Annotated in this window: 100 protein-coding genes and 2 pseudogenes (1 of these 102 running past the window's edge); 55 read left to right on the top strand and 47 right to left on the bottom strand. The window is 62.5% G+C overall.

Going from position 1 to position 115,343, the window contains the following annotated elements; genetic code table 11:
• The 6 genes from mmsA to galE all read left to right on the top strand — a co-directional run.
• A protein-coding gene (gene mmsA, locus F0M17_RS16350; protein WP_038992820.1) for a multiple monosaccharide ABC transporter ATP-binding protein crosses the window boundary here: on the top strand, window positions 1-500 show its 3' end. The gene continues 1,039 nt to the left of window position 1, outside the view; only the last 500 of its 1,539 coding nucleotides appear in the window; its start codon lies off the left edge, out of view; it ends in the stop codon at window positions 498-500.
• Window positions 497-1,678 carry a multiple monosaccharide ABC transporter permease gene (gene mmsB / locus F0M17_RS16345; protein ID WP_038992822.1) on the top strand — a complete coding sequence of 394 codons (1,182 nt, stop codon included), beginning with the start codon at window positions 497-499 and terminating at the stop codon, window positions 1,676-1,678. The genes mmsA and mmsB overlap by 4 nt, the downstream gene beginning before the upstream one ends.
• A gap of 93 nt (window positions 1,679-1,771) precedes the next feature.
• Window positions 1,772-2,716: an aldose 1-epimerase family protein gene (locus tag F0M17_RS16340; protein WP_168202050.1), complete on the top strand. Its 945-nt coding sequence runs from the start codon at window positions 1,772-1,774 to the stop codon at window positions 2,714-2,716.
• Window positions 2,717-2,780: 64 nt separating this feature from the next.
• A complete protein-coding gene (gene galT, locus F0M17_RS16335) occupies window positions 2,781-3,890 on the top strand; it encodes a galactose-1-phosphate uridylyltransferase (RefSeq protein WP_149597594.1) in 1,110 nt (369 codons plus the stop codon).
• Window positions 3,887-5,083 carry a galactokinase gene (gene galK / locus F0M17_RS16330; protein WP_149597593.1) on the top strand — a complete coding sequence of 399 codons (1,197 nt, stop codon included), beginning with the start codon at window positions 3,887-3,889 and terminating at the stop codon, window positions 5,081-5,083. The genes galT and galK overlap by 4 nt, the downstream gene beginning before the upstream one ends.
• Entirely contained in the window at window positions 5,080-6,042 is a 963-nt protein-coding gene (galE, locus tag F0M17_RS16325) for a UDP-glucose 4-epimerase GalE (RefSeq protein WP_149597592.1), read from the top strand. Before galK ends, galE begins: the two co-directional genes overlap by 4 nt.
• On the opposite strand, the gene F0M17_RS16320 is transcribed toward galE, so the two are convergent.
• Together F0M17_RS16320 and F0M17_RS16315 are read right to left on the bottom strand one after the other, a co-directional pair.
• Entirely contained in the window at window positions 6,043-7,071 is a 1,029-nt protein-coding gene (locus F0M17_RS16320) for a Gfo/Idh/MocA family protein (RefSeq protein ID WP_168202049.1), read from the bottom strand. It lies immediately after the preceding gene.
• 107 nt (window positions 7,072-7,178) lie between these two features.
• Window positions 7,179-8,822 carry an amidohydrolase gene (locus F0M17_RS16315; protein ID WP_149597590.1) on the bottom strand — a complete coding sequence of 548 codons (1,644 nt, stop codon included), beginning with the start codon at window positions 8,820-8,822 and terminating at the stop codon, window positions 7,179-7,181.
• A 111-nt stretch (window positions 8,823-8,933) separates the two neighbouring features.
• Here F0M17_RS16315 and F0M17_RS16310 point away from each other — a divergent pair, with 111 nt between their 5' ends.
• The 3 genes from F0M17_RS16310 to F0M17_RS16300 all read left to right on the top strand — a co-directional run bounded on the left by F0M17_RS16310 (window position 8,934) and on the right by F0M17_RS16300 (window position 12,240).
• Entirely contained in the window at window positions 8,934-9,599 is a 666-nt protein-coding gene (locus F0M17_RS16310; RefSeq protein ID WP_168202048.1) for a TetR family transcriptional regulator, read from the top strand.
• Window positions 9,600-9,944: 345 nt separating this feature from the next.
• Window positions 9,945-11,306, top strand: a complete 1,362-nt coding sequence (locus F0M17_RS16305) for an APC family permease (RefSeq protein WP_149597588.1) — start codon at window positions 9,945-9,947, stop codon at window positions 11,304-11,306.
• Between the two features lie 58 nt (window positions 11,307-11,364).
• On the top strand, window positions 11,365-12,240 hold the full coding sequence (locus F0M17_RS16300; protein WP_149597587.1) for a serine aminopeptidase domain-containing protein: 876 nt from the start codon (window positions 11,365-11,367) through the stop codon (window positions 12,238-12,240).
• A gap of 13 nt (window positions 12,241-12,253) precedes the next feature.
• Here F0M17_RS16300 and F0M17_RS16295 read toward each other — a convergent pair whose 3' ends face one another.
• Window positions 12,254-13,048 carry a carbon-nitrogen hydrolase family protein gene (locus tag F0M17_RS16295; RefSeq protein ID WP_149597586.1) on the bottom strand — a complete coding sequence of 265 codons (795 nt, stop codon included), beginning with the start codon at window positions 13,046-13,048 and terminating at the stop codon, window positions 12,254-12,256.
• Between the two features lie 75 nt (window positions 13,049-13,123).
• Entirely contained in the window at window positions 13,124-14,152 is a 1,029-nt protein-coding gene (locus F0M17_RS16290; protein ID WP_149597585.1) for an aldo/keto reductase, read from the bottom strand.
• A 194-nt stretch (window positions 14,153-14,346) separates the two neighbouring features.
• On the opposite strand from F0M17_RS16290, the gene F0M17_RS16285 reads away from it, so the two are divergent.
• Window positions 14,347-14,943: a TetR family transcriptional regulator gene (locus F0M17_RS16285; protein WP_149597584.1), complete on the top strand. Its 597-nt coding sequence runs from the start codon at window positions 14,347-14,349 to the stop codon at window positions 14,941-14,943.
• A gap of 161 nt (window positions 14,944-15,104) precedes the next feature.
• Here F0M17_RS16285 and F0M17_RS17620 read toward each other — a convergent pair.
• Window positions 15,105-15,659: pseudogene (locus F0M17_RS17620) on the bottom strand (dicarboxylate/amino acid:cation symporter); the annotation flags it as partial.
• Between the two features lie 425 nt (window positions 15,660-16,084).
• Entirely contained in the window at window positions 16,085-17,338 is a 1,254-nt protein-coding gene (lhgO, locus tag F0M17_RS16275; protein WP_149597583.1) for an L-2-hydroxyglutarate oxidase, read from the bottom strand.
• A 57-nt stretch (window positions 17,339-17,395) separates the two neighbouring features.
• Here lhgO and F0M17_RS16270 point away from each other — a divergent pair, with 57 nt between their 5' ends.
• Window positions 17,396-18,124 carry a GntR family transcriptional regulator gene (locus tag F0M17_RS16270; RefSeq protein WP_149597582.1) on the top strand — a complete coding sequence of 243 codons (729 nt, stop codon included), beginning with the start codon at window positions 17,396-17,398 and terminating at the stop codon, window positions 18,122-18,124.
• A 14-nt stretch (window positions 18,125-18,138) separates the two neighbouring features.
• On the opposite strand, the gene F0M17_RS16265 is transcribed toward F0M17_RS16270, so the two are convergent.
• Window positions 18,139-19,617 (bottom strand): NAD-dependent succinate-semialdehyde dehydrogenase, encoded by a 1,479-nt coding sequence (locus tag F0M17_RS16265; RefSeq protein ID WP_149597581.1) that lies wholly within the window; start codon window positions 19,615-19,617, stop codon window positions 18,139-18,141.
• A 92-nt stretch (window positions 19,618-19,709) separates the two neighbouring features.
• Between F0M17_RS16265 and F0M17_RS16260 the strand changes: the two genes are divergently transcribed.
• The 4 genes and pseudogenes from F0M17_RS16260 to F0M17_RS16245 all read left to right on the top strand — a co-directional run bounded on the left by F0M17_RS16260 (window position 19,710) and on the right by F0M17_RS16245 (window position 24,672).
• Window positions 19,710-21,089, top strand: coding sequence for an MFS transporter (locus tag F0M17_RS16260; protein ID WP_210416664.1), 1,380 nt, complete (start codon window positions 19,710-19,712; stop codon window positions 21,087-21,089).
• A 93-nt stretch (window positions 21,090-21,182) separates the two neighbouring features.
• Window positions 21,183-22,289 (top strand): zinc-binding dehydrogenase, encoded by a 1,107-nt coding sequence (locus tag F0M17_RS16255; protein ID WP_149597580.1) that lies wholly within the window; start codon window positions 21,183-21,185, stop codon window positions 22,287-22,289.
• Window positions 22,290-22,408: 119 nt separating this feature from the next.
• A pseudogene (locus F0M17_RS16250) lies at window positions 22,409-22,593 on the top strand (transposase); the annotation flags it as partial.
• Between the two features lie 225 nt (window positions 22,594-22,818).
• Window positions 22,819-24,672, top strand: coding sequence for an ABC transporter ATP-binding protein (locus tag F0M17_RS16245; protein WP_149597579.1), 1,854 nt, complete (start codon window positions 22,819-22,821; stop codon window positions 24,670-24,672).
• 22 nt (window positions 24,673-24,694) lie between these two features.
• Here F0M17_RS16245 and F0M17_RS16240 read toward each other — a convergent pair whose 3' ends face one another.
• Together F0M17_RS16240 and F0M17_RS16235 are read right to left on the bottom strand one after the other, a co-directional pair.
• Window positions 24,695-26,416 carry a 3-ketosteroid-delta-1-dehydrogenase gene (locus F0M17_RS16240; protein WP_149597578.1) on the bottom strand — a complete coding sequence of 574 codons (1,722 nt, stop codon included), beginning with the start codon at window positions 26,414-26,416 and terminating at the stop codon, window positions 24,695-24,697.
• Between the two features lie 134 nt (window positions 26,417-26,550).
• Window positions 26,551-27,324, bottom strand: coding sequence for an IclR family transcriptional regulator (locus F0M17_RS16235; protein WP_066142971.1), 774 nt, complete (start codon window positions 27,322-27,324; stop codon window positions 26,551-26,553).
• A 218-nt stretch (window positions 27,325-27,542) separates the two neighbouring features.
• Between F0M17_RS16235 and F0M17_RS16230 the strand changes: the two genes are divergently transcribed.
• From F0M17_RS16230 to F0M17_RS16215, 4 genes are all read left to right on the top strand, one after another.
• Window positions 27,543-28,928: an NAD-dependent malic enzyme gene (locus F0M17_RS16230; RefSeq protein WP_149597577.1), complete on the top strand. Its 1,386-nt coding sequence runs from the start codon at window positions 27,543-27,545 to the stop codon at window positions 28,926-28,928.
• A gap of 80 nt (window positions 28,929-29,008) precedes the next feature.
• Window positions 29,009-30,640 carry a malate synthase A gene (gene aceB / locus F0M17_RS16225; protein ID WP_073707129.1) on the top strand — a complete coding sequence of 544 codons (1,632 nt, stop codon included), beginning with the start codon at window positions 29,009-29,011 and terminating at the stop codon, window positions 30,638-30,640.
• Window positions 30,637-31,890, top strand: a complete 1,254-nt coding sequence (locus F0M17_RS16220; RefSeq protein ID WP_149597576.1) for an aldolase — start codon at window positions 30,637-30,639, stop codon at window positions 31,888-31,890. Before aceB ends, F0M17_RS16220 begins: the two co-directional genes overlap by 4 nt.
• Before the next feature lie 10 nt (window positions 31,891-31,900).
• Complete coding sequence (locus tag F0M17_RS16215) at window positions 31,901-32,737, top strand: bifunctional allantoicase/(S)-ureidoglycine aminohydrolase (protein WP_149597575.1); 837 nt, start codon at window positions 31,901-31,903, stop codon at window positions 32,735-32,737.
• Window positions 32,738-32,926: 189 nt separating this feature from the next.
• Here the strand turns inward: F0M17_RS16215 and F0M17_RS17725 are convergent, their stop codons facing one another.
• The 5 genes from F0M17_RS17725 to F0M17_RS16190 form a co-directional block, all read right to left on the bottom strand.
• Window positions 32,927-33,190, bottom strand: a complete 264-nt coding sequence (locus F0M17_RS17725; protein WP_246857092.1) for a DUF3375 family protein — start codon at window positions 33,188-33,190, stop codon at window positions 32,927-32,929.
• Between the two features lie 163 nt (window positions 33,191-33,353).
• Window positions 33,354-33,608 carry a Txe/YoeB family addiction module toxin gene (locus F0M17_RS16205; RefSeq protein ID WP_149597786.1) on the bottom strand — a complete coding sequence of 85 codons (255 nt, stop codon included), beginning with the start codon at window positions 33,606-33,608 and terminating at the stop codon, window positions 33,354-33,356.
• Window positions 33,609-33,860: a type II toxin-antitoxin system Phd/YefM family antitoxin gene (locus tag F0M17_RS16200; RefSeq protein WP_149597574.1), complete on the bottom strand. Its 252-nt coding sequence runs from the start codon at window positions 33,858-33,860 to the stop codon at window positions 33,609-33,611.
• A gap of 356 nt (window positions 33,861-34,216) precedes the next feature.
• Window positions 34,217-35,272 carry a GTP-binding protein gene (locus F0M17_RS16195; protein WP_149597573.1) on the bottom strand — a complete coding sequence of 352 codons (1,056 nt, stop codon included), beginning with the start codon at window positions 35,270-35,272 and terminating at the stop codon, window positions 34,217-34,219.
• A 93-nt stretch (window positions 35,273-35,365) separates the two neighbouring features.
• Window positions 35,366-36,064, bottom strand: coding sequence for a maleylpyruvate isomerase family mycothiol-dependent enzyme (locus tag F0M17_RS16190; RefSeq protein WP_149597572.1), 699 nt, complete (start codon window positions 36,062-36,064; stop codon window positions 35,366-35,368).
• A gap of 203 nt (window positions 36,065-36,267) precedes the next feature.
• Between F0M17_RS16190 and F0M17_RS16185 the strand changes: the two genes are divergently transcribed.
• Window positions 36,268-38,055 carry a plasmid pRiA4b ORF-3 family protein gene (locus tag F0M17_RS16185; protein ID WP_149597571.1) on the top strand — a complete coding sequence of 596 codons (1,788 nt, stop codon included), beginning with the start codon at window positions 36,268-36,270 and terminating at the stop codon, window positions 38,053-38,055.
• A 292-nt stretch (window positions 38,056-38,347) separates the two neighbouring features.
• On the opposite strand, the gene F0M17_RS16175 is transcribed toward F0M17_RS16185, so the two are convergent.
• The 6 genes from F0M17_RS16175 to F0M17_RS16155 form a co-directional block, all read right to left on the bottom strand.
• The gene (locus F0M17_RS16175; protein WP_038992873.1) at window positions 38,348-38,809 is read right to left on the bottom strand and encodes a DUF3817 domain-containing protein; all 462 of its coding nucleotides are present in this window, start codon (window positions 38,807-38,809) and stop codon (window positions 38,348-38,350) included.
• 434 nt (window positions 38,810-39,243) lie between these two features.
• On the bottom strand, window positions 39,244-39,405 hold the full coding sequence (locus F0M17_RS17515) for a hypothetical protein (protein ID WP_168202047.1): 162 nt from the start codon (window positions 39,403-39,405) through the stop codon (window positions 39,244-39,246).
• Window positions 39,406-39,543: 138 nt separating this feature from the next.
• Window positions 39,544-40,200 carry a bifunctional 2-polyprenyl-6-hydroxyphenol methylase/3-demethylubiquinol 3-O-methyltransferase UbiG gene (locus F0M17_RS16170; RefSeq protein ID WP_073707119.1) on the bottom strand — a complete coding sequence of 219 codons (657 nt, stop codon included), beginning with the start codon at window positions 40,198-40,200 and terminating at the stop codon, window positions 39,544-39,546.
• 102 nt (window positions 40,201-40,302) lie between these two features.
• Window positions 40,303-42,150, bottom strand: a complete 1,848-nt coding sequence (locus tag F0M17_RS16165; RefSeq protein WP_149597570.1) for a cytochrome b/b6 domain-containing protein — start codon at window positions 42,148-42,150, stop codon at window positions 40,303-40,305.
• 5 nt (window positions 42,151-42,155) lie between these two features.
• A complete protein-coding gene (locus F0M17_RS16160) occupies window positions 42,156-43,136 on the bottom strand; it encodes an electron transfer flavoprotein subunit alpha/FixB family protein (protein ID WP_121867648.1) in 981 nt (326 codons plus the stop codon).
• Window positions 43,137-43,150: 14 nt separating this feature from the next.
• Window positions 43,151-43,927, bottom strand: a complete 777-nt coding sequence (locus F0M17_RS16155; protein ID WP_149597569.1) for an electron transfer flavoprotein subunit beta/FixA family protein — start codon at window positions 43,925-43,927, stop codon at window positions 43,151-43,153.
• 401 nt (window positions 43,928-44,328) lie between these two features.
• Between F0M17_RS16155 and F0M17_RS16150 the strand changes: the two genes are divergently transcribed.
• A complete protein-coding gene (locus F0M17_RS16150; protein ID WP_149597568.1) occupies window positions 44,329-45,438 on the top strand; it encodes a hypothetical protein in 1,110 nt (369 codons plus the stop codon).
• Between the two features lie 71 nt (window positions 45,439-45,509).
• Here F0M17_RS16150 and F0M17_RS16145 read toward each other — a convergent pair whose 3' ends face one another.
• Window positions 45,510-45,935 carry a DUF1801 domain-containing protein gene (locus F0M17_RS16145; protein WP_038992882.1) on the bottom strand — a complete coding sequence of 142 codons (426 nt, stop codon included), beginning with the start codon at window positions 45,933-45,935 and terminating at the stop codon, window positions 45,510-45,512.
• A complete protein-coding gene (locus F0M17_RS16140) occupies window positions 45,904-47,322 on the bottom strand; it encodes an MFS transporter (RefSeq protein WP_038992883.1) in 1,419 nt (472 codons plus the stop codon). Before F0M17_RS16140 ends, F0M17_RS16145 begins: the two co-directional genes overlap by 32 nt.
• Window positions 47,323-47,560: 238 nt before the next feature.
• Here F0M17_RS16140 and benA point away from each other — a divergent pair, with 238 nt between their 5' ends.
• From benA to F0M17_RS16110, 6 genes are all read left to right on the top strand, one after another.
• Window positions 47,561-48,919, top strand: a complete 1,359-nt coding sequence (gene benA / locus F0M17_RS16135; RefSeq protein ID WP_149597567.1) for a benzoate 1,2-dioxygenase large subunit — start codon at window positions 47,561-47,563, stop codon at window positions 48,917-48,919.
• A gap of 18 nt (window positions 48,920-48,937) precedes the next feature.
• Window positions 48,938-49,468, top strand: a complete 531-nt coding sequence (gene benB, locus F0M17_RS16130) for a benzoate 1,2-dioxygenase small subunit (RefSeq protein WP_121867645.1) — start codon at window positions 48,938-48,940, stop codon at window positions 49,466-49,468.
• An 80-nt stretch (window positions 49,469-49,548) separates the two neighbouring features.
• Window positions 49,549-51,105, top strand: a complete 1,557-nt coding sequence (gene benC / locus F0M17_RS16125; RefSeq protein ID WP_149597566.1) for a benzoate 1,2-dioxygenase electron transfer component BenC — start codon at window positions 49,549-49,551, stop codon at window positions 51,103-51,105.
• Window positions 51,102-51,941, top strand: coding sequence for a 1,6-dihydroxycyclohexa-2,4-diene-1-carboxylate dehydrogenase (locus tag F0M17_RS16120; RefSeq protein WP_246857091.1), 840 nt, complete (start codon window positions 51,102-51,104; stop codon window positions 51,939-51,941). The genes benC and F0M17_RS16120 overlap by 4 nt, the downstream gene beginning before the upstream one ends.
• A 171-nt stretch (window positions 51,942-52,112) precedes the next feature.
• Window positions 52,113-53,459 (top strand): MFS transporter, encoded by a 1,347-nt coding sequence (locus F0M17_RS16115; protein WP_149597565.1) that lies wholly within the window; start codon window positions 52,113-52,115, stop codon window positions 53,457-53,459.
• Between the two features lie 48 nt (window positions 53,460-53,507).
• Window positions 53,508-56,192 (top strand): LuxR family transcriptional regulator, encoded by a 2,685-nt coding sequence (locus F0M17_RS16110; protein ID WP_246857197.1) that lies wholly within the window; start codon window positions 53,508-53,510, stop codon window positions 56,190-56,192.
• A gap of 259 nt (window positions 56,193-56,451) precedes the next feature.
• Here F0M17_RS16110 and F0M17_RS16105 read toward each other — a convergent pair whose 3' ends face one another.
• Window positions 56,452-57,807 (bottom strand): HNH endonuclease signature motif containing protein, encoded by a 1,356-nt coding sequence (locus tag F0M17_RS16105; RefSeq protein WP_168202046.1) that lies wholly within the window; start codon window positions 57,805-57,807, stop codon window positions 56,452-56,454.
• Between the two features lie 348 nt (window positions 57,808-58,155).
• Window positions 58,156-58,656, bottom strand: a complete 501-nt coding sequence (locus F0M17_RS16100) for a hypothetical protein (protein ID WP_073707111.1) — start codon at window positions 58,654-58,656, stop codon at window positions 58,156-58,158.
• A gap of 208 nt (window positions 58,657-58,864) precedes the next feature.
• Between F0M17_RS16100 and F0M17_RS16095 the strand changes: the two genes are divergently transcribed.
• Window positions 58,865-59,206 carry a DUF1801 domain-containing protein gene (locus tag F0M17_RS16095; protein ID WP_233125338.1) on the top strand — a complete coding sequence of 114 codons (342 nt, stop codon included), beginning with the start codon at window positions 58,865-58,867 and terminating at the stop codon, window positions 59,204-59,206.
• A 100-nt stretch (window positions 59,207-59,306) separates the two neighbouring features.
• Here F0M17_RS16095 and catA read toward each other — a convergent pair whose 3' ends face one another.
• The 4 genes from catA to F0M17_RS16075 form a co-directional block, all read right to left on the bottom strand.
• A complete protein-coding gene (gene catA, locus F0M17_RS16090; RefSeq protein ID WP_149597562.1) occupies window positions 59,307-60,164 on the bottom strand; it encodes a catechol 1,2-dioxygenase in 858 nt (285 codons plus the stop codon).
• A 193-nt stretch (window positions 60,165-60,357) separates the two neighbouring features.
• On the bottom strand, window positions 60,358-60,636 hold the full coding sequence (gene catC, locus F0M17_RS16085) for a muconolactone Delta-isomerase (protein ID WP_038992889.1): 279 nt from the start codon (window positions 60,634-60,636) through the stop codon (window positions 60,358-60,360).
• A gap of 11 nt (window positions 60,637-60,647) precedes the next feature.
• Window positions 60,648-61,769, bottom strand: coding sequence for an enolase C-terminal domain-like protein (locus F0M17_RS16080; protein ID WP_149597561.1), 1,122 nt, complete (start codon window positions 61,767-61,769; stop codon window positions 60,648-60,650).
• Window positions 61,750-62,661, bottom strand: a complete 912-nt coding sequence (locus F0M17_RS16075; protein ID WP_149597560.1) for a LysR substrate-binding domain-containing protein — start codon at window positions 62,659-62,661, stop codon at window positions 61,750-61,752. The genes F0M17_RS16080 and F0M17_RS16075 overlap by 20 nt, the downstream gene beginning before the upstream one ends.
• 413 nt (window positions 62,662-63,074) lie before the next feature.
• On the opposite strand from F0M17_RS16075, the gene F0M17_RS16070 reads away from it, so the two are divergent.
• The 4 genes from F0M17_RS16070 (at window position 63,075) to F0M17_RS16055 (ending at window position 67,037) form a co-directional block, all read left to right on the top strand.
• The gene (locus F0M17_RS16070) at window positions 63,075-63,602 is read left to right on the top strand and encodes a hypothetical protein (RefSeq protein WP_149597559.1); all 528 of its coding nucleotides are present in this window, start codon (window positions 63,075-63,077) and stop codon (window positions 63,600-63,602) included.
• A complete protein-coding gene (locus F0M17_RS16065; protein WP_149597558.1) occupies window positions 63,599-65,212 on the top strand; it encodes an AMP-binding protein in 1,614 nt (537 codons plus the stop codon). Before F0M17_RS16070 ends, F0M17_RS16065 begins: the two co-directional genes overlap by 4 nt.
• A gap of 167 nt (window positions 65,213-65,379) precedes the next feature.
• Window positions 65,380-66,819 carry a glycosyltransferase gene (locus tag F0M17_RS16060; RefSeq protein ID WP_233125337.1) on the top strand — a complete coding sequence of 480 codons (1,440 nt, stop codon included), beginning with the start codon at window positions 65,380-65,382 and terminating at the stop codon, window positions 66,817-66,819.
• Window positions 66,816-67,037, top strand: coding sequence for a hypothetical protein (locus tag F0M17_RS16055; protein WP_223308829.1), 222 nt, complete (start codon window positions 66,816-66,818; stop codon window positions 67,035-67,037). Before F0M17_RS16060 ends, F0M17_RS16055 begins: the two co-directional genes overlap by 4 nt.
• On the opposite strand, the gene F0M17_RS16050 is transcribed toward F0M17_RS16055, so the two are convergent.
• Window positions 66,999-67,694: an EAL domain-containing protein gene (locus F0M17_RS16050; RefSeq protein WP_149597557.1), complete on the bottom strand. Its 696-nt coding sequence runs from the start codon at window positions 67,692-67,694 to the stop codon at window positions 66,999-67,001. The two genes, F0M17_RS16055 and F0M17_RS16050, sit on opposite strands and share 39 nt — an antisense overlap.
• Window positions 67,695-67,824: 130 nt before the next feature.
• Between F0M17_RS16050 and F0M17_RS16045 the strand changes: the two genes are divergently transcribed.
• Complete coding sequence (locus F0M17_RS16045) at window positions 67,825-68,865, top strand: GGDEF domain-containing protein (protein WP_168202045.1); 1,041 nt, start codon at window positions 67,825-67,827, stop codon at window positions 68,863-68,865.
• A gap of 10 nt (window positions 68,866-68,875) precedes the next feature.
• Here the strand turns inward: F0M17_RS16045 and F0M17_RS16040 are convergent, their stop codons facing one another.
• The 6 genes from F0M17_RS16040 to F0M17_RS16015 form a co-directional block, all read right to left on the bottom strand.
• Window positions 68,876-70,366, bottom strand: a complete 1,491-nt coding sequence (locus tag F0M17_RS16040; RefSeq protein ID WP_149597555.1) for a SulP family inorganic anion transporter — start codon at window positions 70,364-70,366, stop codon at window positions 68,876-68,878.
• 501 nt (window positions 70,367-70,867) lie between these two features.
• Window positions 70,868-71,980 carry an alanine dehydrogenase gene (gene ald, locus F0M17_RS16035; protein ID WP_149597554.1) on the bottom strand — a complete coding sequence of 371 codons (1,113 nt, stop codon included), beginning with the start codon at window positions 71,978-71,980 and terminating at the stop codon, window positions 70,868-70,870.
• A gap of 62 nt (window positions 71,981-72,042) precedes the next feature.
• A complete protein-coding gene (locus F0M17_RS16030; protein WP_198934359.1) occupies window positions 72,043-73,533 on the bottom strand; it encodes an NAD-dependent succinate-semialdehyde dehydrogenase in 1,491 nt (496 codons plus the stop codon).
• Window positions 73,530-74,834 (bottom strand): aspartate aminotransferase family protein, encoded by a 1,305-nt coding sequence (locus tag F0M17_RS16025; RefSeq protein ID WP_121867632.1) that lies wholly within the window; start codon window positions 74,832-74,834, stop codon window positions 73,530-73,532. Before F0M17_RS16025 ends, F0M17_RS16030 begins: the two co-directional genes overlap by 4 nt.
• A gap of 106 nt (window positions 74,835-74,940) precedes the next feature.
• Entirely contained in the window at window positions 74,941-75,837 is an 897-nt protein-coding gene (locus tag F0M17_RS16020) for a LysR family transcriptional regulator (protein ID WP_038992896.1), read from the bottom strand.
• A 24-nt stretch (window positions 75,838-75,861) separates the two neighbouring features.
• Entirely contained in the window at window positions 75,862-76,872 is a 1,011-nt protein-coding gene (locus F0M17_RS16015) for a LysR family transcriptional regulator (RefSeq protein ID WP_162989384.1), read from the bottom strand.
• A 42-nt stretch (window positions 76,873-76,914) separates the two neighbouring features.
• On the opposite strand from F0M17_RS16015, the gene F0M17_RS16010 reads away from it, so the two are divergent.
• Genes F0M17_RS16010 through F0M17_RS15990 form a run of 5 tightly spaced genes read left to right on the top strand, consistent with a single transcriptional unit; the run spans window position 76,915 to window position 82,806 of the window.
• On the top strand, window positions 76,915-78,189 hold the full coding sequence (locus tag F0M17_RS16010; RefSeq protein ID WP_246857090.1) for a Xaa-Pro peptidase family protein: 1,275 nt from the start codon (window positions 76,915-76,917) through the stop codon (window positions 78,187-78,189).
• The gene (locus F0M17_RS16005) at window positions 78,125-79,360 is read left to right on the top strand and encodes a PLP-dependent aminotransferase family protein (RefSeq protein WP_149597553.1); all 1,236 of its coding nucleotides are present in this window, start codon (window positions 78,125-78,127) and stop codon (window positions 79,358-79,360) included. The genes F0M17_RS16010 and F0M17_RS16005 overlap by 65 nt, the downstream gene beginning before the upstream one ends.
• Entirely contained in the window at window positions 79,357-80,580 is a 1,224-nt protein-coding gene (locus F0M17_RS16000; RefSeq protein WP_149597552.1) for a M20 family metallopeptidase, read from the top strand. The genes F0M17_RS16005 and F0M17_RS16000 overlap by 4 nt, the downstream gene beginning before the upstream one ends.
• A gap of 10 nt (window positions 80,581-80,590) precedes the next feature.
• The gene (locus F0M17_RS15995; RefSeq protein WP_149597551.1) at window positions 80,591-82,057 is read left to right on the top strand and encodes an MFS transporter; all 1,467 of its coding nucleotides are present in this window, start codon (window positions 80,591-80,593) and stop codon (window positions 82,055-82,057) included.
• 2 nt (window positions 82,058-82,059) lie between these two features.
• Window positions 82,060-82,806, top strand: coding sequence for an SDR family NAD(P)-dependent oxidoreductase (locus F0M17_RS15990; RefSeq protein ID WP_246857196.1), 747 nt, complete (start codon window positions 82,060-82,062; stop codon window positions 82,804-82,806).
• A 177-nt stretch (window positions 82,807-82,983) separates the two neighbouring features.
• On the opposite strand, the gene F0M17_RS15985 is transcribed toward F0M17_RS15990, so the two are convergent.
• Entirely contained in the window at window positions 82,984-84,450 is a 1,467-nt protein-coding gene (locus F0M17_RS15985) for an MFS transporter (protein ID WP_246857089.1), read from the bottom strand.
• A 53-nt stretch (window positions 84,451-84,503) separates the two neighbouring features.
• Between F0M17_RS15985 and F0M17_RS15980 the strand changes: the two genes are divergently transcribed.
• Together F0M17_RS15980 and F0M17_RS15975 are read left to right on the top strand one after the other, a co-directional pair.
• Window positions 84,504-84,962 carry a MarR family winged helix-turn-helix transcriptional regulator gene (locus F0M17_RS15980; protein WP_149597549.1) on the top strand — a complete coding sequence of 153 codons (459 nt, stop codon included), beginning with the start codon at window positions 84,504-84,506 and terminating at the stop codon, window positions 84,960-84,962.
• A gap of 254 nt (window positions 84,963-85,216) precedes the next feature.
• On the top strand, window positions 85,217-86,395 hold the full coding sequence (locus tag F0M17_RS15975) for a glycerate kinase (protein WP_149597548.1): 1,179 nt from the start codon (window positions 85,217-85,219) through the stop codon (window positions 86,393-86,395).
• Between the two features lie 15 nt (window positions 86,396-86,410).
• Here the strand turns inward: F0M17_RS15975 and F0M17_RS15970 are convergent, their stop codons facing one another.
• The 7 genes from F0M17_RS15970 to F0M17_RS15940 form a co-directional block, all read right to left on the bottom strand.
• Window positions 86,411-87,259: an SDR family oxidoreductase gene (locus F0M17_RS15970; RefSeq protein WP_149597547.1), complete on the bottom strand. Its 849-nt coding sequence runs from the start codon at window positions 87,257-87,259 to the stop codon at window positions 86,411-86,413.
• A gap of 75 nt (window positions 87,260-87,334) precedes the next feature.
• Window positions 87,335-88,006 carry a GntR family transcriptional regulator gene (locus F0M17_RS15965; RefSeq protein WP_149597546.1) on the bottom strand — a complete coding sequence of 224 codons (672 nt, stop codon included), beginning with the start codon at window positions 88,004-88,006 and terminating at the stop codon, window positions 87,335-87,337.
• Window positions 87,999-89,627 carry an FAD-dependent monooxygenase gene (locus F0M17_RS15960; RefSeq protein WP_149597545.1) on the bottom strand — a complete coding sequence of 543 codons (1,629 nt, stop codon included), beginning with the start codon at window positions 89,625-89,627 and terminating at the stop codon, window positions 87,999-88,001. The genes F0M17_RS15965 and F0M17_RS15960 overlap by 8 nt, the downstream gene beginning before the upstream one ends.
• A 50-nt stretch (window positions 89,628-89,677) precedes the next feature.
• Complete coding sequence (locus F0M17_RS15955; protein WP_149597544.1) at window positions 89,678-90,571, bottom strand: fumarylacetoacetate hydrolase family protein; 894 nt, start codon at window positions 90,569-90,571, stop codon at window positions 89,678-89,680.
• Between the two features lie 41 nt (window positions 90,572-90,612).
• On the bottom strand, window positions 90,613-91,497 hold the full coding sequence (locus F0M17_RS15950) for a VOC family protein (protein ID WP_149597543.1): 885 nt from the start codon (window positions 91,495-91,497) through the stop codon (window positions 90,613-90,615).
• 148 nt (window positions 91,498-91,645) lie between these two features.
• Window positions 91,646-93,016 (bottom strand): carboxylesterase family protein, encoded by a 1,371-nt coding sequence (locus tag F0M17_RS15945; protein ID WP_149597542.1) that lies wholly within the window; start codon window positions 93,014-93,016, stop codon window positions 91,646-91,648.
• Between the two features lie 2 nt (window positions 93,017-93,018).
• Window positions 93,019-95,001, bottom strand: a complete 1,983-nt coding sequence (locus tag F0M17_RS15940) for an NAD(P)/FAD-dependent oxidoreductase (RefSeq protein ID WP_149597541.1) — start codon at window positions 94,999-95,001, stop codon at window positions 93,019-93,021.
• 135 nt (window positions 95,002-95,136) lie between these two features.
• Here F0M17_RS15940 and F0M17_RS15935 point away from each other — a divergent pair, with 135 nt between their 5' ends.
• Window positions 95,137-95,847, top strand: coding sequence for a GntR family transcriptional regulator (locus tag F0M17_RS15935; protein ID WP_128470970.1), 711 nt, complete (start codon window positions 95,137-95,139; stop codon window positions 95,845-95,847).
• A gap of 73 nt (window positions 95,848-95,920) precedes the next feature.
• Here F0M17_RS15935 and F0M17_RS15930 read toward each other — a convergent pair whose 3' ends face one another.
• Window positions 95,921-96,475 (bottom strand): hypothetical protein, encoded by a 555-nt coding sequence (locus F0M17_RS15930; protein WP_149597540.1) that lies wholly within the window; start codon window positions 96,473-96,475, stop codon window positions 95,921-95,923.
• Between the two features lie 636 nt (window positions 96,476-97,111).
• Between F0M17_RS15930 and F0M17_RS15925 the strand changes: the two genes are divergently transcribed.
• The 13 genes from F0M17_RS15925 (at window position 97,112) to F0M17_RS15865 (ending at window position 109,615) form a co-directional block, all read left to right on the top strand.
• Complete coding sequence (locus tag F0M17_RS15925) at window positions 97,112-98,056, top strand: 3-carboxyethylcatechol 2,3-dioxygenase (RefSeq protein WP_149597539.1); 945 nt, start codon at window positions 97,112-97,114, stop codon at window positions 98,054-98,056.
• Window positions 98,057-98,064: 8 nt separating this feature from the next.
• Window positions 98,065-98,919, top strand: coding sequence for an alpha/beta fold hydrolase (locus tag F0M17_RS15920; RefSeq protein WP_204675961.1), 855 nt, complete (start codon window positions 98,065-98,067; stop codon window positions 98,917-98,919).
• Between the two features lie 2 nt (window positions 98,920-98,921).
• Entirely contained in the window at window positions 98,922-99,722 is an 801-nt protein-coding gene (locus F0M17_RS15915) for a 2-keto-4-pentenoate hydratase (protein WP_128470974.1), read from the top strand.
• Window positions 99,715-100,167, top strand: coding sequence for a nuclear transport factor 2 family protein (locus F0M17_RS15910; protein ID WP_149597538.1), 453 nt, complete (start codon window positions 99,715-99,717; stop codon window positions 100,165-100,167). Before F0M17_RS15915 ends, F0M17_RS15910 begins: the two co-directional genes overlap by 8 nt.
• A complete protein-coding gene (locus tag F0M17_RS15905) occupies window positions 100,164-100,910 on the top strand; it encodes an HpcH/HpaI aldolase/citrate lyase family protein (protein WP_128470976.1) in 747 nt (248 codons plus the stop codon). The genes F0M17_RS15910 and F0M17_RS15905 overlap by 4 nt, the downstream gene beginning before the upstream one ends.
• On the top strand, window positions 100,907-102,598 hold the full coding sequence (locus F0M17_RS15900) for a bifunctional 3-(3-hydroxy-phenyl)propionate/3-hydroxycinnamic acid hydroxylase (protein WP_149597537.1): 1,692 nt from the start codon (window positions 100,907-100,909) through the stop codon (window positions 102,596-102,598). The genes F0M17_RS15905 and F0M17_RS15900 overlap by 4 nt, the downstream gene beginning before the upstream one ends.
• An 84-nt stretch (window positions 102,599-102,682) precedes the next feature.
• On the top strand, window positions 102,683-103,678 hold the full coding sequence (locus F0M17_RS15895; RefSeq protein WP_168202044.1) for an ABC transporter substrate-binding protein: 996 nt from the start codon (window positions 102,683-102,685) through the stop codon (window positions 103,676-103,678).
• A gap of 51 nt (window positions 103,679-103,729) precedes the next feature.
• Window positions 103,730-104,578 carry an ABC transporter permease gene (locus tag F0M17_RS15890; RefSeq protein WP_128470979.1) on the top strand — a complete coding sequence of 283 codons (849 nt, stop codon included), beginning with the start codon at window positions 103,730-103,732 and terminating at the stop codon, window positions 104,576-104,578.
• A complete protein-coding gene (locus tag F0M17_RS15885) occupies window positions 104,575-105,345 on the top strand; it encodes an ABC transporter permease (RefSeq protein ID WP_128470980.1) in 771 nt (256 codons plus the stop codon). The genes F0M17_RS15890 and F0M17_RS15885 overlap by 4 nt, the downstream gene beginning before the upstream one ends.
• Window positions 105,338-106,177 (top strand): ABC transporter ATP-binding protein, encoded by an 840-nt coding sequence (locus F0M17_RS15880; protein WP_128470981.1) that lies wholly within the window; start codon window positions 105,338-105,340, stop codon window positions 106,175-106,177. The genes F0M17_RS15885 and F0M17_RS15880 overlap by 8 nt, the downstream gene beginning before the upstream one ends.
• Complete coding sequence (locus tag F0M17_RS15875; protein WP_149597535.1) at window positions 106,174-108,156, top strand: NAD(P)/FAD-dependent oxidoreductase; 1,983 nt, start codon at window positions 106,174-106,176, stop codon at window positions 108,154-108,156. The genes F0M17_RS15880 and F0M17_RS15875 overlap by 4 nt, the downstream gene beginning before the upstream one ends.
• A 104-nt stretch (window positions 108,157-108,260) precedes the next feature.
• Window positions 108,261-108,902, top strand: a complete 642-nt coding sequence (locus F0M17_RS15870) for a TetR/AcrR family transcriptional regulator (RefSeq protein ID WP_161567513.1) — start codon at window positions 108,261-108,263, stop codon at window positions 108,900-108,902.
• Window positions 108,899-109,615: an SDR family oxidoreductase gene (locus F0M17_RS15865; protein WP_128470984.1), complete on the top strand. Its 717-nt coding sequence runs from the start codon at window positions 108,899-108,901 to the stop codon at window positions 109,613-109,615. The genes F0M17_RS15870 and F0M17_RS15865 overlap by 4 nt, the downstream gene beginning before the upstream one ends.
• A 115-nt stretch (window positions 109,616-109,730) precedes the next feature.
• Here F0M17_RS15865 and F0M17_RS15860 read toward each other — a convergent pair whose 3' ends face one another.
• Window positions 109,731-111,296: an FAD-binding oxidoreductase gene (locus tag F0M17_RS15860; RefSeq protein ID WP_149597533.1), complete on the bottom strand. Its 1,566-nt coding sequence runs from the start codon at window positions 111,294-111,296 to the stop codon at window positions 109,731-109,733.
• Between the two features lie 99 nt (window positions 111,297-111,395).
• On the opposite strand from F0M17_RS15860, the gene F0M17_RS15855 reads away from it, so the two are divergent.
• A complete protein-coding gene (locus F0M17_RS15855; protein ID WP_168202043.1) occupies window positions 111,396-112,334 on the top strand; it encodes a LysR substrate-binding domain-containing protein in 939 nt (312 codons plus the stop codon).
• A gap of 3 nt (window positions 112,335-112,337) precedes the next feature.
• On the opposite strand, the gene F0M17_RS15850 is transcribed toward F0M17_RS15855, so the two are convergent.
• Both F0M17_RS15850 and F0M17_RS15845 read right to left on the bottom strand, forming a co-directional pair.
• On the bottom strand, window positions 112,338-113,666 hold the full coding sequence (locus F0M17_RS15850; RefSeq protein ID WP_149597531.1) for an LLM class flavin-dependent oxidoreductase: 1,329 nt from the start codon (window positions 113,664-113,666) through the stop codon (window positions 112,338-112,340).
• A 167-nt stretch (window positions 113,667-113,833) separates the two neighbouring features.
• A complete protein-coding gene (locus tag F0M17_RS15845; RefSeq protein ID WP_236641138.1) occupies window positions 113,834-115,204 on the bottom strand; it encodes an MFS transporter in 1,371 nt (456 codons plus the stop codon).
• Window positions 115,205-115,343 lie beyond the last annotated feature (139 nt).

The following is a 115,343-nucleotide window of genomic DNA, read 5'->3' as shown; positions in this document are numbered from 1 at the left end:
CGGAAGACCGCAAGAAGTTCGGGCTGAACCTCATCGAGGACATCCGCGTGAACACCACCGCGGCCGGACTGGGCAAGATCTCCTCGAAGGGCTTCGTGGATGGCAACAGGGAAATCCAGATCGCTGAGCACTACCGCAAGTCCATGCGCATCAAGACCCCCAACGTCATGGCGAAGGTCGGCAACCTCTCGGGCGGCAACCAGCAGAAGGTCGTGCTGGGCAAGTGGCTGCACACCGCCCCCGAGCTGCTGATCCTCGACGAGCCCACCCGCGGCATCGACGTCGGCGCCAAATACGAGATCTACACGATCATCAACGAGCTGGCCGCGGCCGGCAAGGCAGTGCTGGTGATCTCCTCCGAACTGCCCGAGCTGCTGGGCATCTGCGACCGCATCTACACCCTGGCCTACGGCCGGATGACCGGCCAGCTGCCGCGCAGCGAAGCCACCCAGGAACGCCTCATGGAACTCATGACCATCGAGAAGGAAAGCACCCGATGACCATCACAAACGAGCTGAAGGATATCTTCACCAAGAACTTGCGCACCTCGGGCATCTACATTGCCTTCGTGCTCATCGTGGTGCTGTTCACCATCCTGACCAACGGCCTGCTGCTCAGCCCGATCAACATCACCAACATCATCCTGCAGTACTCCTACGTGCTGATCCTCGCACTGGGAATGATCATCGTGATCGTGGCCGGGCATATCGACCTTTCCGTCGGTTCACTGGTCGCCCTGACCGGCGCGGTCTCCGCGGTGCTGGTGATCAAGAACGACATGCCATGGTGGGCAGGCATGCTCGCCGGCATCGCGGTCGGCGGGTTGTGCGGTGTGTGGCAGGGTTTCTGGGTCGCGTACGTGGGCATTCCCGCGTTCATCGTGACGCTGGCAGGCATGCTGCTCTTCCGCGGCCTGACCTACGAGGTGCTCAACAACGTTTCGCTCTCGCCGTTCCCCGGCGAATACGGCCAGATCGCCGGCGGCTTCCTCAACGGCCTGCTGGGCGGCAACGGCTTCGACCTGTTCACCGTGATCATCGGCGTGATCGCCGTCGTGGGCCTGTTCTACTCGCAGTGGCGCAACCGCGCAGGCCGGGCCAAGTACGGCCAGAGTGTCGAGTCGATGGCCATGTTCCTGGCCAAGAACATCATTTCCGGCGCCATCATCCTCTGGTTCTTCTGGCAGATCGCCACCAGCCGCGGCATGCCGATCGTGCTGATCATCCTGGCCGCCCTGATCCTGGGCTACCACGTGCTGACCACCAAGACCGTCTTCGGCCGCCACGTCTACGCCATCGGCGGCAACCTCTCCGCCGCGAAGCTCTCGGGCGTGAACGTGAAGAAGATCAACATGTGGATCTTCATCAACATGGGCCTGCTTTCGGGCGTGGCCGGCGTGGTCTTCTCCTCGCGCTCCAACGGCGCCCAGCCGGGTGCCGGCAACATGTTCGAGCTGGATGCGATCGCCGCCTGCTTCATCGGCGGCGCCTCGACCACCGGCGGCGTGGGCCGGGTGACCGGCGCGATCGTCGGCGGCCTGGTGATGGCGGTGCTGTCCAACGGCATGCAGCTGATGGGCGTCGGCGCGTCCACCCAGCAGATCGTCAAGGGCGTGGTGCTGCTGCTGGCAGTGGCCTTCGACATCTACAACAAGCGCCGCGCAGGCGCCGGCAACTAGGCTGCGGCTTGCTGCCACGGCCCTCCCGTACGCGATGGCGGGAGGGCCCGCCCATGCCCGATGGGTTCCCAGCACAGCACGAAGGATGACGAAATGGATCGCCAATCAATGCCGCAGCAGGACACCGCCAACGGAACGGTGCTCACGCTGCAAGCCCACGGCTTCACCGCGCAGCTGGCCACGGTGGGCGCCACCCTGGTGTCCCTGGAATATGACGGCCGCCCGCTGGTGCGCGCCTTCGATCCGCGCGGTGAGCGCCCGGTGTTCTCCGGAGCGATCCTGGCTCCCTGGCCCAACCGGGTGATCGACGGGGCCTACCACTGGGAAGGCCAGGAGTTGCAGTTGCCGATCACCGAGCCGGAGCGCGGCCACGCGCTGCACGGCCTGGTGGCCGATACCAGCTTCGAGATCACCGGGCGCAGCGGCAGCTCCGCCCAGCTGCGCACCGTGATCGCGCCGAACCCCGGCTACCCCTATGAGGTGCAGCTGGTGATCGACTACCGGCTGGAAGCCGGCGGGCTGCGCACCATCGCCACCGCCACCAACCTCGGGCAGGGCACCGCGCCTTTCGCCTGGGGTTCGCACGCCTACCTGGTCGCACCGGGCAAGAAGGCGGATGAATGGACTTTCACCCTGCCAGCCGGCAAGGTGCAGCTCACCGACGGCGCGCGCCTGCTGCCGCAGGAGGTGGTTCAGGTGGCTGGCACCGAGCTGGATTTCCGCACCCCGAAGCCGATCGGGGAACTGTTCATCGATCATGCGTACACCGGGTTGGCCGCCGGCGCCGACGGCTTGTTCAGTGCATCGATCACCGACGCTGCGGGCGTCGGTGCGCAGATCAGCTGGGATGCGGCCTGCCCGTGGGTCCAGATCCACACCGCTGACCGCGATGACCCGGCGCTTGACCGCACCGGCCTGGCCATCGAGCCGATGACCTGCCCGCCCGGCGGGTTCAACTCAGGCCAGGACGTCATCGCGCTTGCCCCGGGCGCCAGCTGCGAAGCCAGTTGGCTGATCGGCCCGGTCCAGCCGAGCTAACCCGCAGCCGCCCGCCGCGCCACCTCCCTATTTGCACCACCACTAGCCCATTGGAGAAAGTGCCATGCCGCAAGGCTCCGCAGCATATGAAGCAGCCCACCGGGTGCACCACCTGGCCGATGGCCGCGAAGCGATCTTCTTCGCAGATGCCAACACCGCACTGCCGGAACCGGTCGCCGACACCCGGCCGCTGGATCCGCGCGGGGAACCCGGTGAGCTGCGCTATGACCGGCTGACCGGAGACTGGGTGGCTGTCGCCGCCCACCGCCAGTCGCGCACCTACCTCCCGCCCAAGGAAGAATGCCCGCTGTGCCCCAGCGCCAGCGGGCGCATGAGCGAAATCCCTGCCGAGGATTTCCACGTGGTGGTCTTCGAGAACCGCTTCCCGTCGCTCGGCCCGGCACTGGGCACGGTTCCAGCTGCCGCACCGGTGCAGGTTCCCGCCCCGGCCTACGGCCGCTGCGAAGTCGTGGTGTTCACCCCCGAGCACACCGGCTCCTTCGCCTCGCTGGATGACACCCGGGCGCGCACCGTCATCGAGGCCTGGGCGCAGCGCACCGCAGCCCTATCCGCAATGGAAGGCATCGAGCAGGTCTTCGTCTTCGAGAACCGCGGCCAGGATATCGGGGTGACCTTGCACCATCCGCACGGGCAGATCTACGCCTATCCGTACCTGGCCCCGACCGCAGCCAAGATGGCCGGCCAGGCGGTGGCGCACCTGGCGAACACCGGACGCCCCCTGATGGAAGACATTCTTGACTTCGAGCGCAATGAAGGCACGCGCATGGTGCGCCAGGGCGAGCACTTCTCCGTGTTCGTGCCCTATGCGGCCCGTTGGCCGCTGGAAGCCCATCTGGTGCCGCACCGCCACGTGCCGGATCTTGCAGCGCTCAAGGAAGAGGAGAAAGCCGAACTGGCGGTGATGTACCGGGATCTGCTGCGCGGATTCGACGCGCTGTACGACACCCCCACACCCTATATCGCTGCCTGGCACCAGGCTCCGTTGGAACCGGAAGCCCGTGTGGCATCTCGGCTGCACCTGCAGCTGACCAGCCCGCGCCGGGCAGCTGGCAAATTGAAGTACCTGGCCGGCTCGGAGGCTGCCATGGGCGCCTTCATCAACGACGTTCCGGCCGAGCAGGCCGCCGCCCGGCTGCGCGAGGTCATGCCATGAGCCGCAGCGGCAGCGCGGAAACCGCGGCACGGGTCAATGCCCTGCGCGAAAAGTTCGCCAAAGCCTACGGCCACAGGCCCGAAGGCATCTGGCGCGCCCCGGGACGGGTGAACCTGATTGGCGAGCATACAGACTACAACCTGGGCTATGTACTGCCCTTCGCCATCGATAAGAACGCGCTGGTGGCAGTGCGACGCAAGTCGCAGCTGGAGCCGGGAAGCCAGGTGCTGGATTTCGCCTCCACCTACGGGGCAGGCGACGAGCTGCCGATCACGTCGGTCACGGTCGATGAGCTGGTGCCCCGGGCGGTGCCCGGCTGGGCCGCCTACCCGGCCGCCGTGCTGTGGGCATTGAACCAGCTCGATGGCGTGCAAATTGGCGGGCTGGAGCTGATGGTGGACTCGGATGTCCCGGTGGGCTCCGGGCTGTCCTCCTCGCACGCCCTGGAAGTGGCGACCATCGTGGCGCTGGATGACCTCTACGGCCTGGGGCTGGCCAAGGTGCAGATGGCCCAGCTGACCCAGAGGGCCGAGAACGAATTCGTGGGCGCCCCGACCGGAATCATGGATCAGAGCGCCTCGCTGATGTCCCATGCGCAGCACGCGCTCTTCCTGGATTGCCGTTCCATGGAAACCCAGGCAGTGCCGCTGCCGTTGGCGCAGCACGACGCGGTGGTGCTGGTCATCGATACCCGCGTCGAGCATTCGCATGTGGATGGCGGCTATGCCGCCCGCCGCGCCAGCTGCGAGCAGGCCGCTGCCGCATTGGAGGTTGAATCCCTGCGAGAAGTGCACAGCGTCGCGGAACTGGAAGCCATCGCCGACCCGGTGGCCCGGAGCCGCGCCAAGCATATCGTGACCGAGAACCAGCGGGTGCTCGATGCCGTCGACGCGCTACGCGCCTCGGACCTGGATGCGGTAGGCAAGCTGCTGTGCCAGTCCCACGAATCCATGCGCGACGACTACGAGATTTCCAGCGAGGAATTGGATGCCGCCGTGGACGCGGCCATGGGGGCGGGGGCGATCGGCGCCCGCATGACCGGTGGCGGTTTTGGCGGCAGCGCCATTGCCCTGGTCAAGCGCGAGCGGATCGAGCCGGTCAGCCAGGCCGTCCGCGAGGCCTTTGACCAGGCCGGCTACGTCGAGCCGGCCATTTTCACCGTCATTGCAGATGAAGGAGCAGGCCGGGCATGAGTTGGCTAGTGACCGGAGGAGCCGGGTATATCGGATCCCACGTGGTGCGTTCGCTGCAGGCGGCGGGGTTCGAACCAGTCGTCGTGGACTCGATGTCCAGCGGGGTGCGCTCCTTCGTTCCCGAAGAAGTGCCGTTCTACCAGTTGAGCATCCTGCAGACCGAGAAGCTCGTGGAAATCATGAAGCGCCACGAGGTTACCGGGGTCATCCACCTGGCCGGCTACAAGTACGCCGGAGAATCGGTGAAGCACCCGTTGCTGGCCTTCGAGCAGAATGCCACCGGCACCGCGCACCTGCTTGAAGCCATGGCCACCGCCCGCGTCCACAATATGGTTTTCTCCTCCTCGGCGGCCGTCTACGGCACCCCGGCCGAGGATGTGGTCACCGAGACTACCGGCACCTTCCCCGAATCCCCGTATGGCCAGAGCAAGCTCATGGGGGAGTGGATGATCCGCGACCAGGCGGTGGCCACCGGGCTGAAGCACACCTCGCTGCGCTACTTCAACGTGGTTGGATCGGGCAGCGCTGAACTCTACGATGCGAGCCCGCACAACCTGTTCCCGCTGGTGTTCCAGGCGTTGAACTCCGGCAAGTCCCCGAAGATCTTCGGCACCGACTACGGCACCCCCGATGGCACCTGCGTGCGCGACTACGTGCATGTCGCCGACCTCGCGCTGGCGCACGTGGAGGCGGCCAGGAAGCTGGAGGCGGGCGAGGCGTTGGAGCCGGTCTACAACCTGGGTTCAGGTGATGGCGTCTCGGTGCGGCAGATCATGGACGCGGTCGCCGAGGTGACGGGCATCGGCTTCACCGCTATTGAGGAAGCCCGCCGTCCGGGCGATCCGGCGCGCATCGTTGCCGACGGCAAGCTGGCCGCCCGCGACCTGGACTGGAGGATGCGCCACAGCCTGGCGCAGATGGTGCACAGCGCCTGGGAGGCTTCGGCGCAGCGCCGCTGACTAGCCGGTGCGCAATTTGGCGGCGATCGCATCCATGGTCTGGGCAATCGCCAGCGACTCGTCCAGCGGCATGACCGGCGACTCGGTCAATCCATCGGCGATGCACCGGGCTACGTGGGCCGCTTCGAAGCCCAAGCCGGCAGCCGGCGAGGTTTCGGTGAACTCGCGGCTGTCGGCGATCCTGCCGTCGGCACTGCGCAGCACCAGCGCGGAACCGCAGCAAATCGGGCGCTGCAGCTCCAGGGTGCCTTCGGTGCCGGCAATCCACGCGCCCTGCGGCGAATCGGTTTCGATGCTGCTGAAGACCGTTGCCGTGGAGCCGTCCTCATTGGCGAGCACCGCGGTGAAGGACGCATCGACACCGGTGGGGGCCATGCGTCCCGAAGCGTGCAGAAGCTGCTTGGCAGGGGAGACCATGGCGCTGAAGGCGATGGGATAGACGCCGACATCCAGCAGGGCCCCGCCGCCCAGTGCCGGATCGTAGATGCGCGAGCCGTAGTCGACCTCGAACCGGGCGCCGAAATCAGCCTGGATGGTGATCACCTGCCCGAGCATGCCGGACTCGATGACCTGCGACAGCACATTGCCGATCGGCAGGAACCGCGACCACATGGCTTCCATGGCGAACACCCCGGCAGCCCTGGCCGCCTCGATGATCCGGGAGGTTTGCCGGGCATCCAGGCTCATCGGCTTCTCCACCAGGACATGCTTGCCAGCGGCGATGGCCTTGAGCGTCAGTTCCGCGTGGCCGCTGTGCGGGACGGCAATGTAGACCACGTCTGTTGCAGGGTCGCTGAGCACCGCGTCATAGGAGCCGTAGGCCCGGGTGCCGGCGTCCCCGTAGGTGCGCGCGAACTGCTCGGAACGGGCCAAGGCGCGCGAGCCTACTGCTGCGAGCCTGCTGGCGGTCAAGTCGTTCAGCGACGCGGCAAACTGCGAGGCGATCCACCCCGGCCCCAGGATGCCCCAATTCAGCGCCGGAGCGGAGGAGGGATGGGGCAGCGTGGATTCGGGCAAGGCTAGTGGCACTGAAGGCTCCGATGGCAGGCAAGGTCAGATGGCTACCTCTACCCTAAGTGGACATTTGCCCCAGTGGAAGGGCTATCCCAGCTGCGCGGCAGCAAGCGCTTGCCCCGCTACTGGCCCGCGCTCGCCGGCTGCGCGTGGGCGGACCGAAGCCCGGCTTCCAAATCCACCAGCCGGCCATCGACATAGGTGCCCAGCACGGCCAAGGTGCCCAGCTCTTCCGGCGATGCAGATAGCGGATCTGCTGCGAAGATGGTCAGGTCCGCGGGCATCCCGGCTTCCAAGCGGCCGCCGGTGGCCCCGGTGCTTTCGTAGACGTTCACGGTGTAGCCTTCCAGGGCTTCGCGAGCCGACAGGCGATGCCGTGGCTGCACGCTGTCGCTGCCGGGCACTTCGGTGCGCCTGCGGGTCTGCGCGTCCGCCATGATCAGCCGCGGGTCGAAGGGGGCGATGGGCCAGTCTGAGCCCAGCGCCAGCACCATGCCGGCATCCTTGACATCACGCAGGCGGTAGGCGAAGCTTGCGCGATGCTTGCCCAACCGCCGGGACCAGGCATCCGATCCGTCGGCGCGGACGAAATGCGTGCAATGCGTGGGCTGCATGCTGATGGTGGCCCCGGAAGCCTTGAGCCGGGCGAAATCCTCGTCGTTGAGTTCTTCGAGATGCTCGATCCGGTGGCGCAGCCCATTGCCGGGCAGCGATGCGATGGCGGAAATGACGAAGCCGATGCCCTGGTCGCCGATGGCATGGGTCGTGGTTGTCACGCCGGCCTGCGCAAGGGCGCGCAGATTGGCCAGGTAGCGATTCGGATCCGGGTACAGGGATTCGGTGGATTCGCCCTCGGTGTCCGGTTCGTAGAGCCACGCCGTGCCGTTGTCCACGGTGCCGTCGATCATCAGCTTGGCGCCGCGCACCTGCCAGCGCCGTCCGCGTTTTGCCTGCAGCGCGATGACCTGGTCGAGGGTTTCTGCCGGATCGCTGGCCATGATCCACGGGGCGATGCGCAGCTTGATGGGCAATTCGCCGCGCAGCTCCAGGCGCCGGAAGATCTCCAATGAATCAGGATCGGCCAGATCCAGCATTTCCCCGCCGGTCAGCCCGCTGGCCGCCATGTCCCGCAGCAGCCGGTAGACGGCTTCCACCTTGTCGTCGATGCCCAGCACCGGCAGGGCCTTTTCGGCTAGCGCCATGGCCGCGAATTCCCGGAGGAAGCCCGTGGGCCGGCCATCGGAGTCCACTACGACGCTGGAGCCGTCGGCGAAGCTCTCGGTGCCGTCGATGCCCGCGCGCTGGAGCATCGCCGAGGAGGCCACGGCTGAATGCGCATCGAAGCAGGTGGCATAGCTGGCCCGCCCCGGGGCGGCATCGTCGAGGAACTGCCCGCTGGGCTCCGCGGTGCCGAAGATCGCCACGTTCAGTCCATGGCCGAGTACAACATCCCCGGGGGCACAGGCCTGCGCATGCCCTGCGATGAGCCGTTTGGCCTCATCAAGTGTCCTAGCATCGCCGAGGAAGACGCCTCGGGCCACTGACTGCCCGAAGACCGGATGGATGTGCGCATCTACGAGCCCCGGGGTAATCGCGGCTTCGCCGTAGTCGATGACCGTGGTTCCGTCTGCGATCCAGCCTTGGGCCTGCTCCCTGGTGCCCACATGCGAGATGCGGCCATCGGTGATCCCCAAAGCGCTGGCAGGGTGTTCCTGGGTCAGCGTGTGGATGGTCCTTGCATAAAGCACCGTCTGCGGACCGGTCATCGTTCGACTCCTCAAATTAATGGTATTAATTATTTTTGAGTCTAAACGGAGCTGAGTCAGCTGTCCATGGTTGGATGGAATCGGATTAACCCACGATGCAGGATGGTTCTCATGTCGCAAAGAGTCGCCGGCCGGCCGGCTACGCCGATCCTGACCCAGCAGGGCATTGTCGATGCGGCCTTTGCCCTGCTCGAAGAAGTCGGGCCAGAGGAGTTCTCCATGGGGCGCCTGGCGCGCTCCCTGGGCGTGCGCACGCCTGCGCTCTACAACCACGTGGACAACCGCCAGCACCTGGTGAACCTGATGCGCCGCGACATGGTGAGATCCATTGAGCGGAACATGCTGGCCGATTTGCCGTGGACCGAAGCGCTGTTCCATTTCGCGGTGCTCTTCCGCGAAGCGCTGCTCCGGGTTCCCGCGGCAGTGGAACTGATTGTCGCCACGCCCATTTCCGAGGAATCGGAATCCGGTGTCATCTATGAGGAAATGGGGCGGATCCTGCGCCGCGCCGGTGTGGCCGTGCCGCGCATTCTCATGGTCATGGTGGCGATCGAGTCGCTGATTGTCGGGGCTGCCCTGGATATCGTCGCCCCGGGGGCCCATGTTGCCACCGTGCCGGCAGACGACCGGGGAACTGTCCGCAGCAGCCACGGCGAGGTGATGGATCTGGGTGAGGCCTATGCGCGGCAGGCTCGCACCAGCGTCAGCTACCAGTCATTTGAGTTCGGGCTCCGGGCGATCATTTCCGCGGTCGAGCGGGAAGTCTCCCAGTCCTAGCGGCCCGTTGATTTCTGCAGGCGGATGTTTCCCTGAAATTAATAATATAAATTTATTTTGGTCTGCCGTCGTTTCCGAAGCGGGATGCCTCCACCGCATGCCGTGATCAACAAGCTCCAAGTCATGCAGGTGATCCGCCTTGCCCGTGCGGGTTCCACGGCAAATATTCGCCCCGGTTCACCTGCCCGAAACATCGCCTTGCGGACAGATCCCCCTTGTTTTCGGTGAGCTATGTCACTACATTAAGTGAACGATATTCATTATTTAGGGCAGTGAGTGCGGATGCCCTGGAACGTCTGACTCGTCATGGAGTGGCGATGGGGCAATTGCACAGAAGGAGCCACGATGAAGCAGGTCCAGCAAGGCGTGCGAAGCGCAGCGGAAGCACCCGCGCAGATGAACAGGGTGCTCGGGCTGCCTAACCTGGTGCTTTTCGGCATGGTGTACATGGTGCCGCTGACCATCTTCAGCACCTACGGCATTGTCACCGAAATTACCGGCGGCCGGCTTCCGGTAGCTTACGCGATCACCTTGGTCGCGATGCTTTTCACGGCACGATCGTACGGCTTGATGTCGCAGGCTTTCCCGGTAGGCGGATCTGCCTACGTTTACACCCAGCGCTCTTTCGGGTCGAATATCGGTTTCATGGCCGGCTGGGCGCTCCTGCTGGATTACCTCTTCCTGCCCATGATCAACTACCTGCTCTTGGGGATCTACCTCAACGAGTTCTTCCCGGCGATTCCGCCCTGGGCCTTCATGCTGGCTGGGATGGTGCTGGTGACAGTCCTTAATATCATCGGCATTGTTTCTGTGGCCAGAACGAACATCGTGATTATCGGTTTCCAGTTCCTGTTCATCATCCTGTTCGTCGGCTTCTCCATTGCCTACCTCCGCGGGCAGGCCACCGTTGACCTCTTTGCCCCATTGCGCGGTTCCGGGGAGGCGGGCGGATTCGCTCCACTGGCCGCGGGCGCTGCGATCCTCTGCCTTTCCTTCCTGGGCTTCGACTCGATCACGACATTCGCCGAGGAAGCCCGCAATCCGAAGCGCGATTTGCCGCGCGCCATCTTGCTGACGACCTTGATCTGCGGCTTCCTGTTCGTGGCCCTGGCCTACCTCTCGCATCTGGTTTACCCGAGCCATGAATTCGCGAACGCGGATTCGGCCTCCATTGATGTGGTCTTCACCGCGGGCGGCCAATTCCTCTCCATCTTCTTCACCGCCGGATTCATCTGCGGCGCAATGGGATCGGCGCTTGTCTCGCAGGCATCGGTGTCGCGAATCCTCTACAGCATGGGACGCGACGGCGTGCTTCCCCGTCGGGTCTTCGGGTACCTGCACCCCCGCTTCAAGACCCCGACGTTCGTAATCATCATCGTTTCCCTGATTTCGCTGACCGCCCTGTTCGCGAGCCTGGAAATGGTCTCCGCGATGATCAGCTTCGGCGCACTTGTCGCCTTCTCTGCAGTGAACCTCGCCGTGATCAAGTACTTCTTCTTGGCCCACCGCCAACGCGGAATGGCGGCTACGGTCAATTATCTGGTGCTTCCGCTGATTGGCCTGGCGCTGACAATCTGGCTATGGACGAGCCTCAGTGCTCTCTCGCTGGTGATCGGCTTGGCCTGGATCGGGCTGGGCCTGGTGTATCTCGCCTACGTGACTGGTGGATTCAAGCGTAAAGCACCAATGCTGGATCTTGCTGATTAGTATCCTGTGCCGCGAAAAGCCCGTTTACTGATCAGTAACATCTGGCTAGGATGGCGGTATGCAGCTTCAGAGCATCACCAGCGAATCAGTGCGCATTCTCGTCACTGCCAAGGACAGCGTCCAGGCCACGGTGTTCAAGCCAGCAGGAGCCCCGCGCGGCGTGCTGGTGATTCATCCGGCGACCGCCACCCCGCAGCGCTTCTATCGCGCCTTGGCTGAAATGGCGACGCGCTCCTCAATGATTGCCGTGACCTACGACTACCGGGGGACCGGGCTGTCCGGCTCGCCCAAGGAACACAGCAGCCTGCGGATGCGCGACTGGATCCAGCAGGATATCCCAGCCGTCGCGCGGTGGGCGGCCGAGAGCTACCCCGACCTTCCGCACTACGCAGTGGGCCACAGCATCGGAGGGCATGGGCTGATCCTGGATTACGGCACCGAAGCGCTGTCGGCAGCGGTTATCGTCGCCAGCCATGTGGCCGCTTCGCGGACCATCACCCCGTGGCAGGAACGGGCCCGGGTCACCGCAATACTGAACGTCCTGGGCCCGGTGCTCAGCCGGGCCATGGGGTACATGCCCGGGCAGAAACTCGGATTGGGCGAAGATATCCCGGCAGCTGCCTTGCTCGAATGGAGCCGCTGGATCCGGAAACCCAACTACTTCTTCGATGACCCGAGCATGCAGGCCCGGACGCGTGCAGCCCGAACCCGGATTCCCATCCTGGCGGTCGGCGCGAGTGATGACCTGTGGGCCTCGCCGCGGCAGATGGACCAGCTGACCGGGCACCTGGTCTCGGCCCCGGTACAGCGCCGGACCTGCACGCCAGATGAGCTCGGGGTGCCAGCTATCGGGCATCACGGACTGATGCGGCGCGGGGTCGGGGATGCCGCCTGGCCGGACATGCTGCAGTGGCTGGAGAGCCGGAACCGCTGAGCCAGCCGCCTGGCTACAGGTCGACCGCGTTGGCCAGCACCGGCAGCTGCTGGCGCGCGACTTCGACCTGATCGAGGTCCAGGTCCACGACCAGCAGTTCGGGCTCCGCGCCGGCCCGGGCGATAACGCGGCCCAGCGGATCAACCACGAGCGAGTGGCCGACGCCCAAAGGCGCCGTGCCGGTGACCGTGCGGCCAACACTTTGCGGATCAGCCTGGTCCACCGCCACCACGAACGTGGTTGAATCCAAGGCGCGAGCCTGTGCCAGGGTGGTCCACTGCTCGGCCTTGCCCTCGCCCTGGCCCCACGAAGCGCTGACAATGCAGATCAACGCGCCAGCCTGCGCATGGCGGGTGAACAAGCGCGGGAATCGCAAGTCGTAGCAGGTGGCCAGTCCGATGATCGCGCCCTCGTGCTCGAACTGCACCGGGGACTGGCCGGGTGTCACTGAATCCGACTCGGCGTAGCCGAAGGCATCGTAGAGATGGATCTTGTCGTAGTGGGTGTCAACCCCGTCGCCGGCGACCAGCAAGGTGTTGCGTACCCGTCCGCCCTCGCCGGGGGTGAACATGCCCGTGGCGATGGTGATGCCGATCTCCCGCGCCTGCTGGCGAATCAGCGTAGCCCAGGGGCCATCCAGAGCCTGCGCGTATTTGGCGAGATCATGGCCGAAAGACACCTGCATCGCCTCGGGAAAGACCACCAGCGTTGCCCCTGCCTCCTTCGCCTGGCGGGCATGATCGCGCACCGTCACCAGATTGCGCTGGGGATCAGCGGTGCTCAGCACCTGCGCCAAAGCGATTCTCATGGGATAGTCCTTTCCTGTGGCGAACGGGTGGCGATGCGCTACGCTCACGACTCTACGCAGTAGCGGTCAGCGAAGCTACATCTGGGCCATCTGGACTTCTTCGCGGCCCTTGGACACCGACATCACGTCCTTCTGGCGCTCGCCGTCCACTTGGGCGGCCAAGGCATCCAGTGCCGACAGGGATTCCGCGGACAAGCGGACATCCAGTGCCTGCAGGTTGTCATCGAAGTGCGCGCTGAAGCGGGTCCCCGGAATCGGCGAGACGGCCACATCGAATACGCGGGCCTTTTCATAGACCCAGGCCAGCGATGCTTGGGCGGTGGAGATGTTCTCGCGTTCGGCCACATCATTGATGACTTGGCGCAGCGGCTGGTTGTGCTCCATGCGGGATGCCTCGAAGCGCGGGAAGTTGCGGCGGATGTCCCCGGCCTCCAGCTGTTCCAGTGAATCCACTTCTCCGGTGAAGTATCCGCGGCCCAGCGACGCGTAGGTCACCAGGCCCACGCCCAGGTCGCTGGCGGTGGGCAGCAGCCAGCGCTCGATGTCGCGGCTGAAAATTGAGTACTCCATCTGGATCGCGGAAATCGGATGCACCGCATGGGCTCGGCGCAACTCTTGGGAGGTCACCTCGGATAATCCGATGTGCCGGATTTTCCCCGTTTCGACCAGCTCCTTGTAGGCGCCGACCGTCTCCTCAATCGGGACCCGGGAATCCACGCGATGGTAGTAGTACAGGTCCACGTGGTCCACGCCGAGGCGCTGCAGGCTCTCGTCCATGCATTTCTTGATGAAGGCGGGGTCGCCGTTGGCGCGTGGATCTCCCGGGTTCTTCGGGCGGACGATACCCGCCTTGGTTGCCAGCGTGACTTCGTCCCGTCGGGTTTTCAGCACCTGGGACAGCAGGGCTTCGTTGTGCCCATCGCCGTAGATGTTGGCGGTATCCAGGAACGTCACGCCGCGATCAATGACGTGGTTCAGTGTGCGCAAGGATTCGGCATCGTCGGCCGCGCCGTAGGGCCCGCTCAGCGACATGCAGCCAAAACCCTGCGCAGTGGTTTCCAGTCCTTGGCCGAGGTCGATGCGGTTTGCGATCTGCTGTGCCATGCTTGTCCTCATCAGTAGTCGGTTTTTCTGTACCAGAGCCTAGCGAAGCGGAAACGGAATGGCCTCACGTTCGAGGAAATATTGAGCCCCGCGAACCGCAACCACCGCGACACACCCTAGCCGAATGTCTGATGACTTGGATAAAGAGACTGCGTCTCACTTTCGCGAATTGATCTCAGAGTAAGATTCTTGCCATGGGCAGCGTGGTTCGCGATCGGGTTCGCGAAAAGATGAAAGTGGAGTTGGCGGAACAGGCCTATGCCGTGTTCGCCGAACGCGGTGTAGAGAACGTCACCGTCCAGCAAGCTGCCCAAGCCGCCGGAATTTCCCGCGCAACGTTCTTCCGGTACTTCTCCTCGAAAGAGGATGCGGTGGTTACCGCGCTGCGTTCCATGACCGGGCACTTCGCCGATATGGCCCGCTCCATGACGTCGCAGCCGGGGGAGAGCTTGCTGGAGCTCTTGCGCCGCAGCTTCGAACCGGCAGTGGCGTTCGCTGAACAGGATCCGGTGACAATGATCAGCCGCATTGAATTGATCCGGAGCACCCCTGCGCTGCGGGCAAGCTGGCAGGAATCCCTGCGTGAGCAGCAGGCGGCGCTGGCCCAGGCGCTCTCGCCGTTCTGCGCGAACCAGCGGCTGGCCGAAACCGCCGCTTTGCTGGGCCTGTCCCTGTACGGCCATGCGCTGGACCGCTGGGTTGGCACCGCCGGGAGCACGCTGCGCGAGATCCTTGATGAGGCTTTCGACTTCGCCGCGATGATCGATGACAACTGGGTGGTGAAGCACTAGGAACCGGTGCAAGCTATGGCAAACTACGCACAACAATGGCCGCGGACCAAAGCTGGCGAGTAGAACGGAGAGCGGCCGGCGTGCCCTGGAACGATTCCAGTGCACGCCGGCCGTTTCGTGTTCAGGATCGCCGCATTTTCCCTTGAAGCATTCGGCTTGCCTCAGTTGCGCACCTCGGCACGTTCGTCATCGAAGTGGCTTTTTCGTGCCGCCGCAGCCGCTTCGGCTTCAGTCGCGGGCTTCATATCGAATTTGGACAGGGCATCCGGGGAGGGGCCGCCGCCGAACTTCGGTGAAGGCTGGCCGCCTTGGGCGATGCGTTCGGCCTCGATGGTTTCCCATTCCTCATCGCGTCCGAGCATGCGGGCAGGGTCCTCATTGGTGATTTCGCCGGCGAAAGCACGCTTCATCGCCTCTCGGTCGAACTGCCCTTCCCATTTGGCAACCACGAAGGTTGCTACGCAGTTGCCCAGCAGGTTCACGGTGACGCGCATCGAATCCATGATGCGGTCTGCGCCCAGCAGCAGGGCCACGCCGGCCACCGGGAAGATGCCCAGGGCCGCGGCGGTCGCCGACAACGCCAAGAACGAGGATCCGGGGACGCCTGCCATGCCCTTGGAGGCCAGCGGCAAGATGCCCAGCGCGGCGAGCTGCTGGCCGGAGCTGAGATTGTGCCCGAATGCCTGCGCCAGGAACAGCAACGAGAATACTTCATATTGCCTGGATGATCTCCCCTCAATCGTCGAAGTAGTCTTCCTGACTGCAAAGCAGTCCAAGCAATATGAAGCTGACGGCCAGAGATTACAACCAGAACGCATATCCAGCGGCTTACACTGTTTCGTTCGTTGTGTTTCCTCCCTCGCAAATAATTCATTAGAAACTAGCCCCGCCACTCCTCGACGTGTGAACCCGGTTCCTCGCCCCAAATACGTCAACCACTGATTCGTGGGTTGAACGTTGGCCAGGATACAAATCCTCCGGCGGAGTCGAATAGGGAAATAACTACTCTTTCTGGACTTGTTTTCGCTGGCTTCCGTGGCCGAGGAAGTGCGTCTCGTGAGCCAGCTACTAGATTCATGTTTGCGCTGTCTCCCCATCTGCCACGAGGTTGTTGAATAGAGCCGGTTATGGCTATCTTGCGTTATCGCCTGTTATCCGATCCCGGAGCGTGCTTGTTAACTTCTTTCAAGTTTTGCCCAAGATTTTCAACGAGATGCTCGGCGATTGCCAGTGAGGAGGTAGCTCCAGGAGAAGGTGCATTTCGTAGGACAGTAACTCGGTCCAAGTGCTCGATGACAAAATCGTCAACCAGATGCCCGTTCTCGTCCATTGCCTGCGCGCGTATTCCGCGTGTGATTGGCGTTGAAACTGCTCCGTCTAAATCGGGAGCGTAGGCTGCGGCACCTGCAAGAAATTTCTTGCGGGAAATCACGGCGCCGACTTCATGGATGGCTGCTTTGATGTTTCCGGAAGCAAATTTCCAGAAGGCTCGGCTGAATGCTACATCAAGGGTGTCTTTAATGCTGATGCGCCATCCATTGTAGTTCTCGCGTCCGAAGGAGAGGAACGCGTTGGGCCCGACCAGCATTTCTCCGTCCACACGTTTAGTCAGATGCACACCGAGGAATGGGTAATCAGGGTCGGGAACCGGGTATACCAATCCGTTCAAGATGTTGCGATGTTCCGGGGCGAGCTTCGAATACTGGCCGAAGAATGGAACTATCTTGGGGTAGGGAGATCCGCCTGCCAATTGAGCCAGTCGGTCGGATTGCAGACCTGCGCATACGATCAGGTAGTCGAACTGGTGGGTGGCGCTCTGCCCGTCACGATCGACGGTTACGGTGCAGCGGTCCTCAAAATTAGAGATTCCCTTAACCTCGGTGTTCAATAGGAGATTTGCTCCGCCTGCCGTCACTTCCTCGATCAGTGCTCGGGTCACAGCTGCATAGTCGATGATCGCGGTGTGGGGCGAGTGCAGGGCGAGCCGGCCAACCGCATTTGGTTCAATTTTCCGCATCTCGTCTGGCCCGATGAGTGCCACATCGGGAACGCCGTTAGCCTTGGCCCGCTTGTAGATATCCCGGACCCGGTTCTCTTCTTCCTCAGTGAGGGCAACAACAAGCTTTCCGCACTCTTCGTAGGGAACGTCTCTGGAGATCGCGTAGTCTCGCAGCAGGTCAACACCACGTCGGCACAGGCGCGCCTTCAGACTTCCCGGCTGATAATATAAGCCTGCGTGCACAACACCGGAATTATGTCCGGTCTGGTGTGCTGCAACTTCGTTGGACTTCTCTATGATGGTGATCTGAGCACCAGGATGAACATGCATCAGTTCTCGTGCCACCGCCGCTCCGATGATGCCTGCGCCCACGACGCCAAACGAATAGTTAGACATGGTATGTCTCTCCTTAGGAATTTTCTTTACTCTTACTTGAACTGGAACAATAGGTAAATGGAATCTGTTAACCGCAATGCCACACTGACTGAACAGGCTGTCGACTCGATCCGGTTGGAAATCATCAAGGGTTCCCTTATCCCTGGGCCGCTATATACAGGTTCAGAGGTAGCTCGGAAGCTCGGCGTTTCGCGTACCCCCGTCCGTGAAGCCCTGATGGAACTCGCGCGTCGTGGCATGGTACGTATTGAAGACAAAAGAGGATTCCGAGTCCTCAAAACCTCGCTAGATGCGTTGCTTCAGGTCTTTCAGGTCCGCATCATGCTTGAGGTTCCGTTGTCCCGACTGGCAACGCTTAATAAGAACGATTCTGCTTCGGCTGAATTCGAATCTGCAGTTGCACAATTTTTGACAGCTGCGGAATCTGGTGACCCTAACGCGGTGTTGCGTGCTGACAGGGACTTCCATCAAACGTTGCTGTCCGGTTCCGGGAACGAAAAAGCTTTAGTCATCCTTCAGGAACAACGCGATTTCGTGCTCAGTACGGGTGTAGGCACCGTTCCCACCTCCCGTTCGGCAATGGAATGCTTCAACGACCACGCCGATATCATCAGTGGATATCGAGAAGGTGATCCACAGGCGGTCGGTCGTGCGGTCTTCCGGCACATCGCCAATACGGCACAAGTTCTGATCCAACAGGAAACTCTGAACTGTCCCGAATTTGCGACGGCCGATGTTGAGCAATCTTTTGCTTGGTTGTCCACGCCTAGCGAGGGCGTCCTTTAAAACCGCAGTGCAGATCACATGCTCAGAGCGATGTACTTTTCAATCTGGTACTCCTTGATCCCGGCGTGACCTCCTTCCTTGCCGAACCCGGATGCCTTGATCCCTCCGAAGGGTGCGGCAGGATCGGCCACGACAGCGCGATTGACTGCGACCATTCCGCTGTCGAGTTTCTCAGCAGCCTTCAGAGCTTGACTTACATCGCGTGTGTAAACATAGGAGACCAATCCGAATGGCGTTTGGTTGGCAAGATCCAGCGCTGCTTCATCGCCTTCAACTTCATAGATGGAAGCGACTGGGCCAAAAATCTCACTGGTGGCGATCGCCGAGTCCGTTGAAGCGTTGGTTACCACAGTGGGATTGACGAAGAATCCTGGACCTTCGAAGGCGCCACCGCCAAAGAGGATTTCTGCGCCTTCCTCAACAGCCTTGCCAAGCAATTGCTGGACGCTATGACGCTGTTTTTCATCTACCAGCGGACCGATATTAACCGAGGCGTCAGTGCCAGATCCCACTTTGAGTTCTGCGACCTTGGCGACAAATCGTTCTTTGAAGGCAGCAGCCACAGACTTCTCAACAATGATGCGGTTGGCAGCGACGCAGACCTGACCGGCATTGCGGAATTTAGCGACCACTGCTCCCTCCGCGGCGGCATCCAAATCGGCATCGGAAAGAACAACAAATGGCCCATTGCCGCCTAGCTCCATTGAAGTGGCCATGACATTGTCAGCGGCTTGCTTCAGTAGAGTCACACCCACGGCAGTGGAGCCGGTGAAACTAACCTTCTTCAGTTCAGGGCGTGACATGAGAACCTTCGACTGCGCGGATGAGGAGCTAGTCGTTACAAGGTTGACCACACCCTGGGGCAGCCCCACTTCGTGCAGAACCTGTACGAACATATGGGTTACCAACGGAGTCAACGCTGCTGGCTTGATAATGATGGCGCATCCTGCGGCTAAAGCCGCCGCGGCCTTGCGAGCGCCCATGAAGAGCGGGAAATTCCATGGTGTTACCAAGTAGGACGGACCAACTGGCTGATGGGTAGTGATGATCTTGAAATCACCAGTTGGTGACTCAGTGTAGGTTCCCTGTTGCTGGGTGACGACCTCCGAAAACCACTGAAAGTAGTCTGCCGAGATCTGAACCTCACCGCGCGCTTCGGCCAGCGGCTTGCCCATTTCAAGGGACATGACCCATGCAATTTCTTCCTTGCGTTCCTTGAGCAGTTCGTAAACGGAACGAAGGACGTTGGAACGGTGGCGTGCTGTGGTCTTACCCCAGGCGCCCTGAGCCGCTGTCGCCGCGGAAAGCGCCTCGAGGCTGTCTTCGGTGCCTGCATCTGCCACGGCCGCGATCACGGTTTCATCAGCGGGGTTCTGTACGGAAAAGACCTTACCTCCCTGCGCAGCCCGCCACTCTCCATTGATGTAAAGCCCTAGTGGGAGTTCGATTTCCCCTTCATTCCAAGATATTTTCTTCCAAATTTCGGTACTCATTTGCCACCCTCGTGTTTCTGAAATTAGGACATTTTCACATTAGTCCTGGCAATGCTTCTTGACATACATGTTACATGCAAGCAAGGATTGGTGTGATTCATAATACTTACCTGATGGCAATGTCACAGGAATTCGAGATGGAGCAAAGCATGTCCACCGTTGCACATTCGCATCTACCGCCGGCCAGGCGCGTCGCCGCGGCATCAATGATCGGCACCACAATCGAGTGGTACGACTACTACATTTTTGGCACCGCCGCAGTACTTGTGCTCAACGACCAATTCTTCCCTGCGCTTTCTCCTGCAGCAGGGACCTTGGCGGCGCTCGCAACATTCGCGGTAGCCTTTATCGCCCGTCCATTTGGCGGTATCATCTTCGGCCATTTCGGAGACAAGGTAAGCCGCAAGACTATTCTGGTGTGGTCATTGATGCTGATGGGCATGTCCACTTTCATTGTGGGTTTCCTGCCAAACTATGATGCCATCGGCATTTGGGCTCCTATTTTGCTGGTGCTGCTGCGCTTCCTCCAAGGCTTGGCAGTAGGCGGCGAATGGGGCGGTGCAGTACTCATGGCCTTAGAACACGCTCCGGAAAAGAAGAAGGCTTTCTACGCTTCGTGGACCCAGTCAGGCGTACCTGCGGCTCTGGTGCTTTCCTCCACCATCTTCTTGCTGATGCAGCAAATGGACGAGGCATCCTTCCATGCTTGGGGCTGGCGTGTACCGTTCTGGATCTCAGCACTGTTAATCGTCGTCGGGTTGTTCATTCGCCTGCGCATCACTGAATCACCTGAATTTCTCAAGATGAAGTCCGAGAAGCGTGAAGTCCGTGTTCCGCTGTTCGAGCTCATCCGCACCGCATGGTGGCCACTGATTCTAGGTACCTTGACGCTGGCATCGCCAAACATCATCTTCTACATCTCTTCCGTTTACCTGCTCAGCTACGGCCCAACCCACGTGGGACTAAACCGTGATTCTGTATTCATGGCGTTGATCATCGCTGCATTCATTCAAGTCTTCACTATTCCAATGGTTGCAATGCTTGCCGATCGATTGGGCAAGAAGAAGATTATGCTCGCTGGGGCCGCAATGGTCGCTCTGCTAATCTATCCAGTGTTCTGGCTTGTAAATACCGGCCAGCTCATGGCGGCCCTCGGCGCTATGATCATTGCCCTTCCTATCACCCACGCCACTGCCTATGCAGTCGTTGCAAGCTTCATCCCCGAACTGTTCCAGCCTGAGGTTCGCTTCACCGGCAGTTCGTTGGCCTACCAGATCGGCGGCATCATCACCTCTGCGCCAGCACCATTTATCGCCGAGTACCTAATGCAGAGCACCGGCTCCTCCATGGCCGTGGCCACCTACATCGCGGTGGCTGCCGCAGTCGGTTTCACTGCAATCGCCCTAAGCCGACCGGCAAAGAAGCGGATCGATCGCCCCGAAGCACGTGCATCTTCTAGCGTGACGCCATGACGACTCGGGCGAATTACTGCCACCCAAAAATCAATAACAGCCTTTTCTCTTTTGGGAAGAAGTCCGGGCAAAAACCACAACAGGAGTATTTCCATGCCTAAGTTAGCAGTATTGACAGAATTCAATACCTCGGTTGAATTACAAGAATTCCCAATGCCAGAGGTGGAACCAGGAGGTGCTCTGGTAGACGTAGCCCTTGGCGGAATCTGTGGCACCGATGTTCATCTTCGAACTGGTCATCTTTCCGTCCCGCTTCCAATAGCCATGGGTCATGAAGGCGTAGGGCGAATCCGTGCCCTAGGCAAAGGCTTAGACACCGATGTCGAAGGCGAGCCTCTTGCCGTAGGAGACCGCGTGGTATGGGCAAACAACATCCCCTGTGGCACTTGCTACGAATGCCTTGTCCTTAGAGAGCCGACCCTGTGCCAGAACCGTAAGATTTACGGGATCAATCGGACGGCCACAAACGAACCACACCTACAGGGCGGATGGGCAGAGACAATCTCTCTCGAAGCTGGAACAACTATCATCAAGTTACCCGATACGGTCAGCTTTGAAGAGGCCATTACCCTTGGGTGTGCCGGTCCAACGGCGATCCATGGGGTGGTCGAGAATCTCAGTATCGAGCCTGGTTCGGTCGTGGCAGTTCAGGGCGCAGGTCCTGTTGGGTTGGCCTCTGCCATGTACGCGAAAGCCATGGGCGCGGCCCAAGTTATTCTGCTCGGCGGCCCTTCCTCGCGTATCGAGGTCGCATTGAAGATCGGCGCGGCGGACGTCGCTATCGATATGGATACCTACCCGAGTGCTGAAGAACGTTTAGCCGCATTTCAAGAAATCGCACCTCGAGGCGCTGACATCGTTATCGAATGCGCGGGCGTTCCGTCTGCTGTAGCTGAAGCCATCGACTTGGCCCGACCGAACGCGCAGGTCTTGGTCCTCGGACAGTACACGGATCACGGTCCCACTGCGATCAACCCACATAAGATCACCAAGAAACAGCTAAAGATGTTCGGTTCCTGGGGCTTCTCTCCAGCCCACTACGTTAAGTACATCAAGTCCCTGCCCCATCTGGTGAAGAACCACGACTTAGCCTCGATTCTTTCCACCTACGATTTGGAGAACGTTAATGACGCGCTCAATGACGTAGCATCTGGCCGGGTCACCAAAGCCGCACTTCGCCCACAAACCAGCACCGACTAACAAGGCCCAGTTACAACGTATTGGCTCTTCCTGATTTAGAGTGAAACCACCTAAACCGATGCCCCGGGGAGTGAGCTGTCATGATGTTGCGAGACACGCGTTCGTAGGAGAATGAGTGCATGTCCAAACGTCAGAAGTTCACTCCCCGGGGTTCCGTGCCGAAGCAGTCGAACTAGTGATTTCGTCCCAGAAGAGCTTGGTCGAGGTCGCAGCGTCTCTAGGCATCAACGAAGGAATCCTGGGCGACTGGGTCCGCGCTTACCGCACCGAGCACCCAGAAGCGGAAGTCGAGGAACGCGGACCTGAGTTCCTCACTTTCTACGCTGAGCACGCCAGCTCATGCACTGAGGGCGAGCTTGGAATTGCCAGGGGCTCCATGCGTGATCTTGCTGCCGCCGGCAAGGAGGTTCTTTCATGCAACCAGACCGGGACGTAAGCTTTGCCTACGTAGAGGCGGGGGGCGCTTACTGAGATCATTGGGTTCAAGCGTCCCACCGATTAACTCCAGCAGGATTGAGAGCACTCGCTAATGAGCATGGAAAGCGCCGCCTGGCATTCGCTATGGAAGCTGTCGGGAGACAAGGGCAAGGCCTACGCTCCCACCACGCCCAAGCGGGTGCTGAAATTTGCCGCCAGCTACAAGTCCCGCCTGCTGGTCTTCGTCATCTTCTCCATCCTGGCCGCCGTGCTGGCCGTGATCACCCCGGTGCTCGCGGGACGGGTGGTCGACGAGATTGTCGCGCAATCCGGCATCCGAACGATCGTCAACCTGGCGCTGCTCATGGCGGTGATTGCGATCCTGGACGCCGTGGTTTCAGTAGTCGTCCGCTGGTTCTCCTCGCGCCTGGGCGAGGGAATCATCTATGACCTGCGCACCGCGGTCTTCGACCATGTGCAGAAAATGCCGGTGGCGTTCTTCTCCCGCACCCGGACCGGTGCGCTGGTCAGCCGCTTGAACAACGACGTTATCGGTGCGCAGTCAGCCTTCGCCGGAACCCTGTCCGGACTGGTCTCCAATACCGTGGCGCTGGTGCTCACCGCGGGCGTCATGTTCACCACCTCGTGGCAAGTCACGCTGATCGCGCTGGTGCTGCTGCCGATCTTCCTGCTGCCCGCCCGCCACTTCGGCAAGTCCGTGGCCCTGCTGCGCCGCGAATCCGCGGAGCTGAACGCGACCATGGGCAACCAGATGACCGAGCGCTTCTCCGCACCCGGCGCCACCCTGATCAAGCTGTTCGGCCGCCCCAAGGACGAGTCCGAGCAGTTCGCGCTGCGTGCCGGAAAGGTGCGAGATATCGGCGTGAAGATGGCCATGCGCCAGTTCTACTTCGTCGCCGCGCTGACCCTGGTGGCTGCCCTGGCCCTCGCACTGGTCTACGGCCTGGGCGGAATGTACGCGGTGCGCGGCGACCTGGCCGCCGGCGACGTGGTGGTTTTGGGCATGCTGCTCACCCGCCTCTACACGCCGCTGACCGCCCTGGCCAACGCTCGCGTGGAAATCACCAGCGCGCTGGTCAGCTTCGACCGCGTCTTCGAGGTGCTGGACCTTCAGCCGCTGATTGCCGATGCGCCGAATGCCCGTCGGCTTGAGGCCGGCGCAGTGCCGGTGAAATTCAACCACGTGGACTTCTCCTACCCGAGCGCTGACAAGGTTTCGCTGGCCTCGCTGGAAGAAGTGGCAGTGCTTGACACCCGCGGCGGCGAAGAGGTCCTGCACGATATCGACTTCGAGATCCCCGAGGGACAGACCTTTGCGCTGGTAGGTTCATCCGGCGCCGGCAAATCCACCATCGCCTCGCTGCTTGCCCGCCTGTACGACGTGGACTCGGGCAGCATCGAACTGGCCGGCCAAGACATCCGCCAGCTCAAGCTGGACTCGCTGCGCTCGACGGTCTCCATGGTCACCCAGGACGGGCACCTGTTCCACGAGTCCATCCGCTCCAATCTGGCTTTGGCCCGTCCGGAAGCTACCGATGAGCAGATCTGGGAGGCGCTGGAGCGCGCCCGGCTCAAGCCGGTGATTGCCGCCCTGCCCGATGGACTGGACACCGTGGTGGGGGAACGCGGCTACCGGCTCTCCGGCGGCGAACGCCAGCGCATGACCATTGCCCGCCTGCTGCTGGCAGCTCCCCAGGTGGTCATCCTGGACGAGGCCACCGCCGCGCTTGACTCGTCCAACGAGGCCGCGGTGCAGGCGGCGCTGGGCGAAGCGCTGGAAAACCGCACCGCGCTGATCATCGCCCACCGCCTGTCGACCATCCGCTCGGCAGACCAGATCCTGGTCGTGGAGGGCGGGCGCATTCTTGAGCGCGGCACGCACAGCGAGCTGCTGGCATTGGGCGGGCGCTACAGCGAGCTGCACGCCACCCAGTTCGCGCAGTAGCCGCTCTCGGACGCGAAGAAGGCTAGGCGCTGGCGACCAGGTCGCGGGCCTTCTGCGCTGCATGGGTGGCGATGATGGTGCCGAAGACCAGGCCCTGCCCAATGGTGGCCCCGGCCCCCGGGTAGACGTTGCCGAAGATGTTCGCGGCGGTATTGCCCTGGGCGTAGAGCCCCTCGATGACCTCGCCGGAGGTGCCCAGCGCGCGGCCATGGGCATCGGTCATCACGCCGCCGCAGGTGCCCAGGTCCGAGAGCACGATCTTCACCGCGTAGTAGGCCTTGCCATCCAGTGCGCGCAGGTTCGGGTTCGGCTGCTGGGTCGGGTCGCCGTAGTAGCGGTCGTAGGCTGACTCGCCACGTCCGAACTGGTCGTCGATTCCGGTACCGGCACCCTCGTTGAATGCTTCCAGGGTCTGTTCCAGCACCTGTGCGGGAACATTGATCTTCTGCGCAAGCTGGCCGATGGACGAGGACTTGTTTGCTATCCCGGCCTTGTACCAGGACTCGGGAAGCGCCATCCGCGGGTAGCACTGCCCGGCGAAGATGTAGCTGTCGCGGTAGGCCTGGTCGAAGATCAGCCACATCGATCCCACGGGGTCGCCATCCGCTTCGCGACGCAGGATTTCCTGCCCGAAGCCCATGTAGTCGGTGGATTCGTTGATGAATCGGCGCCCTGACTGGTCCACCATGAATGATCCGGGCAGCGAACGCTCGGCCAGCAGGACCTTCGGCGAGGATCCGGGCTTGAGCGGGGCCACTGCCGGGAACCACCAGGACTGCTGCATGCTGGCCAGCTGGGCGTTGTGCTTTTGCGCCAACTGGATGGCGTCGCCGTGGTTGCCCTTGGCGCCCAGGCTCAGGTCCTCGATGAGCGACGGGCTCTGGTGCTCCTGGCGCATCGCCATATTGTGGTCGTAGCCGCCGGCTGCCAGCACCACGCCGTGCTTGGCGCGCACGCTCACCCGTTCGCCGCCCTGCTCCAGGACCGCTCCGGTGACCGCCGAACCGGTGAATTCGAGATCCACCAGCTTCGCTTCGGTCCAGACCGGGATGCCCGCATCCAGCGCCCCGGCGTACATGCCGCCGGCGATGGCCTGGCCGCCGGCGCTGTAGTTGCGGCCGATCAGCAGCCCTCCGGCACCCTGGATGAGGCGCTTGGCGATGCGCGGGAAGGCCTTGTGCGGGGCCTTGGCAATGAGGTTCATCCAATTGTAGTCCGCGCCGGTCACCGGCATCGGCATCGGGGCGGCCATGGTGGCTGGCTGGAAGCGGCCCAGCTGGCCGCCGAGCTTGTTCAGGTCGAAGGGGCGCGACTCGACCGAGCGGCCCGCGGCGCTGCCTCCCGGTTCTTCTGGATGGTAGTCGCTGTAGCCCTTGGCCCAGAAGAAGCTCAGCTGGGTCATGCGCTCGAGCATCTTCACGGTTTCGTCACCGTGCTGAAGGAAGGCCTTCCAGCGCTCGGCCGGGCCGGAGCCTTCCACCACGGATGCGATGTACTTCTCGCCGCGCTCCAGGGAGTCGACGGCGCCCTCGCGCTTGAGCACCGGGTTGGCGGGAATCCAGAAGGCGCCACCCGAGCGGGCGGTGGAGCCGCCCACGTATTTGGTCTTCTCGGCCACTGCAACGTCCAGGCCCAGTTCCTTCGCGGCCAACGCGGTGGCCAGCCCGGTGCCGGAGCCGATGACCAGCAGGTCGACTTCGTGCTGGTCGATGGTGACGGGTGCAAGAACGGTTTTCGATGCCATGTCGGACTCCTCTGCGCGATGCCGGGCCTCAGCCCTTTTGCCAGCCCACGCTAGTCGAGCAGCTGGTCGCGCAGGCGGTGCAGTCCCGCTGGCAGGGACAAGCGCAGTTCACCGAGGACGGAGGAACCGCCTGGCTAGTCGGCGGCGGCCACCAGCTGGCGGCCGAGCTCGCGGGCGGCTTCCTGCAATACCGGAACGGCCTTCTTCGTGAACTCGTCGTCCACGCGGGTGACCGGGCCGGAGACCGAAATTGCCATCGGCGTGGGTGCGCCCGGAACCGGCACGGCGATGCAGCGGACGCCCAATTCCTGCTCTTCCTCGTCGACGGCGTAGCCGCGCTCGCGGGTCGCCTCGACATCGGTGAACAGCTTGCCCAGGGTGGTGATGGTGTTGGCGGTCTTCGGCGGCATGCCCGCCTGCGAGACCAGGCGCTGCACGCGCTCGTCATCGAGCACCGAGAGCACGGCCTTGCCGACCCCGGAGTTGTGCAGCATGGCGCGGCGGCCTACTTCGGTGATCATGCGCATCGAGTGGGCTGACTGGACCTGGGCGATGTAGGTGACCATATCGCCATCGAGCACCGCGATATTCGCCGATTCGCCCAGCTTCGCGACCAGTTCCTTCAGTGCAGGGGAAGCCAGGGCGCCCAGCTGGCGGTTGGCTACTTCGCCCAACCGGATCAGCCGCGGGCCCAGCGAGTAGCGGCGATTGGGCAGCTGGCGCACGTAGCCCACGCCCACCAGTGTGCGCAGCAATCGGTGGATGGTCGGCAATGGCAGGGGGGTGTCGGCGGCGAGCTCGCTGAGCGCTGCTTCGCCGCCGGCCCGCGCGATGACTTCCAGGAGCTCAAAAGCGCGTTCGACGGACTGGACGCCGCCGGTGGTGGACTTGCTGGCAGTCTGCGTCATCTTTGCTCCTTGTACAGGCAGTGGTTTTCGGAAACCGACTGCGCATTACTTCTACGATGCGAAATCCTTGTCCCAAGAATAGCGCAGAATCGGCCATTTCTTCCACGATCCGATATTAAGCCGTCAAAAAATCGTGCCCCACGCCACAAAACACACTTGCATTTTCATTTTGAGGATAATAGTATCCACTATACGGAAAACTTTTACAGGAGGATCAGATGGCAGCACCAAGCCCGGGATATTCACTCACCCTTCGCGTCCAGACGCCTGCGTCGATTACCGCGACCAGCGAACTGGCCGGCGCTGTCGGCTCGGCCGGCGCGCACATCACGGCCTTGGATGTCACCGAGTCGAACCACACCCACATGGTGGTGGACGTTTCCTGCAACACCACCGACGTGGCCCACGGCGAGACCGTGCGCGCTGCACTGGACAACCTCGACGGCGTGAGCGTGCGCAACGTCTCGGACCGCACCTTCCTGATGCACCTGGGCGGCAAGCTCTCGGTCACCCCCAAGGTGGCCCTGCGAAACCGCGACGACCTCTCCCGCGCCTACACCCCCGGTGTCGCCCGTGTCTGCATGGCCATCGCAGAGAGCCCTGCCGACGCGCGCAACCTGACGGTCAAGCGCAACACCATCGCCGTGGTCACCGACGGCTCGGCAGTCTTGGGACTGGGCAATATCGGCCCGGCCGCGGCCCTGCCGGTCATGGAAGGCAAGGCCGCGCTGTTCAAGCAGTTCGCCGACGTCGATGCCTGGCCGGTCTGCCTGGACACCCAGGACACCGAGGAGATCATCAAGATCGTCAAGGCGCTGGCCCCGGTCTACGGCGGGGTGAACCTCGAGGACATCGCCGCCCCGCGCTGCTTCGAGATCGAAGCGCGGCTGCGCGAGGAGCTGGACATCCCGGTCTTCCACGACGACCAGCACGGCACCGCAATTGTCACGCTGGCCGCATTGCTGAACGCGGTGAAAGTCGTGGACAAGAAGATCGAGGACCTGCGCATCGTGGTTTCCGGCGTCGGCGCGGCCGGCAACGCGATCATCCAGCTGCTCATGGCCCGCGGCGCAAAGAACATCATCGCCTGCGGACGCAACGGCGCGATCAGCCGCAACGAGAGCTACACCGATGCGCACCGCATCTGGCTCTCTCAGAACACCAACCCGGAGAACTTCACCGGCACCCTGAAGGAAGCCGTCGTCGGCGCAGATGTCTTCATCGGCGTCTCGGCCCCGAACGTGCTGGACGAAGCGGATATCGCCGCGATGAACGAGCGCGCCGTCGTCTTCGCCATGGCCAACCCGGATCCCGAGGTGGACCCGGAGATTGCAGGCCGCCACGCCGCAGTGGTCGCCACCGGGCGCAGCGACTTCCCGAACCAGATCAACAACGTCCTGGCATTCCCAGGTTTCTTCCGCGGGCTGCTGGATGCAGGCGTCACCGAGATCACCGACGCCATGCTCCTGGCCGCCGCGGATGCCATTGCCGCCCGAGTCAGCGAATCAGAGCTGAACCCAGGATTCATCATCCCGTCGGTATTCGACCCACAGGTCGCCTCCGATGTCGCACTGGCGGTGCAGGACGCAGCCGCCGCCAAGTAGGCGCTGCGCAGCAAGACCCAAGGGTGCATGTCAACGCACCCTTTCAATGGAACAGAGCACAAGAGGTTAAGGAACAACCCATGAGTATTGAAATCACCAGCATCCCCGATGTCGCCGATGCCCAGCAGATCCTCTCCGACGAGGCGCTGGCCTTCATCGAGAAGCTGCACCAGAAGTTCGCCGGCACCCGCGACGAGCTGCTCGCCGCCCGCGGCGTGCGCCGCAAGCAGTTCTCCGCCGCCAAGTCCATCGACTTCGACCCGGAGACCGAAGCCGTGCGCACCGGCGACTGGAAAGTCGCCGAAGCGCCCGAGGCGCTCAAGGACCGCCGCGTGGAGATCACCGGCCCGGCCTCCCCGGCCAAGATGGCGATCAACGCGCTGAACTCCGGCGCCAAGGTCTGGCTGGCAGACCTGGAAGATGCCTCGACCCCGAGCTGGTTCAACGTCATCGACGCGATTTCCAACCTCTCGGCCGCCGCCCGCGGCACCCTGGCCTTCACCGATGCGAAGACCGGCAAGTCCTACGCGCTGCGCACCGACGCCCCGCGCGCTGTCGTGGTGGTCCGCCCCCGCGGCTGGCACCTGCCGGAGAACAACGTGCTCATCGACGGCAAGCCGGCCGTGGGCGCGCTGGTGGACTTCGGCCTGCACTTCTTCCACAACGCGAAGGTGCTCGCAGAATCCGGCCAGGGACCGTTCTACTACCTGCCGAAGATGGAGCACTACCTGGAATCGCGCCTGTGGAACGAGGTCTTCACCTTCGCCCAGGCCGAGCTGGGCATCGCCCACGGCACCGTGCGCGCCACCATGCTCATCGAGACCATTCCGGCCGCCTTCCAGATGGAAGAGTTCCTCTACGAGCTGCGCGAGCACGCCTCGGGCTTGAACGCAGGCCGCTGGGACTACCTCTTCTCCATCATCAAGACCTTCCGCGAAGCCGGCGAAGCGTTCATCATGCCCGACCGCTCGGCGGTGTCGATGACCGCGCCGATGATGCGCGCCTACACCGAGCTGCTGGTCAAGACCTGCCACAAGCGCGGGGCCTTCGCCATGGGCGGCATGGCCGCGTTCATCCCGAACCGCCGCGAACCCGAGGTCACCGCCGCCGCCTTCGAGAAGGTCCGCGCAGACAAGACCCGCGAGGCCAATGACGGATTCGACGGCTCTTGGGTGGCCCACCCGGACCTGGTCGAGCTGTGCAAGGAGATCTTCGACGCGAAGCTCGGCGAGAAGCCGAACCAGATCGATCGCCAGCGCCCAGAGGTCGAGGTCAGCGCAGCCCAGCTGCTGGACGTGGCCAGCGCCCCCGGCGATGTCACCGAGGCCGGCGTGCGCGCCAACCTCTACGTGGCCGTGGCCTACACTGCCGTGTGGCTGTCGGGCAACGGCGCGGTCGCCATCCACAACCTGATGGAAGACGCCGCCACCGCAGAGATCTCGCGCTCGCAGATCTGGCAGCAGATCCGCAACCAGGTGGTCGCCGCCGACACCGGCAACACCATCAGCGCGGAACTGGTGGCAGGCATTCTGGCCGAAGAGGTTGAACGCCTGCGCTCGGAGGTCGACAATGAAGAGCACTTCAATGCCTACTACCAGCCGGCCGCAGACCTGATCGCGAAACTGACCAGCGGCAAGGACGAGGACTTCGCAGACTTCCTCACCACCCCTGCCTACGAACTCTTGGAAAAGGAATACGTGACCAAGCCATGAGCAACACCTTCGATGAGTCCACGCTTGCCAGCGTAGAAGCCAAGCTGGCAGCCACCGACCGGTTGCTGGAAACCTCCTACCCGGGAGAAACCGGGGCCCGCCAGCCGGTGCACACCGTATATGTCCCCGGGGACAAGTACAGCGCGGATCTGCCGGCAGCCTGGGGCGCCAACGCCCTGGCCGCTGCCGGCAACGCCGCCGGGCTGGCCCAGCTGGCAGCCACGCTGGACCTGGCCGAGCCCGAACGCCTGGGCGAACTGGTGGCAGCGAAGCTGGCAAGCGAACCCATCGAAGATCTGCGCCTCGATTTCGAGGACGGCTACGGCAACCGCACGGATGCCGAGGAGGACGCGGCAGTGCTTGCCGCGGCCGACTCGGTGTCCTCGTCGGTAGCCGCCGGCAAGGCCCCGGCCTGCATCGGCATCCGCTTCAAGTGCTTCGAGGCCCCCACCCGGGCCCGCGGCATCCGCACGCTGGACATGTTCATCTCGCGCCTGGTCGCCAACGGCCCCCTGCCCGAGGGGCTGCGCCTGACGCTGCCGAAGGTCACCACCGTGGACCAGGTCCAGGCCATGGTCTTCCTGGCCGAGAAGCTGGAGGAAGCCCACGGCCTGGAGGCCGGACGCATCCGCTTCGAGGTCCAGGTGGAAACACCGCAGGTGATCATCGCCGCGGATGGCAGCCACCCGGTCGCCACCCTGATCCATGCCGGGAAGGGCAGGGTCTCCTCCCTGCACTACGGCACCTACGACTACTCCGCCTCGCTGGGCGTGGCCGCCGGCTACCAGTCAATGGAGCATCCGGTCGCCGACTTCGCCAAGGACGTCATGCAGGTGGCCGTGGCCGGCACCGGCGTGGAATTGTCCGATGGCTCCACCAACATCATCCCGGCAGGCGACCCGGAGAACATCGCGGCCGCCTGGGAACTGCACGCCCGGCTGGTCTCCCGCCACCTGGCCCGCGGCATCTACCAGGGCTGGGACATGCACGAGAACCAGCTGGCCACCCGCTACCTGGCCACCTTCGCGTTCTTCCGCGAAGGCCTGCAGGCCGCCGGCACCCGGTTGCGCAACTACGTCCACCGGATCAACTCGGCCATCATGGACGAGCCGGCCACCGCACGTGCCCTGGCCCGCTACATCCACCGCGGGGTCGCCTGCGGTGCGGTCACCGCCGGCGAGGTCACCGAACTGGCCCAGATCACCCTGCCCGAACTCGAGGCGATCGCCTTGAACCGCTCCCACGCCTAAGGACTACACCATGACTGTTCCTGCCATCCAGAATTCCTCGTCCTACTACTCGAACTTCGGCGGCCACCCGCCGCAGAGCGACCTGCTCACCGACCGCGCCATCGTCACCGAGGCCTACACGGTCATCCCCAAGGGCGTGCTGCGCGACATCGTCACCAGCGTCTTCCCCGAGTGGACCAACACCCGTGCCTGGGTGCTGAACCGCCCGGTAGCCGGCGGGGCCACCACCTTCGCCCAGTCCATCGTGGAAGTCGCCCCCGGCGGCGGGGCAGACAAGCCGGAACCGCAGACCGAGGTGCAGGGATTCATCTTCGTGCTCACCGGCCAGCTGACCTTGGTCATCGAGGGCACCGAGCATGTGCTGGTGGACGGCGGCTTCGCCTACCTGCCAGCCGGCGCCACCTGGTCGGCCCGCAACGACGGCACCGAGACCACCAGCTTCCACTGGCTGCGCAAGCGCTACGAAGTCCTGGCCGGCGTCGCCGCTCCGGGTCCGGTCGTCGGCAACGAACGCGATATCGAGCCTGGCCCGATGCCGGGTACCGATGGCAAGTGGCGCACCACTCGCATGCTGGATCCCGAGGATGTTGCCTTCGATTTCGGCGTGAACATCGTGACCTTCGAACCGGGCGCATCCATCCCGTTCGCTGAAACCCATGTCATGGAGCACGGCCTGTACGTGCTGGAAGGCAAGGGCGTGTACCGGATGAACGGCGACTGGGTCGAGGTCGAAGCCGGGGACTACATGTCCCTGCGCGCCTTCTGCCCGCAGGCTTGCTATGCCGGCGGCCCGGAGAACTTCCGCTACCTGCTCTACAAGGACCAGAACCGCCAGATCGCTTTGTAAGCGTTCTTTGCCAGAGGCTGCCGGGGCCGCACCCCGCGCTGACCCGCCGATTTTCGGCACACCGTGTCCATCTCTTGTTCCAGTGATGTTTCTTTTGCTCGGACATGGTGGGCTGACGGGAGGGTCGGGCGGGATGCGGCCTCCGGTTTTTGTGTTCCCTGGGCTGTTGACTAGGGTCCAATTGGTCAGTCAGAACCATTCTTTACAACCGTCGGTAATCCCGGGTGTCATCCCTGCAATCGCAGGCAACATGAAATCGTCCAACGTTGGACGATTTGGAAGTGGAGCACATCCCTGCGCCAGTTCCGACGCGGGAACTTGGCGGTGCTGCCGGGAAAACCTGGTGCCGAGAATCCCGAAGGCCACCGGTGCATTGTCGGCACGCAGCAGCGCCCATGCGGGACTTTCGCCGAGGAGCCGCTGAGCGGTGAGGGCGGCGTGGACTGCAGACATACCTATAAGCCTATCGGCGTTGACCGACGTTAGTGGTGTGCAGGTGTCGTATTACCAGCCTTGACGCCCAATAATCCTTTGGTGCGAAGAGCAAGCCAGTTCTGCTGTCGAGTTAGGTTCCGCCGCTTACCGACGGGGTACGTCAGCATGGTCCGGACGCCATTCAATACTGGTATCGGGCTTGAAGGATGATCAAGTCTTCTTCGATCACGATGTAGACCAGTCGGTGTTCGTCGGTAATCCGACGGGACCATGAGCCGGAGGCCCCGAATTTCAGCTGTTCGGGCTTTCCAATCCCTTGGAAGGGATCCCGAAGGCATGCTTCGATCAAGGTGTTGACTCTCTTGAGTACGCGCCGGTGGGCCGTTTGCCAGTGGACGTAGTCGTCCCATCCTGCACGATCCCAGACGAGCCGCAGTTATTCGTCCCAGTCGAGTTCGTGGGTCTCTGTTATTCCCGACCGTGCACGTTCGTAGGCATCCAAGAGCCGCCGGGCACTGGCTGGCGAGCGGAAGAGGTACGCGGTCTCTTGCCATGCTGCGTATTCATCTGCTGCCATGAGAACAGCATTTCCCTTGCGTGACACGATTTCGACAGCTTGGCGATCATCGTTGACTTGTTCAATCAATGGAAAGAGCGTCTTGCGGGCTTCGCTTGCACTGATGGACATCTCGGACTCCTTCCACTACTTGCCGTACCACTTAATGGTGCGACTTAACTGCGGTGTGGGGAAGTGCCCGTCCGACTGGAAAGCCCCGTGCAACTGCGCCGTGAGGGGCGGCGCCGCCGCTAAGGGAACGCGCCAATAGGCGTGTAACATCTCCAGTAAGTCCAGCGTAATTAACGGCCAAGTCAGGCATGTTCCTTGGCGATTGAGGTCGTCGCCAGTGTTGCAGCAGGATTCACATTGACATTTGCCGGCGGACTCTTAGGTGGCTCAGGCAGATGTGGAAATTTTCAAGTCGAGTGAGACCAAAGGCCGTAGATGCCCTCGATGCCAACCTGCTAACGTCAGCCCCGCACCAGCTAGAACCCTGCAGCAGCAGGCTCGTCCGCGGCATCTGCTGCATCGCTGCTCAAGATCAGCCGCCGTTCCAACCGGGTGAGATTTCTCGGGGAAGGATCTTCGCGTGCTGGTTCCAAGGCCGCCGCCAACGCGGCGCCGACTGCTGCTTCATCCAGTCCCATGCCCACGGCGACCAGCGCGTCATCGGCCGGGTCGCTGTGGGGAGTGGCTTGCGCGAAATGGATCTGCCGGCCCACCATGTTGACCAGGAAGCGTTGCGTGCCGTCAGCGGTGCGCAGCTTCACGTGCCCCTTGAGCCGGTAGGCCGCGGCCGGCGGCGCTTCGAGCAGATCCAGCACGGCTCCCGGATCTGCCGGCTCGGGGCAGCGCACCGTCACCGCGTTGGCGTGCGGAGCATGTCCGTGGTCGTGGTGCGGGCGGGAGGCGGCCGCCAACGGCAGCTCGTCGATCGGGTCTTCGTCCAAGGCGATGTCGAATACCAGCTCAGGGTCTATGGCGGCGTGCGAGGCCGGGATGATGGCCACGTGCGGGTTGACGTCCCGGATCCGTCCGCTGATCCGTTCCAAGACCGCGTCGCGGTGCTCGGGGGCAATGCGGTCCAGCTTGTTGACCACCACCATGCTGGTGACGCTGAAACGTGCCGGGGCCATCGCAGCGGTATCCACGGTGTGCTCATGCTCCACCGCGTCGATCACGTCGATAATGCCGCCGAAGCGCACCCCGTGGGCCTTGCCGAAGCGCAGCAGCCGGTCCACGTTGATCGGATCCGCGGCGCCGCTGGCCTCTACGATGATGGCATCCAGGCGCAGCCGCGGCTGGCCTAGCTTTTCCAGCAACTCATCCAGGCCGCTGCTGTCGGACAGGCAGCAGACGCAGCCGCCGGCAATGGATTCGGCCGCATCGATCTGGCCGGTGATCAGCCCGGTATCCACGTTGACCTTGCCGATGTCATTGATGATGACCCCTACCCGGGTGCCCGGGCGGGTCAGCAAGCGGTTGAGCAGGCTGGTCTTGCCTGCCCCCAGATATCCGGTGAGCACGATGACAGGGATCATCAATGGCTCCTTTTCACATCAACAAACGGGCAGTGTCCATTCTCCCCGTTGCGCCAACCGCTCGCGCCTGCTGACACGCCTGCCAGCAGGAGGCTACCAGGCGGGCAGTACCGGGATCGGTCCGTCGGACTCGATATGCCGGGCCTGGCCGCGGGCCAGCCATTCGATCAGGCCTTCGCGGTCCGAGCGCACCTTCAACGCGCCATCGCCGATGACCCATTCGTCGCCTTCTTCGGTCACCAGCGTCATGCCCGGAGCGTTCTTCACGCGCATGGTCCGCACTGCGGCTTCGACGGCGTTCTCCTGGGAATCCGGGTCGGCTTCCTCGATGGTCCAGGCAGTATCCAAGTCGTGGTGGTGGATGACCACCTCGGCGATGCGCAGCGCCACGATGGAGGTCGCCGGAATGATCTTGCCGTGCAGATCCACCTCTTCGACAGCCAAATCGCCGCTGAGCCGTTCGCACTGCTCGGCGAAGTAGGCGGCAGCGTCCTGGAACTTCTTGACCAGTTCCTCGCGCGGCAGGGCCGCCAGCTCATTGATCTCCGCATCGCGGGCCTCACGCGAGGCATAGAGCTCCTGCGGTTCTCCGCTGGTGGCCCAATCGATGAGCTTGACCAGGCTCCGGCCGTTGGAGGCCAGATGCGCGATGACATGCGCACGGCTCCAGCCTTCGCACAGCGAGGCGGCAGCCATTTCTTCGGTGGACAGGGTCTCGATCGTGGCCGACATCATCGCGGTTTCGCGGCTGAGTCGTGACAGGTCCGAGTGCAGGCGGGCAGTGTTGATCATGAAGTCACCCTACCAACGCAGGCGCTGAAGCCGCACTGGTTACGACATAGATACTGAATGCGACTCGATTCATATGCGCACTGTTTGGGCACCAGCTGCTCGGGCAATTCTGATCTGGAAAAACACGCGTCCGGCATCCTTCTCCAGCAACCGGCAGCCACGTAGCCTTGGGAGTAAAGGCAAACGACCAGGAAAGCAGTCCAATGGCGAAGAAAAAGAAGAAGCAGAAGCCCAAGCAGGGGCATCCGGCACGCCTGCAAGCGGGCGTCGTCTCCATGGACCGCGTGAAGGTCGGGCGAGGCCTGGACGCGCTCACCGGGCAGTTCGTGCAGTGGGCCGCCAAATACCGGGATGATCCCGAAATGACGATGATGCTCCTTGCCACGGTGCGTGAAACCTTGGGCATCTACGCCGAAGTTGTCGGCCTGGACAAGGTGACCGATTTCGACCCGCCAAAACTGCTTGCAGTGCTCAGTTCAATGCTTGAATTCGAAGAAGCCGAAGATCCCGAAGCTGCTGCCAGCGGACTGGGAACCATGATTTTCATGGCTTGGTCGGACTACGCAGAGTTCCTGCGCGATTCAGGCCTGTGGGAGCGCGAAGACGAAAGCCTGGAGTGGTTCCTGGAGGCACTGGAAGCCCATGATCCATTCGGCGACGAAGACGACTTCGGCGACAACGATGAAATTGACGAGATCATGGCATCCGATGAAGCTTCGCAGGCTGCCCTGGCAGAGATTGCGGCCATGCCGATCAGCAAGCTGGCCCGTGCTGCCTTGCCTTGGGTCCTTGGCGAAGGCAAGAAGCTGTGGGGCAGCATGCCGGTCGGCGAATTCTTGGAAACTGCTGCAACAGCGCTCGCCGATCACATGCCTGCGGGCGTCGATGAATCGCGCCGGCCCGTGGTGTTGGGGGTAGTGCTCACAGCGCTGGAATCAGTCAATGCCATCAAGTTGCCCGACAAGGGCAAGCCTGAACGCGGTCTGATGCACGAAGACATCATGCAGCATGAGGATGCCGACGCCTTCGAAGCGAACTTCTACTTCATCCAGGCCTGCATGGATTTGTTCATGGACAAGCCTGAAAGCATGGACGAAGCCAGCATCCAGGCCTGGGGGCTGGCCGCCTTCTGGATCGTCGCGGGAATCGACGGCACCCCGCATCGCGTGGATGCCCCGCGCGATGACCAGTTCTCGCCGGAGGTCTGGGAAACTGCGCACGTGCGCCTGCGCGAACTGGTCTCGCTGGGCTTGCTCGAAGAGGGCGAAACCTACTCTGTGCCCGCGATTGTCCGGCTTGCGATTACCGACGTTGAGAATGACCTGCTCGATGACGGAGATGAATTCGACGATGCGGAGCTCGACGCGTTGTTCGGACCGGAGAGCGACGAGCCGAAACGCCTGAAGTGCGAGGAGCCCTACACCGGCAAGGTGCTGCAGCTGAAGCTGACCCTCAAGGAGGCCAAACCGCCGATCTGGCGACGTGTGCTCGTGCCGATGGACCTGAACCTCGGCGACCTGCACGACATCATCCAGGCGAGCTTCGACTGGTACGACGGGCACCTGCACATCTTCTACGAGGGCGGTTTCGGCGGAACCTCATATGGTCCAGAGATTGACGACATGGACTACGAGAAGAATGAAGCGGAAACCCTGGTTTCTTCATTGCTGAAGAAGGAAAAAGACCGCCTGGATTACATGTACGACTTCGGTGACGGCTGGGAAATCCGCATTGACGTCGAGAAGGTCCTGGATGCTGCTGATGGCCAGCTGCCACGTTGCACCGGAGGCCGGCGCATGGCCCCGTTGGAGGACAGCGGCGGGGTCGGCGGCTGGGAAGCCAAGCTGGAAATTCTCGAAGACCCGACGGACCCGGAATACGAGGAAGTCAAAGAGTGGCTCTCCGGCTTCGGCGGCGACGAGGAAGACGAAGTTGATCCGGCGTATTTCAGCAAGGAAGACATCAACGCCCACCTGGAGCTCGAGTTCTAGGACTTGCCGGGGCACGCCAAATCGCCCTGCTCGATTCAATTGCATGAATCGGGCAGGGCGGTTTTCCTGGTGCGAGTAGCTCCAAGAGCTTTCCTCGGTGATCTCCTCAAACGTGTAGTAGTTTTCGTCCACGAGCATGCCGTCGGTGCCGTACTCGATGTCCCAGTCGCCCGGTGCGCGGGCGTAGAAGGTCACCATGTGGTCGTTGATGTGCCGGCACACGGTGTCCAGGACCTCGACCTCCACCATCAATTTCATTGTCGCTGGAGCGTCGTTGCCTGAGGAGCCTGTGCTAGGCGCGGCCGCCTGGAGGGCCCATGATCAGCATGACGGTGAAGATCAGTGCGACGATCACGACGGCGGTCACGGCAGTCAGAACTGGGCGGCCAACCATCCAGCGGAACAGCGTGTCGATCCACTTGTCATCGTCGGGGTGGTCGCTCTTGGTGGTGCGCCATTCGCCTTCCAGCCGTCCCTGTTTTTCCAGGCGGCGTTCATAAGGAATGGTCAGGTAGGGGACCACCGAGGTGGCCGCGGCCAGTACGATGGATCGCTTGCTCCAGCGCTGGTTGATGCCGACCAGCACGCCGGTGGCGACATAGGAGAGGAAGACGAAACCGTGCACGAATCCGGCGATGGAAACCGGCCAGTCGCCCACCTTCACGACATACTTCAGGATCATGGCGATGATCAGCAGCGTCCAGGTGACTGCTTCGGCCCTGGCAACGATGCGGAATAGGGTGCGTGGTGACATTGCTCGATTTCTGTCCCTCGGAATTGCGAATTAACCGGTTCTCAATTCAGAACCCATCCGAGTCTAGCGGTCATGCCTGTGCGCGTCATTTGAACGTGCGGCAGGCCTTGATCCAAGCCAGAGGCGATAAGAAGCCAACCCGCCAGCAACGGAATATCCGTCGGACGAGATGCCCGTGGCAGTCCGGCTCGGCAATTCGCCCACGCGCTGGCGTTGCGTTCTCGATGGCATGGGTGAACGAGGCATCCGGGTGTAGTTCATTGTCGAGATTTGCGTGTTGCGGTACTCGTGGCAGCTCAGCCGAATGATCGCTGCCGTGCCTGCCGGGCTAGTCATGAAAACGCCACGGAGGCCGGGCTGCAAAGTTGCAGTCCGGCCTCCGTGGTGTCAATAAGCAGGGACGCCTGTCGAACTAGCTGCTTGCGCAGCCGGTCCTAGATTTCCGGGCGGCCGTCCAGCGCGGCCCCATGCGGAGTCGCACCGCCTTCATCGGTCCAGTCCTGGCCAACTTCGTCATTCAATGCAGGGTCGGAAATGGTATCGGGCTCTTCGCCTTCTGCCTTGTTCAGCAGTGCTTCAGGGTTGTTCTCGGTCATGAATCCATCCCTTTCGTTGGTTGGATTGCCAACCTAGCAAGGATCAGCGGACTTCAAAACCTGAATGGCTCCATTTCCAGCAAGCCTTGAGCAATCCAACAGTGCGCGCCAACCGGCTTCACGGCCAGAGCCTATTCCTCACGCTATGCGCTGCACGAATACGACGGAGTCTTCCAAGGTTGCAGGATTGCCGTCCGGTGCCATGATGCTGCGTTCGCGGATCTCTGCGCACAGCACCTCCCACTGCTCAGGGTCCAGCTCCAGGGCCGCCAGTTCCTCTTCCGGGCTGGGGAACGCGGGCATCGGGTGATCGGGCTTGCCGGCGAAGGAAGGCATGGAGGCGTGGGACAGTGCCAGCAGATGGCCGCCCGGTGCGACCAGCGTTGCCGCCTTGCGCAGGAAGTCGGCGCGGGGGAATTCGAAAGGTGCCTGGAAGAAGCTCAAGGTCACCAGATCAAAGGTCTCCCCGGTATTCCACGCGGCCAGATCCGAGGCAATGAAGCGGGCCTGTCCCGCATCCAGGCCAAGCTTGGCGGCTTCTTCCGCGGCGCGTTTCACGGCGGTGGGCGAGATATCCACACCGGTAGCCTTCCAGCCGTTGGCTGCCAGCCACAGCACGTCGCCGCCCTCGCCGCAGCCGATGTCCAACGATGTGCCGGCGTCCAGCGGGGCAACCAATTCCTCGATGACCTGGTTGACCCTGCCTGACCAGATCCGCTCGGATTGGCCGTAGTGGTTTTCCCAGAAGGCGACGCCGTCGAGTTGCGTGGTGTGGTGTTCGTGGTGGTGGCTCATCCTTGGTGTTCCCCATTCGTCAGTAAGGCCGTTATTGAAGACCTTACTGACGATGGGCCCCGTACGCGATCAGTTTTGCGCCAGAGGCAAGAACTATTGTTTCTACCTTGCACTGACCTTGCCGAAGAGGCGGGCAATGGAGGCTAGGATCATTGGCCTGCAGGCCAGCCACGCACCGGCGATCACGAGCAGCGAGAGCGCGAAGTAGAGCAGCCCGGCCCAGTTATCCGCGTACGCGGCGGGATCGGTGGACCCCTGGGCCGCATACATGTGGTTCAGGTTGCGCAGCGCCCCGGTGGAGAACACCAGGATCACGTGCACCAGGATGAACAGCACGAAGTACAGCATGGTGGGGAAGTGCAGGGCTCGGGCCACCTCAATCGGGTACTTCTTGGCCAGGTCCGGCATGTTCTTGGGCCAGAATGCGCTCATCCGGTAACCCGTGATCGCCGCTACCGGAGCGGCAATGAACACGGTGGTGAAGTAGGCCAGCTGCTGCAGCGAGTTGTAGTTCACCCAGCCGTTTTCGGTAGGCCAATCCAGCGTCAGGTATTGCAAGGCCGCCGAGATCGCATTCGGGAAGACCTCCCACGATGTCGGGACAATGCGCATCCAGTGGCCTGTGGCGAACAGCAGCACGAGGAACACCAAGCCATTGACCAGCCACAGCAGGTCAAGGCCCTGGTGCAGCCAGAGGTTGATGCTCACCTTCGGGCTGCGCTTCGACGACCAATAGGCAGGCGGCTTCTTTTGATGCCTGACCAGCATGCCCGAGCGGATGATCAGGACCATGAGGAAGAAGTTGAAGAAATGGTTCCATGCCAGCCAGCCGGGGAAGCCGATGGGTGCTGATTCCGGCAGATGGTATTCGCCCGGGTAGCGTTCCATGAAGGACTCGACCCCATCGATTCCGGCAATGCCGCGGGCAATGAGCACCACGGCAGTGGCCAGGCCCAATGCGGCGAACGCGCCGACGATTCCAGCGAGCACCCACTGCTTGGTGGTCAGTGGACCATGCTTGACCGCTTCCTTCTTGCTCTTTGCCGAGGCCTGGGGCTTCGGGGTGATTGCAGGTTTTGCGGAAGATGCCTTTTCTGCCGCCACTGCTGGCGCCGCCGGAGCCGCAGATTTCTGCATGCCCATGCGGGTACGCGCAGGGGCTGCTGGCGTTTCATCTGCCGTGGCCGAGGGAGCGGCCTTCGCACTGGATGCCTGGGCAACCGGTTCTGCCGGTGCTGGTTCGGCCTTCGCCGGTGCGGCCGGTGCGGCCTGGGCGTCTTCAGCAACTTGAGCTGGCGCAACCGGAGCGGCAACAGCAACGTTTTCTGGGACGCTGGCTGCAGGTTCCGCAGGTTCCGCAGATGCTGCCGGGGCCGCTGCGGCTACGGGTGCAGCCACGAATGAACTTGGCGGCCAGGCTTCTGCACCAGCGGTCCGCGGAAGTCCGCGGCGAACTGCCGGTGCATCTGCACTGGAATTCGCCGCGACCGGTGCCGCATTCGCCGGGGGAACTGGTTCGCTGGCTGCCGGCGCCGTTTCAACCGGTGATGTCTTCGCCGGTTCAGCGACCGGTGTGGTTGCCGGCTCGGAAGCTGGCACAGCCGCCGACACCTGCTGCGTTGCGGCAGCCGGAGCGCTCGCGGCAACAGGAATTCCTGCAGGAGGCCATGGCTCGCCGCCGGCAACTCGTGGCAGGCCCCGGCGCAGCGATCCAGCTACCGGTACTTGGCCGGCAACAGCAGGTGTTTCGGCAGGGGTTGGTTCGGCGGGAGCAGGTGAGCTGACGGGCTGTTCGAGAACGGGCTCGGCAACTGGCTCAGCCTTCGTGGGCTCCGCAACGGTTGCGTAAGCGGTGGCTGCCACGGAAGTGAACAGCTCGGCCGGGGGCCAGGGCTCGCCTCCGGCCACGCGGGGCAGGCCCTGCCGGATGGATTGCTCAGGTGCAGTCATGGCAATTAGGCCTTGCGTGCTTCAAGCGCGGAAATCAACTGCGGAACGACCTTGAAGACATCGCCGACCACACCGAAGTCGGCGATCTCGAAGATCGGCGCATCGGCGTCCTTGTTGATGGCAACGATGGTCTTGGCAGTCTGCATGCCTGCCTTATGCTGGATGGCTCCTGAGATGCCCAGCGCGACATACAGCTGGGGCGAGACCGCGACACCGGTCTGGCCTACCTGCGCGGCATGCTCGACGTAGCCGGCATCCACGGCGGCGCGCGAAGCGCCCACGGCTGCCCCCAGGGCATCGGCCAGCTGGTGCACCAGATCGAACTGCTCTGCACTGCCCAGGCCGCGACCGCCGGAAACCACGCGCGCCGCGGAACGCAGCTCGGGACGGGTCGATGCCGTTTCGGCAGTTTCCAGTTCCTTGACCTCGATCTCCGGCTTGCCGCTTGCGGCGACCTCCAGTGCGGTGGCGCTCGCCGGCTGGGCTTGGGCGCGCTCTTCGATGCTGCCCACGCGCACAGTAATCACCGGAGCGCCGAAGGTCGGGGCACTGTGGGTCGAGTACGCGCCGCCGTAGATCGAGTGGGCTGCGATGATTCCCTGGTCATCGCGCGAAACGCCGAGGGCATCCACGCTGAGCGCCAAGCGGTTGCGCACCGCGAAGCGTGCTGCCACTTCGCGCGAGGTCAGGGTATGCCCCAGGATCACCGCTTGCGGCTGGACTACGGCGAAGGCCTGCTGCAGCGCGTCAGCCATCGGCGCGGTCAGCACCGGCGACTCGACAACTGCGGTGAGCACCTGCGCGGCACCAGCCTGGCTGGCTTGTTCCGCCAGGGTTTCAACGGATCCTGCCGGGGCGGTCACCAAGGCGACCGGGGTGCCCACGGTGGAGGCTGCACCGAGCAGCTCCGCGTGGTTCTTGGCCAGCGTTCCGGCAGGGGTGGTCTCGAGGAAAACGAGAATTGAATCAGCAGCAAAATCAGTCATGGTTCTCTTTCCGCTCACACCAGGTTGTTCTTGACGAGGAATTCGGCCAAGGCGTTGCCGGCTTCGCCGTCATCGGTCACGATGGTCCCAGCGGTGCGCGGCGGGCGCTGGGCCACCGAAACCATGATGGAACGCGCGGTATCGGCAGGCAGCGCCTCGACGCCCAAGTCCGCCAGGGACAAGGATTCGATCGGCTTCTTCTTGGCTGCCATGATGCCCTTGAAATTCGGGAAGCGGGCATCGGGCAATGCTTCGGTGATCGAAGCGACCGCCGGCAGCGGAGCGCTGACTTTGGCCGCGGCTCCATCGAGCTCGCGCAAGCCGCTGATCGCGCCGTCGGCAATGTCCACCGAGGACAGGGACGTCGCGGCTGGAAGATCAAGCAGCTCGGCCAGCATCACCGGAAGCATGCCGGCCGAACCGTCGGTGGACATGTTGCCGGTGAGGATCAGGTCGTAATTGTCCCGGCGCAAAGCCGCCGCAAGCACCTGCGCGGTGAGCACCAGATCGGCTCCGAGCAGCTCTTCATCGTTGATGTGCACGGCGTCGGCGGCTCCCATGGCCAAGGCCTTGCGCAAGGTGGCCTGGACCGATTCCGGCCCCATGGTCAGCACGGTGATATCGGTTCCAGGATTCGCGTCAGCGTGCTTCAACGCGACTTCCAAGGTCCGTTCGCCGATTTCATCGAGCACCACTTCTGAAGTGGCGCGATCAGCCAGGCCGGTCTCCAGATCCAGCAGGCGGTCTTCTCCGGTATCCGGGACTTCTTTGATCAGAACCGCGATCTTCATCATTTTCTCCTCTTATCGCAGCAGTTTCCGCCCGAACCTCCGAGTGCCGGAAGCCATCCATGATTCCGAGTTCCACGGACCTAGGCCATGCTCGCCGCCGAAACTACTAGGAAATCCAAGTTCATTATTGGACCCCGTCGCAGATATCCTGCAGAACTCGAAGTATTGTGTCGTAGGCTACATTCGTCTCTGCTGTTTATCTTGTCGGATCAAGCGCCAATGGTCAATGAAAGTGGACAAGAAAACAGCAAGTGAGCACGTTGAAGGACAAATGGTCTACAGATCGGCGGGGTATCCGAACGCGTTTCTGAGCAGGTGAGCCGCATCGCGCTTTTCGCCCGGTTCCGGGTGGGCACCGTAGGCTTTAACCAGAGACCAATTTCGGAATTAAAGGACGGCTCATGGCCAGCAAGAAGCGTCAAGGCAAGAAGAATTCGGGCGCAGGAAATCCTGCCAAGGCGGCAGTTCGCGGCCGCAGCGTGTTCAAGATCCAGGCTGAAGCGCAGGTCGACGCGCTTCGCGGCGACTACACGGCTTGGGTCGCGGAGCAGGTCCCTGTGTTCACTGCCGAACAGGCGTCACAGGCAGCGGGCATGCAGTCGGACCTCATCGGCCAGATCGCCGGCGAGTACGCCGACAACGCCCGCAGCTCCAACCTGTTCGACATGGACGTCGATGTCTTCGGCGAGACCCTGGCCATGCACCTTGGCAACCTGCCGGAATCATTGGCGCCAGAACCGATCTTCACCACCTGGCTGGAGTACTTCAACTTCGTCGATGACCGTAAGCTCTGGCAGGGTCCAGCGGAAAACCTCGAAGCCCTGCGCGAGATGCTGGAAGACACCCTCAACGGCTTCGCCGAAGGCGATGCGGAACTGTGCGAATTGCTGCGCGGAACCAAGCTGTTCACCCAGGTCAAGGCCTATGCAGAGGCGCTGGCCGAGGGCGTGGACATGGAAGACTTCTCCGCAGAGGCGCAAGCCCCGCGTGCCAAGGTGCTCAACGCCGTTGGCCTGGATGCTGAAACCTTCGACCCTAGCGGTCCAGCGCCACTGGCTTTCAATTACATCTGGAGTGCCGGGCGCATGTCAGTCGTGGAGTCAGACGGCTCGGTGCTGCGCACCGACCCGGACGCCTACGACCTGCTGGTGGCCGGCGAGGAAGCGGGCAGCGCGCAGTTGCTCTTCGAGATGGCTGTCGGCTGTGTCCAGGCGCACCTGAACCCGACCTTCGATGTCACCCTGCGCGATGAAGCCCATTACCTGGTGCTGCGCAACCTGCTGGTCACCGCATCCACCGGACGCGAAGGGGACCTGGAAGGCCTGCGCCGCAACTGCGGCCCGAAGATTTACGATGAGGTGCTGCCAGAAGCTCGGACGGCCATGGATTCCTTGGCCGACTACGGCCTGATTTTCAAGGATGGCGAGCACTACAGCATCGACGAGCGCCTGGTTCCGGTCATCTCTGCCGGCATCACCGAGGTCGAGGTCTTCTTCGAAGAAGCCGAATAAAGCAGTAGAGCAACGCACCCGCAGTGCTACGGTTCTGCGGGTACAGCCGTAATCTGGCCGGTGCCACTTCGTTATTGCGCTTGGTCGTCCTGCCGCGAGGCGGCAATGCCGATCAGCTTGCGCAGCACGTCCAGGTTGATATCCTCCAGCTTCTTCACGTACACGCAGCCGGCTCCTTCGGTGTACTTGCCCAGCTGCGGCAGCAGCTCGGCCCCTTCGGGCAGATCCTTCAGGCCATAGAGCGACAGCTGGGCCTTGCGCGGCGAGAAGCCAGTCTTGGGCCAGATGCCGGTGGTGCGCGCATTGGCAGGGGAGATATAGGTATAGCTTCCGTAGCCGATCATGCTCGGGCCCCACATCACCGGCTGCTCGCCGGTGGCTTCGCGGAAGATGCGGTCCAGCTCATGGCCGTCAATCCGGCGCTTGTCCGGGGTTGCCGCCTCGATGAACTCCTCAACGCTGGCGTCAGTTGGAAGGGTCTTCTGACTTGTTGGCAAGTGATGCCTCCTCGGGTGCAGCAGGCGATTCTGCCTGGAAAATTGCCGACAGCTTGCGATACTGGCCGGTGCCCATGGCCAGCAGCGCCACCACAATCATGATCAGCCCGCCGGCCAGGAAGATCAAGGCGATGCCACGCGCCTCGCCTTGCCCCACCAGCCAGCCGAACTGGGCATCGCCCTCGGGCGAACGCATGAACGGGATGACCAGGTACTGGGCTATTGGCGCGATCAGGAACGCGGTAATCGGCGCCGCCGCAGCTTCGAGCATCTGGGCGAAGCCGAATACCCGGCCCTGGCGGCGGAAGGCGACCACCTTCTGGATCACCGTTTGCTCCGAGGCTTCCACCGCGGGAATCAGCATCATGTAGAACCAGATGCCCAGCACATACAGCCAGGTCCACTCGCGGATGGTGAAGATCGCGCCGAGGAATCCCATGACGGCCACCAGCAGGAGCATGGTGCGGATCGGGTTGGCCCCCAAGCCGAACTTGGCGATGGCCAGGCCTCCGACGATGAAGCCGGTGGACGCCAGCCCGAAGGCGATGCCCCAGGCCTCGACCGGCATGATGGTCAGCCCGTAGGGGTCCATCAGCGCCATATAGGTGCCGCCGATGAAGTTGTTGAACATCGAGAAGATGATCAGGGCGAACAGTCCAGGAATGGCCATGACCGTGGTGAAGCCCAGGCGCAGGTCGCTGGTCTTGGTGCGCCCCTCCTCCTTTTCCGGCTCCTCCTCCGGGATGGAGATGCCCAGCAGGTGCAGCATCGTGATCACCACCAGCATGATGGCGATGGCCAGCGTCCACCCCATCCCCAGCAGCCCGATGGACAGCCCTGAGAACACGCTGGTGACGATGAAGGCGATGCCCTGCACCGTGCCCACCAGCCCGTTGGCATTCGCGTGGCGCTCGACCGGGATCAGCAGGGTGACGGTCGTGGACAGGGCGATGCCGCGCATCTGCTCGACGATCGCCCCGAACAGGATGACCAGGCAGAAGATCCAGAACTGCCACCCGCCGATGTCAAGGATGTCTTCGGTGGGCAGCACGAGGTAGATCAGCCCGGCCAGGCTGAAGGCCACCGCGGTGATGAGCGCGGAGAAGACGAAGACCGATTTCTTGCGGTGGTTGTCCACGATGGTCCCGAAAACCATGGAGAACAGGGAGATCAGCAGCATGAACGCGCCGCCGATGATGCCGGTGGCCATGACGTTCTCGGTTTCCAGGTACACCCAGAAGGTCAACGCGAACCACAGGTAGCTGGTGGTGAGGTTCGCAACGGCGGTATTCACCAGAATGTGCATGAATGAGCGCTGGCCCTGCGGCGGAACCTCGGGGTTGCCGCTGCCGGCCAGCGGATGATCCGTGGGTCCTTCATCGCGCATGGGGAGCCTGCTTTGCAAAAAGTGGGCTGGTGCTCGTATCAAAGAATACGCCGATGCATTGATAGGCAACAGGTGTTGACTCAGATGATCGAAAACATAGTAGTCAGATGCCTAGCCCAAGCCTAGGCATAGCCCTAGTGTGACCGCCCGCACTTTCTGCCAAGGTTGAATCCATGCAAACCGGCTGCAGCGGTTTTCCCCTTTTGACGAGCATTGAATGGACGGAGCACACCACGCCATGACCGAGACCCTGAACGAGGTATCCAGCCTGCTGGATAACGCCCTGGTTGACAGCCCGGAAACCGGAGAGTTCCGCGCCAATCGAAATATCTTCACCGACAAAGAGATCTTCGAGCTGGAAATGAAGCACATCTGGGAAGGCAACTGGGTATACCTGGCCCACGAATCCCAGATCCCGAACATCGGCGACTACTACACCACCAACATCGGCCGCCAGCCCATCATCATCTCGCGCAACAAGCAGGGCGAACTCAACGCCCTGATCAACGCCTGCAGCCACCGCGGAGCCATGCTCTGCCGCCGCAAGACCGATAACCGCACCACCTTCACCTGCCCCTTCCACGGCTGGACCTTCAACAACTCGGGCAAGCTGCTCAAGGTCAAGGACTCGCGCGGCGCCGGCTACCCGGAGCAGTTCAACAAGGACGGCTCCCACGATCTGACCAAGGTCGCCCGCTTCGAGAACTACCGCGGCTTCCTCTTCGGTTCGCTCAACGCCGATGTCAAGCCGCTTCAAGAGCACCTGGGCGAGGCCACCAAGATCATCGACATGATGGTCGACCAGTCCGAGCAGGGGCTGGAAGTGCTGCGCGGCGCCTCGACCTACACCTATGACGGCAACTGGAAGCTGCAGGCGGAAAACGGCGCCGACGGCTACCACGTCTCGGCCACCCACTGGAACTATGCAGCCACCCAGGCCCGCCGCGCCAACGGCGAATCCTCGAATGACACCAAGACCATGGATGCCGGCGGCTGGGACAAGCAGAAGGGCGGCTACTACTCCTTCGAGCACGGCCACCTGTTGCTGTGGACCGAATGGCTGGACCCTGCCAACCGCCCGCTGGCCGAGAAGCGTGACGAGCTGGTCGCCAAGTTCGGCGAAGCCAAGGCCGACTGGATGATCGGCATCTCGCGCAACCTGTGCCTGTACCCGAACGTGTACCTGATGGACCAGTTCGGCTCGCAGATCCGCGTCTTCCGCCCGATCTCCGTGGACAAGACCGAGGTGACCATCTACTGCTTCGCCCCGGTGGGCGAATCGGATACCGCGCGCGCCGCCCGCATCCGCCAGTACGAGGACTTCTTCAACGCCTCGGGCATGGCCACCCCGGATGACCTGGAAGAATTCCGCTCCTGCCAGAAGACCTACCTGGCCACCGCGGCCCAGTGGAACGACCTCTCGCGCGGCCAGGCCCACCAGATCACCGGTCCGGATGAGAACGCCGACAAGGTGGGGCTGAAGCCCATCTCCTCCGGCGCCCGCACCGAAGACGAGGGCCTGTACCCGATCCAGCACGGCTACTGGCTGCAGACCATGCGCCAGGCCGTGGACAACGAACGCGCAGAACAGAACTAAGGCCGAAGGGGCAAACAGATGAGCACCATTGCACTGACCGAGGCGCCGACGTCCAACGGCGCAATCACCACCGCGGACATCGCGCAGTTCCTCTACCAGGAAGCCCGCTTCCTCGACGACCGCGACTTCGACCGCTGGCTGGACTGCTACCACCCGGAAGCCACCTTCTGGATGCCGGCCTGGGCCGACGACGAGCAGCTGACCGAGGACCCGCAGCGCGAGATCTCGCTGATCTACTACGCGAACCGCGGCGGCTTGGAAGACCGCGTCTTCCGCATCAAGACCGACCGCTCCTCGGCCACCTCGCTGCCTGAGCCGCGCACCGGCCACAACATCACCAACGTGGAGATCCTGGCGGTCGACGGGGACAAGGTGGATATCCGGTTCAACTGGTTCACCCTGTACTACCGCTACCAGAATGTGGACACCTACTTCGGCACCTCGTTCTACACCATCGACTACTCCGGCACCGCACCGGTGATCACCGCGAAGAAGGTCGTGCTGAAGAACGACTACATCCACCACGTGGTGGACATCTACCACATCTAAAGCGACACCTCCGTGGGCGGCGGGGCCAGTGCAGGCCCCGCCAGCTCACCCATCCCCGAAATTTGTGAAATGAGCATGCCATGCCCCATCAGGTAGCACTCGCCTTCGAAGACGGAATCACCCGCTTCATCAAGGTCGGCTCGAACGAAACCGTCGCCGACGCCTCCTACAAAGCCCGCATCAACATCCCGCTGGACTGCCGCGACGGCGCCTGCGGCACCTGCAAGGCCTTCTGCGAGTCGGGCACCTACGACGGCGGCGACTACATCGAAGAAGCCCTGACCGACGACGAAGCAGATGCCGGCTACTGCCTGCCTTGCCAGATGGTCCCCGAATCCGACCTCGTGCTGCAGATCCCGACTACCTCGGATGTCGCCAAGACCTCGGCCTCCTCCTTCGAGTCCACGCTGACCGAGATCCGCCGCATCTCCGAGACCACCTACGCCTTCAGCCTGAAGGTGGACAATCGCGAAGAGCTGTCTTTCCTGCCGGGCCAGTACGTGAACATCGAGGTGCCCGGCTCCGGCGGGCAGACCCGCTCCTATTCCTTCAGCTCCGGCCCTGACGTCGAGATCGTCTCCTTCCTGATCCGCATCACCGACGGTGGGCTGATGTCCACCTACATGCGCGATACCGCCAAGGTGGGCGACCGCATCACCTTCACCGGCCCGATGGGCAGCTTCTTCCTGCGCGAACCCAAGCGTCAGTCGCTGCTGCTGGCCGGCGGCACCGGCCTGGCCCCGCTGCTGGCCATCCTGGAGAAGCTGGCCGGCATGGACAACCCGCACCCGGTGCACCTGATCTACGGCGTGAACACCGACATCGACCTGGTGGAGGTGGACGTGCTGCAGGACTATGCCCAGCGCATCGAGGGCTTCAGCTTCGACACCGTGGTGGGCGACCCGGACAGCGCCTCCGAGAAGAAGGGCTACGTCACGAACCACTTCGAGCCGCAGCACCTGGCCGAGGGCGAGGTGGACATCTACCTGTGCGGCCCGCCTCCCATGGTTGAGGGCGTGCGCCGTCACCTGGAAGCCGAGGGCATCAAGCCGCAGAACTTCTACTACGAGAAGTTCGCGCTGGCGGTCGTGCCCGAGGCGGAGGCCGAGACGGCCGCACCAGCCGCAGCAGAAGCACCGGCAACGCCAGCAGCTGCCGCCGCGCCAGCAGCCCAGGGCTACGAGATTGGCGAGGAGCATGCCAGCTTCGAAGCGCAGTTCGATGCCCGCATGGCACTGGAACTGGCCGTCGTCGAACTGACCATGGGCAAGCTGGCCGAAGGCCAGCTGGGCGAATTCAAGGTCCTGGCCGAACTGGCCGGCAAGACCCTGGACGGCGAGAAGTTCGTCAACGCCGAGGAATTCACCGTCACCAATGACGCTTTCCACGAGTTCCTGTTCAAGGCCGTCGGCAACGAGCACCTGCTGCAGGCCTACCGCCGCCTGGACGTTCCGGCGCTGATGGCCGCCGTGCTGCGCCAGGAGCACTGGATCGACGGAGCCGTGGACGCCGACCACCTGGAAATCGTCGCGGCCTTCGAAAAGCAGGACATCGCCGCCGCTCGCGCGGCGATCACCGCGCACAACCAGCACGCCAAGGCCACCATGGCCGCCGCCTCCAAGGCAGCTGCCCTGTGACCGCCACGCAGAGTCCGGTGAACCAGACCGAGGCCGCCGGGCTGCCCGAATCCTTCCACCCGGGCCGCTTCGCCGGCAAGGTTGTCATGGTCACCGGTTCCGCCCAGGGCATCGGCTGGTCCGTGGCCCGGCGCATCGCCGCCGAGGGCGGGGAACTGGTGCTCGTGGACCGCGCGCCGCTGATCCACGAGGTCGCCGAGGGCCTGCGCGCCCACGGCGCCACCGCGCTGAGCGTGACCGCAGACCTGGAAACCTTCCAGGGGGCGCTGGCCGCGGTCACGGCCGCCAAGGACCAGTTCGGCCGCGTCGATGTGCTGGTCAACAACGTCGGCGGGACCATCTGGGCCAAGCCCTACGAGCACTACGCGCCGGAAGAGATCGAGAAGGAAATCCAGCGCTCGCTCTTCCCGACCCTGTGGATGTGCCGCGCGGTCTTCGAGCTCATGGTCGAAGCCGGGCGGGGCACCATCGTGAACGTCTCCTCGGTCGCCACCCGCGGCATGAACCGCGTCCCGTACGCGGCAGCCAAGGGCGGGGTCAAGGCCATCACCTCGGCGCTGGCCATGGAAGGCGCGGCGAAGAACATCCGCGTAGTCGCCACCGCCCCCGGCGGCACCGAAGCCCCGGAACGCGTTGTCAAGCGCGGCCCGGCTCCGAGTGGCGAGCAGGAAAAGGCCTGGTACCAGGCCATCGTGGACCAGACCGTGGATTCCAGCTTGTTCAAGCGCTACGGCACCCTGGACGAGCAGTCCGCGCCGATCGTGTTCCTCGCCTCCGACGAAGCCTCCTACATCACCGGCTCCACCCTCGCGGTGGCCGGAGGGGACCTCGGCTAGCGAAAAGCGCCACAGCGGCAACGCATCATCAGCAGGCAAACGGCTCGTCTTCACGGGCCGTTTGCCGCATCAGCACCATCAGCACCATCCCGGCCGTGCACTTTTCGCCGGGCACGTATTTTCCGGGGAACAACGAGGTTTCCCGGTCACCGCGAACGAACGGAAAAACACGTGAACACCAGCACCATTTCCCACAGCAACGCCGCCAGCACCGTGCGCTGGGTGGTGGCCATCGCCGCCATCTCGCTGATCTTCGACGGCTACGACCTGGTGGTCTTCGGAACCATCGTCTCCACGCTGCTGTCCGACCCCAGCCAGCTCGGCCAACTCGATGAGGCCACCGCCGGCCTGCTGGGCAGCTACGCGCTGCTGGGCGTGATGGTCGGCGCGCTGGCCACCGGCGCGATCGGCGACTACATCGGCCGGCGCAAGACCATGATCACCGGCATCATCTGGTTCTCCGTCGGCATGGGCCTGACCGCGCTGGCGGCCGACACCCTGTGGTTCGGCATCCTGCGTTTCGCCACCGGCATGGGCGTGGGCGCGCTCGTCGCCACCGCCGGCGCGGTGGTGGCCGAATTCGCGCCGAAGCACCGCCGCAACTACTACAACGCCGTGGTCTACTCCGGGGTGCCGGCCGGAGGCGTGCTCGCCTCGCTGCTGGCCATGGTGCTCAGCGAGGCGATCGGCTGGCGCGGGCTGTTCCTCATTGGCGCCCTGCCGTTGCTGTTCCTGCTGCCGATGGCCTGGTCCAAGCTGCCCGAATCCCCGCAATGGCTGCTTTCCCGCGGCCGCGTGGACGAAGCCCGCGCACTGGCGGCACGCACCGGCATGCAGCTGGAACTTCCAAACGATGCCGAGGCCGGGCAGGTCAAGGCCGAACGGGCAGGCTTCGCCGCACTGGCCACCAAGCGCTACGCGCTGCCCACCGCGCTGCTGGGCATGATGAGCTTCGCCGGCCTGCTGCTGACCTACGGGTTGAACACCTGGATGCCGGAAATCATGCAGCAGGCAGGCTACGGCAAGTCCCACTCGCTGCTGTTCCTGCTGGTGCTGAACCTCGCGGCGGTCTTCGGCGGGCTGCTGGCCTCGGTGGCCGCCGACCGCGTCGGCCCCAAGCAAGTTGTGGCTCTGACCTTCTTCCTGGCCGCGCTGGCAATGGTGCTGATGACGCTCAAGCTCCCGCTGGTGCTGCTGCTGGCCCTGGTGGCGGTGGCCGGGGTGGGAACCATCGGCACCCAGGTGCTGATCTACGGTTTTGTGTCGAACTACTACCACAGCGCTGCCCGCGGGGCCGGGGTGGCCTGGTGCGCCGGATTCGGGCGGCTGGGCGGAATTTTCGGGCCGCTGCTCGGCGGACTGCTGCTCTCGGCCGGGGTTTCCCCGGGCACCGCGTTCTATGTGTTCGCCGCAGTTGCTATCGTTGGAACGCTGGTCACCGCCTGCGTCCCGCTTGCCCGTTCGGCCGCGCCGCGCAGCACGCAAAAAGTGCTGGCTGGTGCCGGAACAGGGGAGTAGCGGCACATCGGAACGCCAAGCAGCAACGCAGAAAGGCTGGTGAACGCCATGCTCAGCGCCCAGCAGGCCCAGGATGCGCTTGCCGACCTTTCCCGCGAAGTCCAGCAACGCGGCAGCATGCTTGCAGTGCTCAAGGGCCCGCGCGGCAGCGGGAAGAGCACCATCATCAAGACGCTGCTGACCCGTGTGGCCGGCCAAGCGGTGCAGCTGGTGACGGCCTCGCGCTGGGAGACCGCCCAGCCTGGGGCCGCCTTGGCCCCGCTGCTGCAGCGCAGCCATGCAGGATCGGCGGGTGCGCTGGGCGAAGCGCTGCTTCAGCACCTGCGCAGGGATGCGCCGCACCCGAGGGTGCTGGTGCTGGAAAACGCGCAGTGGGTCGATGACCTCAGCTTCCAGGCGCTGCACTATGCCTGGCGCCGATTGCGCAATGAACCGGTGCTCATCGTGCTGGTGATGCGCGAGCAGAACCTTGCACGGCTGTCACCGGAAACCCGCGAATTCCTGGCCGACAGCCAACTGAAGATCCTCCAGCTGGAAGTTCCCAGTCCCGCGCATGCCCGCGAGATCGTCTGCGCCCGAACGGGGATCGACCTGCCGCCCACGGCCGCCGAGCAGCTGGTGCACTACACGCAGGGCAACCTGCAAGCGGTCATCGAGCTGGCCCAGGAAAATCCGGAGCAGAGCTGGGAGCAGTTCGACCGCTGGCCGCCTGCCCCGCGCGCCCTGTCCTTGCACGTCATCGAGCTATTGGATGGGCTGGATCCGCGCGCCCGGGCGCTGGTGGAAGCCGCCGCGGTGCTCGGGGTGCAGGCCAGGATCGACATGATCGCCAAGCTGGTTGGGGAGGACGATCCGCTGGAGCCGATCCAGCAGATTCTCGACTCTTCGCTGGCGCAAGCCCACGGCCACAGCGGCAAGGTTCGGCTCGGATTCGAGAGCGCTCTGGTGCAAATGGCGGTCTACCACCAGATCCCGCCGAGCACCCGCATCAAGTTGCATGCTAGCGCCGCCGACATTGTCGAAGACCAGGGCGAGCGCTTGGGCCACCGGGCTGATGCGAGCATCCTGCCTGACGGCAACCTGTCGCTGGAACTGCGGGACTACGCACGGGCGCAGGGACAGCGGGGCGAGTGGTCGTCGGCCGCCACCGCATTCTTCCGTGCCATGCATTTGTCCCCGGAGCCGATGCGCCGCGACTCCCTGCTGCTCAACGCGGTGGATGCCATAGTTGCCGCCGGCGAGCTGCCGCGGGCGCAAACCTTCGCGCACCAGTTGGCGAGCTTGGAAAGCAGCCCGGAGCGGGACGTGCTTTCCGGATACATTTCCATTCTGCAAGGCAGGGCCAACACCGCGCGGCGCTGGCTGTCGAGCGCCTGGCAGAACGCGGTACAGGAGCAGGACCACGATGTGATGGCAGTGATCGCGCAACGCCAAGTCCTTGATTCGCTGTGCCGTCTAAAGGGGCAGAAGATCATTGACTGGGCTGAGCAATCGCTTCGCCTGGCCCAGGTCGGCAGCCCGCTGGCCATCGAGAATGCGGCCATCCAAGGGCTTGGCCTGGCAATGATGGGCCGCGCCGAAGAAGGCGAGCAACTCCTGATGGATCTGCTGGCCACCCTTCCGGCAGGAGCCCAGCGCCAGCGTGCGGAAATGTCGCTGGGCTGGGTCTACCTCGCGACCGATCGCGTGGAGCTTGCCCGGCACGAGCTTTCTGCGGCCAGCTCCACGGACTTCAGCGATGGATCGCTGCGCATCTCGTTGTGGTCCAAGGCCTGGTCTGCTCGCGCTGAGTTCCTCATGGGCGACTGGGACCAAGCACTGGAGACGGTTCGATCCGCGCAAGCCCTGCAGGAACGTTCTGAAATCCAGATCCTGCGTCCGCTGATCCAACTGACCGCGGCGCAGATCCACGCGTTGCGCGGCAATTGGGAGCAGGCTGATCTGCACCTTCGCAAGTCATGGGCTCGTACCGGCAGCTATGCCATCATGGAAATGCCTTACCGGATGGCGCGGGCCGAGATCGCCCGGGCGCAGGCAAACCATGAAGAAGTCGTGCGTACGCTGGAGCCCCTGCTTCGGCTGGACCGCACACAGGGCATAGACCAGCCGGGCTTCTGGACCTGGCAAGATACATATGCCTTGGCGCTCATACGTTGCGAACGCCTTGAGGAGGCAGAAGCTTTCATTCAGCCGTTGCTGGAGAGCGCTGTCGCTTCAGGCCACCAAACCGGGGCTGCCCGCTTCTTGAGCGTGCAAGGCGCCTTGCTGGCAGCTCGCGGCGATATCGACGGCGCCCGCCTTGTCTTTGAAGATGCCATCCGCCGTTTGGAGGGCGTCGGTTCGGTTTACCACCGGGCGAAAATTGATTTCTACTACGGGCAATGCCTGCGCCGCGCCGGCAAGCGGGCCGAATGCGTGGCTCCGCTGACTCGCGCGTTGGCGATTTTCACGCACTGCGATGCCACCGTGTACATCGATCGGTGCACTCGTGAGCTTCAGGCAAGTGGTACCGGGATGCTGCGCAAGGAAGGCGCCGACTGGTCGACGCTGACGGCGCAGGAACAAGCCGTGGCCAAGCTCGTTTGCGAAGGCGCAAGCAACCGCCGCGTCGCCGAAGAGTTGTATATCGGTACAAAGACGGTGCAGTACCACCTGACCAAGATCTACACGAAGCTTTCGGTCTCCAACCGTACAGAGCTTGCTGCTTTGGCACGCTTTGGCCAAGAAGAATAGTGCTTCTTGGCTGATAAGAATTTTCATTCAGGAACGACAGCCGAGCCATCCGCAGTGCGGCTCGTCCTGCGTGCAGTGACTGAAAATTTTTTTCATTCAAGTCGTATCGCTTGAACGGGAGGAAGACAGGACTTGATGCAGGCGGCAGCCAGCTGCGCAACGCGAATCATGGCGGTTGCTCCTGTGGGGTTATGGGTGGTGTGGCGGTTCTAGTGACTGAAAAAATTTGTCACTCAAAATTCACAGCGGGCGACCGGTGCTAGCCGGTCCCAGTGTCGGGCAGGTCTTCATCTTGGCCAAGGCCCAGCACGCGCCGCACTTCGGGGGTCAAATGCACCTTGTGAGCTGCGTCGTCCGATGTTCGCTGCGGGCAATGATCGTTGACATGATCAAAGTTCGCCACGTTGGCTACGCTCTCAGGGATCGTGATTGACCGCAGCCCGTGCGGAGACACCCACGTCTTGGAGCCATCAGGGCAGGCGAAGACCTTCCACCCTAGGGCGTGCTTGAACATCTGATGCTGCTTGCACAAGAGATGGGTGTTTCGCCGGGTCGTGTGGCCGCCTTGCCCAAACGCTTCAATGTGGTCTATTTCTGATCGGTCGGCTGGGCGACGGCAACCCGGGAAACCGCAATGCTGGTCGCGGTGACGCAGGAAATCGCGCAACCCCTGCGAAGGCCGGTATTTCTTGGGTTCCACGTCAATTGCGGCGCCCGTCCATGGGTCGGTCAGCACGCGCTGGAATGATGGAGCGTCTGCCGCGAGTTCCAACGCTACCCCGATTGGGATGGGTCCGTAGCCTTCCAGATCGGCAAGGGCGCGAGTGGGATTCGCGAGCATTTCCACGGCCGGTATCGTGATGGATACCCGTGGCTTCAGCGGCATGCCCTCCATTCCGGGCCATCCATTCAGATATACGTCTGCAAGGGCATCGGCCTCAAGCTGGGTTTGGGTGCGCGGATCTTTGGGATCAGTGCTCTGGGCGGCCACCTGCTTGATCGAATTGCGGATTGAGTGGATGACATCAGCGCGGTGATGCAACTGCAAGGTGGCCATGCCATCCTCGTCATTCCAGACCTTGACGTTGCGGGCGGCCATGGCGTCCTTCTGCCGGTTCTCGGCAGAGTCGGGGTTCAGCCGGTCATGAAGGCGGCGGGCGCGCTGGTAGACGGTCTCGTCGCTGGCGGTCCTTGCCAGAGGCAGAAGGGTCTGTTCCATGAGCGAGACTTGCCCAGGGCCGAGATCTTGGGAGTACTTGACGATGTCGTGGGCGGCCTTGGCAGTGATCTCGCCGGCGGCCAGCGCGAGGAGCGTGGCTTTGCAGACATGGCGCAATCCTTTGGCGTGAAACATCCGCTTGCTGACTTTGCGCGGGCTTTCCCTCAATGCGACAGCCGCCTCGGCGATGAGGTTGGAGTTGATGGTCTGCTCGCTTCCACGGTCCACGCCGTAGTATGCGGCGCTCTTTCGGGCTTCAGCTTCTTCCTCTGCCGTGTGGGTATTTTCCGTGGCTATGAAATCGCTGAATGATTCGCTGACCTGTTCGACCGAATCCGCCAGCAAGACGCAGATGACAGCTTCGACGCTGCTCAGAAGGCGCTGGATCTTCTGCAAGCGTTCCAATGCGTCCCCGGGGCCGTTGACCGGGCCGGCATCATAGAGCTCATTGGCAATTTTCTTGAGAGGGCCGAAGAACATCTGGTGCTCGCGCTGAGCATCGAACGGGGAGGTTTTGTGCGACTCTGTGCGGGTGCCCGGTGGTGGCAGTGGCAGGCGGTGTTCACCGTCGTTGTCTTCTAAATATGCGGGAGTAGTCATGATTTACTTTCCCGCGATACATCGACTATGTGTTCTGTTTATTTTCGAATTGTGGATAACAACTAGAAAGTTTCTGCGAAAAGCTATCCATGTGGATTCTGGTGAAAAATCCCCAGTACCGGGAATGGAGCAGTGGCTGTGGTTTTATCTGCTTGCTTGAGCCAGAGGGCGTGGCGGGCGCGTCAAAGCCGCACGGAGGCCAAGGATTCCCATGGCAGCCAGCAAGGCCAAGGCGAGGATGCTGGCGATGTACAGGGGCTCTTCCAGATCAGCAGCGGCGCCGGCGTTCCAATCGGCAAAGGTATCGCCCACGGAGTTCATGTTGGCGAAGGAGGCGAAGAAATAGGCCGGTGCGCCGAGAGCAACGATCAGGCTCCATGTCCCAATAGCAGCCCAAGCGGGCAGCTTGCGACCGGACGCGATGACGGAAACGAGCCAGGAGATGGCGAGGCCAATTCCGATTGCTGCGAAGACCCAACCTCCAAGCGAATCGTAATCCTGGTCCATGGCGGCCATCTGCACGATGGTCTCATCCAGGGGGATTCCACTGGCTGCGACCACTGCCCAATTGTTCATGAGCAGTGCGCCGTAAACCGCGTAGGCCACGATGATGGCGGCACCGGAGGTGGCTAGAAGCTTGCGCATGCCGGTAGCCTAACACCGTGCAAGCGAAATACTTGGCATCACTAGCAGCTCGTGCGTCGGATGCCGGTATTGCATTGCAGAAGACCGTGAAGCAGAGGCCCCGAATCGGTAAAGTGCATTATGTGCCGATCGGGAAAGCGCAGCGATCGCGCAAGCGACATCACCAAACGCTGCCATGCAGCGCCAATCGTCTATAAGGGGACTAGAAATGATCTTCACCAAGAAGGGCGACGCCGCTGTCCTGGCCAAGCTCAGCGCGGCTCCAGCACCTTATCGCGAGATTGCCGAGCGGCTTCATGCCATCATCGTGCAAAGCGCGCCCTCGCTGGAGCCGATCGTCCGCTGGGGCCTTCCGTTTTATGTCCGGGACGGCAAGGACGTCTGCTACATCAAGCCTGACAAGGACTTCGTTGCCTTCGGCTTTGGCGAAGTGGTGAATCCCGCCTACGAGGACGGCGCGCACATGCATCCGGTTGCCTGGACCATCACCTCGCTGGATGCCGCAACGGAGGACAAGATCCGCGAGCTGGTGAAGAAGGCGGCTGGCTGATTGCGGCAGCGCAAAGGCCCGAAGCCGCCCTCAAGCGCAAGGAAGGCCTCGGCAGGAATATTCCTGCCGAGGCCTTCCGCTTGCCTGGTCGCGCTGGGGCTTACTTGACTGGGTCGAGCACGAAGTCGTAGGTGACCTGCTTGCCGTTGCCGGATTCGGCTGGCTGCACGTCGAGCATCAGTTCCGGCTTCACCGCGGTGGCGATGTCATCATCGTTGTGCGCGTCGCCCGGGAAGTACAGCTGGGCGGTGAGCAGCTCGTGGCCCGGTGCCGAAACCTTCAGGTGCAGGTGGGCTGGGCGCCATGCGTGCCATCCGGCAGCGGCGATCAGCTGGCCGCAGGCACCGTCGGTCGGGATCTGGTACGGAGCCGGCTGCATCGTGTTGATCTGGAAGTTGCCTTCCTCGTCGGCAATGAAGGTGCCGCGCAGGTTCCACTCGGGGATGCCCGGGGCGAACTGCGAGTAGAAGCCCTCTTCGTCGGCGTGCCACAGCTCGATCTTGGCGTTCTTCAGCGCCGAGCCATCGGTGGAGCGGACCTGGCCCTGGAAGAGCAGGTTGGTGCCCTTCTCGTCCTCGCGCATCGAGATGGTGGCCGGGGAGTTCTGGGTCGGAGCATCAGGCACGTAGTACGGGCCCTCGATCGAGCCCTTGTTGCCGTCGCGGTGGTCGGTAGCGACCTCTTCCACCGAGTGCTCCAGCCATACGTCCAGGAACAATGGCCATTCGCCGTCGTCGCCAACCTTGATCAGCCAGGCCTTCAGCGCGTTGAATTCGTCGTAGGTGACGCGTTCCTCGAGCACGATGTCGTTCGCGGCCTTGATCAGCTTGCTGGCCAGCAAGTTCACGCGCTCGGTGGAGGTTTCGATGCTGCCGAGCTTGCCGGAATTGCGGAAGCTGTCGGTGGCGGCGTTGCCGGACTTGGCTGCAGTTGCCTGATCTGGAGTTTCGGTGGTCATGGTGACTCCCCTAAATTGTGTGGTGTGACGTATGCGGGCCCATGGTGTGACCCCCATCATCTGCGGTGATTGATATTCAATGTAGTGCAGTGTCTATGCCCAGTGAAATACTTATTTGGCGGTGATTGAGAGTTCTTGGATATCAATGCATGTGGGCTGGCGCACGGAGGGAACCCGCTGGCTGGAAACCTGCCTAGGCCAGCGAATTCGGGTGCTTGGCCAGCGCGGTGACCTTGATCTTCATGTACGGGTACATCGGGAAGCCGCTGAGGATTTCGTGCAACTCGTCATTGGACTCGACGTTGTACAGCGAGTGGTTCGCGTACTCGCCGACTACGCGCCAGATGCCCTGCATCTTTCCGCTGCGCTGCAGGCTCGCGGAGTACTCCTTCTCGCGGGCCTGGAAATCGGCAACCTGTTCGGCGGTGAGGTGGTCCGGGAATGCAACGTCCATACGGGCGAGGAACAACATGGTGATTTCCTTTAGTTCGAGGTGGAAAGTACGTGGTCCTGGCGGTAGCGCGCCAGCTTGGATTCGTCGATGGCGGCGCCGACGCCGGGCACGCTGCGCACCGAGATGCGGCCGTCGATGATCTGCAGCGGCTCGGCGAGCAGGTCATCTGACATGTCCAGGAAGTTCGACAGCTCGCCGGCGCGGCGGCTGGTGGCCTCGAAGGCCGCGCCGAAGGTGACGGTGGCCAGCGAGCCGACCTGGGTGTCGATCTGGTTGCCCATGGTGACATCCACGCCCAGCCCGGTGCACAGGCCGAGGATCTCGGTGGCTTCGGTGAAGCCCGAGCGGGCGGTTTTGATGCAGATCGCGTTGGCGCCGCCGGAGAGCAGTTCGCGCGAGGCGTCGCCCGCGGTGGCTGCGGACTCGTCGGCGACGACCGGGATCGGGGAGTGCTCGACCAGCCGGCGGCGACTCATGGCCTCCTTGGCGTCGCACGGCTCCTCGAGCAGGCTCAGGCCCAGGCCATCGGTCTGGCGCAGCACCTCCATGGCCTCGTTCGCAGTCCAGCCGCGGTTGGCGTCCAGGTAGATTTCCACGTCCTGGCCCAGGCCTTCGCGCAGCACGCGGCAGGCCTCGATGTCCAGGGCGAGCGGGCGGCGGCCGACCTTGAGCTTGAAGGTGGTGATGCCGTACTGCTCGCCGAAGCGCAGGGCCTCGTCGAGCAGTTCCTGGGCCGGCTTGAAGCCGAGCATGTGGCTCACCCGCATCGAGTCGGTGAAGCCGCCGAGCAGCTTGTGCACCGGGGCGCCCAGCGCCTGGCCGATGGCATCCCAGACGGCGATATCCAGTGCCCCCTTGGCGACCTGGTTGTGGATGGTCCGATCCAGCACCTGGCGGATCTTCGCGCGGTCCATGATGTCCAGGCCGATCAGCTGCGGGGCAAAAATATCCTGCACGATCGCGACGATGGACTTCTGCGTCTCGCCGTAGGTGTACGGGCGCGGCGGAGCGTCGGCGGTGCCGATCACGCCTTCGTCGGTGTGCACGCGGACAAGCACATGGTCGGCGGTGTGCACCTCTCCGCTGGCAAAGCGCAGCGGGCGGTTGTAGGGGATGGCATAGGGGATTGTTTCAATCCGCTGGATTCGCATCGGGGTCCAGCCTTTCTAGGGGGTTGAGCAATGTGCAAAGTTCCAGGAAGTTGCGCACCAGCGCGGACTCGTTGCCGGCTTTCCAAGCGATGGCAAGGTCGACGGACGGTGCGTTGCGCAGCGGCCGGAAAGTGATCCGGGAGCTGTGCGGCAGGTAATGGGTGGTGGGCAGCAGCCCGATGCCCAAGCCTGCTGCGACGAAGGTGAGCAGCGTGGAAGTCTCGCTGGCCACCTGGGCGATCTGCGGGGCGAAGCCCACGCGGCGGCAGGAATCCATGATGATGTTGTTCACCGCGGAGGACGGCGGATAGCAGATGAACTTCTCGCCAGCCAGCTGCTCCAGGTCCAGTTCTTCGTGGGCGCTCAGCGGGTGGTCCATCGGCAGGGCCACGGCCAGGTGGTCGCGGTCCAGCAGCATGTAGTCGACCTCGGTGCCGCGCACCGGCGGGCGCAGGATCGCCAGGTCCAGGCGCCCCTCGACGAGCCCTTCGACCATCTGCGGGGTGAGCATTTCGCCCTGGACATTCAATTGGAGGCCGGGCATCTGCTCCGAGCTGGCCTCGATGAGCTTGGGCATGATGCGCGAGGTGGCGCTGCCGGTGGAGCCCAGGCGCAGTACGCCCAGCGCGCCTTCGCCCACCGTGCGCACATCGCGGGAAAGCTGGTCGAGCTCTGCGAGCAGGATGCGCCCGCGGCTCAGCAGCAGCTCGCCGGCGTTGGTCAATTCCACCTTGCGGGTGGTGCGGATCAGCAACTGGGTATTCAGCGTCTCCTCAAGCTGCTTGATCTGCTGGGAGAGCGGGGGCTGCGCGATATGCAGGCGCGCCGCCGCGCGGCCGAAATGGCGTTCTTCGGCGACAGCGACAAAGTAGCGAAGTAGTCTCGTGTCCATGGTGCTCCGATCGTCGGACCGCGCGTCGAATGCGCAGAAGACGCTTGCAGGCAACTCTAACGCGGCGATCCAAGAGGGTGAAATACTTATTCTGGGTCGATTGAGAGTCTACAAGTATGAATGGGATTGCCGCACTGGCCCCCGAGGTTGGTTCCCGGATCGAGGGCCGCGCCGGGCCACGCGATGGCGCGGATTATCGGGCACGCATGCCAGGCTCGTTCGTTCAATTACTCATCCAACTCTTCAAAGCATCACCAGGCGTTGATGCTTATGGCTTTGGGCAAAAGGATATTCTTGCGTGCGGATGATGCAATTGGAGGGAGCTGGGAGGGCCTCAGTTCCCGAGAGTCTGGAGTGATACGCAAGAAATTATCTATGGCCCTGCTGGCATTGCACTGCGGTCTGCCACGTGGGTGAATGAGAACGAAAACCCGGGTGCTGTCATTGCAATCGGCTCCAGGTGCACGCCCAAGGGCGCTGGGTCCTCGACCGGTAGCCCGGATCAGGTTGGCGTTGATATAGACGAATTCGTCGAATTTGACGATGGTTCGCGGGTGTCGATCCGTTGGGACCGGGGATGCGCCATCGGCCTCAACGGATTCGGCAAGCTCAGCGAGCAAGAGCTGCTCGAGCATCTTGAGGGAGCTCTACTGCCCGACGAGGGTGAAGTTGAAGACCTGGGCGAACGCCGTTCCTGGCACGAGTATGCGCTCCTGCTGGCGGAGCAGGGTAACAATGCAACTGCCCAGGAGCTGAAAAACCTGCCGTGCCTCACCGAGCTGTCCTCCGATCTCAGGCCCGGCTTCAGTCTTGAAAGTGCAGGTCGCGCCGGTGCTTGGCAGCGCGGAAGGCCGCGGCTAGGGTGTGAATGTGACGCTGGGCACAGGTTTTGTGCCCGCGAAGATTTCGACGAGGCGATCCATGAAGGGGTACGCAGATGAAGGCTTATGCCCAGGGCGAGAGCGAGCCGCAGCTGATCGAAGAGACGATCGGAGCCAACTTCGAACGCACGGCGGCCCGCTTCGGCCCGGCAGAGGCACTGGTCGAAGCTTCCACGGGGCGGCGTTGGAGCTGGAGCGAGCTGGACGCGCAGATTAACCGCCTGGCCAAGGGCCTGCTGGCCGCCGGCCTGCAGGCGGGGGACCGGGTGGGCATCTGGGCGCCGAACTGCGCCGAATGGGTTTTCGCGCAGTACGCCACCGCGAAAATCGGCGTCATCCTGGTCAATGTCAATCCTGCCTACCGCACCCATGAGTACGCCTACGCGGTCAACCATTCGGGGGTGCGCCTGCTGCTGGCGGTCTCCGAATTCAAGACCAGCAACTACCGTGCGATGGTGGACGCGACGCGCGCCGACACCCCTGAACTTGAACGCGTTATCTACGTGGACACCGCGGACTTCGAGCAACTGCTGGCCGAAGGCGAGCGCATCAGCGACGAGGAACTGTCCCGGTGCCTGGCTGCCACCAAGCCGGAGGACCCGATCAACATCCAGTACACCTCGGGCACCACCGGCTACCCGAAGGGCGCGGTGCTCAGCCACCGCAACATCCTGAACAACGGCTACCAGGTGACCGGAATGATCGACCTGGACGAGCACGATCGGCTGTGCATCCCGGTCCCGTTCTACCACTGCTTCGGCATGGTCATGGGCAACCTGGGCTGCACCAGCCGGGGCACCACGATCGTCATTCCGGCCCCGGGCTTCGATGCCGAAACTACGTTGCGGGTGGTGGCCGAGGAAAAGTGCACCGGGTTGTACGGGGTGCCGACGATGTTCATCGCGATGCAGAACCATCCCAGCTTCAAGGACCACGACCTCTCCTCGCTGCGCACCGGCATCATGGCCGGGTCCATCTGCCCCATCGAGGTGATGCGCCGCTGCATCGACGAGATGGGCATGGACGGGGTGTCCATCGCCTACGGCATGACCGAGACCAGCCCGGTATCCTGCCAGACCCGCAGCGATGACGATCTCGAGCGCCGCACCTCCACCATCGGCCGGGTGCACCCGCATGTGGAGATCAAGGTGGTGGATCCGGCCAGCGGCGAAACCCTGGAACGCGGGGAAACCGGCGAATACTGCACCCGCGGCTATTCGGTGATGCTCGGCTACTGGAACGACGAGCAGAAGACCCGCGCGGCCATCGACGAGGAGGGATGGATGCACACCGGGGACCTGGCGGTGATGCGCGAGGACGGCTACTGCACCATCGTCGGGCGCATCAAGGACATGGTGATCCGCGGCGGGGAGAACATCTACCCGGCGGAAATCGAGGAATTCCTCTACAAGCACCCGGATATCGAGGATGTGCAGGTGATCGGGGTGCCCGATCAGAAGTACGGCGAGGCGATCTGTGCCTGCATCCGCATGAAGGCAGGACGCCAGCCGCTGGATGCGGCGGCGATCCGCGAGTATTGCACCGGGCATCTTGCGCATTACAAGATCCCCGCCTATGTGCAGGTGCTGCAGGATTTCCCGACCACCGTCACCGGGAAGATCCGCAAGAACCAGTTGCGCGAGGACGCGGCGAAACGGCTTGAACTGTAGCCGCCCGCCGCCAGCCAGGTCAGCGAGCCACAGCGATGCTTTGGGTGGAGGTGAGCTTCAGCATAAATACTGCGCCCGGGAATTTCCTGCATGCTAGTTTTCCAAGTGGCTTCCGTGGGCTAACCTCGGGGTCGACAAGGAATTCTTGACGTAAATGGGGTGCGTGCGTGCAGAAACATTTCAGCCGTTTGGTGGGCATCGGTGTGATCATGATCGTGGTTCTCGCGGCCTCGCTGCTGGTGTGGGCGCTGAGCATCGCGGAACGGCCAGTGGGCATGTGGAACCCGATCGAGGTCCACATCGGAAGGCTCTGGACAACCTTCTACAGCTCCGAGCTGCCCGATTTGTCGATCCTGGTTTTCTCCGTTGCCGCCGCGGTGATCCTGGTGCTGCTGGTGGTCCTGGGCGAGCGTCTGGTCACCTGGCGTTATCGCCGGACGCCGATCGAGAAATCGAGCCGGCCGCTGGCGCCCAAGGCGGTGATGGCCCGCACCCGAGGCGTCTACGCAGGACCGGTCACCGTGACCGTGCTGATTCCGGCGCACAATGAAGAAGCTTCCCTGCCATACACCCTGAAAGCCCTGGAGGAGCAGAGCTTTGCTCCATCGCGCATCATCGTGGTGGCCGACAACTGCACCGACCGGACCGTGCAGGTCGCCGGCGAGCACGGGGTCGAGGTGTTCGAATCGGTGGAGAACAAGCACAAGAAGGGCGGGGCGCTGAACCAGGCGCTGCATGCCATCCTGCCCGGGATGGGCGATAACGACTGCGTCATGGTGATGGATGCCGACAGCCAGATCGGCGCGGACTTCCTGGCAACCGCCCGGGACCGCTTCACCTGGGACCGCGCGCTGATGTCGGTGGGCGGGTTGTTCCACGGCGAAGAAGGCCACGGGCTGATCGGCCAATTCCAGCGCAACGAATACACCCGCTACCAACGCGAAATCTCGCGCCGCGACGGCCGGGTCTTCGTGCTCACCGGCACGGCCTCGGTATTCCGCGCCTCGGCCCTGCGCGAGGTGGCGGCTGCGCGCGGCAGCGTGCTTCCGGGAACCCCCGGCGAGGTCTATGACACGGCGGCCTTGACCGAAGACAATGAGCTGACCATCGCGCTGAAAACCCTCGGCGCGCTGACCACGTCGCCGCAGGACTGCACGGTGGTCACCGAGCTGATGCCCAACTGGAAGATGCTGTGGGCGCAGCGGCTGCGCTGGCAGCGTGGCGCCTTGGAGAACCTGGGCGCGTACGGAGTCACCGCGCAGACCTCCCGGTACTGGGCGCAGCAGATCGGCATCGGCTATGGCGTGATCGCGCTGTTCAGCTATTTCGCGCTGATGATCATCATGCTGATCTCCATGGACACCTGGGTGTGGTTCCCGTTCTGGATGCTGCTGGGCGCGCTCTTTGCTGTCGAACGCGTGGTCACGGTCTGGCACGGCGGCTGGAGAGCAAGGATCGTCGCCGCGCTGGTGATTCCCGAGCTGGTCTACGACGCCTTCCTTGATCTCGCATTCCTCAAGGGCGTCGGGGATATCGCCTTTGCCCGCAGCGCGGATTGGAAGCATGTCGACCACGCAGGTGCCGCACGGAAGGAAAACATCTCATGATGAATCTCATCGTCCAGATCCCGCGAGGAATCATTCTCCCCGAAAGCGTGCTGCTCAGCGATTGGTTCGCCGTGCTCGCCTCGTTCGTCGCGATCAACACCGTGCTCTATCTGGTCCTGGGCTTGGCCAAGCTGCTGCCGGTGATCCGGATCCGCAGCGCACGGGGACGCGAACGCCGCTCAGAAACCAGGAATATCGATCCCGAGGCGTCCGTGTAGCTCATGCATCGCCACGGGCAGGTCCGCCAGCTCGATGCCGGGGCTGAAATAGAAGCCTTGCGCATAGTCGAAGTCCAGCCTGCGGGCGAGCTGAAGATGCTCGGCGGTTTCGACCCCCTCGACCAGCGTCTTGGCGTTGATCTCGCGGGCGGCCGCCAGCAGGATGTCCACATGCTCGCGGGCCTCGGCCGATGCCAGGTAGTGGATGAACAGCGAACGGTCCAGCTTCACGATGTGCGGCAACAGGCGCAGGATGCGCTCTCTTGTGGCGTAGCCGATGCCTGCATCGTCAACCAGCAACAGGCAGCCGAGCTCATCGGCATTGGTCCGAACTGCATCGCAAACTTCCGGTGCGGACAGCTCGTGCAGTTCCAGCCCCCAGTCCAGCCGGGGATCAAGTTCCGGGGCCGCGCGCGCGAAGGCCTTGATTGCAGGGCCTGAGGCATTCATGGTGAGCAGCAGCCCATCGGGCAGTCCCTGGGCGGCGTGGACAATGCCCTCCAGGGCGCGCAGCTCCAGCGCCAGCAGATTGCCTTCGGCCCGGGCTTCGGCGAAGTGCTCATCTGGCCGGCGTCCGTCGCTGAATCGTGCCAGCGCCTCGAAGCCCAGCAACGCGTCGGAGCGCAGGTTGATCAGGGGCTGGAATGCGAACTTCATGGTCCACCTAGGCTGGTGATGCGGATTGGCAAGATGATGCTGGTTAGGCTGTTGGGTACGAAGGTGATATTACCCTGAAGCTGGCCAGGGATACGTGGTACTGATGAATTCACAAGGAAGCGGGAGCAGCATGCCCAGGACAAGGAACCGGCGGGCCAACGATGACGGAATCTGGTGGAGCCGGCTGCTGCCAGCCAGGCTCCGCAGGATCGAGCGACTGGAAGTTGCTGTCACCGGGATGGTGGCGGCATTCCTGCTGGTGTTCTATCTGGTCAACCTGGGCAATGATTTCAGTTCTCCGCTCATCCAGAAGCTGGCGGTGGCAAGGGTTGCCGGGACCTTGGCCATGGTGATCACCGTGTGGATGCTGCTTGACCGTTTTCCACTGTGGATTGCCTATCTCGGGGCCCTGGCCGAGTTGTCGGCCTTTGTCGCCTTCGTGGGGTTCTCGGTCAACCATGAGCAGATCGTCTTCAGGCTCCAGGAATTTCCGCTCATCGCGCTCTATATGTCCTGGCTCTTTCCGCCGGCGGTCACCCGGTGGACCATCTATCCTGTCATGGCTTTCACGATTCCCTACTCGGTGTTCTTCGGCCCTGCCGTAGGCACCGAGCACCAAAGCGGTCCGTTGAACGTGCTGAGCCTGGTCTTCTTCACAGTCATTGGGATGTTCGTCGGCCACTACGTCAAGCGCCGATTCCGCCAGCAAACCCAGGTTGATGCGCTGACCGGCGCCTTGAACCGCGTCGGGCTGTCGGCGCGTGGAGATGCCGCCTTGCTCGCGTCGCGGAAGTACCGCAAGCCGCTGGCTGTGGCGTTGCTGGACATGGACGGATTCAAGGAGATCAACGACCAGGGCGGCCATGATGCCGGGGACCGCGCACTGAAGGAGCTGGTGTGGCATCTGCGCAGCTCGATCCGTGCCGGAGACCTGGTCTGCCGATTGGGCGGAGACGAATTCGTGCTGGTGTTCCCCAATACGACGATGGGCCAGGCGCAGCTCTTGATGGAGCGCATTGAAGGCTCATCCAAGCTGGCCTGGAGCTTCGGAACGGCACAGGCCCGAGCCGACGACAACCTGAGCACCATGATCCTGCGCGCGGACCGGGACATGTACGCCTCCAAGCGCCAGCGTGCGGCCGAACGCGGGAAGCCCGCGGAGGAAAGCTGAGTTCCAGGCCCTAGCCGAGCTTGCCGCCCATCCGGTCCTGCATTTTCTGGCTGGCCTCATTCAGGCCCTGGATTTCCACACTCTTCCCGTAGTGCTCGTATTTGGTGCGGATCGAGTCCAATGCGGCGACGGTCGAGGCATCCCAGAGGTGCGAATCTGACATGTCGATGATGACCTTCTCGGGATCCTGCGCGTAGTCGAACTGCATGTACAGGTCATTGGAGGAAGCGAAGAACAGCTCGCCGTTGACCTTGTACACGGCCGAATCTTCGGTAGCGCTGCGGTCCACGGTGACCATATGCGCCACGCGATTGGCGAAGAGCACCATGGCCGCAAGGATGCCCGCGCCCACGCCGATGGCGAGGTTGCTGGTGATCACGGTGAGCGCCACGGTGATGGCCATGACGAAGGTTTCGCTCTTGGGCATCATCTTCAGCGTGCTCGGGCGAATTGAATGCCAGTTGAAGGTGGTGGCCGAAACCACGATCATCACCGCGACCAGCGCGGCCATCGGAATCCGGGCGACGATGTCGCCGAGCAGCACGGCCAGCAGCAGCATGAAGATGCCGGCGAAGGCCGTGGAGATCCGGGTGCGCCCGCCGGAGACCTTCACGCCCACCATGGTCTGGCCGATCATCGCGCAGCCGCAGATCCCGCCGAAGAACCCGGTGACGATATTCGCGGTGCCCTGCGCCCAGGACTCGCGGGTCTTGCTCGACGGGGTGTCGGTGATGTCATCGACCAGCTTGGCGGTCAGCAGGGATTCGAGCAGGCCGACGAAAGCCACCGCGATCGCATAGGGCGCGATGATCTGCAGCGTCTCCATATCCAGGGGCACCCCGGGCAGGTGGAAGATCGGCAGCGAGTCGGGCAGCTCTCCCTTGTCGCCCACGGTCGGAACGGTGACCTTCGCGAAGATGGTGATCGCGGTGAGCACCACGATGGCGATCAGCGGCGCCGGGACCGCCTTGGTGATCTTCGGGAAGTAGCAGACGATGGCGACGCCGAGGATCACCAGCGGGTAGACCATCCACGGGACATTGCGCAGCTCGGGCATCTGCGCCCAGAAAATCGAGATGGCCAGGCCATTGACGAAACCGATCATCACCTGGCGCGGAATGAAGCGCAGCAGCTTGGCCACGCCCAGCAGGGCCAGGGCGACCTGGATGATGCCGGCCAGCACCACCGCCGCGAAGAGGTATTCCACTCCGTAGGTGCGCACCAGCGGGGCGACCACCAGTGCCACCGCGCCGGCGGCGGCGGAAATCATCGCCGGGCGCCCGCCGGTGATCGCGATGACCACCGACATGGTGAAGGAGGCGAAGATGCCTACGCGCGGGTCCACCCCGGCGATCACGGTGAACGCGATGACTTCGGGGATCAGTGCCAGGGAAACGACCAGGCCGGCGAGCAGTTCGGTTTTCAGCAGCCGCGGGGACTTGAGGGTGCGCAGCACCGACTGCCGTTGCAGGGGCGTCAATTCAGCGGTCGCGGTACTCACCGGGGCTCCGTTTCGTCAGGTGTCCCAGGGAAGCAAAGTGGGATCTTGTCTACGTTATCGCAGCGGAGGTTGCCTGCGCCCGCAGATGCCGGAGATTTGCGCTACACGAGGCGAGCAGGACGCTTAAATTCGAATTCCCGGCCGAAGACTTCGGCCGGGAATTCTCGATCATCACTCGCACCTTCATGAGGTACTTACCAATATAGGAGGCGAAGCTATGCCGGTGCTGAGCGTCCACTGCAGATTTGGAGAAGACTGTGCCGCCGGTTGCCGGAAATAATTTCAGCGGCCCGCGTGCAGTTCGGGGTTTCGAGAATTGCTGGAAACAGGGAAATGATTTTGGATACAGAAACTGGCACTGTCGCAAGACCGACAGTGCCAGTTTCCGCGTCATCACTCGCACCTTCATGAGGTACTTAAAACTGTAGAACGGCATTCTGTGGATGCAATAAGCATGCACTGCGCGTAGGCCATGCATCCTGATTCCATTGCACCAGCGCTTTAGACCAGCGACGAATGGGATTCGGTGTTCGGCAGGTCCGTGAAGGCTGAAGCGACGCCGGAGTAGGCAATGCGCCCGCCACGGGTATTGACTCCCTTGGCCAAGGCCGGATTCGATGCCAAGGCCTGCTCGACGCCCTGGTTCGCCAGCTGCAGCAGGTACGGCAGGGTGGCGTTGGTCAGCGCCTTGGTGGACGTCTGCGGCACGCCGCCCGGCATGTTGGCTACGCAGTAGTGCCGGATGCCGTCCACTTCGAAGATCGGATCTTGGTAGGTGGTTGCGTGCGAAGTTTCGAAGGCTCCGCCTTGGTCGATGGCCACATCCACCAGCAGCGACCCGGGCTTGAGCAAGCCCAGCTGTTCGCGGGTGACTACCTTGGGCGCAGCACGACCCGGAACCAGCACGGCGCCGATGACGACGTCGGCCTGAGCCAACTCGTTTTCCAGGGTCAGCGGGTCATTCATCAGTACCCGTGCCCGGTTGCCGAGCAGGTCGCCAAGCTGGCGGATACGCAACGGTGACATTTCCAGGATGGTGACTTCTGCCTGCATGCCCAAGGCCAGTTGTGCGGCTTGGGTTCCGACCACACCTCCGCCGATGACCAAGACACGGCTCGGAGCTACGCCTGGCGAACCGCCAAGAAGCTTGCCCGGTCCTCCTTCGGGACCGGTCAGATAGGTGGCTGCCGCATGCGCCGCCAAGCGGCCTGCGATTTCGCTCATCGGCGTCAACAGCGGCAAGCCAGTGTGGTCCTGAACGGTTTCGTAGGCGATGGATAGTGTGCCGGCATCCAGCAACGCTTCGGTCAATGGGCGGTCTGCCGCCAAATGCAGGTAGGTGAACAGAGTCAGGTCCTCGCGCAGGAAGTGGTATTCGCTGGCAATTGGTTCCTTGACCTTGACCAAGAGTTCCGCGCTGGCCCAAGTATCGGCTTGGGTGGCAAGCAGGGCCCCGGCCGCGGCGTACTGATCATCGCTGAAGCCGGCGTTGTCGCCTGCGCCAAATTCGACGTGAACTGCATGTCCCTTTGCGGTTAGCGCTGCAACACCGGCAGGTGTGATGGCAACGCGTTGCTCGGCAGGCTTGATTTCCTTGATAACTGAGATGTGCATTATTGGACTCTCTTCTTTGTAACTGTAGATGTAGTTGTAGTGGTGTGGGCTCCAAAGCCCGGTTAGCCGGCGGTGGTTCGGCGGGCAATATTGTAGAAGCGCACGGACTGGTATTCCTCTAGGCCTTCGCTGGCTCCTTCACGGCCCAGGCCGGACTGCTTGACTCCGCCAAATGGCGCGGCCGCGTTGGAGGGCACGCCTTGATTGATGCCAACGATGCCGGTTTGCAGTTGGTCGGCGACATTCATCGCGCGGTCCAGGTCCTGGGTGAAGACATAGCCAGCGAGCCCGAACTCCGTGTCGTTGGCCCAGCCCAAGACCTGTTGCTCGGTATCGAAGCGCCGGATCGCAGCAATCGGGCCGAAGATCTCTTCCCCGGCGACGCGTGCGGATGGCCCGACATGGTCCAGCACCGTGGGAGCATAGAAGTGGCCGATGCTGTCGTAGCCGTGGCCGCCCGTGAGCAGCTGGGCGCCCCGCTCCAGGGCATCGTTGGTGAAGTCCTGCATCTGCGAAACGGCTCGGCCATCGATCAACGAACCGATTCCGGATGCATCGCTGAGCCCGGCACCGACCTTTACTTGGGCAAATCGGCGGGCGAGCTCGGCAGCGAACTCGTCAGCAATGCCGGACTGGACATAGATGCGGTTGGCGCCAATGCAGGATTGGCCGCCGTTGCGCAGCTTGGCTGCGATAGTTCCCTCGATGGCGCGTTCGAAATCTGCGTCGTCGAAGACCAGCAGCGGGGCGTTGCCGCCCAGCTCCATGGAGCTGCGCAGCACATTCTTCGAAGCAAGCTCAAGCAACCTTCGGCCTACCGGGGTGGAGCCGGTGAACGAAACTTTGCGCACGCGCTGATCGGAAAGCACCTCTCTGCTGAAACCCGTGGCATCCGAGGTGGAAACCACCTGGATCAGCTGCTCGGGCACCCCTGCTCGGATGGCCAGTTGAACGGCAAAGTATGTGGTCAGCGGGGTGGCTGTGGCTGGCTTGATGACCACCGGGCACCCCGCGGCCAGGGCCGGCGCGATCTTGCGCGTAGCCATGGCCAGTGGGAAGTTCCACGGGGTGATCAGCACTGCTAGCCCTACTGGGGCGCGTCGGGTGAGGATATCCGCGCCTCCATCGGGGGCTGGTTGGAATTGGCCTGCCGGGCGGACCGCCTCCTCTGCGTACCAGCGCACGAAGTCGGTTCCGTACTTTACCTCGCCCCGCGCTTCAGCCAGCGTTTTGCCCATCTCCCGGGAGATCAGCATGGCGATCTGCTCTCCGTGCTCGATGAGCAGTTCATACCAGTTGTGCAATGCCTGGGCGCGGTGCCGGGGGCTTTGGCGGGCCCAGTCGGCACCGGCCGCATCGGCCCGGCCGACCGCTGCCAGAGCATCTGCGGGTGAAGAATCCGGGACGCGGGCGATCAGTTCACCGGTGGCCGGATCGTGGACCGCGATGCCCTGCGCTGGAGAATCCAGCGTGGCGATGGCTGCATCGGCATTCGCCATGTAGCGGGGATCAGCGGCGGCCAGCTGCGCGTCTTGCTGCGTTGCAGTGTTCACTTGCCGCTCCTTGCATTGATGGCTTCGCCGATGGCGCTGATGAACATGGACAGCTCCTCGTCGGTGACGATGAATGGCGGGCTGATCTGGATGGTGTTCCCGCGCAGCGGGCGTCCGATGAAGCCCAGCTCCACCAGGTCGTCGCACACCCGCTCGGCGGTCAGCGATTCGTGAAGCGTAACGCCGCCCAGCAAGCCGGCGCTGCGCACCTCGGTGATGGCCTCGGTGCGCGCAGCCAACGCGTCCAGTTCGCGGCGGAGCACCGATTCGAGCTGGGCCACGCGTGGAACCAGCTGCTCGCGTTCCAGGATCTCCAGGTGCTTCAGGGCGACCGCGCTCGCCGTTGCATGCCCTGCATAGGTGGCGCCGTGGCGGAAGACCGGGGTGTCGGGCGAGTCGACGTAGAACGGCTCCCACAGGCGCGGAGCGACCATTACTCCGCCCAGCGGGGCGTAGCCGCTGGTCACACCCTTGGCGAAGGTGATCATGTCCGGTTCGAGGCCGTAGTATTCGGCGGCGAACATCGTGCCCATGCGCCCGAAACCGGTGATGACCTCATCGAGGATCAGCAGGATATCGTTGTCCCGGCAGATTCGCGCGATGGCTTCGAGATACCCGGGGGCTGGGGGATTGACTCCACCGGTTCCCTGCACGGCCTCAGTGACCAGCGCGGCAATATTCTCTGCTCCGAGGCGGTTGACCAGCGCTTCGACCTGGGCTGGGTCGTTGAAAGAGACGCGGGCGGTTTCCGGAACCAGGGAGTCGGTGCCGTAGCCCTCGCGGTTGAATTCCAACCCGGCGATCGAGGTGCCGTAGGCGTGCAGGCCGTGGTAGGCGTGTTCGCGCGAGAGGATAATCTTCTTCGAATTCCGTCCCTCGCGCTGCCAGTGGCGGCGGGCGAGCTTGCATGCCACATCGATGGCATCCGAACCGCCCGAGTTCAGGATGATCTTGGCGCGGTCGATGGGGCTGAGTTCTGCCAGCTTCTCGCCCAGGGCCAGCGCCTTGTCATTCGAATAGCGAGCGAAGATGTGATAGGTCTCCAACTGCAGCATCTGTTCGTAGGCCGCTTGGGCCAGCTCGGCATTTCCATGGCCTACGTTCGCATGCCACAGGCCGGCAGTACCGTCGAAGAGCTTGCGTCCATCCTGGGTGTAGAGCCACGACCCTTCGCCGCGTTCGACAACCAACTGGCGCCCGCTAACCGTGGGCAGATGGGCTTGTGCTGGCCAGAGTGATGGCGCTTCCAGGATGCTCGCGCTGGCCGTCGAGTCCGGCAGCGTCAGATTATTCAGTGTCATTCGGATTCGTTCCATTCCGGTCGTGGATGATTGGGTTGATACCAATCTAGAAATCGAAACCGGTTATGAAAAGCGAAAGATTTCGACAGATTCCTGTCAGTTTTACTTACATGTCGTGGGACATGTGAAGTTCTGCTTCCAGCGCCCGCTGCACGGCATTCAGCGCCAGATTGTGCTCCGATCCCTTGCGGGTGATGAACAGGATGGTGCGGCTCTGGTCGGCCGGAAGCCAGTTGCTGGGCTGCAGCTGGCTGCTTGTCTCCTGGATGAGCATGTCCGGAAGGAAAGCTGCTGCCAGGCCACGCTCAACCAGACGCAAGTGGAAGAGCACGTCCGAGGAAACATGCTGGACACGGGGTTCGAATCCGCGTTCCCGGCAAACTCGAAGTGCCCATTGTGCAGCAGCGGACTCTGCCGGTTCCATGACCCATGGCAGGGTGGCTGCGGCCTCGGCGTCGGGAATCTGAAGTCCGGTTGGAAGGTAACCGCGGATCGGATCCTGGCCGATGATGGTGGTGTGCAGGCCGTTGGCGCTGCCCGAGGAAGTGCCTGGGAAGGAGTCGGTGACGATCGCGTCGACCTGGCGCGATGCCAGGCGGATAATCGCATCCTCCGGCTCATAGCGCTGGATGCGCACTTCAAGGCCGGGGTGCGTCTCGGCGATGGAAGCAAGTGCGGCTGGAATGGCTGCCCGGCTGATACTGGCGAAAGCTGCCACCGTGACCGCGCCTTGTGCCCGTTGGTGGGAGCTGGCCAAATCGGCTTCGGCCTTTTCCATCGCGGCAAGGACCGCTTCCGTATTGCCCACCAATTCCAAACCTGCCTTGGTCAGCTGCACGTTGCGCCCTGCGCGTTCCAGCAGCTTGACCCCAGTCTCACGTTCGAGCTGGCCCAGCTGCTGGGAAATTGCCGAGTGGCTGTATGACAGGCTGCGAGCCGCGGCGCTCATGCTCCCGCGCAAGCTGACCTCGCGCAGCAGCCGAAGACGATTCAGATCAAGCATGCATTTTCCTCCGAGTGGTTCAATTCAGGCGGCAACGGCCTGCAAGACTTGCAAGAAGCTCTTGACCGCGGGGCGCAGGTCGCTGCCGCGGCGTCCCACGGCATAGATTTCCCGGAACATGGGAGGCGGTGCAGGGCTCTGTGACGGCGCGAAGCGGGTGACGTTTTCCTCGGTTGGGCCCAGTCGGTTGAACACCATGCGGGGCAGGAAAGCGGCAGCAACACCAGCAGCCACCAACTCGTAATGCAATCTGGGATCGGGGGAGTCGAAGAGCACTCTCGGCTCGAACCCCAGCGCACGGCAGTAATTGCGGCTGAACATGTGGGCATCGGTGCCATGTGGTTCAAAGGCCCAATCAAAATCGGCTAGCTCCGCGATGCTCGCGACCGGACGCGGCAGAAAAATATCCAACTGGTCGGTAGTAATCAATGTGCGAACTAATCCAGAGTCCGCTCTGCGTGGCACATGGGTGAATTCATCGACAATGGCAATATCTGCGCGTCGTCCGGACACGGCGTCCAATGCCTCGCTGGGTTCGAGCTGCGTGAACTCAACCACCACGTCGGGATGGACCAGCGCCATGTTCCGCAAGGCATCTGGCAGATAGGTACGTGCGAAAGTGCTGAATGCCGCGAAGCGGATAACTCCCTGGATCCGGCTACGTCGTGTTTCCAGCTCGGCGCTGGCCGCTTCGAGTACCGAGATCGCCTCATCCACGCTGGCAATCAGGTGTTGCGCGGCCGGGGTTAGCCGGATGCTGCGACCGACCTGTTCGAGTAACGGCAACCCTGCTTCCGCTTCGAGCTTGGCCAATTGCTGCGATACCGCGGACGGGCTGATGCCTAGCATCCGAGCGGTGCCCGCGATGCTTCCGCGCAAATGCAGTTCGCGCAGCAGCGTGAGCCTTTTGAAATCTAGCATTTCCTTCTTCCGCCGCAGATGCACCTGCGGTACATCCCGTAAGTTCTGCTTAACGATACGAACAAGATGCACCCACTTTATCTGATTCAAACGCAGTCTTATGGTGTAGATCACAAGAAAAATTCCACTCATTCCGCAAGGAGCAAGAAAACAGAAATGATGCAGCCCCCAACAGGCATTGACAGCCTGGAAATCGCCGAGTTCGCAACCCGGCAACAACGCGTCAAGGAACGCATGGCAGAGCAGGGACTAGAGCTGCTTCTGATCACGGATCCTGCGAATCTCTACTACTTGAGTGGGTACAACGCCTGGTCCTTCTACACCGCCCAGATGATGGTTCTTCCGCTGGATGGACCGCCGATGCTGTACATGCGCCACATGGATGCCCACGGAGCGCACCGCACGGCGAGCGGGGTCGCCCCCGAGCAGATCTTCGGCTACCCCGAGGAAATCGTCCATAGGCCCGACATCCACCCTGGCGATTGGGTCGCCAGGCACCTGCGCGACCTGGGATTCGGGCGTAAGCTCGCGGTGGGCTACGAAGGAGATTCCCACTTCTTCTCCGTGCGCATGTACCAGGCCCTGGCTGCAACCCTTGGCGAATGGGAACTGCGCGAGTCCCGCGAACTGGTCAACTGGGTGCGGCTCATCAAGTCAGACTATGAGGTCGAACTGATGCGGATCGCTGGTCGCGTCGCCTCTCACAGCATGCGCGTCGCGCTGGGTGCCTTGGAGCCGGGCCGGCCGCAGAACCACGTGGCCGCCGAGATCATGGCGGCGCAGGCGCGGGGAGTGGAAGGCCACGCTGGGGACTACCCCTCGATTGTGCCAATGCTGCCCACCGGGCCCGGAGCTGATACTCCGCACCTGACCTGGAACGCCGATCCGATGCCCTCGAACGCCCCGATCTCCATCGAGCTGGCCGGAGTGCACCGGCGGTACCACGCGCCGCTGGCCCGCACCGCTGTGCTGGGCAAGCCGAGCAGCGCACTGCAGCGCGTGGCCGCAGCAACTGTCGAAGGCATCGAGGCGGCGTTCGACCAGGTCCGCCCCGGGGCGACACCGGACGCGGTCACGCGCGCCTTCACCCAAGTGATCAACGCCCATGGCTTCGAGAAGGAATCCCGACTGGGCTACTCGATCGGCGTCGGCTTCCCGCCGGACTGGGGCGAGCGCACGATCAGCTTCCGGGCCGGCGAGCACAGCCTCTTGCAGGAGAACATGACCTTCCACCTGATTGCCGGCATGTGGCTCGACGGCTTCGGCTTCGAGGTCTCGGAACCCATCAGGGTCGCGGCCAACGGAATCGAATTCCTGGCCGACCTGCCACGCGAACTGACCATCATCAACCCAAGGAGCTCTTCAAATGACTACACAATCCTTCCTGGCACCGATTTCAACGCGTCTTGCCGCCCGAGCCAGCCAGCTTAAGGGCTCGGTGATCGATTCCTCGACCTCGCTGCTGGCCAGCCAGACACACGACATCGTGCGATTCGCCATGGGTGCGCCCAACGCCGAATTGATTCCCGAAGCCGAGCTCGCCGAGCTCTACCGGCAGCCGGCCACTGGCCGCTACGACTATGCTGCGACCGAAGGGAACCCGGCGCTTATCAAGCAGATCGTTGCCTTCGCCGCTGGGCAGGGACAGGCTGTGGACCCGGAACGGATCCTGGTGACCACTGGCGGCATGCAGGGACTGGACATCGCCTTCAAGCTGATGGTGGACCCAGGCGACCTGGTAATCGTCGAATCGCCTACCTACACTAACGGCATTGCCACAGCCTTGAGCTACCAGGGGCAGATTCTGGAAGCGCCGGTGGATGACGACGGACTGATTGTAGAGGCGTTGCCGGAACTGGTGGCGGCCAGCGGCAAGATCCCCAAAGTGATCTACGTGATTCCGAACTTCCAGAACCCATCGGGACGCACGCTCAGCGAAGCACGGCGCCGGAAGCTGATTGAGCTCGCTGAACAGTGGGAAGCATTCATTATTGACGACGATCCTTATGGTGCGTTGCGCTTCGCCGGCCAGGAAGTCCCGGGCTTCAGCGAATTGAGCCCGGGCAACCCCCGAATCGTCTCGGTGAGAACCTTCTCCAAGGTGCTGGCACCGGGGCTGCGCGTGGGATGGATGGAACTGGATCCTGCCTTGCGCGATTTGGCGATCAGTGCGAAACAATCCATGGATACCTGCACCAACGCCCCAATGCAGCAGCTGGTGGCGGACTTCTTGGCTCAAGGTCGCTTGGAAACCCATGTGGGGACCTTGCGCAGCGTTTACTTGGAGCGCAAGCAGGCCATGCGCCGGGCCTTGGCCGAAACTTTCGGAGACGATATCGAGGCCACTGACCCCGAAGGCGGATTTTTCCTCTGGCTGACCTTGAAAGGCCGGTACTCGCAGATCGACACCCAGGAGCTGTTCCCGATAGCCCTGGCACATGGCGTGGCTTATATACCGGGCCCTGCCTTTGCAGATTCTGGCGCCTTCACCGACGCATTGCGCTTGTGCTTCGCGACTTCCACGCCGGAACGGATTGCACAGGGGGTGCATCGCCTGCACGCGGCGATTGAAGAGATGCTCCAGCATGGAGCCAGCGCATGATCCTGGTGACGCAGTCAATGAACGAACTGGAACGCGTGGTACTGGCCCAAATTGACCAGGAACGGTTGTTCGGCCGATGCGCACAGCTGATCGAAGCTCCCAGCGAGAATCCCGGTGGCAGCGAAGAACGCACTGTCCAACTACTGCGCGAAATGCTCGAAGAGCTGGGGGCATCCGTTCATTTGCAGCAGGTGGCCGAAGGACGTCCGAATCTCGTGGCCCACCTCGGTGGCGGCAACAGCGGGGGTGGGATACTGTTCCTCGGGCACAGCGATGTCGTACCTGCCGGAAGCGGCTGGCATGCAGACGCATTCACAGCTCGGCGGGAAGGCGATCAGCTGGTCGGTCGCGGGGCAACGGACATGAAGGGCGGTCTGGCTGCGATTATCGAAGCCATGGCAGCGGTCCACCACCAAGCACCAGAGATCCCGTTGACGTTGATCTGCACTGTGGATGAGGAAGCTGATGCATTGGGAATAACCCATTACATCAATACAGAGCCTCCCGCACCCTACACTGCCTGCATCGTTGCCGAACCTACGGATCTAGTGGCCATTATTGGCTGCCGTGCGGCAGCGAATATGGAGGTGCGCATCAGCGGATCCAGCGCTCACGCTGGCCGTCCGGCAGATGGCGCTAGTGCCATCGAAGCCGCAGCGAAGCTGGTAGCGCTCATCGGCAGGGACAAGGTGCGTCTCGCCAAGAACGGGCATCCGATACTTGGCCCGGCAACTTGGAATGTAGGCACGCTGCACGCCGGTCACGGCACTTCCATCGTTCCGGACGCGGCATTGCTGGGCATCGACCGTCGGCTCTTGCCCGGAGAGAACCCGCAACAGGTGCTTGATGAGTTGCTTGCGGCGGCCCGTCTGGAGCTTGACCGCTCGGTGGATCTGGATGGCCAGCAGATCGGGCTGGAAGGAACGGTGCAGATGTTCATGCCAGGTTTCCTGGCCGAGCCCGAGGCGCCGCTGGTGCTCCAAGCCTGCCGGTCACTACGGGACCTAGGGTCTGCCGGAGCCTATGGAATCTGGACGGCATCGTGCGAGGCGGGATTCATTGCCCAGCACCACCTGGTGCCAACGGTTGTCCTGGGACCAGGCGAACTCAATTCCCAGGCCCACCAGCCGAACGAAAGTGTTTCCATCCGAGACTTGTGCACCGCGGCAGGCGCTTACGCGCTTATTGCATTGCGCACCTTTGAAGCTTCTCAAGGCTAAGGACAAGACCATGACTACCCAAGCACAGCTGCCCAAGATCCGAAACGAAGCGGATTTCACACCAGAGGAAAAGAAGCAAGCACGCAAATCCGTGGCTGGCTCGGCCATCGGCAATGCGATCGAATGGTTCGATTACGGAATCTATGGATACCTGATCGTCTATATCTCACAGTTGTTTTTCACGTTCGGTGAAGACGCAGGCGCCATGCCGCGAATCCTGGCCTTTTCAACGTTCGCCATCTCCTTTATCGTCCGTCCGCTAGGCGGCATGGTACTGGGACCGCTGGGGGACCGGATTGGGCGAAGGACAATCTTGATATTCACCATTGTGATGATCAGCGTTTCCACCGCTTGCATCGCACTGTTGCCGACCTTCGAACAGGTAGGCTATTTGGCGCCCGCGCTGCTCGTGCTGCTGCGCATGGTCCAGGGATTCTCCGCCGGTGGCGAGTATGCCGGCGCAGCGGTTTTCATGAGCGAACATGCGCCGGATAACAAGCGTGGCAAGTACGGTTCGTTCCTGGAATTCGGAACGCTGGCCGGATTCAGCGCTGCCGCGATCTTGTGCACCATGCTCACGCTGGTGGTGGGCGAGGAAGGCATGATGGCTGGCTGGTGGCGACTGCCATTCGCATTGACTCTGGTGCTGGGTGGGATCGCGCTGTGGATGAGGCGGCATCTGGAAGAATCCGAGACCTTCACCGATGATTCAAGCAAGGGGAATACAGTTAGCTCGGCGCCCCAAGCCCTACGCGCATTGCTGGTTGAATATCCGTGGCAGCTGCTCAAGCTCTTTGGTTTCATCGTTCTGGTCAATGTGGCGTTCTATTTGGTGCTGACGTACATGCCCAGTTACCTCACGGCAACGCTGGGCCATGATGCGACCCAATCCAATCTGACTCTCGTGCTCATCCAACTGGTCATGATCGCGTTGATTGTCCCGCTCGGGTCATTGAGCGATCGAATTGGCCGCAAGCCATTACTGGTCACCGCAAGCGCGGGCTTTGTGCTGCTTTCGGTTCCTGCTGTCTATCTGATGCAAGTGGGAGGGCTGTGGGGCCAGCTCGCAGGTATCGGCACTTTGGGTCTTTTGCTGGTCGTGCTGCTGTCCACGATTTCCTCTGCTCTTCCGGCTCTCTTCCCCACCTCAGTGAGGTATTCCGGATTCGCTATCGGGTACAACCTGTCAACAGCAGTTTTCGGCGGGACCGCAGCTGTAGCCAACGAGACAATCATTGGAGCTACCGGTAATGACTTGGTGCCCGGATGGTATCTGATGGGAGCAGGCATTATCGGGCTCGTCTCAGTACTTACTTTCCGGGAAACTGCGGGCCGTTCGCTGCGTGGCAACTTGATTCCGGGCAGTGACGACAGGCTGCGACTAGAGCGCGGGGAGAAACTGGTAGGCGCTTCCAAACGCCGGACCAGGCCGACACCAAGCAAGGAAGCAGCGCAATCAAAGGAGATGACGTCGTGAAAATGACCAAGCCAGTGGCGTTGGTGACGGGCTCAACCTCGGGAATCGGTATTGCGATTGCCCGACGCCTGGTCAAAGACGGTTTTTATGTCGTGATCAGTGGAAGGAACGCTGAACGCGGCAAGGATGTCGCGAGTGAACTGGGTGAGAATGGTTGCTTCATCCAGGCCGATCTAGTTGCTTCCGGGGCATCCCAGAGCTTGGTCGACAGTGTGGTGGAGAAGACCGGCAGGCTTGATGTGCTGGTCAATAATGCAGCCATCGATCACACCAATTGGGTTCTGGATACACCCGAAGAAGAGATCCGCGAGGCCTTTGAGATCAATACCTTCTCGGCGATTTTTTGCCTTCAAGCCGCAGGACGCGCGATGCGCGATTTCGGTGGCGGGTCGATTATCAACATCACTTCGCGGTTGGCGAGCATAGGTGTGCCCACAATGAGCCTGTACAGCGCCAGCAAAGGAGCGATGCTGGCCCTGACTAAGGCTGCCGCCGTGGAATTGGCCGAGCATAACATCCGGGTCAACGCCGTGGCCCCGGGGATGACCAGAACGCAGATGTTCAAGGACTGGCTGGCATCCCAAGACGACCCCGAGGCTACCGAGCGCGAGGTATCAGCTGCGATCCCGCTGGGGCGGGTTGCGCTACCGGAAGACGTAGCGGGTGCCGTGGCATATTTCGCTGATCCGGCCAACAGCTATGTCACCGGCACGTCGCTGCCCGTTGATGGCGGCTATTTGGCCAAGTAGAAGTAACAGCAGTTTAGTTCTCCGAAGGAGTTCCTGAAATAAGCAACTCCCGCTGGTTGCCCAGCGGGAGTTGCCCGATCATCACTCGCACCTTCATGAGGTGCTTTCAACTATAGGGGTGCTTCCTATGCCCCGGCTGGGCTGAAACCTCGGAAACCTTGAATACTGGGAGTTGGGCTAATCGATGCTGGCCAGCGGCTGGGGCGTGCTCACGCTTTCGGGCTTCGGCTTGGCCATGGCGGGAATGCAGGCGGCGATGATCGCTGCCACCACGCAAATGCCGGAGCCAAGCCACAGGGTCGTGTGGAAGCCGGCTTCGGAAGGCAGCACGACGCCATGGAAATCAATGGTCATGTCCGCAAGGAGCAGTCCGATGATGGCCGCGCCAGAGGTGGTGCCCAAGGAACGCATCAGGGTGTTGAAGCCATTGGCCGCACCGGTCTCGCTGCGCGGCACTGCGCTCATGATGATGGCAGGCATGGCGCCATAGGCCAGGGCGACACCGCTGTTGATGACCAGGCTGACCGCCAGCAGGCCCCAGGTGCTGGTCATGCCCAGCGGACCGGCCGAGTAGCCGAGCGCCATGACGGCGATGCCCAGCACCAGCGTGAACTTGGGGCCCTTGGCACTGGTCAGCCGGCCGCTCACGGGGGAGAGGACCAGCATCATCAGTCCTGCCGGAGCCATCCACAGGCCGGCGGCCAGGATGCTTTGCCCCAGGCCGTAGCCAGCTTCGGCCGGCATCTGCAGAATCTGCGGCATCACCAGCGAGCTGGAGTACATGCCGAAGCCCACGAAGATCGACGCGATATTCGTCAGCAGCACCCGGGGAATGGCGGCGGTGCGCAGGTCCACCAGCGGGCTGGCGGTCTTCAATTCCCAGAAGCCCCAGATGACGAGGACCACGACGGCGGCAATCAGCAGGGCGAGCACCGGGATCGATCCCCAGCCCCAGGTCGAGCTCTTGGAAACGCCGAGCATCAGGCAGATCAGGCCGATGGACAGGCCGATGGCTCCGATCCAGTCGAAGCGGCAGGTGCTGCGGGTGGTGCCGGCTACCGGGATGAACTTGAGGATCAGCAAGACCACGATCAGCGTGATCGCCGCGCCGATGCAGAACAGCACGCGCCAAGAGGAGAACTGGGTGATGGCCGCCGACAGCGGCAGGCCGATGGCGCCGCCGACGCCCAGGGTGGCGGAGACCGTGGCGATCGCCGAAGGCAGGCGCTCCTTGTCGACGAGATCGCGCAGCATGGCAATGCCCAGCGGGAACATGCCGGAGCCGAAGCCCTGCAGGGTGCGCCCGACGATCATCACCGTGGTATTCGGCGCGAGCGCGCAGATCAGGCCGCCGAGGATGAGCGGGATAGCCAGCAAGACCAGGATGCGGCGCTTGCCGAACATATCGCCCAGCCGTCCCGAGATCGGCATGACCACTGCGGCCGCCAGCAGGGTGGCGGTAATGATCCACGCGGTGTTATCCGGCGAGGTATTGAAGATTTCCTGCAGCTGCGGGATGAGCGGGGCGACCATCGTCTGCGTGAGCGATGAGGCGATGCCAGCGGTGGCGAGAATGCCGACGATGAATCCGGAACTGGTTTTTCCGGCGGGGGTGGTTGTGGGCAGGGGAGCCTTCCGAAGCAAATGTGTAACTTACATACAATATGTATCTTACACATCAAGGGTATGATGGAGAAATGCCAGAAGAACAGGCCGGGATCAAGGACCGCATCGCAGAGATCGAATACGAGCAGATCATGCTCAGCCGCTACACCATCGCCCATCGGCGCCATTCGGGAGGGCTTGACCGCAGCGTGTACCTGCTGATGAGCCGCATTGACGGGCAGGGCCCGATGACCATTACCGAACTGAGCCAGGCACTGCGCCTGGATAACTCGACTCTGCAACGCCAGGTGACCGCGGCCATCAAGGACGGGTATCTGGAACGCATTGCCGATCCCCAGGGAAATGTCGCCCGCAAGATCTGCCTGACCTCGATGGGCGCTGAGCGGCTGTCGGATTCCCGCGCGCTGTCCATCGCTTCGCTGGAGCAGATCCTGGGCGATTGGAGCTCCGCGGATATCGAGCAATTCGCCAAGTACCTGAATCGCTTCAACAGCTCGATCGAAGAGTACAGCGAAGCCAAAAGGGCTTAAAGAGAAGTTCCCGTTGGGCAATATCCAACGGGAACTTCTACGATCATCACTCGCACCTTCAAGAGGTGTTTACAACACTACTGGCGGTTTCTGTGCCGTCCCTTTGGCTCAGCTACGCATATTCGATGCTTCCGCACAGGCAAGGTACACAGAAGGCCGTTGGGCGAAATGCACATAGATCCACGGGCCGACCGGCACGAAACTTGGTCAAATCTCCATAGGCCCGCGAGCCGCTTCTCCCTATGCTGGGAAGCATGACTCCAACGCAGAAGCCAGCACCCGCAGCGACCCGTCCGTTGAACGTGGCCATCGTGCCTGATTCCTTCAAAGGCAGTGCGCGGGCCAGCGAAGTGGCATCGGCCCTGGCCGGCGGCTTCGCCAAGGGAGCGACCGGCCGCAAGCGCGAGGTCGAGATCACCGCGGTGCCCTTCGCCGATGGCGGCGAAGGAACCCTCGAAGCGTTGATCGATGCCTGGGGCACCGAAGCGATCAGCGTGCAGACCACCGATGCCCTGGGCCGCCCTGTCGCGTCCCGGCTGGGACTGTCGGCCGACGGGAAGATCGCCGTGGTTGAAGCGGCCGAAGCTGCCGGCCTGCCGCAGGTCAGCGACGTGGAACGCAGGCCGCTGGAGGCAACGACCTACGGCCTGGGCGCGCTGGTCTCCCGTGCCCTGGAGCTGGGCGTTTCGCAGATCATCTTGTGCTTGGGCGGCTCGGCCACCACCGACGGCGGCACCGGGCTGCTTGCTGCCCTCGGTGCCAGCTTCCTGGATGCCGACGGCGCGAAGCTGCCCGCTGGGGGCGGAGCGCTGCAGAATCTGGCCTCCATCGACGTTTCGGGGCTTGACCCGCGGGCGGCGAACGTCCAATGGCAGATCGCCTGCGATGTCACCAACCCGCTGCTCGGCGCCAAGGGCGCGGCCGCGGTTTTCGGTCCGCAGAAGGGCGCCAGCCAGGAGCAGGTGCAGCTCCTGGATGCAGGCCTGGCCCGGCTGGCCGATGTGCTGGAAGCCGATACCGGGCGCAAGCTGCGCGAGCAGCCGGGCATGGGCGCGGCCGGCGGCTTGGCCATCAGCCTCGGATCCTACTACCAGGTGGATCTGGTCCCCGGCTGGGATTTGGTGGCGCAAGTGCTTGGCGCCCACGACATCCTCGAGGGCGCGGATCTGGTACTGACCGGGGAAGGGCGCCTGGACTCGCAGTCGCTGGACGGAAAGGTGGTCTCCGGGGTGCTGCAGGCAGCCGGCGAGAACGCCGAGGTGATCGTGGTTGCCGGGTCGGTGGACCTGACCGATGAACAGCTGGAGGAATCCGGGATCCTGGCCGCTTATTCCATTGCCCCGGGGCCGGCAACGCTGGCAGAACTCTCCGCGCAGACCCTGTCCCTGGTGGAGCGCACCGCGTTCAGCGTGGCGCGCACCTACCTGCGCTAGCCTGCACGTTCGGGGTCAGCCGGCCGTGCGCAGGAATTCCCCGAGGGACATCGGCGGGGTGCCGGTGATGATTTCGACGTGGTTGCTCACCTGTGACATCGCATCGCTGGCGATGGCTGTATAGGTGCTGACCCAGGCATCCAGCTGCCAGTCCGGGGCACCGAAGACCGCGCGCGAGGCGTAGGCCTCCTCGATGGTTTCGTTGTGGAACACGATCTGCTTGCCGCCGGCCCCGCTGAGGATGCGTGCCACATCGGCCATGTCCAGGGACTGCGGCCCGGTCAGCTCGTAGGTGGCGCCGGCATGCTCTGCCGGATCTGCGAGCACGGCGGCCGCGGACCGCGCCACGTCGGCCCGGGCGACCGGAACGAAGCGGCCCTCGCCTGCCGGTCCGCGGATGACCCCGTCCCGCCCGGCAAGGTGCGGCATGAGGTCCTGGTAGAAGCTGTCGCGCAGGAAAGTCCAGCGCATCCCGGACTCCTTCAGGTATTGCTCGGTGGCGTGGTGCTCGCGGGCAAGGGTGAACAGCGCATCGGGTGCCGCGGCAGTGAAGGACGTATAGACGACCTGCGTGACCCCGGCCTTGCTGGCCGCGTCGATGAAGGCACGGTGCAGATCCATCCGCTGGGGGCCTTCGGGAACGGAGACCATGAAGAGCACCTCGATGCCCTCAAGCGCTTCGGCGCTGGCGGACTGGTCGGCATAGTCGAACTGCCGCACCTCGGCCTCGGGCAGTTCCGGGGCTTTTGACGGCGTGCGCGCCAGCAGTCGCTGGGCGATCCCGCGGTGGGCGAGCCGATGGGCCACCAGGGATCCGAGCGCTCCGGTGGAGCCGGTGACTGCAATGCTTGGCGTGGATCCCATGGCTGCTCGCTTCCCCTCTGGTGCAATGCCCAGTGCCAGCCTAGGCGACACGGCGACCGAAACGGTAGGGCAGCGCTAGAAATTCTCCAGCTTGAGCAGGCCGGCTTCAAGGATCACCTGGGCCGTTGCCTCATAGTGGGCGCGCAGACGCTCGCCGAGCTGCTCCGCATTGCGATCCAGCGCCGCCTGGAGCAGTCCTTCGTGCTCGGCTTCGACATTCCGATGCGTGGCGGCTTCGGTGGCCGCGGCCCAGCGGCGGTAGAGCAGCGTCGAATTGGCCAGGTTGGCCGACAGGTCCAGGATCGGCGGGCAAGCGCAGGGGGCGAGCAGCAGCTGATGGAACTCGCGGTGCGCCTTGCCCCATGCGGGGGTGAACTGCTCGGGATGATCTGCGCGGCGGCGCGGAGCCTTGGCCAGCCGGTAGTGCGCGGCGATCAGGGCGGACTCCCATTCCAGATCCCCGCGCTCGAGTGCAAGCCTGGCGGCCAGCGCTTCGGTGACGCAGCGCAGTTCGGTCTGGTCGCGCAGCTGGCGCAGGTTCAGCTCCGGGACAAAGAAGCCGCGATTGGGGATTGCCGCCACCAGGCCCTCGCCGGACAGCCGGGTCAGCGACTCGCGGATGACGGTGGTGCTGGTGGAAAAGCGCTGCGCCAGGTGCGGAGGAGCAAGGCGCTCGCCGGGCATCCAGGCGCCATCGAGGATGGCCTCGCGGATGCCCGATAGTGCGGCTTCGGCCGGCTTAGCCATGGCTTGGCTGCTTTGCCGTCCCGAAGGAAGCCAGCACGGTGGCCTTGGAGCTCATTTCCTTGAGCAGCCGGGCACGGTCGTTGGATGGCGCAATGCCTGCGACATAGTAGTCCGGGCGGATCAGCAGGACAGTGCCGGTGGCGGCATCGAAGACGCGGGAGGTGTCGGTGGCGGTGACGGTGCTGCCGTCCTGGCTGGTGAAGACCAGCTGGTGGCCGGCGGCCACCTCGATGGTGTTCCAGCCTGGGGCCAGCAGGTCATCGAGCGCGGTGGCCGCGCCGTTGGCGTCCACCTCGGGCTGCGGGAGCATGCGCCCGACGAAGTCCTGGGCCAGGTGCGGGACCCCGGGCAGCGGGGGAAGGACCGTGCCGGTGGTGTAGTGCGGCTGCTTGAGGAAGCGCATGCCGGTCAGCCAGCGGTTCAACGGCGGAATGATTCGGGTGCCGACGACCACCGCGTCGCGGATCCGGGTGATCACCGGGCTGGTGTTCATGACCACCCAGCCGATGCGCTTGGAGAGCTTGACCATCTCGGCGGCGTGCGGGCGGCGCTCGATTTCGTAGTCGTCGATGATCGATTCCTCGGCCTCGCCGGCGATGACGGCTGCCAGGCGCCAGGAAATGGCGGCGGCATCGCGGATGCCGGCGTTCAGGCCCTGCCCGGCGAAGGGCGGCATCAGGTGCGCGGCGTCGCCGGCGAGCAGCACCCGGCGCTCGCGGTAGCGTTCGGCGATGCGCTGGTGCGCGGTGTAAACGGCGGCGCGGCGGATGGTCACCGTCTCGGTGTCCTGGAACGGGGAGATCAGCTTGGTGATGGAGGCTGGCGAGGTCATCTGCTCCCCGTCCTCGTGGTCGAAGAGCATGAATTCGTAGCGGCGGCGGCCGTTCACCCCGGGGACCACCACGGCCGGGCGCTGCCCGTTGCAGTGGAAAGAGGCGAAGGGCTCCGGGTTGCCGGGCACATCCAGCAGGTCCACCACGATCCAGCGTTCGGTCTGGGTGGAGCCCTGCAGGCCGATGCCCAGCTCGCGGCGGGTGAAGGACTTGCCGCCATCGCAGGCCAGTACCCACTTCGCCTTGAATTCCAGAGCGGTTTCGCTGCCTTGGGCGGCTGCGTAGGGATCGTGGCCGGCGTCGCCGATTTTCGCGCCGTTGAAGCCGGTGGTGGCCTCTCCGGTACGGGTGGCATGCACGATGACGTGGTCCTCGTGCTGCTGGATCGAGGTGGCCGCGGTGGCGTAGTGCAGGGCCAGGTTCTGCCGCAGGGCGGCCGCCTCGTAGAGCAGGCCTTCGAGGATCGGCTGGTCGAACTGGCTCTTGCCGGGCTGGCCCAGGCGAGGGTTGCCCGGGCGCACGTCGGCAATGACCTTGCCGCCCAGGCCGAAGTAGCGGGCACCGGTGTCCATGAGCATCTGCGGGCCCAGCTCATCCATGATCCCCAGGTGCGCCATGACGCGCAGGGTCTCATCGGTGGCGCTGATGGCGCGCGGTTCGTCGCCGCTGCCCGGATTCTTCTCGATCAATGCCACCTGCAGGCCGGAATCGGCCAGCAGGTTGGCGGCGGTCAGGCCCGTGGGGCCCGAACCGATGACCAGGACGTCGACTTCATGGGATTGTGCCACTGCCCGCTACTTCCTTGGTTGCTGTCGTGCTTCTGTCGGTTGGTGCGAGGCTAGGCGCTGGCGACCGCATCGCCCGCCTGCGCGCCGGCAAGCAGCGAGGCTTCGTCGGCCACGGTGTTGCGCAGGATGCCCAAGCCGGTGATCTCGACCTCGACCACGTCGCCGTGGTTGATCAGGCCGTCCGGGCCGTAGAACAGGCCCACGCCGCCCGGGGTGCCGGTGACGATCACATCGCCCGGGTTCAGCTTGGTGAAGCCGGTGACGTAGTTGATCAGGGTCGGGATGTCGAAGACCAGGTTGGCGACCGGCGCCTGCTGGCGCACTTCGCCGTTGACGCGGGTTTCGAGCACCGCGGTGGTGATGTCGCCCAGGTCGGCTGCCGGCACCAGGTAGGGTCCGAAACCGCCGGTGCCCGGGAAGTTCTTGCCCGGGATCCACTGGCTGGCGGCTTTCTGCCAGTCGCGGACGGAGAAATCGTTGTAGCAGGCGTAGCCGGCGATGTGGTCCCAGGCGTCTTCCTTCTCGACGTGGAAGGCTTCCTTGGAGATCACCAGCGCCATTTCGCCCTCGTAGTCGAACTTGGTGGTGGTGGTCGGCTTCACCGCTGGGGCCAGGTGGCCCATCTGCGAATCGGCGAAGCGGGTGAACACGGTCGGCGCGGTCTGCCCGGTCTTGCCCGACTCCTCCTGGTGGGCCAGGTAGTTCACGCCGATGCAGATGATCTTGCCCGGGTTGGTGACCGAGGGCAGGAATTCGATGTCGGACTCGGCGATCGTCGGTGCGCCGGAAAGATCCAGCTGCGTGCCGAAGATGCCCTTTTCGATGGCGTCGCGGGTGCTGGCCGCGAGGTTCTTGCCCGAGGGGCCCAGGTCGTGGACGGTGCCGTCGATGGACACGCCCCAGGTCTCGGTGCCGTCAGCTGCCTTGAAGGATACGTACTGCATGGTGGTGTTGCCTTTCGAAAGTGTTCGCGATGCGTTGCGGTTTAGGTGAAGGTCTTCAGTTCGGTGACGGTCGGGATGCCGAAGGTGCGGAAGTCCTCGGTGCGGCGGTTGGACCACATGTTCCACCAGTTCTCGTCTTCGCCCCAGATCACCGGGTCGCGCTCGTCGTCGTAGATCTGTTCCAGGTCGGTGTAGAGCTCCACTACGGCGCCGGAGGTCTCCACGTAGTAGGCGGCGATGTTGTGCCCGGCGCCGTGGCGGACCGGGCCCCAGATCAGTTCGCGGCCGGCTGCGCCCAGGCGGTCGCCGAGCTTGGCCAGGTCGCCGATGGACTGGACCTGCCAGGCGTGGTGGTGGAAGGTGCCCTGGCCCTTGATCAGCGCGATACCGTGGTGATCCGGGTTGCAGCGCATGAAGTAGGCGAAGTCGTCGCCGATGACATCCGAGAGGCGGAAGTCGAAGATGCGGCGCAGGAATTCCATCATTCCCTTCACGTCGCGCGGGTGGAAGTTGATGTGGCCATAGCGATCCGGACCGAAGGAGAGCAGGCCGCGGTCGTTGTGCTGCATGCCGGTGTACACCTCGAAGATCCAGCCTTCGGGGCCGACGAACGAGAAGCCGTCCTGGACGCCAAGGGATACCGGGGTTTCGGAGACGATTTTGAAGTTCTCGTCGGCCACGCGCTTGCGGATCTCGCGCAGCGCGTCGCCGTTCTGGGCGATCAGGCCCAGCGAGTGGATGCCGTTGACCTCGGACTCGACGTAGGTCAGCTCGTGGTGCACCGAGTTGGCGGCGAGGTAGACCTCGTTGCCGGTGCGTTCGGTGACGCGCAGGCCGAGCAGCTGCGTGGCGTCGAAAATGGATCCTTCGATGTCATTGGTCTGGATGGACACGTGGCCCATTTCCCTGATTAATCCCCAAGCCATGGTGGATCCCTTCTGCTGGCAATAAAAATATTGTGATCTAGATAATTAGATTATTTACTTTAAGTTAGATTGTCCAGTGTTACTGCGAAAGAAATTTGCGCGCCCGTCCGCGCGAACCGGGGGTCCGCGAAGACGGGCGCGCAAATACTTAGGCCGGCACCTGGCGCTTGGTCGCGAAACGCCGGTCGATAGGGCGCGTGGCCAGGCCCGATTCGTCCAACACCGTCATCAGCTGGGCGGTGGACTCATGCACGGCCAGAAGCGCACCGGCGGTGCTGCTGGCAGTTCCGCTGCGCACGAATGACCCCACTGCGCCGCTGAACTCTGCCGCTGCCGTGGTGAAGACGTCCTCGCTGAAACCCCCAAGCATCGGGGCATCATGCCAGGCCTCGCGGTTGCCAAAGAGGAACGGCAGCTCGAAGCAGTGCGCCGAGCCGGCATTCGGCAAGGGCGAGTGGACCTCGAAGCCCAGCAGCTGCACCTGGATGCCGTTATCCGCGGCCTCGTCGGCGAACTCGGTCGCGTAGAGCTGGATCTGGTGCAGGGTCATGGCCCTGGCCATCAGCTGCTTGGCCGTGGCCTCGGGCGCCTCGGCGGCCAGTGCCTCGAACACGCCCTGTGGCTGCGCGAAGTTGCCCGCAATGAAGCCGCACACCGCTTCGATGCTGAATGCCTGCTCCGGGGCCATGCCGATAAAGGCATTGGCTTCATCGGCTGTGTAGGTCATCAGCACTTCGGGCACATGCAGCCGCGCGGCTGCCTGGCTGACCTCGAACAGGTCTGCCGGAACCGCGCCGTCGGCGCTCGGGTAGAGGCCGAGCCCGCGGCCTGCCCACGCCTTGGCCAGCGCGCCACCGGCGGCCAGCAGCTGTTCGGTGCTGGCTTGCTCCAGAGCGGTCCCGTCCAGGGCTTGGCCGATGACTCCATTGCGCTCATCGGCCATAGCCTGGTTCATTGGCGGTTGGTAGGACAGCGAGCCGAGGTAGAGGCGCTTGAACAGGCCGCGGGCCTCATCGAGCTGAGCCAGCACAAAGGCCCAGAAAGCCCCGGCGGACTGGCCAGCCAGCGTGATTTCCTGCGGATTGCCGCCGAACTGGGTGATGTGGCGCTGCACCCACTGCAAAGCCAGCAGCAGCTCTTCGACCGGCAGGTTGCCTCCGCCCACCGACTGGCGATGCGCCAGCAGGCCGATGCGGTAGTTGACCACGACGACCACGCAGTTCTGCTGTTCCGCGAAATTCTGCGCGTCATACCAGCGCACCGTGCCGGCGCCGGAAACGAATCCGCCGCCGGGAAGGAAGACCATCACCGGAAGTTCGCTGGCCTGCTCGGGTGCGAACACCGCGAGCTGGAAAGCATCTTCGCTCTGCGGCAGTTCGTGCAGGGCCGGACCCAGCAGCCAATCCAGCGAACCGGGGGTCTGCGGGAAGATGGCTGGCTGCGCCTCGGCAAGCCCGGTGATTTCACTGAGCTTGCCGAAGCGGCCTGCGCTGCGCTGTGCGTAGCGGTATACCCCCATGCCTAGCGGATTTCCGTGTACTGCGACTGGTCCACTGCGCGGGTGATGTTCCAGTACTCGACGATGGGGTAAGGCCAGATCTGCGAGACGCGGCCGAACTTGTTCTTGTACCAAGTGTGTACGTCCGGGTGGCCCCAGGCCTTCTGGGCGTTCGCGGCATCGAGGTCCGCCACGAACTCATCCAGCACGTCCTGCTTCAGATCCAGGGCCTTCAGGTCCTTTTCCAGCACGATGTTCAGCGCGTCCAGGATGTAGGTCAGGCCGTACTCGATCATCGAGAACAGCGAGCCATTGACCACGTGGCCGGTATTCGGGCCGGAAACGATGAACAGGTTCGGGAAGCCCGGCACGGTGGCGCCGGCATAGGCGGTGGCGTTGCCGCCCCAGTATTCGTGCAGGTCCTGGCCATTCCGGCCGGTGATGCGCAATGGCTCGAGGAATTCGGAGGCCTGGAAGCCGGTGGCGTAGATGATGACATCCAGCTCGTGCAGGGTGCCCTCGCCATCGATGATCCCGGCTTCGGTCATTTCGCTCATGCCCGAGGTGACCAGGGTGGTCTGTGGCTTCTTCAGGCTCTTGGCCCATACTCCGTTGTCGCGCAGCATGCGCTTGCCGCCCACGATGTAGTCGGGGGTGACCTTCGCCAGCAGATCCGGGCGGTCTGCGTACTGTTCCTTGAGCATTTCGGTCAGCTGCTGGCGCACGCGCTCGTTGATCGCCGAAACCGAGCCTTCCTTGGTCCAGTTCGGGTCCGCGGCGGTGGTGTGCTGGCGGCCCTCGACGCCGAGCCAATGCTGCCAGAAGCGCAGCCATTGGCCGTACTGCGGCAGGTGCTCCACCAGCCAGGTCACGGATTCGGGCATGTCCTCGTAATAGAATGGGGTAGGCAGCATCCATGGGGAAGAACGCTGGAAGACCTTGAGCTCTGCGACCTCATCCACGATCGCCGGAACGATCTGGTAGGCGCTGGCGCCAGTGCCGATGACAGCGACCTTCTTGCCCCTCAGCTCGATCCCCGGCTTCCATTCGGCCGAGTGCACGTGGATGCCAGCGAACTTGTCATGGCCCGGGGTGTCCGGGAACTTCGGGCGGTCCAACTGGCCTACGGCAGTGAGTACGGCATTGAAGCGGCGTTCCTGCACCTGGCCGCCGTCCACGACCATGGCCAGCACCCAGTGGCCGTCTTCTTCATCCCAGGTGGCCGAAAGGACCTCGGTGCCGATCTGGATGTTCTGCGTGATGCCGGCGCGTTCTGCCACGTCGCGGGTGTACTTGTGGATTTCGGCGCCTTCGGAGAACTGCTGCGGCCAGTCATCGCGCTGCGCGAAGGAGAAGGAGTAGGCGTAGTTGGGGGTATCGAGGCGCACGCCTGGGTAGGTGTTCTTCCACCAGGTGCCGCCGACTTCGTGGCCCTTCTCGAAGACCGTGTAGTCGAGTCCCGCTTGCTTCAGGCGGTAGGCGGCAGCCATGCCGGCCACGCCCGAGCCGATGACCGCCACGGTGAAGTCGCGGGTCGGGGCCACCTGGTCCTTGGTGAAGGCTGGTGCGCCGCTGACTTCTGGGACCAGCGCCATGTCGTGCTTGAGCATCTCGTGGTAATCGCTGGTGGCCTGGTTGGTGATCCAGTCAAGGATCGTGGTGGCCTGCTCGTCATCCAGGGTGCCCACCGAGGTGATCTTCTCGTCGCGGATCGTGCGCAGCGCCTCGAAGGCCAGCTCGCGGGCTGCCTCCTGCGCTGCGGCATCCATGCCGCCGTGCGGCTGGCCAACGGTGTCAACCGGCGGCTGCGGCGGGCGCAGCTCATCACGCAGGATCGAGTAATCGCCGGTGGCAGCGGCCAGGGCCACCATCAGCGGCGGCAGTTCGGTGCTTGCGACGATCTGGCGCAGCTGCTCGTCGCTTTCGGTGATCGCCGAGTAGTTGTCACGCCAGTACAGGTCATCTACCTGTTTGGTGGTGGCGGTCTCGATCAGTGATTCGCTCATTGGTTACTCCTAGCAAGTCTTTTCGGGCCGTGCGCGGCAAGGGCCGGTCGACGCGTATGTAACCAGTGTCACCGTCAAGTTATGCATAAGTCAACTAAAAATGTATTCTTTACCGACTTTGGTATGATCTAGGTCATGGCGAAACGCACCGATTCAGAGACGATGTCAAAGCACATCCGTGACACCCTGCGCACCGATATCCTCGATGGGCGCTGGGAGCCAGGTGCCCGGCTCCAGCTCACGCATCTTTCCGAGCACTATGAAACCTCCAGCACGGTCATTCGCGAAGCGTTGACCCGTCTGGTGGGGGACAAGCTGGTGACCCTTCGCGCCAACAAGGGCTTCTTCGTGCCCGAGTTGTCGTTGGCCGAACTGACGGACATCGTGGAGATGCGTTGCGTCAATGAGCAGCTGGCCATCTCGCTGGGCTTCGAGCGCGCGCCATTGGAGTGGGAGAGCGAGCTCATGGCCGCACACCACACCCTGGAGCGCACCCCGCGCCGTTCGGACGAAGACCCGGATAACCACACCCCGGAATGGAATCACGCGCACCAAACCTTCCACGACAAGCTCGTCGAAGCCTGCGGAGTTCCACTGCTGACCGAGATGACCCGAACGCTGTCGGATCTCATCCAGCTCTACGGGCGCTGGGCCGGGCCGGCAACGCGCGATGCCAAACGCGATCTGGACAAGGAGCACCGCGACATCTTGAACGCGGCTTTGGACCGTGATGCCGAATTGGCAGGGCAGTTATTGCGTGCGCACTACGAAACCACACTCAGCGCCGTCAAGAATGGCGGCGAGGTGGGCTTGGCCTGCCTGCCGCATGTGAAGCTGCTGAAGTAGCCGGAAGCTGTTTCGCGGCGCAGCCAAGGCAAGATGCGGCCCGCCGCCATGCGCGGAAACTCGGCTCCAGGGCTCAGGATCGAGAGTGCCGCGGGGGAATGCGCCCGTTCAAGAAGCGGGTGCGCAAGGAATCAATGGCTTGGAGCACCTGGCCTTCGCCGGTGCCGATGTTTTCTTCGACCCAGGTGAAGTAGCGCTGGGCTTCTGCCAGGATTCCCGGAATGAAATCGCTGGGATCAACACGGTGCTTGTGCTGGTTCACGGTGAAGAGAGTCGACCGTTCCTTCATCTCCAGGCGAAGCGGCACGGGTTGGCCTGGGAACAGCCGTTGAGCCGATCCCTTGTGCAGATACTCCTCGACCAGTTCAATCAGCTCGAACCAGATCCCGCTCACTTCATCCCACAGCTCGCCTGGAATCAATTCGATCCCGTGGTACGACAGCGAAAGAAAACCTTCACTGCCGTAGGGGTTTCTGTTCAGCCGATCCCGCCAAATGCTGGCGGCACGGCCAGGCTCCTGGAACATGCTGACCAGGTAGTTTTCGGGATGCGCGACGAAATCGTCGAGGTCCGTCACCGTGTGCGGGACCAGGATATACGGTTCGCTCTGTACGGCTGGTTCTTTCATCTCACCTTGATTCTTGCCGAGGGGCGAAATGGATGGCTCGAACCCTGTCGATGAGCCTCTGGTTCCTGGCATCGCGCCAGCTGCCCCAAGCTGCAGTCGCTTGCTTGCCCCGCCGGTTTTCAGTGTACTTCGGTTCCGTTTAATAGCGGCACGCAGTGGATTTCGAGCATTGCTGGCGCTCAGGCTTGACGAGCTGCCAACTTGTTGTCCCCAACGACTCCAAGTGCCCTCCTGCGCGGCTCTGCAGCCTAATTGCCGCATCTGCGATAGAGGGGCGAACTATTTTTGAAGAATTTTCTTCAATTTTCGATCAGGCGCCGATGCGCGCCTGGCATCGTCTTCATGGCGTGAGAGCGCCATTGAAACCTTCTAGGGAAACTCTACTTGATCTCAAGTTATGCATTGTTCGACAAATAAATAGACGATTTTCCCATGGCTATTTCCCTGAATAACAGCCTTGCTCAAAGGGGCCTTTCCCGTTGGCTTGGACCCTTTCTTGCGAGACAAAATCATTCCGAGGGCTAGCCTTATGTGACGCAAGACTCTAGAATCATGGTTCTAGAAGTAATGATCTAGATCACGTTTTGTTGAATTCGCGGAGCTAGGGCGCTCCGAAGTATCCGAGGGAATCTGAAAATGACACTTGCAGTTGCTGCCATGTCCCACGCGCCATCGTTTGGAAATGTCGATCCAGGCGGGACGACCTTTGCCGAGATCAATGAAGCCATCGAAGACGTTCGCAAATTCGTCGAAGATTTCGCTCCAGACATCACCATCGCCTTGGGTCCGGACCATTTCAATGGCGTGATGTACGAAATGATGCCGCCGTTCTGCGTTGGCGCGCAGGCTAGCGGCGTAGGCGACTGGGGAACTGCGGCCGGTCCACTGCCGGTGGATGGAGACACCGCCCGTGAATTGCATAAATTGATCCTTGAAGATGGAATCGACATTGCCCGTTCCGAGAATCTCCAGGTGGATCACGGTGTGCTCCAGCCACTCGAGTTTGTCTTCGGCCACGGGTTCACCAACCCATTTGTCCCGATCTTCGTGAATTCCGTAGGCCTCCCGCTCACCCCGATGAGCCGGGTTCGATTGCTCGGCGAAGCACTGGGGCGCGCGGCGCAGAAGCTGGACAAGAAGGTGCTGGTCTTCGCTTCCGGCGGCCTGTCCCACAATCCGCCGATCCCCGTATGGGACGACGCTCCTGACGAAGTGCGCCAGCGCTTGATCGAGGCCACCATGACCCCAGAGCAGCGCGAGATCAAGGAATCAACGATGCTTGCCAATATCCGCAAGTTCGCTGAAGGCAAGGCCAGCACCCAGCCGCTGAACGAAGTCTGGGATAACGAAGTGCTCGACGTGCTGCGCAGCGGAGATCTATCGGTGGTAGACCAGTGGACCAACGAATGGTTCGGAGCAGAAGGCGGCAGCGGCGCGCATGAAGTCCGTACCTGGATCGCGGCCTTCGCTGCGCTGTCCGCCCATGGCAGCTACTCCATGGCAGTAGACAAGTACTGGCCGGTGGAAACGTGGGGCGCCGGTTTCGGCGTCGTTGCAGCAATCGCGGATGGTGCCAAATGAACACTGGCATGACCACCATGTGGCAGGCCATCGGCGATGTCCCGCACACCTTGGAATACAAGCAAATTGGCCAATGGAACACCCGGATCCTGACCGTCGGATCCGGTGAAGAAACCATCGTGCTGTTGGCCGGAACCAGTGGTCACCTCGAAGCCTTCACCCACAACATCCGCGCACTGGCCGAGAACTACCGCGTCGTAGCCTACGACTACCCAGGACACGGCTTCTCGACGTTGGCGACAGCCGATCTGGAAATCAGCGACTATGAAGAGCACCTTATCGGTTTGCTCGATGCTCTCGGCCTGGAGCGTGCACACCTGTGCGGTGAGTCGTTGGGCGGCTGGATTGCACTGAAGTTTGCACAGAAGCATGCAGATCGCGTGCACACCTTGATTCTCAGCGCACCGGGGGGCCGCATCGTCGGTAAACCAGCCATGAGCAAAGGACGCTCGGTCACCCGCGACGCCGTCGACAACCCAACATTCGAAAACGTCAAGGCTCGCTTGCAGGTCGTCATCCACAACGAAGACCTGATCTCCGACGAGCTGGTTCGGATGCGGCAGGCTGTCTACTCCCGTGAAGGATTCAGCCAGTCCATCGGACACATTCTGGTGCTGCAGAATTCTGAGATCCGCTTCCGGAACCGGGTGACCGAAGAAGACTATGCGGCGGCCAAGGTCCCGACATTGCTGGTCTGGACCGACCACGAGCCAACTGGCGGTGTGGATACGGGCCACGAGCTCGCATCGCACCTGCCCGACGGCGAACTGCTCGTCATCGAAAATGCGGCGCACTGGCCGCAGTGGGAAGACCCGAAGAAATTCAACGAACGAGCCATCGATTTTCTTTCAAGGAAGGGCTGAACATGTCGGCAACTATCCAGAAGCTCGCGGATGCCCTGTATGAGGCGCGCACCAATCTCACCTCCATCGACTTCATCCGCCATCAGCTTGAGGAAGGCGACCTGGATTCCGCCTACGCGATCTCGGAGCTGAACACCAAGCGCCGCGAAGAAGAATTCAACCTTCGCAGGGTGGGCCGCAAAGTAGGGCTGACCAACCCGATGGTGCAGAAGAAAGCAGGTGTAGACCAGCCGGACTATGGAATCGTGCTCGATGACATGGTCTTCGAAAGCCCGGTGGACCGCCCGCGCTCGGCATTCATCCGCCCGAAGATCGAAGCCGAACTCGCCTTCGTGCTCAAGCACGACATCCTTGAAGCGGACATGGACAGCATCAGGGCAGCTATCGACTACGTGGTCCCGGCGATGGAACTAGTCGACTGCCGATACCACAACTACAAGATGAGCATCCTGGATACCGTGGCCGACAACGCCGCCTGCGAAGGCCTGGTGGTGGGAGGAGCCCGGAAGAAGCTCGACGAAGTCGATCTGGACGAGGTTGAGATGGTGCTCTATCGCGGCGATGAGGAAGTCACCCGCGGCGTGGGACGCAACGTCCTGCAGGGACCAATCAACGCCGTCCAATGGCTGGCAGAGACCTCGATCCGCACCGGCAAGCCGCTGCGCGCAGGCGAGATCCTGCTGTCCGGATCGATCGGCATGATCGTCGACTGGGACGAGGACGTCACCTACACCGCCAAGTACTCGCACGGTTTCGGCGAAGTCTCCGCGACCCTGATCAGCAAGGAAAACAGCAATGACTGAACTGACCACAGATATCCGCAACGAAATCCTGGCGTTGGTCTCTGAATTCCACTGGCTCCTGGACCACGGCCACGCCGACAAGCTGCATGAGCTGTACGCCGAAGACGGACGTTCGGTCGGCCCCATGGGCGTGATGGAAGGCCGCGAAGCGATCAAGGCATGGGGCGAACGCCGCAGCAAGATCAACGCTGGAATCGTGCGCCACTTCTCCGGCGGCACCCGCGTCTACGTCGAGGACGGTGTCGTCAAGAGCACCACCTACTACATGACCTTCCGCGACAGCCAGCCAGATCCACTGCATCCGGCAAGTGTTGGCGAATTCCAAGAGGAGTACACCAACGTTGATGGCAAGTGGCTGATCCAGCGCCGCGAGATCGTCCCGGTATTCGGAGCGGAAAACGCCGCAAAGCATGCGGCGAAGATTGCCGCAGGTTCAGAAAAATGAGCAGCGAACCAGACAACGCACCGGTACTGCTGCACATTGCGCTCCCTTCAATGGCGGTAGTCGAAAGCGCGCTGAACGCCGGCTACGACGGCGTCATGATCGATCTGCAGCACGGAGAGATCGGGCTGGACCAAGCGTGCAGCATGCTGCGTGCAATCCCTCGCGGCAACCAGTGGGTCTACGCGCGTGTGGCCAGCATCGACTCCGGAGTAATTGGCCGCCTGCTCGACAGCGGAGCACGCGGCATCGTGGCACCCAGCGTGGAAACCGTGGAACAGGCCCGTGCACTGGTGCAAGCGGTGAAGTACCCGCCGTTGGGCGGCCGCAGCCTTGGCCCGACGCGCCCGAACCTTTATCAGGGAGCGGACTACTGCCAAGCAGGCAACGAAGCGGTATCGGCCATCGTGCAGATTGAATCGGCCGCCGGCGTGGAAGCGGCCGCGCAGATCGCTGCGGTGCCGGGACTCGACTCGCTGTACATCGGACCCTCCGATATGGCCGTGACCTACGGACTGCCCGGACGGGCGGACTGGGAAGAGGGCCCGGTGGCGGAGGCTGTCGAGCAATTGGCGACGATCACGCAAGAGCAGGGCATCGGCTTGGGACTGTACTGCAGCGACCCGGCCTTTGCCGCGGCTGCCATGCGCAGTCATTCACTGGCCTACGCAGGACTGGGCATCGACCTTTTATACGTTGGAAAACAAGCACGGGTTTCACTCGCGGCATTGGAGGAAAAGGCATGAGCGAGCAAACTGAAATCCTGATCATCGGCGCCGGTCCCACCGGCCTGACCTTGGCGAATCTGCTGGGCAAGCTGGGGGTCAAGACCATCCTGATCGAGGCTCGTGAGCAGCTGATCGACTACCCTCGGGCCGTGGGCATCGACGACGAGTCGCTGCGGGCCATGCAGACATTGGGCCTAGTTGACCAAGTGCTGGTGCACACCGTTCCGGACCAGCAGGTTCGCATCGTCAACGGGTCGGGCAAGGTCATCGCGAACATCAATCCGACCACCCGGGAATTCGGCTGGCCTCGCCGAAACGGTTTCGTGCAGCCGCTGGTTGACCAGGTGCTGCTCGAAGGCATCAGCCGCTACCAGTGCGTCGACGTCCGCTTTGGAGCGGAAGCCACCGACTTGGTCCAAGATGCCCAGGGCGTCACCGTCACCATCGGGGATGCCGGGCAAGAACGCACCATCCGCGCAGACTACGTAGTCGGTTGCGAGGGCGGTGCATCGTTCACCCGCAAGAAGCTGGGCATTGGCTTCCCCGGGACCACCCGTGCGCAGCGCGGCGTGGTGATCGACGTTGCCAATGATCCGCTGGGCACCCCGCACGCGGTGTTCGGCGGCGACCCATCTCGCGCCTACGCAACATTGAGCTTGCCGCATGGCATCCGCCGCTGGGAGTTCTCGCTGATGGAAGACGAGAGCGATGAACTCGTCGACAGCGACGAGTTCTTGGACAAGCTGCTCAAGGACCATGTGGACGATCCAGCAAGCTTGGACATCATCCGGCGCCGCGTCTACGCGCACCATGCTCGTGTTGCCGAAAGCTTCCGCAAGGATCGTGTGCTGCTGGCCGGCGACGCCGCTCATGTCATGCCGGTCGTCGCAGGCCAGGGATGGAATTCCTGCGTTCGCGATGCGATGAACCTGGGCTGGAAGCTGCATGCTGTCACCCGCGGCTTGGCCACCGATCAGCTGCTGGACACCTATGCGGATGAGCGGCGTGACCATGTCAAAGCCATGGTTGACCTGTCGGTGGGCATGTCCAAGGTGGTCACCAATCGCAGCAAGATCACCTCGGCGGTGCGCGATGCCACGGCAGCGGTGATCGACCATCTGCCAAAACTCAAATCCTACGTATCGGGTCAGGGCTTCAAGCCGATGCCCAAGTACACGCGGGGGGTAGTGGTGCACGATACCTCGCAGGACTCCAAGGCGGTCCCCGTGGAAGAAGGTGCGAAGTCGAGTACCGGGATGCTCTTCCCGCAGCCCAAGGTGATCGACGGCGAATGCGGCGAGGTCCTGCTGGATGACGCTACCGATCTCGGCTGGCGAATCTACGCATGGAACAACGATCCATCGAACTTCCTGAGCGAACAGAGCCGTCGCCGCTTCGAGGCCTTGGGGGCGAGCCTGGTGCAGGTAGTTCCGAGCGTCCAGCTTCCTTGGGCGCAGCAGAATGCCATGCCGGGAGTCCAGGTCGTGGGCGACCCCGCAGGTGTCTTGAAGCAATGGTTCCATCAGCACCCAGTCTCTGCAGTGGTGGTCCGCCCGGATCACGTGGTCGCCGCTGAATGTCTGATTCAGAACCTGGATCAGACTCTGAATCGGGTTCTCGACAAAGCCAGCGTTGCTCCAGCTGGAAGGAACGAAAGCAACACCATCGCTGAAGCACAGGCCGCAAAAATCCAACCGGCCCGCTAGGACGCGGACACACCGCACGACACCGCCGTATTCCTTTTCGTTGACCAACCACGGCTCACCCCATCCATGAAAGAAAGAACTCTCATGAACACCAAAACCACTCGCAAACTGTCCGCTCTCGGGTTGATCGCAGCGCTTAGCCTCACCGGTTGCGCGCAGGGCTCCATCTCCGGTGGCGCTGATACGGGATCGGACTCAAACGCCGGCAGCGGCCTTGCCAAGGCGACCATCGGTCTGTTCCCATCCTCCGCAGTTGGCGCTATCCAGCTGGGCATCAACAAGGGCTATTTCGAAGAGGAAGGCATCGATCTTGAAATGCTGCTCGGTCAGGGCAGCGCGGCTCAGCTTCCGTCGCTGACCTCTGGAAGCCTGGAATTCATGCTGGCGAGCCCCACCACACCTCTGGTGGCCACCACCAAGGGCCTTGATGTGAAGATCGTTTCGGGCTATGCCAAGAACCGTCCGGACATCATCGAGGATTCCGTTGCAGTATTGGTCGGTCCGAAGTCAGACATCAAGCGCGCTAAGGACCTCGAGGGCAAGACCGTGTCCATCAACGCGCTGGGAAGCATCGGGGACATCGGCATTCGAGAGGCGATTTCGCTGGACGGAGGCGATCCGAACAAGGTGAACTTCGTGCAGTTGGGCTTGAACGAAGTCGCCGCGCAGCTGGAAAGCGGCGAGATTGACGCCGGTATGGCGGGACCTCCGTTCCTGCAGCAGATTGTTGCAGACGGAGGCGTCGTCATCAGCGACTTCATCAAGGAATCGAAGCTTGGCGGAGCGGAATTGGTGATCGTCTCCAGTGGCGCTCTGACCGAGGAGGACCCGGAGCTGGTTGACGGCTTCACTGCTGCACTGGATAAGACGTTGACCTACGCCGAAGCGCATCAGGACGAAGTCCGGGCGCTGCTGCCGGAAGTCCTGGGCACCTCGGAGGCTGCCGCTGAGAAGACCGACTTCATCGAATGGAACGCGGATCTGGACAAAGACGCATTGAACCAGTTCGCCGATCTGATGAAGGAATACGGACTCGTGGAAGAACGTCCGGACATCGACCAGACGGTATGGAGCAAGTAGCTTCAGCGCCTGGCGATTGAGCCAGCGACAATTGAAAGGGGGCTGGAACTCATGAGTAATCCAGCGCTTCCTGCGGCATCGGTTCGCAGGGTAAATATCACGTCGAGGCGCAAGCGGGTCTCGTGGACCTCGGTGGGACCGGTTGCCCTGGGCACCTTGGGGATCCTGCTGTTCCTTGCCATCTGGCAGGTGGTCTCGGTGTCCGGGATGGTGAACGCAACCCACATGCCGCCGCCAACCGTAGTTCTCGAACGCTTCGTGATGAATTTCGCCTATGCGGAATTCTGGGCCGCCGTGGGCAACACGATGAAGGCCTGGCTGCTGGGCGTATCGATTTCCACCGTTTTGGGAATCATTGCGGGCATCATTATCGGTTCGAGTCGAATCCTGACAAAGGCCACCCATTCGACAGTGGAATTCTTCCGCCCGATCCCGGCCGTGGCGCTGATTCCCATTGCAGCCCTGCTCTTCGGCCCACGGATCGGCACAGAGCTGATGATCATCATTTACGCCTGCTTCTGGGTGGTGCTGATCCAGGTGTTCTACGGGATCTCAGACGTGGACAAGGTTGCTGTGGATACAGCCCGGACGCTGCGCATGAATTTCGCGCAGCGTGTGCGCTACCTGCTCTTCCCCACACTGCTGCCGTTCTTGATGACCGGGCTGCGCTTGTCGGCAACGATTGCGCTGATCCTGGCTATCAGCGTGGAGCTGATCGTGGGCACCCCGGGCTTGGGTCAGGAAGTGGCCTTCGCCCAGATCAATGGATCAGCACCAGCAATCTATGCGTTGATCATCACCAGCGGACTGCTGGGCATTGCTATCAACATGATTATGCGCTTCGTTGAGCGCAAGACCCTGTTCTGGCATCAAAGCGTACGAGGAGGCACTTCGCTATGACGTTGCTCAAGAAGGCCGCCTACCTGCTGGGCCTGCCGATCATTCTGCTTGCGACGTGGTTCATCTACACGGATCTCTACGCGAATTTCTTCATCCCGAAGCCGCTGGAGCTCTTTGACCGCTTCGTGGACATCTGGTTCGCCGAGCGCTTCTTATCGGATGTCATCCCGAGCCTTTACCGCCTGCTGGCCGGACTGGGGATTTCAATCGTCATTGGCGTGCTGCTCGGTGTCCTCGTGGGGTCGGTACGGTGGCTTCGCTGGTTGCTGGAACCGTTGTTCGAATTTATCCGAGCCGTTCCCTCCACCATCCTGATCCCGGTGCTGTTGCTGCTGATTGGCATCAACGACACTATGAAGATCACCCTGATTGTGCTCAGCTGCATGTGGCCGATCCTGCTGAATACGGTAGCCGGCGTCACCTCGCTGGACGAGGTTTTGAAGAACTCCGCACAGATGATGCAGATGAACAAAGTCGATCGCCTGCGCTATCTGGTTTTGCCCGGCGCCTCGCCGCAGATCATGGCCGGCATCCGCCAGTCCTTGGCAGTGGCGCTGATCCTGATGGTGGTCTCGGAAATGTTCGCTTCCACAGACGGCATCGGCCATTGGACCATCAACTTCCAGAACCGAATTGCCATCCCTGAAATGTGGAGCGGAGTATTCCTGCTTGGCCTGATCGGCGTCGTGCTCTCCATCATCTTCGGGTGGGTTCATCGGCGCACCCTAGCTTGGTACGAAGGATTAAAGGAAAACGAAAATGACTAATCAGCAAAGCAACGTCCGGCTTGAGGTCAATCAGGTCCAAAAGATCTACAAGCTGTCCTCGGGCAATGAATTCGAAGCCGTGAGGTCGCTGACCTTCGATCTGCATGAAGGTGAATTCGTTTGCCTTGTAGGCCCTTCAGGCAGTGGCAAAACCACCTTGCTCAAGTGTATCGCCGGCCTGATGAACGCCACCTCCGGCACTGTGGTGCTGGATGGCAAACCGGTCAATGGCCCGGCCAAGGGCATGGCCGTGGTCTTCCAGGAGTACGGGCGTAGCCTCTTCCCTTGGATGACGGTGGAAGCCAACGTCGACCTGCCGCTGAAAACCAGCGGCGTAGCCAAGGGCGAGCGGGCCCGCCGGGTCAAGGATGCCTTGGAATCCGTGGGCTTGGAGAAGGCCGGCAAGAAGTACCCATGGCAGCTGTCTGGCGGCATGCAGCAGCGCGTAGCGATTGCTCGCGCCGTGGCCGCACAGCCCAGCGTATTGCTGATGGATGAGCCATTTGCCGCGGTGGATGCGCAAACCCGCGCAGAGCTGGAAGATCTGGTGCGCCGCATTTGGAAGCAACACAACATGACGATCCTGTTCGTCACCCACGATATCGACGAATCCGTCTACTTGGCAGAACGCGTGCTGGTGCTCTCCAGCTCACCGACCGTCATCCAGAACGACATCAAGATCGACTTGCCTGTCGACCGCAACCAGCTGACGACCCGCAGCGAAGCCCGTTTTGGCGAGCTGCGCTCGGAGGTCTACGAACAAGTCCAGCGGGCCAAGACGAATACCGACGGGCAGTCCGACGTCCTGCGAGTCAAGGAACCAGCGGCATGAGCGAGAACAGCGTGAACACCCTGGCACCGGCAGCCGATGACTTGTTCTGGCAGGCGAACAGCGAACTGATCACCGAAAGCGATGAGCAGCTGGCCCGAATCGTGGATCAGGCGGACCTGCCCGCGCTTCTGGCCGCCATCGCTGCCGCGACGTCGAATACCGCGATCCTTGCCGAAGAGCTGCGTCCCCCATTGACCCCGGTGGATACCAAGAACCACCCGCATGGCGGCATGGGTGAAGAAGCAGTATTGAAGGGGAAGGCCGTGGCCTTGTCCGGACTGATACAGCTGCGCGATCAGCAGATCACGGCAACGCCAGCTCTGCAGCCGCAGGCCGCTGAAGAGATCCTGGCTTATCTGAGCAATGGCCACTCCGAATGGGCCGACATGCTCAAGCACGAGCTGTCGATACTGCCTGAAAATAGCGGCGCACCGACGTGGCAGTATGAGGATTTCGCTGTCGCAGGCAAGGAGTTCACCGCGCTGATCGTCGGATCGGGGGTGGCAGGGATTGCGGCAGCTCACCGTTTCGCGCAGGCCGGGGTGCCTTTTGAGATCATTGAAGCCAGCGCCCGTTTGGGCGGGACCTGGCAGAAGAACAAATATCCAGGGGTACGGCTGGACACCCCGACCTTCGGCTACTCGTATTCCTTCGCGCAGAAAGCCGACTGGCCGCACCAGTTCGCACAGGGTGAAGAAGTACGGGAATACCTGGAGACGGTGGCAGCCAAAGCCGGCTTGTCCGGCAAAATCCAGTATGGCACTAGGCTGATCAGCGCCACATGGGATGAAGCTGCGGGGCAATGGGAGGCCGTGATTTCCCAAGATGGCAATGGGGTCGAGACCCGTCGCTTCAACGCCCTGATCAGTGCCTCGGGGCAGCTTGATATCCCGAACATTCCAGAATTCCCGAATCGGGACAAGTTCGCTGGAATCCAGATGCATTCGCAGGAATGGGACTCGAGCGTCGACTGGCGGGGCAAGAAGGTCGCGGTCATTGGCACCGGGGCAAGTGCCTACCAGATTGTTCCGGCGATCTACCAGGACGTTGAAGAACTCGTGGTCTTCCAACGCAACGCACCATGGATGCTGCCAGCACCGGCATACCACCAGGAAGTCAGTGAAACCTTCTCGTGGCTGGTGCGCAAGGTTCCGCATTACGCCCAGTGGTTCCGCCTGTGGACGACGGTCTTGGGAATACCGGGGCGCTTCCATACCGTGCGTGCTGAAGAGAATTGGCCACAGGCGCCGCTGAGTGTTTCGCGCAAAAACCACCAGGTGCGTGAAGAGCTCATCGACTTGCTCCGCGAGCAGTTCGAAGGCCATCCCGATCTGTTGAAGCACGCGATCCCTAGCTACCCGCCCGGTGCCAAGCGGATGCTGCGCGACAACGGCGTTTGGGCACAAGCGCTCAAGGCTGAGCACTCCACACTGGAAGTCTCACCAATCGTCGAATTCACCGAAACCGGCATTATGACTGCGGATGGAGTCCATCACGAGGTGGACATCGTCATTTATGCCACCGGGTTCAAGCCGTCGGATTACCTGGACGGTATTGAAATAGTTGGGCGTGAAGGCTTGCGCATCCACGACTACTGGCAAGCAGATGCACGGGCACATAACGGCGTCACGGTTCCGGGATTCCCGAATTTCTTCATGGTGTACGGACCGAACGTTGGCGGTGTGGTTGCCGGTAGTCTGCACTTCATGCTGGAACGAGCCAGTGAGTACGCACTCAAGGCCATTCACGAAGTGCTCAAGCGCGACGCAAAAGCACTGTCGGTCACCCAGGAAGCACTGGATCGGTTCACGGCATGGGTGGATGCGGAGAACCGCCAAATGGCGTGGGGTCAGCCCTATGTCAAAACGTGGTATCAGAACAGCAAGGGCAGGGTTTCCCAAGTCTGGCCATTCACCAACATTGAATATTGGGAAGCAACGGAATCCGTTCGTCCAGATGAGCATGAATTTCTGCGCTGAAAAGAGTCGGTGATGACTTGGTGCACGCGGAAGAGGGTTGGGCGCTTCCGCGTGCAGTAGTCTCTGCAGTATTGACTCAAGCAGTACAGGAGAAGGAGCAGTTCGTGGCCCGACGCAATGGATCGCACCAGGGAACCCCCGAAAACGAGAAGGCAATTCTTAATGCAGCGCTTACTTTGGCAGTTAACGCCGGATACGAAGGCACCACGATGTCCAAGGTCGCCGAACTATCCGGATTGCCTGTCGGTTCAGTCTATTGGCACTTCAACAATAAAGAGCAGCTATTTTCCAACCTGATCGATTACTGCTTTGAGCAGTGGAAGCTCGACCATACCGGGCCAACGAACCGCGACCTGCTGCGCCGCAGCATCGCAGGTTCTGCCGGTGGTTCCACCAACCCCGAAAATGAGACAGAAGCATTCTGGGTCTTGGCACTGCTCTTTGCGCTCGAAAAGCGGTTGGAAGGCAATGCCGCGCGTGAGCGCTACCTGGAAGTCAGAAAAGAAATGTTTGAGCTGATGGTTTCCCGGGTTGAACCGGAAATCCCAGATGAAGTGCTGGAGGCCGACCCGGCCTTCGCACGAAAAATGGTGGTGCTCGGCCGGGCACTCACTGATGGATTTTACGTTGCCGCTTCTGCTGGCGACGAGATTGATTTTATGGAATTCGCCGAGCTTTCTTCGGCCGCGGTCAATGCGTTGATTGCACGTGAAGTTCAGCGGGTATCCGATGAGGGGATTGAATGACTGAAACACGGAAAGTAGCTGTTGTTATCGGAGCAGGCTCCGGGATAGGCGCTGCGGTAGCCCGTGAATTGGCCTTGGGCGATGGGCATAGAATTGTTGCCCTCTCGCCGTCAGGCCAAGCCAAGGCACTTGCCGAAGAACTGGGCGGTGTCGGCTTAGCCGGCTCGAACTGCTTGACCGCAGACCTGCAGGCTGTGGTTGACCTTGCTCTGGAGACCTACGGGCGGATTGATGTCGTTGTCAACGGCTCGGGCCACGCGGCCTCCGGTCCCGTCCTGGATATCACCGATGAGGACTGGGAAGCCGGCATGCAAATGTATCTGATGAACGTGGTCCGGATGTGCCGCATCGTCACACCTCACTTAGAGAACAATGGGGGAGGAACCATCGTGAACATTTCCACCAGCTCGCCTTTCGAGCCGAATCCCAAATACCCCGTCTCCGCAACTTTCCGTGCTGCCCTAGCCTCTTTCACCAAGTTGTACACCGATGAATACGGCCCCAAAGGCATACGCATGAATAATGTGCTTCCGGGTTTCACTAAAGAGGACCCGAGCACGGTGCCTGAAGCATGGGTCCAGAAGATTCCCTTGCGCCGTGCCGCTAGCAGCACCGAGATTGCCAAGGCCGTGCGCTTCCTGGCCAGTGACGAATCCAGCTACATGACCGGACAGAACATTCGTGTTGACGGTGGAGTTGCCCGTTCGATCTAAGCCGTTTCGGCCAGAATCCATGCCAGGCAACGGATAATCGGTCCGTGTCCGGGTACAACAAATCCCCTTGCCGCTTTTGCGGCAAGGGGAATTGCTGTGGCTAGTGCGCCAGGTGCTAGTTCTGGACGCTTGAACGCTCTTCGCGGAAGCGTGCAGGCCAGACGCCCTGCTTGCCCGGGGCCAGGATGCCAGCCGGATCCAGCGCGTCCTTGATCTTCTCCTGCAAGCGGCGGGCCGCATTGCCGTTGAAGTCGAAGCCGTCGGCAATCCGGTCCATGTAGTCCACATGGCTGCGGTACGGTGCGTAGCCGCGGGCCCGGGCGGCATCGAGCAGCTCGGAGTACAGGGCGCGGGCGCGCTGGAGCATTTCCTCGTTGCCGCGCTCGAAGAAGATCATCGTCACGTGGACCATGTGGCGCGGGTACAGGTGGTACCCGATGTACAGGTCGAATCCGTGCTTCTCATAGAGCTTCTTGGCTTCCTGGTAGAACTCGGCCACCAGTTCGCCGCGGGCGGGGATGATCGGGGCGGCGTCGATGTGCCCGCCATTTTCGGCAGCCCAGCCTACGGTGGATAGCGGCTTCAGGGTCGGAACGCCAGCCATCTGGGTGCGGTCGAGGGCGGCGATGTCATCATGCTGCAAGGCCAGGCCCTCTTCGCCCGAGTAGAAACGGGCATCGACGCGGGCACCGGGGATGGCGCTGATCCGGTCCTTGACGATTTGCAGCCGGCGTTCGCTCAGCTCACGGTCGCCGTAGAAGGCGAATTTGCAGTTCCACTGGCCAATGCCGAATTCCTGGCGCATTTCTTCCAGCCGCCAGTCGGGAATGGAGCCTTCGCCATCCCAGAAATCGGCACGGGATCCGCGCAGGGTCGCCGCGCGGACAACGTTGCCGCACAGCGCATTGTTCTGGATGATTTCCTCGCGGCGCAGGGTGGTGAGGATATCGATCAGTTGCGGCAGGTGCGCTTCATCGTCGACGAAGATGTCGCCGTTGACGTAGGTGTGCGGCGCCGGCATCAGCCACAGGCCGACCTGGGTGACCACGCCGTAGTTGGACTGGGTGAACAGCCCGTCCAGGGTCGGTCCGAAGCCGCCCTGGAAGATCGGTCCCAGTTCGGTGCCGTCCATGGCTCCCATGCCGGTGCGGACCAGGTCGCCGTCGGGCATTACAACTTCCATGCCGCACAGCGACTTCACGTGGTCGCCCAGCGGGGTCATGCCGTAGCCGCGGTCGAGCATGTTGCCCATCACCGAGCCCCAGCCCAAGGCCGGCACCGACATCCACACCTTCAGGCCGCGTTCCTTGATGTATTCGAAGAGCTCGAAGAAGGTGACGCCGGGCTCCACCACGGCGTAGCACAGGCGGTCATCGACGGTGATGATGCGCTTCATGCGGCTCAGATCCAGCGCCACCATGCCGGTGTCGCGTGGTTCCGGGCCGCCATAGCCCAGGTTCTTGCCGCAGGAGAAGGTCCACAGCGGCACCTCGTGCTCGGTGGCCAATTTGACGATGGCCTGCACTTCTTCGGTGTTGGCCGGGCGGACGCCGGGCCAGGGGGTGCGGCCCGGGTTCAGCGGGTAGGGATCGATATACCCCTCGGAATCACCCAGGGAAACAACGTTCTCCGCGCCCACGATTTCCTTGGCTGCCCGAAGAAACTCTTCACGACGATCCATGATTCACCCTTCCAATGGCCGCTGGCAGGTGCCGCGGCCTCACTGTCTTAATCTAAAAATCTTGCATTGCACATGGCCATCATCAATAAGCTTGATGCCATGAGTCTTGTGTCCCACCCGCAGCTGACCTTGCGCCAGCTCTGGCATTTCGTTGTCGCCGCCGAGGCCGGAACCATGGCAGAAGCCGCCCGGCGGCTGCACCTGGCACCCTCGGCCATCTCCATGTCCATCGCCGAACTCGAACGCATCGTCGGCGCCGAACTGGCGGTCAAGCGCCGGGCCAAGGGCCTGACACTGACCGCGAGCGGCAAGATGGTGCTGCTCCAGGCCCGCGAGCTGCTGGACCACGCCCATGATCTGGAAACCATGGGCCAGGGTACCCGCGAAGAGCTGGCCGGTCCGCTGACCGTTGGCTGCTTCATGCCGTTGGGCCCGGTCATCATTCCTTCGATGCTCAGCGCCTTCGCAGAGCAGTGCCCCAAGGTGGAGGTCGATTTCCTGGAGGGCTTCCACCAGGAAATGCAGGACGCGCTGCTCGATGGTTCCATCGACGTCGCCTTCCTCTACGGATCGGAGATCTCACCGGCTCTGCGTTCGGCCACCGTGGCGATGGCCGAAGCGCAGATCCTGCTGCCGTCGGGGCATCCGCTGGCGGGTCGCCGATCGGTGTCGCTTCGTGAAATCTCCGAGGAGCCGCTGGTCCTCTTCGAATCCGAGCCGATCACCCAGCGTATCCTCGGCCTTTATCAGGGCAGCGGGCTGGAGCCGATGATCCGGCACCGTTCGCGTTCCTATGCGACCGTCCGCTCGCTGGTCAGCACCGGCCGTGGTGTGGCGGTGCTGTTCCAGCAGCCGGCCCTGGAGGCGCCCTATGAAGAGTTGAATGTGGTGCTCAAGCCGCTGAAACTGGATGACGGAAATATTGCAGTCGTTCCGGTTTCGGTGGCTTGGCCCCGTACTTCGCGGCTGAACTCCCGTGCCCAAGCCTGGGTGGAAGTGGCAGCTGAGCTCTTCGAGACTGCAGGCCGGCGCGCCTAGCGGCTAGACGCGCGAGCGGATCGAGGACGGGTAGGACAAACCCAAGTTATCCCGCAGGGTGGTGCCCTCGTACTCGGTGCGGAAGTAGCCGCGGTTCTGCAGTTCCGGGACCAGCTTGTCGCAGATCAGCTTGAAGCCACCCGGGTTGAACGGGGCGTTCAGGTTGAAGCCGTCGCAGGCCTTGGAATCGAACCAGTCGATCATGCGGTCGGCCACTGCCGAGGCGGTGCCGGCCATCCACTGGTGGCCGGTGGAGCGGGCCAGATCGACGATCAGTTCGCGCAGGGTCATGCCCTGGTCCACCGACTTGCGGCGGTAGATCTGGTAGCGCGAACCCAGCGCCGGGTCATCGGAGAACCATTCGGCAGGAATCTTCTCGTTGAAGTCCAGCGACGACAGGTCCATCTTCAGATCGGCGCCAACCTGCACGCGGCCGTTCTCCAAGTGGATGTGGTTGGCCAGCTCTTCCGCCAGCTCATCTGCTTCAGCCTGGGTATCGCCGAGGATCGGCAGGATGCCCGGGATGATCTTCACATCGTTGGGGTTGCGGCCCTTGGCCGCGGCCATGGCCTTGAACTTCGCGTAGAACTCGACCGAAGGCTCCTTCAGCGGCTGCGCGGTGTAGATGCCGTCGGCCACCGAGGAACCCAGCTCCATGCCCGGTCCCGAGGATCCTGCCTGGACCAGCACCGGACGGCCCTGCGGGCTGCGTGGCATGTTGATCGGGCCCTGGACCTTGAAGAATTCGCCTTCGTGATTGATCGGGTGGATCTTGTCGGTATCGACGTACCAGGCCGATTCCTTGTCGTTCGTGACGGCGTCGTCTTCCCATGAATCCCAAAGCTTGTTGGCTACCTCGACGAACTCGGTGGCGCGGCGGTAGCGGGTAGCTGGATCCGGGGCGCTGTCCATGCCGAAGTTCTGGAAGCCATCGGAGCTGGTCACGATGTTCCAGCCTGCGCGTCCACCTGACATGTGGTCCAGGCCGGCCATCTGCCGGGCCAGGTTGTATGGCTCCGAGAAGGAGGTGGAGACGGTGCCGATCAGGCCAATGTTCTTGGTGCGTGCTGCCAGTGCGGACAGTACCGAGATGGGCTCGTAGAAGCCGTTCATCTTGATGTCGCCGCGCATCACGGTGTTGGCATGGACGATGTCGCCAAAGAAGATGGCATCCAGCTTGGCGTCTTCAGCCATCTTGGTCAGGTCGTAGACGAATTCCAGGTTGGCCAGCTCATCGGAGCGCGAGCCGTCCATGCGCCACGAGTCCTTGTGGTAGCCAGCTGGCAGCATGAAGGTGGTGAGCACCATGTGCTGGGGGTTCTTGGGAGTCATTGAAACTCATCCTTTCCTGCGAATGCGACGGGAAGCACTGAATCCATGTTTACAAGAGTCCACAAAGTAGTAAATAGAGAACTTTTGTGCCATAGCATTCAGAAAAATTGATGTTAGAAGTCAAAAACTGGTCCGCGTACCCACAGGTACGCGGACCGGCGGTGGGGTTAGGCGTTCAGCTTTGCGTCGGCCGATGCTGAGCCAGCGGTCTTCGGAGACAATGCGGCGCCTTCCGGGCTGATGCGGATTGCGATCAGTCCGATCACCAGGATCGCCACCCAGAAGATGCCAACCGCGGTGATGCCGAAGCTGACGGCCAGCGCGGTGCAGATCATCGGGGTGAAGCCGGCGCCGAGGGTTGAGGATCCCTGGTAGGCCAGCGACGCGCCGGTATAGCGGACATCGGCCGGGAACAGCTCGGAGATGTAAGCGCCAATCGGTCCGGCGAGAATGCCCTGGATGACGCCATTGCCGACGATCACTGCTACTGCGAAGCCCCAGCCGGTGCCATTGCTCATCAGGAAGACCGCGGGGAAAGCCCACAGGATACCGGCTGTGCCGCCGATGGTCAGGATGGTCTTGCGTCCGTACTTGTCCGAGAGCTTGGCGGCCAAGAAGCAGACCACGATGGTGACCATGGCCGCGTAGCCCTTGGTGTTCAGCACGAAGGAGCGGTCCACGCCTTGGGCCGCGGCTTCGGAAACGCCCCATGAGGTCAGGACGCCCTGGCAGGTGTAGAAGCCGAGCGAAGCGATCAGGGTAATGATGACGGTGCGGGAGTGGTTCTTCAGTACCAGCGAGATCGGGGTCTTGCGTTCCTGCTGGCGTTCGGCGGCTTTCGCATCCATTTCCTGGAAAATTGGGGTTTCTGCCACCTTTAGGCGGATGACCATGCCGATGATGATCAGGACTGCCGAGAAGATGAACGGAATGCGCCAGCCCCATTCAAGGAACGCATCACCGGTGGAGAAGGAGACGAAGGAAACCAGGAAGGTCGCCAGCAGGCCGCCGGCCGGAGCTCCGGCATTGGCGAAGGAAGCTGCGAAGCCGCGCTTGGAAGCCGGGGCGTGTTCCAGGGCCATCAAGGTGGCGCCGCCCCATTCGCCGCCGACTGCTACACCCTGGATTACGCGGAGCAGGACCAGGATGACCGGAGCGGCCGCGCCAATGGTTGCCGTCGTAGGCAGCAGGCCAATGGCAACGGTGGCCACGCCCATCATCATCATGGACAGCACCAGCATCTTCTTGCGTCCCAAGCGGTCGCCGAAGTGGCCGAAGACAATGCCGCCCAGCGGGCGGGCGATGTATCCGACAGCCAGGGTGCCGAAGGAGGCGAAGAGAGCCAAGCCAGGGGTCAGGTTGCTGAAGAAAACCTTGTCGAAAATCAGCGACGCCGCGGTGGCGTACAAGATGAAGTCGTAATACTCGATGACACTGCCCAAGAAGCTGGAACCGAGAATGCGGCGCAAATCCTTGGTATTGAGGGAGTCGCTGGGCTCCATTGCCTGTGCTGGGCGGTTCTGCTGTGATGAGGACACCTGAGAACCCTTCCTTTTCGCTGATGTGACTTAAGACATAGTGGCTCATTTCACTCGCGCTGTCCACTTTTTACGCATTTTAAGATCAATAATATTTTCTTGAAGAGGTAAAAACCGCGGAATTCAGCGGTTTTGAAAA

This window comes from Glutamicibacter sp. ZJUTW, assembly GCF_008370855.1.
Lineage (GTDB): Bacteria > Actinomycetota > Actinomycetes > Actinomycetales > Micrococcaceae > Glutamicibacter > Glutamicibacter nicotianae.
This window is presented reverse-complemented; position numbering and strand designations above follow the sequence as displayed.

Bases quoted from the DNA above. Each gene is read 5' to 3' on its own strand.
- F0M17_RS16080 (WP_149597561.1), bottom strand. From the start codon at position 61,769: ATGCGAATCCAGCGGATTGAAACAATCCCCTATGCCATCCCCTACAAC.
- ald (WP_149597554.1), bottom strand. From the start codon at position 71,980: ATGCACATCTCAGTTATCAAGGAAATCAAGCCTGCCGAGCAACGCGTT.
- F0M17_RS15975 (WP_149597548.1), top strand. From the start codon at position 85,217: ATGACTCCAACGCAGAAGCCAGCACCCGCAGCGACCCGTCCGTTGAAC.
- F0M17_RS15875 (WP_149597535.1), top strand. From the start codon at position 106,174: ATGAGCGAGAACAGCGTGAACACCCTGGCACCGGCAGCCGATGACTTG.
- F0M17_RS15935 (WP_128470970.1), top strand. From the start codon at position 95,137: ATGGCGAAACGCACCGATTCAGAGACGATGTCAAAGCACATCCGTGAC.
- F0M17_RS16340 (WP_168202050.1), top strand. From the start codon at position 1,772: ATGGATCGCCAATCAATGCCGCAGCAGGACACCGCCAACGGAACGGTG.
- F0M17_RS16215 (WP_149597575.1), top strand. From the start codon at position 31,901: ATGACTGTTCCTGCCATCCAGAATTCCTCGTCCTACTACTCGAACTTC.
- F0M17_RS16005 (WP_149597553.1), top strand. From the start codon at position 78,125: ATGACTACACAATCCTTCCTGGCACCGATTTCAACGCGTCTTGCCGCC.
- galK (WP_149597593.1), top strand. From the start codon at position 3,887: ATGAGCCGCAGCGGCAGCGCGGAAACCGCGGCACGGGTCAATGCCCTG.
- galE (WP_149597592.1), top strand. From the start codon at position 5,080: ATGAGTTGGCTAGTGACCGGAGGAGCCGGGTATATCGGATCCCACGTG.
- F0M17_RS15950 (WP_149597543.1), bottom strand. From the start codon at position 91,497: ATGGCTTGGGGATTAATCAGGGAAATGGGCCACGTGTCCATCCAGACC.
- F0M17_RS15930 (WP_149597540.1), bottom strand. From the start codon at position 96,475: ATGAAAGAACCAGCCGTACAGAGCGAACCGTATATCCTGGTCCCGCAC.
- F0M17_RS15990 (WP_246857196.1), top strand. From the start codon at position 82,060: ATGACCAAGCCAGTGGCGTTGGTGACGGGCTCAACCTCGGGAATCGGT.
- F0M17_RS16300 (WP_149597587.1), top strand. From the start codon at position 11,365: ATGCAGCTTCAGAGCATCACCAGCGAATCAGTGCGCATTCTCGTCACT.
- F0M17_RS15855 (WP_168202043.1), top strand. From the start codon at position 111,396: ATGAGTCTTGTGTCCCACCCGCAGCTGACCTTGCGCCAGCTCTGGCAT.
- F0M17_RS15905 (WP_128470976.1), top strand. From the start codon at position 100,164: ATGAGCAGCGAACCAGACAACGCACCGGTACTGCTGCACATTGCGCTC.
- F0M17_RS17725 (WP_246857092.1), bottom strand. From the start codon at position 33,190: ATGTCTGCAGTCCACGCCGCCCTCACCGCTCAGCGGCTCCTCGGCGAA.
- F0M17_RS16290 (WP_149597585.1), bottom strand. From the start codon at position 14,152: ATGGCACAGCAGATCGCAAACCGCATCGACCTCGGCCAAGGACTGGAA.
- F0M17_RS16140 (WP_038992883.1), bottom strand. From the start codon at position 47,322: ATGCGCGATGAAGGACCCACGGATCATCCGCTGGCCGGCAGCGGCAAC.
- F0M17_RS17515 (WP_168202047.1), bottom strand. From the start codon at position 39,405: ATGACCGAGAACAACCCTGAAGCACTGCTGAACAAGGCAGAAGGCGAA.
- F0M17_RS16220 (WP_149597576.1), top strand. From the start codon at position 30,637: ATGAGCAACACCTTCGATGAGTCCACGCTTGCCAGCGTAGAAGCCAAG.
- F0M17_RS15945 (WP_149597542.1), bottom strand. From the start codon at position 93,016: ATGGGGGTATACCGCTACGCACAGCGCAGCGCAGGCCGCTTCGGCAAG.
- F0M17_RS15940 (WP_149597541.1), bottom strand. From the start codon at position 95,001: ATGAGCGAATCACTGATCGAGACCGCCACCACCAAACAGGTAGATGAC.
- F0M17_RS16190 (WP_149597572.1), bottom strand. From the start codon at position 36,064: ATGATCAACACTGCCCGCCTGCACTCGGACCTGTCACGACTCAGCCGC.
- F0M17_RS15885 (WP_128470980.1), top strand. From the start codon at position 104,575: ATGACGTTGCTCAAGAAGGCCGCCTACCTGCTGGGCCTGCCGATCATT.
- F0M17_RS15850 (WP_149597531.1), bottom strand. From the start codon at position 113,666: ATGACTCCCAAGAACCCCCAGCACATGGTGCTCACCACCTTCATGCTG.
- mmsB (WP_038992822.1), top strand. From the start codon at position 497: ATGACCATCACAAACGAGCTGAAGGATATCTTCACCAAGAACTTGCGC.
- benB (WP_121867645.1), top strand. From the start codon at position 48,938: ATGAGCACCATTGCACTGACCGAGGCGCCGACGTCCAACGGCGCAATC.
- F0M17_RS16000 (WP_149597552.1), top strand. From the start codon at position 79,357: ATGATCCTGGTGACGCAGTCAATGAACGAACTGGAACGCGTGGTACTG.
- F0M17_RS16025 (WP_121867632.1), bottom strand. From the start codon at position 74,834: ATGACACTGAATAATCTGACGCTGCCGGACTCGACGGCCAGCGCGAGC.
- benC (WP_149597566.1), top strand. From the start codon at position 49,549: ATGCCCCATCAGGTAGCACTCGCCTTCGAAGACGGAATCACCCGCTTC.
- F0M17_RS16315 (WP_149597590.1), bottom strand. From the start codon at position 8,822: ATGACCGGTCCGCAGACGGTGCTTTATGCAAGGACCATCCACACGCTG.
- F0M17_RS16095 (WP_233125338.1), top strand. From the start codon at position 58,865: ATGATCTTCACCAAGAAGGGCGACGCCGCTGTCCTGGCCAAGCTCAGC.
- F0M17_RS16185 (WP_149597571.1), top strand. From the start codon at position 36,268: ATGGCGAAGAAAAAGAAGAAGCAGAAGCCCAAGCAGGGGCATCCGGCA.
- F0M17_RS16150 (WP_149597568.1), top strand. From the start codon at position 44,329: ATGGCCAGCAAGAAGCGTCAAGGCAAGAAGAATTCGGGCGCAGGAAAT.
- F0M17_RS15895 (WP_168202044.1), top strand. From the start codon at position 102,683: ATGAACACCAAAACCACTCGCAAACTGTCCGCTCTCGGGTTGATCGCA.
- F0M17_RS15925 (WP_149597539.1), top strand. From the start codon at position 97,112: ATGACACTTGCAGTTGCTGCCATGTCCCACGCGCCATCGTTTGGAAAT.
- aceB (WP_073707129.1), top strand. From the start codon at position 29,009: ATGAGTATTGAAATCACCAGCATCCCCGATGTCGCCGATGCCCAGCAG.
- F0M17_RS16045 (WP_168202045.1), top strand. From the start codon at position 67,825: ATGCCCAGGACAAGGAACCGGCGGGCCAACGATGACGGAATCTGGTGG.
- F0M17_RS15965 (WP_149597546.1), bottom strand. From the start codon at position 88,006: ATGGCTAAGCCGGCCGAAGCCGCACTATCGGGCATCCGCGAGGCCATC.
- F0M17_RS15890 (WP_128470979.1), top strand. From the start codon at position 103,730: ATGAGTAATCCAGCGCTTCCTGCGGCATCGGTTCGCAGGGTAAATATC.
- F0M17_RS16310 (WP_168202048.1), top strand. From the start codon at position 8,934: ATGTCGCAAAGAGTCGCCGGCCGGCCGGCTACGCCGATCCTGACCCAG.
- F0M17_RS16305 (WP_149597588.1), top strand. From the start codon at position 9,945: ATGAAGCAGGTCCAGCAAGGCGTGCGAAGCGCAGCGGAAGCACCCGCG.
- F0M17_RS15860 (WP_149597533.1), bottom strand. From the start codon at position 111,296: ATGGATCGTCGTGAAGAGTTTCTTCGGGCAGCCAAGGAAATCGTGGGC.
- F0M17_RS16055 (WP_223308829.1), top strand. From the start codon at position 66,816: ATGATGAATCTCATCGTCCAGATCCCGCGAGGAATCATTCTCCCCGAA.
- F0M17_RS15900 (WP_149597537.1), top strand. From the start codon at position 100,907: ATGAGCGAGCAAACTGAAATCCTGATCATCGGCGCCGGTCCCACCGGC.
- F0M17_RS15865 (WP_128470984.1), top strand. From the start codon at position 108,899: ATGACTGAAACACGGAAAGTAGCTGTTGTTATCGGAGCAGGCTCCGGG.
- catC (WP_038992889.1), bottom strand. From the start codon at position 60,636: ATGTTGTTCCTCGCCCGTATGGACGTTGCATTCCCGGACCACCTCACC.
- F0M17_RS16295 (WP_149597586.1), bottom strand. From the start codon at position 13,048: ATGAGAATCGCTTTGGCGCAGGTGCTGAGCACCGCTGATCCCCAGCGC.
- F0M17_RS16175 (WP_038992873.1), bottom strand. From the start codon at position 38,809: ATGTCACCACGCACCCTATTCCGCATCGTTGCCAGGGCCGAAGCAGTC.
- F0M17_RS16235 (WP_066142971.1), bottom strand. From the start codon at position 27,324: ATGACGCAGACTGCCAGCAAGTCCACCACCGGCGGCGTCCAGTCCGTC.
- benA (WP_149597567.1), top strand. From the start codon at position 47,561: ATGACCGAGACCCTGAACGAGGTATCCAGCCTGCTGGATAACGCCCTG.
- catA (WP_149597562.1), bottom strand. From the start codon at position 60,164: ATGACCACCGAAACTCCAGATCAGGCAACTGCAGCCAAGTCCGGCAAC.
- F0M17_RS15920 (WP_204675961.1), top strand. From the start codon at position 98,065: ATGACCACCATGTGGCAGGCCATCGGCGATGTCCCGCACACCTTGGAA.
- F0M17_RS15910 (WP_149597538.1), top strand. From the start codon at position 99,715: ATGACTGAACTGACCACAGATATCCGCAACGAAATCCTGGCGTTGGTC.
- galT (WP_149597594.1), top strand. From the start codon at position 2,781: ATGCCGCAAGGCTCCGCAGCATATGAAGCAGCCCACCGGGTGCACCAC.
- F0M17_RS15970 (WP_149597547.1), bottom strand. From the start codon at position 87,259: ATGGGATCCACGCCAAGCATTGCAGTCACCGGCTCCACCGGAGCGCTC.
- F0M17_RS16265 (WP_149597581.1), bottom strand. From the start codon at position 19,617: ATGAGTACCGAAATTTGGAAGAAAATATCTTGGAATGAAGGGGAAATC.
- F0M17_RS16200 (WP_149597574.1), bottom strand. From the start codon at position 33,860: ATGTCCATCAGTGCAAGCGAAGCCCGCAAGACGCTCTTTCCATTGATT.
- F0M17_RS16245 (WP_149597579.1), top strand. From the start codon at position 22,819: ATGAGCATGGAAAGCGCCGCCTGGCATTCGCTATGGAAGCTGTCGGGA.
- F0M17_RS15955 (WP_149597544.1), bottom strand. From the start codon at position 90,571: ATGCAGTACGTATCCTTCAAGGCAGCTGACGGCACCGAGACCTGGGGC.
- F0M17_RS16165 (WP_149597570.1), bottom strand. From the start codon at position 42,150: ATGACTGCACCTGAGCAATCCATCCGGCAGGGCCTGCCCCGCGTGGCC.
- F0M17_RS16230 (WP_149597577.1), top strand. From the start codon at position 27,543: ATGGCAGCACCAAGCCCGGGATATTCACTCACCCTTCGCGTCCAGACG.
- lhgO (WP_149597583.1), bottom strand. From the start codon at position 17,338: ATGTCTAACTATTCGTTTGGCGTCGTGGGCGCAGGCATCATCGGAGCG.
- F0M17_RS16050 (WP_149597557.1), bottom strand. From the start codon at position 67,694: ATGAAGTTCGCATTCCAGCCCCTGATCAACCTGCGCTCCGACGCGTTG.
- F0M17_RS16255 (WP_149597580.1), top strand. From the start codon at position 21,183: ATGCCTAAGTTAGCAGTATTGACAGAATTCAATACCTCGGTTGAATTA.
- F0M17_RS16110 (WP_246857197.1), top strand. From the start codon at position 53,508: ATGCTCAGCGCCCAGCAGGCCCAGGATGCGCTTGCCGACCTTTCCCGC.
- F0M17_RS16065 (WP_149597558.1), top strand. From the start codon at position 63,599: ATGAAGGCTTATGCCCAGGGCGAGAGCGAGCCGCAGCTGATCGAAGAG.
- F0M17_RS15995 (WP_149597551.1), top strand. From the start codon at position 80,591: ATGACTACCCAAGCACAGCTGCCCAAGATCCGAAACGAAGCGGATTTC.
- F0M17_RS16270 (WP_149597582.1), top strand. From the start codon at position 17,396: ATGGAATCTGTTAACCGCAATGCCACACTGACTGAACAGGCTGTCGAC.
- F0M17_RS16010 (WP_246857090.1), top strand. From the start codon at position 76,915: ATGATGCAGCCCCCAACAGGCATTGACAGCCTGGAAATCGCCGAGTTC.
- F0M17_RS16155 (WP_149597569.1), bottom strand. From the start codon at position 43,927: ATGAAGATCGCGGTTCTGATCAAAGAAGTCCCGGATACCGGAGAAGAC.
- F0M17_RS15915 (WP_128470974.1), top strand. From the start codon at position 98,922: ATGTCGGCAACTATCCAGAAGCTCGCGGATGCCCTGTATGAGGCGCGC.
- F0M17_RS15980 (WP_149597549.1), top strand. From the start codon at position 84,504: ATGCCAGAAGAACAGGCCGGGATCAAGGACCGCATCGCAGAGATCGAA.
- F0M17_RS16195 (WP_149597573.1), bottom strand. From the start codon at position 35,272: ATGATCCCTGTCATCGTGCTCACCGGATATCTGGGGGCAGGCAAGACC.
- F0M17_RS16075 (WP_149597560.1), bottom strand. From the start codon at position 62,661: ATGGACACGAGACTACTTCGCTACTTTGTCGCTGTCGCCGAAGAACGC.
- F0M17_RS16240 (WP_149597578.1), bottom strand. From the start codon at position 26,416: ATGGCATCGAAAACCGTTCTTGCACCCGTCACCATCGACCAGCACGAA.
- F0M17_RS16170 (WP_073707119.1), bottom strand. From the start codon at position 40,200: ATGAGCCACCACCACGAACACCACACCACGCAACTCGACGGCGTCGCC.
- F0M17_RS16020 (WP_038992896.1), bottom strand. From the start codon at position 75,837: ATGCTTGATCTGAATCGTCTTCGGCTGCTGCGCGAGGTCAGCTTGCGC.
- F0M17_RS16160 (WP_121867648.1), bottom strand. From the start codon at position 43,136: ATGACTGATTTTGCTGCTGATTCAATTCTCGTTTTCCTCGAGACCACC.
- F0M17_RS15880 (WP_128470981.1), top strand. From the start codon at position 105,338: ATGACTAATCAGCAAAGCAACGTCCGGCTTGAGGTCAATCAGGTCCAA.
- F0M17_RS16100 (WP_073707111.1), bottom strand. From the start codon at position 58,656: ATGCGCAAGCTTCTAGCCACCTCCGGTGCCGCCATCATCGTGGCCTAC.
- F0M17_RS16285 (WP_149597584.1), top strand. From the start codon at position 14,347: ATGGGCAGCGTGGTTCGCGATCGGGTTCGCGAAAAGATGAAAGTGGAG.